Raw genomic sequence first — 115,343 nt, 5'->3', positions numbered from 1 at the left:
AAGAAAAGTTACGTGTATGGCGTGACGCATGTGAAAAACAAAATACGACATTACATCATATACAAACGCAAGCAATGGCATTCGGCGTAGCTTGCCCTTATGAAAACCCGCAGAAATTGGGAATTGACCGGTGGTTATGCGCCTTAGCTATAGCGAAACGAACGCATCAGGCCGTTGCTGTAATCGACGTTGGTACGGCAACAACCTGTGATTTTATCGTTAATGGTGAATATTTAGGGGGATGGATAGCTCCCGGGTTTGATTTAATGCGCCAGTCTTTAGTCCAAAATACGGCAAAGGTTCTCGCTAATGAACACTTTCCGAATGACATTGTGCTTGGTCGAGATACAGAGGACTGCGTTAATGGAGGGTGCTTGGCGATGATTTCTGGATTGATTACTGAAGCGCAAAGGCAACTCTGTCAATTTGAAGGCGAAAACCAAGTCATTTTAACAGGAGGTTCGGCTTCAATGTTGGCAAATGTAGTATCCGTGGACTGTATAGTAGAAGAGGATTTGCTATTTAAAGGATTGAGATTGTTTTCCAACAGTTCGCCTGAAAACTAGGTTAGTAAACGATAAAATGAGCAAGTCGTTAATATAATGAACAATGTGCTTTCAAATTGAGCAAACAAACAAAAAAATGCGATTTTTTTTGATTTAGGTATTGCGCACCTGAATTCATTACTCTAGAATCCGCAACCACTTAATGCAGTGCCGGCTTAGCTCAGTTGGTAGAGCAACTGACTTGTAATCAGTAGGTCGCCAGTTCGACTCCGGCAGCCGGCACCATCATTAAGTTCTGGAGGGGTTCCCGAGTGGCCAAAGGGAGCAGACTGTAAATCTGCCGGCACTGCCTTCGATGGTTCGAATCCGTCCCCCTCCACCATATTTTTATCAGCGGCATCATATGCGGCTGGTTGTGGAGCTTGGCAAGGTGATTTCCACCATCTCCACCGTTTTCTCGGATGAGGTGGCCTCTTAGAGATCAATGTAAGGTAAGCGGGCATCGTATAATGGCTATTACCTCAGCCTTCCAAGCTGATGATGCGGGTTCGATTCCCGCTGCCCGCTCCAAATTGCTGATATAGCTCAGTTGGTAGAGCGCACCCTTGGTAAGGGTGAGGTCGGCAGTTCAAATCTGCCTATCAGCACCATCTCTAATATTCCTTTCTCATCCCCTAAAACCTGAAATTTAAACTATCATTAACGTTTTGCTGGGGAAACAGTCATGGCAAAAGAAAAGTTTGAACGTACGAAACCGCATGTAAACGTAGGTACAATCGGCCACGTTGACCACGGTAAGACTACTCTAACAGCAGCAATCACTACAGTTCTTGCAAAGACTTACGGTGGTTCAGCTCAAGCATTCGATCAAATCGATAACGCTCCAGAAGAGCGCGAGCGTGGTATCACAATCGCAACTTCTCACGTTGAGTATGACACGCCTACGCGTCACTATGCTCACGTAGACTGCCCTGGACACGCTGACTATGTTAAAAACATGATCACAGGCGCAGCGCAAATGGATGGTGCTATCTTAGTAGTAGCAGCAACAGATGGTCCTATGCCACAAACACGTGAGCACATCTTGTTGGGTCGTCAGGTAGGCGTACCTTACATCATCGTATTCATGAACAAGTGTGACATGGTAGACGACGAAGAGTTGTTAGAATTGGTAGAAATGGAAGTACGTGAACTACTTTCTGAGTACGAATTCCCAGGTGATGACTTGCCAGTAATTCAAGGTTCAGCTCTTAAAGCGCTAGAAGGCGATGAAGAGTGGGAAAAGAAAATTGTTGAGCTAGGCGAAGCACTTGATTCTTATATCCCAGAGCCAGAGCGTGCAATCGACAAGCCGTTCATTCTTCCAATCGAAGACGTATTTTCAATCTCAGGTCGTGGTACAGTAGTAACAGGCCGTGTAGAGCAAGGTATCGTAAAAGTAGGTGAAGAAGTTGAAATCGTTGGTATTAAAGAAACAACGAAAACAACTTGTACGGGCGTAGAGATGTTCCGTAAGCTTCTTGACGAAGGCCGCGCGGGTGAGAACGTAGGTGTTCTTCTTCGTGGTACTAAGCGTGAAGATGTAGAGCGTGGTCAAGTATTGGCACAGCCTGGTTCAATCAACCCGCATACTAAGTTCGAAGCAGAAGTATACGTATTGTCAAAAGATGAAGGTGGTCGTCATACACCATTCTTCAAAGGCTACCGTCCACAGTTCTACTTCCGTACAACTGACGTAACAGGTGCAGTAGAGCTACCTGAAGGCGTAGAAATGGTAATGCCTGGCGATAACCTTAAATTCGTAGTAGAGCTAATTGCTCCAATCGCGATGGACGAAGGTTTACGTTTCGCAATCCGTGAAGGTGGTCGTACAGTAGGTGCAGGTGTTGTATCTAAGATCATCGACTGATATCGAACGATATTAATCAAATTGATATTTGAATAAAGAAGGCCGCTATTGAGCGGCCTTTTTGTTTTCAAGAGGTTAAAGCATCAAAGGTGCTAACCTAGAAAGAATAAGTGGCTTGAGTATAAAAATAACTGGCGTTTCCATCATCTTCTACTCTGCTTGCATTATCGAAGAAGTCTTCTTTGATAAAGTAAACTCCTCCCATTTCCCATTTGAAATTATTTGATACTTTCCAACGAAGTCGAGTTTCAAATTGATGACCAACAAAATCTTCCCCTTCATTATTCAGAGCCCTAATGGGAGTTAATTGATCGTTTGTGGAATCCAACCAGTAAATTCTGTAACCGAGGAAAGCCGATAAGTCTTTTCCAGGCTTAAACTTCCAACGAACACCCGGACTGACAATGTTAGCGCGCGCAAATACTCCCCAAAGGTTGGTTGCGCCGAAGTCAAAACGGCGTAATCCGAACAATGAATCAAAGCGATTGTATTCATCGTCATTAGCGTCGTCGTCACCCGTGGCGTAATCAAACTCAAATAATAATCGAGAGTTTAAGCTGTCCGTAAATTGGTAGCCAAAAGAAGAGTGGAGAAAATAAGCTTTAACATCAAGGTCCGTTACATCAGATGCACTAGAACTCGCCCTAGCATCACCAATTTGATAACTTCCGGCAAATTCATAGCCCCAGTCATCAGGACGATATTGGTTGGTCAGTCGTAAGCCAAATGTATGTAGTTGACGGTTTCGAGTCGCGAGATCTTCTTGATCGCTTTCATTCAAGCCATAATAAAATGACTCTAACTTCGACTCTTTATTCAATGTTGAAGTCAGATGTAACCCATAAAGAACGTTATCGAAATAGGGCTTATCAAGTTTAACCTGATTACCATCTAAACTGTCCCTATCTCTTGGAAAGCGGTTATCAGGAGAGGCGTAAATAAACTGCCACCACTGCGTAGGCTGCTTGATACTGTAATAAACCCCGGTAAAGGAGTTTTGTGTGTTGCGATAACGAGAACGACTGATAAAACGTCGTTTACCAATATCCACACTAAAACGGCCTAGTTTTAGATCATGTGTATCGCCATTTCTATCGAATAGCCAACCAATGTGCGCTTGAACAGGTTCTACGGCATTAATGTCATCAGTGCCAATGGGAGTGCCTTCGTCATCTAGCCACATTCGGGAGTCCTGAAGCTCTCCTTTAAAGTAAAACGAATCCTGTTTATACAAAGCCTGCAAACGCAAGCGGTGAGATAGAGCATGATCTTCGCTGCCAGAGCTTTCCCTAATGGGATTGTCTACAAACTCCATTCGTAATCGATAATCTCCACTTAATTTCCATTCAGCGAAGGATGGGGCAGTAAGAAAAACCGTCGTTAGCAAAACAGAGGTTGGTAGCTTCATAGTCATGACCATTTTAATTTTATCGTGTGTTCTTAATTGGTGAAATTAGATTATTCGTATTTAAGCTAGGGAGTTTAATTTATGAAGATAAAATCCATTTGTTAAAAATAATCTTAAATTTAAATTCGTCATTTTTTCATTGAATATTTTTAATTTAGTCGAATTTTTATAATTGTCTATTCTTAAAGCTAGCCTCCTGAAAAGTTAAAGAAAGTTATAGTTTTTGGTTAGTATTTTACTAATTGATTGTCTGTGAATGACTCTTAATTTAAGGGGCTTAATACAGGAAGTTGAAGAGGGAAACAATGCCTTTATTCATTACAGGACTTAAAAGTTAAGGGGTGTAGTGATTCTTCTTACTTCATTTAGTCTGCCATGTTGGCTTTAATTTAAAAAATTTTCAGGGTTAATAAGGATAGGGTACGAAGGCTTTAGTTTAAGGTTATAAGGTATCCAAATAAAAAACTAGCGCTGTTTTTTAGTTTATTAAATGGGTTTTTAAACTATTAAAGACGCAAGTTTGATGAGAAAAATATAGGCCGTTTATGAAAAGATTGAGTATTGGTATTAAATATTCAATACCTACAATGGTGTTAGGTATTGTGACACTTGTTATCTTTTTTACTTTTGCTTCGGTTAATAAAAAAGTAGAAAATGTAGCTAAAGTCATGTCTGAAAAATTCATGCCGTCGCTTAGCAATGTGCTTAATGCCGACAGAGATCTATATCAAGCGCGCCTAGCAGAAGTTGAATATTTGAGTACCTCAGATACAGCATTTATTAATGATATAAAAGAAAACGCCCAACAGGCATATGACAGATTTGAGCACTACAAAGTGTTGATGTCGAGTTATCCCAAAGAGTTGGAGCGGCTAAATAAGTTCGATAGTTTATTTCAAACATGGTCTAGTCGAGTTGAACAAGTATTAGAAGCTGCTGAGAAAGGTCGTATAGAAGAAGCAAAAATGTTGTCGAATGGTGTTTCTTTGCAAGCCTTCAACGATCTTCGAAACGTTTACGACACAGCAGGAGAAATGACCTTTGAAACAGCGGCCGCTATCGAGCAAGAAATGTCCAAACGAAACACGCAAGTAACGAGTATTATGTTTACGGTTATCATTGGGTTGTTGCTTACGTGTGGCATTATTGCATTTATTAGCCAACGCTCTTTGTTACGACGAATTAATACGCTCACTCAGCGGATAGATGAAATTGCACGAGAGGGTGGAGATCTCACTAAACGGATTACCATTGTTTCTGCCGACGAACTAGGGAGGCTCGGTGAGGCATTTAATCGTTTTCTAGAAACATTATCGTCAATAGTCAATTCCATTCGATCCGAAGTGCTGGACTTGGGGCAAGCTAATCGAACGTTAGGTGAATCATCGACGAGTACATTGAGTATTGTTAAGCAGCAATGCATTGCCTCAGATTCTATTGTGAGCGCAATAAATGAAATGAGTGTCGCCAATAAAGAAATGGCAAGTATCGCTATACAAACTGCTGACGAAACTAAATTAGCCCAGAATTCAGCGACACAGGGAGCAGAGCAGGTTATTCAATCTGTTCAGCAAATAGAATCTGTCTTTTCTGCTATCGAACAAGCCTCGGGTAATGCTAAAACGTTAGCGGTTAATTCGGAAAAAATATCCAACGTTTTAGATGTAATACGTGGTATTGCAGAGCAAACCAATTTACTCGCTCTGAATGCAGCGATAGAAGCAGCCAGAGCTGGTGAGCAAGGGCGCGGTTTCGCAGTGGTTGCTGATGAAGTTAGAGCATTAGCCAGTAAGACACAGGAATCCACAGAGAGTATCCAAACAATGATTTCTGAGGTTCAAGATGGTGTTGAAAAAGTCGTATCAGCGATAGATGGTGGCTTTGAAGAAGTTGGAAAAACCGTTGAGTTTTCGAGGAAAACAGAAGCCTTCTTTAATGAAACCTTGGAAGTTGTTAATCGAGTTGATGGGTTATCTTTGCAGACCGCAACTGCGACAGAAGAACAAAGTGCCGTTGCCGAAAATATTAATATGAATATCCATGCCTTGTATGATTTATCGAACCAAACCTCTTCTGAGGCGGAGAATACAGAAAAGGCTGCGGCGCTTATTGCCAATAAAGCGAAAGCAATTGCAGACAGAGTGGAACAATTTAAAACCTAGTGTCGGTTTTTTGATTGGCTGAGCTATTTCGGCGTTGTCTTTATTAGAGGACAACGCCAACTTAGTTTCTAAACACCACGTGACTTATTGTGCCCAGTAAGCCAGTTCTAAACTATCTTCCCTTTCCGGCAGGCCGCGAGATAAGCGGGGAGAGTGTTGTGTTAGCACTTCGTAACTGACTCGGTTAGCGTATTTGCTAATTTGTGAGAAGGACGAATACATTAACGCTTTTTGCAGATGCTTACTTGAGTTCGCTACGTTTAACTTATGGAAATCATTTGCCGTTAAATCATGTAATACCGCCGCTAACGCACCATCACCTGCACCATTCGTATTTTTAATCGCAACAGGGCCACCCATGTACGGTGCAACGTGTGTGTAGGCTCGAATTGGTTTTTCGCAATCCTTCAAACGCATCGGGCGAGAGTATTCGAAACGGTTAAACTCAGGAACGGCCCCACTTATCCATAAGCGTTCGGTTTCGCGTTTGAATTTATCGTCGGTATAGCCTGCCATATATAAGCCTTGCGGGCCTGCGGTACAAATGACTAAGTCTACCCAATCAAGCGCTTTATCAGCGGCTGCAAGCGGGTCGTTAATACCCGTAATGGCTTCGGCCTCTTCTTCGTTCATACTTAAAATATCGACGTTTTCCTTAACGAATTCTCGCCACCATTCTGGCTCTTGCTCAATTAAATGTTTGGTACCAAGCGTTAACACCACCGGTACGTTGGCTTTTCGAGCAATCTCTACTGCTCGTAAGGTGGCTTTATCCATGGTGTCACCCTCAAGCACGCGCATTAAATACGAGCTAATAACAAGTGCTGAGGAGGATTGGATAACGTCTTCGTTGATATTCTCCGGTGATAAACGATTTGCGTAACCCACACTGATGGCAAAAGTGCGTTCGCCACTGCTGTCGATAAGAGTGAAGCAACGGCCAATTGGGCCATCAACAGCTTGTAAATAGTTAAGATTAACGCGGCTAGAGGTGTTGGAAATATAGCGATAGGCGTAGTTACCAACTTTAATATTTTCCGACATAACCCCTAGTAGAACTGAGTGTGCATCGGCTAATACTGAGTAATTATGCAGAGTATTACCAATAGTGCCGCCTGCGTGTTCGTAATTGATTAAGTTGCGCGTTTTAAGTTCTTGATAAAGCGCGTTGGTGACGTCATCAGTAACTAGCTGAGACATGCCTCGTTGCAAGTTGTATCTTTCTAAAAAGTCATCTTCGACTTTCGCTTCAATATCAACAAGGACTTGGTCCATACCAACAATGTGGCAATGCTCAAGCATTTGATGTTTATCAGAAGGTTCGGTGATCAGGCTTTTTTCTTGCACTGGGAAATAGTGCTTGTGCTTACGGCGACCGGGAAATTTCATTTCATTTAAAACGCTGTAGTTAGACTTCAGTGACCCATTGCCACTGCTTGAAAACGCGGCATTTTCTCACAACATGGCGCACTAGCCAAGGATATAGGATTCTAGCTCACTGTAATCTTCAAAGATAAAGTCAGCAAGCTGTGCATATTCCTCTTTTTCTCGACGTAAGAAGAGACAAGCGTGCATGTTTGCATTATTAGCGGCCAAAACGTCGTAAAGGAAGTCACCAACATAAGCAATTTCTTGTGGAGAGATAGCCCACTCTCTTGCTATTTGCAGCAATGCACTTGGGTCTGGCTTAGCGGGGGCATGCTCTCGAGTGACTACCGTATCAATGGGAACTTGGTTTTTGGTTAATTTAATCTGGGCGGCTTCCTCGCTGTTTCGAGTCACAATGGCAACAGGTATTTTTTGAGCATGAAGCTTTTCAACAAAGGCTTTTGCGCCCGGTATCCACTGTGCGTTGTATGCGTCTTTTAGCTCCTCTTGGCGAATAAACGCTTGTGCGTCATCTCGAGCTTGTGGATCGGTAATGGTTTCAAGGTGCGCTAATATATCCGCTCCTTTTTCACATCCGATCTTTTCGCGAATCGCATTAAAATTAATATCGGCGGTCAACAACGTTTCATCTAAATCAAAAATCACACCGGAGAGTGGGGGCGTTTTCAACAGAGCGATCCTTTTAATTGGTTATCATTTATTAATGTGTATGGAACTGCATAAGGCAATTCATACGTATTCATTGTAAAAAAGGGTTAAAATTCATTCCCAGATGTTAACAAAATGTATAAATTCTGACACCGTATCGTCTCTGATTGTTTTATATACAGATATTGACTTCAATTTCAGAATCTATCGAGAACCCTATGAAAAAGATTCCCTTGTTTATACTACTAACTGCCGTAAGCGGATTAGTGCAAGCCGATTGGTACTTTCGTGGGACCCCAAATAGTTGGGGAACAACCGCACTCACTCACGACGGTAATAATCAATACAGCACCTGCCAAAGCTTTGCAAATGGTGATAGCAATGGTGGTCCACGTTTTAAAATCGACCGTTTTGGTAACTGGAACGAAAGTTACCCTGTTGGTGATTATACCGCTGGGCAAAATAAGTCCTACCAAATTATTTTCAATGCCAGTACGAAAAGCATTTCTGCTAGCCAAGTTGCCAATTGTGATAACGCTGGTTATGCGAAACGTTTGTCACAGTTGTATTTTCGTGGCACGCCAAACGGATGGGGGCTTGCTGGGTTAACGTTAGTCGCCGATCACACATGGCAAGCGCAAGTTAGCTTCGACGGAAGTGCTAATCAACGTTTTAAGTTTGATGCCAGCGCAAGCGGAGATTGGTCGGTAAACTATGGTGATAATCAAGATGATGGTGTTCTTGATGCTGATGGCGCCGATATTTATACCTCGGTTTCTGGCGACTACATTGTTACGGTCAACGATCAAACTTTCTCTTACAGCTTAACTCCGGCGTCATCTTGCACTTCAAATTGTGCGATACAAGTGGATTCACTTGGCGCTGTTTACAGCCCATCTCAAACGGTGTTTTCCATTTGGTCGCCAGATCGCAGCGATGTTAAAGTATTGGTCGATGGCGTCTTACATCCAATGCAAAAAGTGCAAGGCTTTAGCGGTTATTCCGATGTATATCAGGTTGTGGTTCAAGGCGATTTACACCTTAAGCCTTACACATTCCAAATTAACGGCGTAAACGTGCGTGATCCTTACGGCAAAATGATTCAGCCGAACAGTTACAACAATATCGTGATGGATATGTCACGTTTGCAACCAACTGGTGGTTGGGCAACGCGCCCGCAAATGGTTGAGCGCGAAGATGCGGTGATTTATGAAGTGCATGTGCGCGACTTTACTATTGACCTAAGCTCTGGTGTGAGTGCAGCGAATCGCGGGAAGTATGCCGGGTTAGTGGAAGCGGGATCTCGTTACAATGGCGTTAAAACCGGCATTGATCATTTAAAAGAGCTTGGCGTGACTCATGTTCAGTTATTGCCTGTTTACGACTTTGCTACGTGCGAAGGGGCTGCTGATTCCGACCCTTGCTACAACTGGGGCTATGATCCGCGAAACTACAACATCCCAGAAGAACGCTATTCAAAAACGCCAACCAATTATGAAAACCGTGTTCGTGAATTCAAGAACATGATCAATGAGCTACATAAAGCAGGCATTCGCGTCATTATGGATGTGGTTTATAACCATACCTATGGCTTTGAAATGTTCGAAGACATTACCGGTAAATACTTCTATCACCAAGATTTAGTAGTTGGTAACACTATTGATGATGGTGTACCGATGGTAAACCGCATGATCCGCGATTCATTGGAGTATTGGGCCACAGAATACAACATTGATGGATTCCGTTTTGATTTGGTGGGCGTCTTTGGTTATGAAAACTTTGGCGATTGGGGCCGTCATTTAGAGTCGAAATTGCCGGGGCGCAATATTCTTATGTATGGCGAACCTTGGCCGGGCTGCTTTGGTTGTGTGGATGAGCGTGAATCGTCCCGAGTTCGTTTAGGCACGATTGGACGCGTAGTTGATGCCCACGTAGGCGTGTTTAATCCAAAATTCCGTGAAGCCATTAAAGGCCAAAATGATAACGGCGGCTGTAATAGTGGTGACTGCTTCGCCTTTAACGATAACCCTGATTCATGGCGTATTGAAGCAGGTAGTCGTGGTGCAATTCGCTTTGCTAACGACAAAGACGCCATCATTGATACATGGGATACTCAGTTTGCCATGGACCCAGAGCAAAGCATTAATTATGTTTCCGCTCACGACAACTTAACCTTACGCGACAAAATTATTGAATGGGCGCACACGAAAGGTTTATCTGAAAGCGACCCGTATTTACGTCGTATTCAGAATTTTGCAAACGGCATTGTGTTGACCAGCCAAGGGATTTCATTCCTGCATGGTGGTGTAGAACTTATGCGCGACAAACAAGGCGTTCATAATAGTTATAACTCCAGCGATGACATCAATAAATATCGTTGGCAGTGGAAAGTTGATAACAGCGACATCTTCAACTACTACGCTTCGACCATTGCTATGCGTAATGCTCACCCCGGTTTTCGTTTGAATTCATGGGAGGAAATTAATACCAATGTGCAAAGTCATCGTCCGCGCTACGGTGTGGTGGTAAATCGTATCAACGGCGCGGCTAATGGGGATAGTTGGAGCGATATTATTGTGATTTATAATAGTGCTGATAATTACACCTATACTTTACCAAGTGGCACTTGGAAAGTAGCAATGGAAAAAGGTAATGGCCCAACGGCATCACCTCGTTCAGTGAGCGGTAGTATTGTTGCAGAAGGCACTGCGGTAACTGTTTTATACAAGTAATGTTTTTAAAGCTTAGTAAGATTACACCTTAACCTTCAGGTTCTTGGCCACCTATGCGGTGGCCTTTTTTATTCTGCGTTTTCTGGATTTAAACGGTCTGAAACGACCATACAGCAAAATAAAACCGGACAAAGTGAATAAAGTGGCGGCACCGGAAAACAGAATCAATAACGGGTTATTAATATTATTTCGAGTGTCATAATCCATAATATGCAGCATCCAGACAAAATCGAAAATACGCCACAGGGTGCTACGTGTATTGAGTAAACTTCCCGTTAGTGGATCCAAATATAAACGGGTATTCCACGCATCATCAAAGTTTACTTGCCACACCTTTCCTTTTACTCGAGAAGCTTCATGAGGCGGGGTATCCAATAGGTTTGCTTCCTCAATCGCTGCCGTTTTTAAGTAATACTCCTGAGCGAGTCGTTTGATTGTCTCTTTGTTTAAGGCTGTTTTCTTCTCTCCTGATTGCGCATCGAATAGCTGTCTTCCTTGGGGCGTGGTAATGAGATAGGTTGGCTGGCTGTCGACATAGCTTAATTCAATGTGGCTAGCATCGGGGAGCTGTCTTAAAAGAATATCGAGCGAGTAGCTGTGGCTGCCTGCGTTTGTTGCGAGCTTTGGTGCTTTAGCTAAGTGTCGACCATGAACTTGCTCTAATGGCAGTAAGGCCATAATAAACCCTCCCAGAATCCAAAATAAAAGCTGTACACCGAGAATGAGCCCAGACCATCGGTGTATAGGGTATGCAAGTTTGATAAGTCGAATGGGGTTAGGAAAATTGCGAGCAGTGCTTTCTGGCATAAAACAATCCTTGGGAGCGGGCCCTTAATAACATCATGAAAGAGTGTTTTATTTATTTTTGAAGGGGTTTGCAAGCGTAAATCAGAAGTACAGGTGTGGTATTTTGTCGCATGTTTTGCAGCGTGGTTTGAGGCGAAGACTTATTGGTTGGGACTATTATCAGCACTTTTACTCTCCTTTTCGCTTGTTTGTATCTTTGCTCATAAAAACAACCTCAGTACTAAAGTAGTGTCTTAACTTCATTTACATTGTTTTACATTCATTTAACATTAATGCTTCAAAAATAACCGTTTGGAGCAAAAATGAATAAATACTTGATGGTTGTGAAGTGGGGATTAGTTCTGCTCTCTACCATAGCTTTCTCGGCATTTGCTTGTCGTGACGCTGTGGTCTTGGTACATGGAAATACTGCTGACCCTTCCAGTTGGGATAACACCTATAACGAATTGTTGTCTCGTGGATACAGCAAAAGTGAGATATTCCGTCCAAATTGGGGTTCTAAGTCATGCGCTGCTTGCAATGATCATAGTGGCTCCGAAGAAACACCCGTTCGTGAAGCAATTCAATCTGCATTGGCGCAGTCTTGTACTGGCTCCATTGACGTGCTTGGTCACTCAATGGGGGCAACATTAGCGGCACAACAAATTTCCAAACTGGCGGTAGCGGATCGCGTTGAAACCTTCGTTGGAATTGCCGGTGCATTCCGTGGTTTGTGGACTTGTGGTACTTATCCGTTCAACGTATTTTCATCTACTTGTGGTCGTTATGGGCTATCTGTTAGCAGCCCTTTCCTTGATGGTATCTATGGTGATCAATTTGGTCGTCATGTTTACTCTATTAAAAGCTACAGTGACCAGATTGTTTGTGCGACAGGTGTTTGCACGGTAGGCGGTATTCACAGCAGCAGCATTTGGTATGAAGATGCAAGCTACACTTACATTCTCGGTCATTTTGGATTACAAACATCAACATCAACAAAGCAAGTTGATTTAATCCAATAAGCGAGCAAGAACCTGCTTACAACTTTCTAAGGTCACTCGTAGTTAATGTATACCTATTTTTGCTATAAAGGCGACACTAAGTCGCCTTTTCCTTATCTGCTCTTCAGCGTTTATTACGAACGATTAAAATTGATATTGTACTTTCACAAATAGGTTTCGACCTTCAGCCAATACTTTGTCGCCAACCGCCACATCACCGCCAATCGCACGGTTAATACCTGACAAATGACGCGCGTATTCCCTATCGAATAGATTATCAACACCAGCTTGTAGCGTGACTTTATCGAAGAAATAACTCACCGACGCATCAATCAAACCATACCCCGGTGTTTCGCTTTCAAGGTTAGTAAGAGAAACATCGTCCTGATTTGCATAACCGGTCAAAGAAATATCGCCTTGCCACGTGTCGCCAAAGTAACTGAATTTGATGCTGGCGTTAGGTGGGGCGATACGGTAAAGGTCGTCGTCAATGTCACGACGCTCACCTTTAATATAGCTTGCCGTTCCAGAAATTAGGAAGTGCTTACTTGCGTTATATCGCCAGTGTAAATCTAGTCCGTATATTTCAGCATCCACATTGTTAAATTGTAGCGGAGAGTCATCTCCGGCCATCATTCTTGCTATGTTAATAACCTGAGCATTGGTGCTGGGTGTCCCTTGAATGTAGTCATCAATACGTTGGTAAAATACATTCGGTGAAATACTGAAGTCGCCGGTATTGTAAGTTGCACCCATGTTGAATTGATAGGCAGTTTCCGAATCAAGATTGAGGTTGCCAACATATACCTTGCCATCGGCTAAGCCTCCTGTAACAGGAAGTGGGAACCACAAAAACTTTTCTTGATAAGACGGTGCACGCTGTTTCACACCTACACCGACACTGAAAGACAAATTAGCATTGTGAATACGGTTTACGGTTGCAGCAAAATCAAAATTGGTTTCGGTGTCGTCACGGTCGGCATCGTTAAACTGGTTTACTAAAGAAGCAACCATTGGATTGTTCGCCGCCATAAAGTGCGAAACTTCGCCTGCATCTGACTGATTAAACTTAATTCGTCCACCCACCGATGCCTGATGTTTGCCGAAAAAATGCGTCCACTCGGCAAGCAAGCCAATTCTATTGTCTTCAACATCATTAAAATTGTTAACTAAAAAGGCTGGATTATTAGGATTGGTAATAAACGCATCGTGATCCGCCATGTAACCGTCTACGCCAACTAATAGTGAACCCATAGGCAATGGGGTTTTTGCATGAACTTTAAAGTCTAGCGTGTCGGCTTCCGCTGTGGTGTTGCGGAATGCAGCAGGATTGGCAACTGGACGAAATAGGAAGTTGGCCATGCCATGATCAGATTCCATATAGCCTAATGACCAATCAATATCCCAACCAGAAAGTGCTTGTGTCCCGGATAATCCAAAGCGGTCACCGGAAATATATTCAATGTCCATCGCAAGAGCTGGCGTGCCTGCATCATCAGTTTCGGTTTTATGGTAGCTAAAGCCGACTTTGCCGCTGTTGTACTGGAAGCGGTAATCTAAGCCGAATTGTTCTTTTTCATATTGTGTTGGGTAAACCAAGTTGTCATCGCCGGAATCGTAATTATCAGCGTCGTAGTAACTGTAATAACTCAGCAATGCATGTTTATCGTTGGCAATATTGGCGGCAAATGAAGCAGAATCCGCTTCGTTGTTACTTCTATATCCGGCTTGGAAAAGCCCTGAGATTTCCCAATCTGAAGTGGAAAACTCGGCTTCTTTCATGTCGACCGAAACTGCGCCTCCAATAGTATCCATACCTGAAGATACGGGGGCGATGCCGCGATAAACAGACATAGACTCCAACATCACAGGAACTACATAACTAAGCGGGGCATCCATCGCATTAGGACCAGAACCAATAACATTGTAACCATCAATTTTCACCGACACCCTATCGCCAAACATACCGCGATATTGGGCGATGCCAGAAACCGGACCGTTTTTATTGACGTTCGCGCCGGGTACACTGGCGAGCCAGTCGGCACTGTCAGCTTGAATACTGTTTCCAACCGCAAAATTAGATTCAGTTGCCATTGATTGTTGTTGCGCTTGAATCGTGATCACTTCAACATCACTGGCGCTGACACCCAAAGAAAAAATAACGCTTACTACTCCAACATACACTCGATTGTGTTGAAACAAGGCTAGGCTCCTTACTCGGAAAATTAGAAATAGGTTTTAACTTTATTTTCAGAAAGAAGAGAGCTTGAAGCAACGAAAATAGACCATCTGCGACAATTTGTCGCATTCAGGAACTTTTAGTGAAATATCCAATAACTAAAAGGAATCTGGACGTACTTGAGAAGACAACGCGTATTTTTCCTGAAGAAGAATGTATTCTTTGGTTTTAATGAATTGCGCAAGAGATTGGTTAAATTGACTTTTAATGTCTGGGTTTTTAAAAGCGACCTTGTAGTGATTTTCAGGAAATATGGGATGAATTTCATAGTCTTCGAGAGAGCGATTTTCTGATAATGCTCTTTCAAAATAGGTAAATATATTGCGATCCAGCACGATCACTGATGTCTTGCCTTTGAACAGCATCTCTACCTGATTGCGCTGGTCAGGGAGTTCGGTATAACTTGGATTACTTTCAACAACATCGTGGAATTTATTGCCTAAGACTAAGCGGGCATTCTGGAAAGAAACAAGTGAGTGCTTACTTAAGTCTTCGATACGGTTAATTTTTATGTGATTTCGTTTCAGTGTTACAGCAACGTTTTGGTAAACAATATAATGCTCACTGAGGTATTTCGGATCGATACCGAGGCGATCATGCGCGGTTAGCATTAAATCAACGTGACCACTTTGTAACATACGCAGGGATCGACCATAAGGAACATAAAGAAAGTTTAAACGGTAGCCCAGCGGCAACATGATGTCCTCTACCAACTCAATCTCATATCCTGAATGATTTTTTTGATCGATATAAGGCGGTTTGCCCCAACCCACAGCGACATCCAGGATTTTCAGTTCACCTGCGAATGCTTTAACGGTAATAAGCAGAGGCGTAAAGCCCAAAGTAAGCAGTAGCAAAAGGCGTTGTGTATACATGAGTTTATTAAAATCCTATTTGGGATCAGGCTTTAGCTAAACATTCTACGGTTGTAATGGTTACTTCAACGCTAGTTGAATTTACAAGGGGACGCCAGAAATTAAACTTGCATGACGTTAATTCTACGTCAACTCTGCTTATTTTCCGTGATGAGTTTTGTATCGACTCGTGTCGCAATCACAATTAACGGTTAACCGCCCCTTGCATTTTGTATATAATCCCACGAATTTTTTGGCTTTAGCGAGAATGGATAAATCGTTGATTTTCGCTACGGTAAGCTGATTGTTAACTCAGGTTATTTATGAAATTTGAATTAGATACAACCGATGGTAAAGCGCGACGCGGTCGATTGATTTTTGAACGCGGTGTTGTTGAAACTCCGGCTTTCATGCCAGTGGGAACTTATGGCACTGTGAAGGGGATGACGCCAGAAGAATTAGAAGCTACAGGCGCGCACATTTGCTTAGGCAATACCTTTCATTTGATGTTGCGTCCCGGCACTGAAATTATGAAGTTACACGGTGACTTACATGACTTCATGAATTGGGACAAACCCATTTTAACCGACTCAGGTGGCTTCCAAGTATTTAGCTTGGGCGACTTGCGTAAAATTTCCGAAGAAGGGGCGACATTCCGTTCGCCTATTAATGGTGAAAAGATTCTTTTAACACCAGAGCGTTCAATGGAAGTCCAACGCGACTTGGGCGCCGACATTGTCATGATTTTTGACGAATGCACTCCGTATCCTGCCGATCACACACAAGCTCGCACCTCTATGGAACTTTCTTTACGTTGGGCAAAGCGCAGTAAAGACGCTCACGGCGACAATCCCTCAGCCCTTTTTGGTATTGTTCAAGGTGGCATGTATGAGGATTTACGCGACATTTCATTAAGTGGGCTGGTGGATATTGGTTTTGATGGTTACGCCATTGGAGGGTTATCAGTAGGTGAGCCAAAGGAAGACATGATCCGCATCTTGGATCACACCGCCGATAAAATCCCCGCCGATAAGCCGCGTTACTTGATGGGCGTGGGCAAGCCGGAGGATATTGTCGAAGCGGTACGCCGTGGTATTGATATGTTTGATTGTGTGATGCCAACGCGAAATGCACGTAACGGTCATCTATTTGTACCAGAGGGTGTTATTAAAATTCGTAACGCCCGTCATAAAACCGATACATCACCTTTAGACGAAAGTTGTGACTGTTACACTTGTAAAAACTATTCTCGTGCATATTTACATCATCTTGATAAGTGTAATGAGATTTTGGGAGCGCGTTTAAATACCATCCATAACTTACGTTATTACCAACGTGTTATGGAAGGTTTGAGAAACGCCATTAGTGCTGGCAAGCTGGATGACTTTGTGGTGGATTTCTACGCTAAAAAAGACATGCCAGTCCCCGAACTAGAAAATAAATAAATCGAACAAAAATTAATTAAATATTTTAGAGGAACACAATGAGTTTTTTTATTAGTAATGCATATGCTCAGTCTGGTCCAGCCTCACAGCAAGGTGGCGGTATGGAATTGTTAATTATGCTGGGTGTTTTTGGCCTGATTTTCTATTTCATGTTGTATCGTCCACAGGCGAAACGTGTAAAGGAGCACAAAAATTTAGTGTCTTCCTTGTCAAAAGGGGACGAAGTATTAACCCAAGGTGGTTTAGTAGGCAAAATTACCAAGGTAGCTGAAGACAAAGACTTTATCGAAGTTTCCATTAACGAGAACAATAACATTGTTGTGCAAAAATCAGCGATTACCGCTGTGCTGCCTAAAGGAACAATGAAAAATATCTAGCTTCTTGAGATGCTTCTGAGGAAATAAAGCAAGTGGATGCGGCTTTTTATGCCGCATTATTGGCAAAAACGACAACAGGAAGGCGGGTATTAAGCCCAGTGAACAATGAATAAGAAAGTACAGGTACTCAACAAAACACCGATGTGGAAGGCAATACTCGTATTGTTGCTTATCGCATTCTGTGCATTGTACGCCATGCCCAATTTATACGGTGAAGATCCGGCGGTTCAAATCTCTGCGGGCAGAAATGCAGTCATCAATGTAGAGACAATGGACAAAGTCCAGACTGTGTTAAAAGACGCAGATATAAACAGTAAGAGTGTGGTATTGGAAAATGAGCAGATTCTTGTTCGCCTCCCTGACAACAGCACACAATTACGCGCACAAGAGGCTATCGAAGAAGCCTTGGGAGAAAATTTTAGTGTCGCTATTAACCTAGCCCCTCTTACTCCTGACTGGCTTGAATCCATTGGTGCAGGGCCAATGAAGTTAGGTCTTGATTTACGAGGTGGTGTTCACTTCCTAATGGAAGTGGATATGGATTCCGCCATCAAAGACTCTGTCGAAGGCATTGCTTCCGCTTTTAAAACTACGCTTCGTGAAGAAGATATTCGCTATCGTAGTGTGAGAGAAAAATCGGATTCGGTTGAATTATCCTTCCGCTCTCAAGAAGATTTAAACAATGCAGAAAATTTATTAAAACGTAATAACCCTGATTGGGTATTTACTGAAGAAGATGGACTGCAATTACGCGCTAAAATGTCTGAGCTAAAACTTCAGCAGACCAAAACCGATGCTATTACTCAAAACATCACCATAATCCGTAATCGTGTAAACCAGCTTGGTGTGGCAGAGCCAGTGGTGCAGCGTCAAGGTGCTGAGCGCATTGTTGTGCAACTACCCGGTATTCAAGATACCGCTCGCGCAAAAGAAATTCTAAATGCGACAGCTACTCTTGCTTTACATATGGTTGATCAAACCCACGACGTACGTGATGCCTCTGAGGACCGTGTTCCTCCGGGAACGATTTATGTAAAAAACGAAGAAGGTGTTCCTTATCTGCTTGAGAAAAAAGTGATGTTAAAAGGTAATCATATTGTTGATGCCAATAGTGGTGTTGATGAATATGGTCGTCCGCAGGTCAATATTCGGGTGGATTCTGAAGGCGGCACCAAGATGTCACGAGGCACAAAGAAGAACATTGGTAAGCCAATGGCGACAGTTTTCGTTGAGTTCAAACCGCTACGTGAGCGAGGCCCAGATGGCAAACTCAAGTTTGAGCGTAGGGAACGTATTATCAGTGTGGCAACGATTCAAGCTCAACTAGGTAGTTCGTTCCGTATTACAGGTTTAGATTCACCCGCAGAAGCACGCAATTTGGCATTATTACTTCGTGCTGGTGCGCTAATTGCACCAATTCAAATTGTTGAAGAACGTACCGTTGGCCCAAGTTTAGGACAGCAAAATATCGACCAAGGGATGCAAGCCATCATCTGGGGTTTTGTGTTGGTATTGTTCTTTATGTTGTTGTACTACAAAGGTTTTGGCCTAGTTGCGAACTTAGCACTTGCTGCCAACCTTGTTATGATTGTTGGCATTATGTCGATGATTCCCGGAGCAACCCTAACCCTTCCGGGCATGGCGGGTATCGTATTAACCGTAGGTATGGCGGTGGATGCCAACGTGCTGATTTTCGAACGGATCCGGGAAGAAATACGGGATGGTAGAAGTCCTCAACAGGCCATTCATTGGGGCTATGACAGTGCATTTTCTACGATTTTAGATGCTAATATCACCACGTTAATTGCCGCGCTTATCCTATTCGCTGTAGGTACAGGCCCAATTAAAGGTTTCTCAGTCACCTTAATGATCGGGATTATCACTTCAATGTTTACCGCTATCATCTTTACCCGTGCCATTGTGAATTTGGTATTAGGTGGTAAGCGCATAAGCAAGCTGTCGATTTAAGGGGAATCATTATGCGTTTATTAAATTTAACCGGCACCATCTCCTTTATGAAGATGCGTGTTGCGGCCATGGTGTTATCTGGACTGTTAATTATTGGTTCTTTGGTTTCGCTGTTCACTAATTCCCTAAATTGGGGATTGGATTTTACTGGCGGTACATTAGTTGAGGTTGGTTACGATAAACCAGCCGATTTACCGGCTATGCGCGAGTTACTTGCACAGAATGGTTTTGAAGATGCCATTGTTCAGAATTTTGGCTCTAGCGAAGATGTGTTAATTCGATTGTCGCCTCGTGATGGCGTGAAATCTTCTGAAATTAGCAATCAAGTGGTAAATGCACTTAAAAGTCAGGGCGATAATTTAGATATGCGTCGTGTCGAGTTCGTTGGTCCAAGCGTTGGTGAGGAGTTAACAGAACAAGGTGGTCTTGCGATGTTAGTGGCACTACTTTGTATTCTGGTTTACGTTACCATGCGCTTTGAGTGGCGTTTCGCATTAGGCTCAGTGGTCGCATTGGCTCACGACGTTCTTTTAACGCTAGGTTTGTTCTCGGTGTTACAGTTGGAATTCGATTTAACGGTTTTAGCAGCAGTATTAGCCGTTATCGGTTATTCCCTGAACGATACGATTGTTGTGTCGGATCGTATTCGGGAAAACTTCCGTAAGATTCGTAAGGAAGAACCTGAAGAAATCATCAATATCTCACTAACGCAAACACTAAACCGTACCATTATTACGTCATTAACAACGATATTGGTATTAATGGCATTGTTTTATGTAGGCGGGGCGTTAATCCATGGTTTCGCGACTGCATTGCTGTTTGGCGTAATCATTGGAACTTATTCATCGATTTACGTTGCCAGCTTAGTGGCTCTGATGTTAGGGATTAGTCGTGAAGACTTAATTCCTCAAGAAGTTGAAAAAGAAGGTGCTGATTTGGATGCGTTGCCTTAGCCTTTCTTGATGTGGTTGAAGAAAGCCGGTAGTGACTACCGGCTTTTTTTTGGCTAAAAATCATTATTCGTCATTAAGTATTTCGTTTATACGAAGTAAGGTGAATTATATTTCACTCTAATAATATCCAAAAATACAAAATAATGTGAAAATAAATTCACTCAAAACCTAGGGGGTTTATAATCTTTGTAGCTCAGTCATCTTCAAAAGCGCTGAGGAGAAATCCATTTCGTTCTCCATTTCCTTTCTGTCGACAAATAATTTGATGATTTCTGCGGGCTTGAATCCACACTTATGTACAAGATCAACAAACTGGTTAAAGCTCGGTGTACCAATGTCTTTCTCCCAGTTTTCGTAGGTCTTACGCGTTTTTACACCCGCTAACTCGGCCATTTGTTTAGTCGTTTTCCCAGCAAGCATACGAATCTTACGCAGGTCTGAACCTGAAACATAGCTCATAATCATCTCCGTTCTTATATTTCATAGTAAAAAATTTGGCGTATTAGTAAATGCTAAAATATATTTACATTAATTAAAATATTTATATCCATTTTTTATGACCAAAATTACGTAGTTGCGAATGATTATAATGGAGAATTAAATTTTCACGTTCGATATTCGTGGCGAGTAGTAGGTTCAAACTAGGCTTTAATCGTTTTTGGCTTGTATATACCAGTTTACGTATATACATAATAGTTTGCTTAAGGCTATTTTTTGTTCAAATAAAATATAATAAGAAGTGAATGTATTTAGGGAAAAAGCTAGGAAATAAGGGAATAAAAGTGATCACAAATGTGACTAATTGTGATGAAGATCACAAATTCCCATTAATTACGCAAATGAAGAATTACGGTCTATAAATTACCCGGATTGATTAATTTATCCTAATGTTTTGTTTACAAAATTTCGTAAAAACTAGACAACGTTTACGGATCTTAATTCTTTAATCGACATCATTAACTTTCCCATAGCCAAATAACTTGAAACAGGTTGGAACTGCATTTCTTAAGCTGATACGACCAGATCGAATTGACCAATAACTTATCTAAAAGGGTTAAGTTTATGCTTTCCGTATCAATAATAAATGGCTTTAAGGCTTAAAAAAGAACTGAATGTCTCAGGTCAAATAATTTCCATTTTTATTAAATACCATAAAGAGAATGTTAAGTTTTTAATATTTAATAAGTAGGATGCGCATCCTATTTAGTGGTTAATAATTGACACTAAAGGTCGGTTTTTACATACTAAAGCTCAAGAAGTTGTGATAAACATGTTTATACGGTTTCTTTGCTTGCGTAGTTTGCTTGTGCAGGTTCTCCATCATTTTCTGACTTTTAAGCCTGTAAGTGATGGAGAAAATTATAAATATAAAAGATAGGAACAAAGTTATGTTACTAGACAATATTAGTTTTGATGATTTAAGTGTTGAAGACATGAACGTTGAAGGTTTGGAAGTTGCATCTGTCAATAATGCAATGGCTTTACCTGAGACAGGCGCCTCTAGCGGTACTTCTTCTTGTGGCTCATGTTCTACGTGCGGTTCATCTTCTTGCTGCGGAAGTTGTGGCGGTGGTGATGTAGAAGTCTCTCAAGATATTAAGAAAGCTTAATTAGCCTCCTGATAATAATAAATAACACCCTGAGTAAAGTCGGGGTGTTATTTATTTTAATATATCTACCTTAATTAAAGGTATTTTCTCTTATTTCCTTAATTTCGCACCTGTATAGTCGGCGCTTTTATGAAAGCGCTTCCTTCTTTGTTTTAAATTATAAACGTATAATAAACTTATTAAATTAGTAAGAAAAATATTTGACATAAAAATAATGTCTAGACATACTCAAAATCGTAACTTTGAGTAATTTTTATTATTTATTGTTGCCATAAGTAATTTACTTATGCTTATAAAGTCATTCTTATTTATTAAGTCTGACAAATAACTAACTATAACTAATAGGAAGAATATTATGTTATTAGACAACATCAATTTTGAAGATTTAAATGTTGAAGAAATGAACGTTGAAGGCCTAGAAGTTGCGAACGTAACTAACGCAATGGCTTTGCCTGAAACTGGTGCTTCTAGTGGTAGTTCTTCAAGTGGTTCTTGTTCTACTTGTGGTTCTTCATCTTGCTGTGGTAGCTGCGGTGGCGGCGACGTTAGCGTTGAAACTAAAGTAAGCAAGTAAGCATCACGTTTTTAATTCAGTATTATTATTGAATTAATAAATTCTAAGCGCGGCAATTACTTCGATTTTTTGCCGTGCTTATATCTCTAATTTTTAATTTTATCCCTCATGATAAATCAAAGTTATATAGATTTTGTCTCGATTTTTTTTGCTCTTTAATTCACATTTTACTAATCGGTTATTATAAATAAAATATTTGACTTGATGAGTGCTGGTTGACATACTCAAACAAGAAAAATTTTAGTCTTGATGGGATATTTTCACTTTATGAGGTCGATTAAATCTTGTTAGTCATTCTATTAAATATCTCATTTCATTGACTCTTATTTTAAGCCTGATAATTATTAATAAAATTGTGTAGCATCCTACTTTACACAAGAACAATTGGCAGATTTTATGATGCAGAAACAAACCGAAGAAATTATTAAAGTTGATTCTGTTAGTAAGAAGTATGACGAGAAGTATGCGCTGAAAAATGTCAGCGTTTCAGTTAACCGGGGGGATACGGTTGCGCTTATTGGACCCAACGGCGCAGGGAAAACCACCTTCATTGAATCCATATTGAACCTAAAAGTGCCGGAAGAAGGCAGTATTCATGTTTTTGGTATCGATGTGCTTGCTAATAAGAAAAAACATTTACCTCGAGTAGGTGCTCACTTACAAGAAGTAAGATTGTTCCCAAAAGTTTCCCCACGTGATTTCCTTGAATTCTTTATGCAGCTCTATGATAAGACGGCAGATCTTGATGAAATTGTTTCCTCGTTAGAACTAACCGACTTTATGGACAAAAACATTGGTCAATTGTCCGGTGGAATGCGTCAACGGGTTTCTCTTGCGCTTGCCATGATCAATGACCCAGATCTCGTACTATTAGATGAACCAACAGTTGGTTTAGACCCTATCGCTCGTCAAGACTTTTGGCGCTTAATACAGCGTCTTCAAGAAAAGGGGAAAACTATCCTTTTCACCACTCACTATATGGAAGAGGCGACCACATTAGCATCAAAGGTCATTATGGTGCATCAAGGAGAAGTCGTGTTTGATGGACCACCTTCCATTGTTATTTCCAAGGCTAAAGAAATCGAAGGGACGCTTGACCAAGCGTATACCCACTATGTTAACGCTGCGAATGGACAATAGTGATGCTTTCAAAAAAATTCCGTGCTTATTTTATTCTAGATTCTAAGGTTTACTTCCAAGAACCCATGGTGATCTTTTTCGCTCTTATCTTCCCTGCTGCCATGTACGTGGCATTCGGTTTGTTATTTGGCGGGGCGACTTATGGGTCATCAAGTACAAGTTATTACGATGAGTATACGGCCAGTTTCTTGGGTATTATTTTGTTGAATACCGCATTATTCAATATTTCCCCATCATTGGTCGTTTATAAAGAGCTTGGTTTTTTCCGGCGCTTAATGATTACGCCTTTAAGTATTAACTCCATTGTCTTTTCGACGCTGGTTAAGGCTTTCATTATTTTTGCTTTAGGCATGACAGAAGTCTTTATTCTTGGTTGGTTCATGTTTGACCGTATTTTGCCACCTCATGTACTGCAACTGATTCTTGGCCTAATGGTTTCCGCTTTTAGTTTGTTCTCTTTTGGGTTCATGTTAGGAAGCTTATTTCAACGTTCCAACTCGGCGTTTTCGGCGAGTGTATTGATTTTCCAACCTATGTTGTTTCTTTCGGGCGCTTCTATTCCGCTAGATACTTTCAACGATGTTATGCGTGCGATTGCTCATGTAGTGCCTATGTACCACGTAGTTGAATTATTGCGCCTTTCGTGGTCAGGAAACTTGTTCACTGAGGCAGCGGTCGCGCCTGTCATTATTTCGTGCATTCTTGCATTCATCTGCATCTTTGTCGCAAACAAAACCTTCGAGAAATCTGCCATTTAACTTAATGGCAGACCTCGGAAGCTCGCATAAAAATAGAAGGTTAAATTCGTTATGACAGATACGAACGATAGGAAAAGTCTAACTAATTTGTCTCTGCAAGAAGGCTTTGTTTTACATCCAAATTATTTGATTCGGGTTTGCGGGGAGCCTGCTGACTTAATTAATGGCACTACAACAGGGGCGACCTGTGAAAGAATCAACGCCATTAATGCGTTGGCGAAAGTGATCGATTCATGCAAAGAAGCTCGCTGTAAAATTATCGAAGATAAAATCCCCGGATTAGAGGATAAATCTGCTTCCAATAAGCTGCTGAAAATTAAACGTAATGTGTTTAATGTTCGGCCAGTTACGGTAAGTCTGCTAGAAGATGTAAAGCACTTATTTTCTGAAGAGGAATATCAGCAAGTTTTTCAGGTTGTTGAGCAGGTTAATCAGTATTGTGAGTTTCAGTCGACGCTTGAACAGGTTTATAAAGCAGAGTTTGCAGAGACCTCTGAGCTATTGGTGCCCATGTGGCAGCGTCAAAACTTACAACACGCATTAAGTTATTCAAATTCAAAACTGTTCACAGATTTTGAGTCGCTTTATCGTGACCCGAATAAAAAGGTGAAGCCGAAAAAGCGCCGTCAATTAGAAGCTGGATTAATGCGCTATGCGACTCGAAGCTCGTTGAAAACCAGCCCACTATCCACTTTCACCCCTGTCTTTGTAGGGTCTTGGAAAACCAGTGATGATGCAGAACACGTGACCTTGAGTGGTCAATTGGAAAACCGTATGGAAGTTAAATCGGGTTTATTCCAATGTTTAATTGACGGTGTTCTTAAAGATTACAAACGAATAAAAAATGCCTTTAGCTTGAAGTTGAACCCAACGTTGAAGATTACTGAGGAAGGTGTGTTTGTTAAGAAAATCACCGAAGGTTCCAGTATTAATGGGCGTGTTTGGGGCAGCGGCGAACAAGATATTCAGTTCAAAATGAATCAAGTTATTCAGTGTGTACTGGTTGCCTTTCACAAAAGTGGTCAACAAGTGTTACCCGTTTCTGAGTTGGTCAAGGGCGTGAATGCATTAGCCCCTAAACTACAAGAAGATTTTGTCGGCTCTGTGATTAATCAACTGTTAGAGATGCAAGTTTTTCAGGTTGATGATGGTTTTTACGGGCAAAATGAATTGTTGCCTTGGTGCAAGGAGATCATTGCAAAAGCAGGGGAAGCAATTGATTCGGCTGCATTGACTAGCTTAGAAAAAATTGAACAATTGTTAGGCTCGTTCCCAGAAGCATCACCCCACGACAGAATCGCACTTGGCAGGTCAATCTATACTGAGTTAGAAGCCTTTAAAGACGCAATTGATGTTCATCCTAGCGATGAGTTATCGAATCCCGCATTTTTTGAAAACAGTTACTTAGTAGGCGATGACGTAAAAGTTGATCAGCGTATTCTTTCCCCCTTCATTGAAGACTTTTGTGTACTGACGAAAGCATCCGCCTTTTTTGATGCACACCAATTAATTCAAACCAACTTTGCCGATTATTTTTTGGATAAGTACGGTGAGGAAGGAGAATGTGCCGAGCCTCTTGATTGCTTAAAAGACTTTTCTGAGATTTACGGTGCGGGAATGCCTGACTTTACGCCAGATCCAGAAAAAGTATCACCTGTAAGCGAAACCACGCGAGAGTTTCGATTAGCAATAAAAGCATTCAATGAATACTTGTTCGATTCGGTATTTACTGGTGAAGACAGTGTTAATTTATCGCATGAAGATTTAGAAGCGTTAGTTGAAAAATTGCCGCCTGCTATCCGTAACCGCACTGTCTCTCACAGTTTCTTAGGGCAAATTGCGAGTAAAGAGGAAAATAAACACTTTGTTATTAATCAAGTGTTTAGTGGGCATTCCGGGTTGTTATCTCGATTCTTAGAGGTTCTGGAAGAAGATAAGCTGAAAGATATTCGCGATTATCTCAGTGATATTTCCCGCGATGGTGAATATGCAGAGATTCCGGGCCTGTTTGGTTTTAATGCCAATAAACATCCGAAGTTAGCAGAACAAGAACTGAATATAGCTCCTTATCCTGCTAACCGAGAAGAAACGGTAAAAGTGGCGCCGGAAACTATGACGTTGGCGTACGATAAATCAACCCATAAAGTGTACTTTAAAACACCAGAAGGTAAGCTGCTGGACTGTGTTTACCATGGTTTCTTAATGCCGCTGTTATTGCCCAATGTACACCGAGTATTAACGCTATTAAGTATGAATGGCGTATTAGTTTACGTACTTCCGGTATTAAGAAGTGGTCGCTTTAGTTCAAGAGAAAAAATCAGCTTAATTCCACGAATTTCAGTTGGAAATACCGTTTTGGTACGCCGCTCCCATATGATCCCAAGAGAGCTTTTACCTTCCATCGAACTACCTGAAGTAGAGTTCTTCCGAGAAATGCGTGACTTCATTGAAGCCAATAAATTGCCAAAGTCTGGCTTTATTCGAGTTTCGCCGTTTGATACGAATCCTGGTTCGCAAGATGAAAAGCTTGATTGGGCAAACCTTGATTTCAAAAACATGAAGCCCTTCTATGTGGATTTTGACAGCCCTCGTTTGGTGCAACTGTTGTATTTGGCAATGAGTCGTAATGATTATCCCATCGTTTTAAGTGAAGCCTTACCTGATGTTGATGACCAGAATTTGAGCGTTGCCGGCAAAAATCATGTTTCTGAATTCCAGTTCGAGATCACTAAAAAAGCAGCGTCGCTGTTTGAACAGGAGTAGGAGGGGTTATGTGGAATGTATTACGTGTTGCCTATTTTGAAAACGATAAATCACGCATTTTACTTGGTCCTATTGCAGATGTTGTTGAACAAATAAAGCACAAAGGTTTGCCGGTTTATGTCACCAGCCACTGGAAGTTCGGGCCTCATATCGACGTGTTAGTGGAATGTGACAAAGCTGTTTTTGAAAGCGATATTTATCCCGCCTGTTCTACCCGCATTAATGCTTGGCTGGCGGAAAATCCATCTAAGACAGAGTTAGTCCCTGAGCAATATGAAAAGCTGTCTTATCAGCTTGCGATGAGTGAGTTGGAGCCACCACCTTATTTACCGTTAATGAACAATAATAGTGTTTTGGTTGCTCGCTATGAACGTAGCCAAAGCATCAATATTGAGGGATTTCACGATACTAAAGAGCGCTTTTTAGTTGGCTCCACACCTTTGTTATTCGCACTATTAAAGCTTAAGCAGGCTGATTCCAATGTCTTTTTTACCACATTGGTTTATATGCTTGCAGCCTCGGCCGCACAGTTTAGGCCAGATGGTATTCGAAGGGGCTATATCTCGTTTCGTTCACATGCTGAGTATTTTTTTGAAAATTATGATCAGGGTGATCAGTTAAGAGCTAAATTTGACGCGCTTGATAAAAATTATGCTCCGTTTATTGATGCCAATATTCAGCAGGTTGCAGAAAAGCAGGTAGATGCAACTCAACTTCACCCCGGACAAAAAGCGATTCTCAGCAGTTGGCAAGAGGTATTGGATAATGCGTTTGAAGATAATTTATCCGTAGTTAATTCAAACTATGAATCCATTATTAGCGAAGACAACGATGTTTCCTCAACAGAGCAGAATTTTGGGGTGCTCGCTGAGCAAATCTCAAGCAATGTTCCCGATGAAATCAATAAGCCGAGTAGAGAATACAACACGGGGAAAGTGGTTAATTCTGCGATGAACCATGAGGAAGGGCGCCGACTTTTCCGCTCCCATGAGTTCATTGCTTATCGCACAACCGTTAATTATTTCTATTTGTTGTTACCCGTATTGGACATCACACCGATTCAGAAGTTTTCGATTTGTCACCTAGTCGCTAATTCGGTAGAGCGGGTATACAAAATCGACTGGAAAGATGTGATTCCTGCCGCAGTGGGAGGAAGCAATGAGTAACTTGTATGAACGCAACTGGGGCCTCAAAAGCCATATTTATTTCAATAAAGTGGATGAAGGGGTTTATTTCCAAGGACAAGCCGGTGGCTTTATCATTAAAGGGGATGTTTACCCGTTAATCTCTCGTATTATTAGCTTTATTGACGCTGGTTTTCCGTTAACCGATATTCGCGCGCAACTCCCTGAAAATGTGAGACCTTTTTTAGATAACTTAGTGTCTCAGTTTGCTCAAAACGGCATGTTGGTCGAGCGCGGAACAGAGTCGCTCGCGCCAGAATCTTGGCTGGAGCATAAACCGTTTCAAGACTTCTTTTCCTATCTGCGTGATAACGCCGAAGGTTTTGCGGAAAAATACCCTTTGTGGCAGCAACAAAATGCTGTCGCCGTGGGAGATGGATATGCGCTCAAAGCAGCGATTGAGTCTTTGGCACTTTCGGGGTTAAAGCAGCTTTCCGTGATGGTGACGAATTCAGAAACAGTGGCGTTGTCAGAAATTAAAAATACATTGGAACATTATGTTTCACGCTTGCCGGGATTTCAGTACACATTGTCAGAAGAGCTAGCCCCTGCTAAGGCTGCGCTCACTCAGTATGACTGCGTTATACAATGCATGAGTGTGCTGGATGAAGAAACCCCGTTATTGGTTGGTCAGCAGGGTGTGGTAGCAGGTGTTCTTTTTGGTCAGGGTGTTGTTTCCCCGGTTGCTGGCATTTCAACGTCGGGTTATCAAGATTTGGTCGAGCAAGTGACGCGAGCTATGGATGCTACCGAGGCCGTATTCCCTAAATCTGGTGTGGCGATGCTGGGGAGCCTTGCAGCATTAAATACCATTAAGGGCTTTTTCGGCATCGAACTAGCAGGTATCCGCAATTACGTATATCGCGTTTCGCGTTATCTTGGTGTCTCTCGCCATCCGTTGTTCCCTGTTAATACGGGCGAAGATGGTGCGCAGTTGATGGAGGCGTTCCAAGCTGAATTCGAAATGCCTGATGACCGAGAATTGGAAAAATATGAACAAGTGAAGTTGGATCTCTCAGCTTTCTTTGATCCACTTTTAGGTTGTTTTAATGAAGCTGTTGGCGACACCGTTAAACAAGTGCCTCTGTTTCATTCCAAATTGGAAGTACGCTTTCCACACAGTGCTCAATTACCAAGCCAATCTGTGTTGAGTTGTGGTTTGGATGCCTCTACCGCTGGGCTAAGAGCTATCAGTGAAGCGATTTCATTACGCAGTAGTAAAGGTTTGGGTGTTGCTGCGACTCAAGTTTGTACGGCTTTTGATTTAGATGAATGGCAGCGTAAAGCCGCGGCCTATGCCATTGCTCGTTCAGACGCATTTAAATCTGAGGCCAAAGCATGCCGAATCAATATGAAATTCCTTGAAGATGAAGAAATGCAACTTATCTTCCGTTTCTTGTTGTCTGCTGGTTACCAAGCGGATGCATTGGTGCTGTATTGGCACGATGCAGGGCAAGCTTTCGTTGCTCAACTGCCTAGTGTTTCCGGCGCATCTGTTGTCAGTTGTATTGGCGCAACCGCGTTTGATGCAATCCAGTCTTGTTTATGTGCAGCTTACGTGAAGTTGCAATTCCCCGACATTATCGGCAGTAACGCAGGTCATGAGCTGGTCATGACGCAAGAGGCTGTTGATGATGCTTTTGGTCAGCAGTTGCAAGCGTTAATGAGTTTAGCGCCCACATCGTTGCCTGATTTAACATTTGTGCAAGGTGAGCCGTTGCTAGCCTCTTATGACATTTACTCTGGTTATTCCGAGTTGAAGGAGGTGTCATGACGCAAACGTTAAGCTCAACAACGCAAACGCTTATTTTGCATGATGGAAGTCCATTACTTGATTCGGTTATTGATACCTGTGCTTCATTTGGCGCTGTCGATAATCTTGATGCCTATGTACTTCCAGAGGATGCATCCAACGCTTCATTGTGGGTGGTGTTAGCAAGCCTACGAGAACATCGCTGGATCGAAAAAGTTCAGTTTACGGCAAAAGCGCAAAATACACCGATACTGTTTATTGGCTTAGAACCCGGTTTCGTTTGGCTTGGGCCCTATGTTGAGCCCCATTCTTCTGGGTGTTTCAACTGTATGCGTCGATGGGCGCGCAACAATAATCACTACGATTATCACTGGTCTATGTTGCCAGCAGAACAAAGTAGTCGACGCGATAAGCTACCGGCGTCGATGTCACTGCCATTGCGGCATTTATTTTCAGAACTGATGGCGCAATACGGTATTGGTTCAATTTTAGGTAATGAAAACAGCTTATATCGCAAAGTGGTTCGGCTTGATTTAATGAACAGTCGTACTTCTGAGCATCGTTTTGTTTCGGTTGTGGATTGTCATACTTGCGTGACTATTCCAGACAATTCACCCGAGCAGGCAATGATTCAGCTAGAGCCAAGAATGAAAGCGGAAGGTTCTGATTCGCGGGTTGATAATCCTAAGCTTGGCTTAGAGAGCTTAAAACGTGACTTTAACGACCGACATATTGGCTTGGTTAAACATGTCTATTACAGCTTGTCCTCAAATCTGATGCCGATGTTTTCCGCTGAACTGCCAATTATGCATACGCATGAAGTAGAAAGTGGTTACGGAAGAAGTGAAACCCGCCAAAATGCGGAAATGGTCGCTATTTTAGAAACATTAGAGCGTCATGGTGGTCACTCCCCTAAAGGCCAGAAAACCATTGTGCGAGGCAGTTACAATCAATTAAAAGACAATGCCATTGACCCACGCGACCTGATTTTGCACGACGCCGAAATCCAATCATGGGAAGAGCATGTGCTCCAGCCGTATCATGATGATGTGGAGTGTAATTGGGTGTGGTGTTGTTCACTCGTAAATAACAAACCGATTTTGGTGCCTGAGCAATCGATTTTTTATTATTTGCTGAACACCCCCGATGTAAAAGTGAACCGCTTTGTTTATGAAACATCGAACGGGTGCGCGTTAGGTGGCGCACTAGAAGAAGCGATTTTTTATGGGTTGCTTGAGCTTGTTGAAAGAGATGCTTATCTCACCACTTGGTATGGGCAATTTACACCAAGAGAAATTGATTTACGCAGCATTGATGACCCACGTATTCAAAGCTTATTGGATAGAACCGATGCTAGAGGTTTAGACCTTCATGTGTTTGATATGCGTGTTGGCATTGATGTGCCAATTGTATGGTGCATGATTGTTGATCCAGCGGAAGATGCACCGGTGAAATCATACTGTGCCGCCGGCGCTCACTTGGTGCCAGAGAATGCTATTTATAGTGGTTTGATTGAAGTCACCACTTCAATGGGGGTGTATCAGGAATCTATGCCGCCACTAAAAGAGAAAGCGCTGGAATTATTGGCTGACGACCGAAAAGTGGTCGAAATGCATGACCATGTACTTTTATATAGCTTACCTGAGAGCTACGAGCGCTTGCAGTTCCTGTTTTCGGATGAACCTAAAGCCAGCTTACAAGAGGTGTACGGTCATCATTATGGCAAAGAGAATCGCAATATTACCGATGACCTTCACGAGCTTATGGATAAAGTGAAAGAGTACGCCGATGATATTATTGTTGCCGATCTCACCTTTGAAGAACTTTACGACCACCAATTGTATTGCGTTAAAGTGATTGCTCCTGGCTTGATGCCTGTCACATTTGGTCATCAATACCGCCGTATCTCGCTGGAACGAATTAATAAGTATGCTGAATCGAGTGGGCGCAAAGCGTTCAACAGTGTCGACGAGCTAAATCAATTCCCGCACAACTTCCCATAAGGTGATGCCAATGAAGATCACGTTACAAGATGCTTGGGGACTAGCGAGCGATAGACGCTTCGATAACCTAGATATGCCTATCTTACATGATCCGGTGAACTATGGTGCGAAGGCGGATATTGGGAGTCATTATGGTGAATTTTTATCGTTGAGCACTGATTTACCGCGGTCGGCAGGGGCGTTTACGCAGTTTTTAGCGGGCGAAAAAAGTGAAGTCTCTGAATTACCGTTTGAGCAACGAATCAGTGCCGTGTTGCGTTACTTATCATCACCTATGCGCTTTGAGCCGTTAAATTCCCCTGAAGTACATTATCCGGTGAGTTCTTTTGGAGGCTTACTTTCTTGCGGGATCAAGTTTGTGTGTCGTCATCCTGAGAAAAACGGATACGCTGAGGTGTTCCACTTTTATGGCAACTACCATGCACTGGAAAAACAACATGCCTGTGTTGAATGGCCTGACGCATTGCCCATAGGTGAATGGTTGGTTGTGATAACCGGACAATACTGGACGGTAGGAAGAAAGTATGGCGACTTTTCTCCCTTTGGTGTGGTGTTGGATTCTGGGATTATCTTGGCCCAGTTACAATATCTTTTGAATCTGTTCGGAATTGGTTTTTCAACAGGCAATCTAGACTTAAATCGTATTGGCGAGAGGGTGATTCCAACAGGCAGTTTCCAGCAGGTGCTTGCGGCTTTGCCAATAAGCGTACCGGACGAAGCAGCTACTATGTTGAACGGCTCTTTAAAGCCAATGGAAATTGCGGCTTACCAAGAACCTAAAGGGATAACTGAACGCTTCTCACTATTAAATGATACCGTTGATCTGCTTTCGGCATCATACGAAAAACACTGGCCCGAATCGCCTGAGAATGCTGAGACAGAATCGGATGCGCAGCTTCTTCAGTCGCTTCCCGATACCGATATTTTAGATGTAATTTATAATCGTACGTCGTCGAGTGACAGATTAGGTTTTTCCCAAATCAATAAAATGCTGGATGGCGAGTTCTTGCAGCGTTTCATGAAAACCTTCCACAAGCTTCGGTCTCGCCGCGCCTTATTGCCTCTAGAAGATAAACTGATGCTAAACCTTGCTTGGATCAACAATTTTGGGCCATCAATGGGATTATACAATGACCAAGCAGAGCCCATTTACATTGCCCAAGATACCAAGCAGTTTCGAAATATTCTTCAAGATCGCCTGTACAGCACGAATCAAAAATACAATATCGCCAGCATGACGTTAGAGATGTATATCTCCGTCGATACTTATCAAGTTTCAGAATTTGCGGGTAATAGCGCCTTTCGTTTGGCTCATATGGCTGCGGGCGCTGTAGCACATGATATGTGTTTGGTGGCGTCATTATTCGGTGCGTTTGCGCGACCAGTAAGAATGTTCAGAGATACCAAATTACAGCAACGTTTAGGCTTAGACGGACAGCTTCTTATGCAGGTGCTGGTGGGTTTTAATCGATACAACAACTATGCGCTAACAATATTATGACGACACAAACTCAACGTCGCTGGTCGGCGTTCCACATTTTTATGCATGACTCAGCGAAGCAAGACCCATTTTTGCAGAGCTGGTTGACGGTAAAAGCCAAGTCTTTGGTGGCGGCAAAAGAGGCCGAAAGTTGGTTTTTCCTTCGCTACTGGGATGGTGGTCCACATCTTCGTATTCGCTTTTTAAACTTGAAGGATGAAGCAGGATTATTGGCTGAGATACAAGATGCGGTATCAGCCTATAAAGCTGATGTTGCATTAAATGCTGAGGATTACTATGCCGGGCACAGTTTTGATGGTGAGCCTGTCGATATTCAAAGCCTAGAATGGCATCACGATGGTGACGTTAAGATCTATCCGTACGAGCCAGAATATGAGCGCTACGGGGGGCATGAAGCCATCATTGTAAATGAAGACCTGTTTTATGCGTCTAGTCAAATCGCAACGGCGATTATTAACGCCACAATGGGCAAGTTTGAACAACGTATACAGTTGAGCCTGAAATTTATTATTTGCAGCATTTTTGCCGTGGTGCCGGATAATGAGGCGTTAAAAATGTTTGCCACGCATTACGCCGACTTTTGGCGTGGTCATGCTCAAGGCGTTGATGCCAGCATCGACTCGAATGCTGCTGCTCAGCTCAAACAAAGTATTGAAGTCTTTAAGCAAGAAACTATCAACGGCACAGCAACGGGTGCTATTGCGATGTGGATTACGTTGATAAAACAAAGTGTAGAGCGCTTTCGTAAAGTCTACCTGGATGGTAATTTGGTTTCTCCTGTGGATGGCTCAAAAGTCACAACAGAAGAGCAGTATCAAATGACTATTATGAGTATGATGGGTTCACAAATTCATATGCTAAACAATCGTTTAGGTGTTTCTACAGCGTATGAGTTTGTTTTATCTTCGCGTATTCGTGACGCGTTAATCAGTAATGAGGGATAGGCGATAATTTTATGATAGGTGAATTACTCCTAGCCTGGGCAAATATAAAACGACACAGCCTGCGTACTGTGTTGTTACTCTTTACTATTTGCACCGGATTTTTGATCTTCGGCGTGTTGGGCACGTTGAATTTTTCAATGCTGGGGGGCAGCGATACTTTTGCGCAAAGCCGTTTAATGGTTATTAGCCAAGGCGGTTTAACCAATCCTTTGCCGTTGTCCTATCAGCAACGTATCGCGGGTATTGACGGTGTGCAATCGGTGGGTCATGCAACTTGGTTTGGGTTGCATTATCAAGACACTGATCAGGATATTATGTCTTTTGCAGCCGACGCTGACACTTGGATTCTTCAACACCCTGAAATGGAAATAAGCGATGAGGCCATTCGTGATTTTTTGAATACCAAGAATGGGTTATTAGTCAATTATCATATCGCGCAGCGCTTTGGCTGGCAGGTCGGAGACATCGTACCGCTTAAAAGCATTTTGTTTCAGCCAAAAAGTGGCGAAGGGTTTTGGTCGTTTAAAATCAGTGGGTTCTTTACAACAACAGATGCCTCAGGTGGTCGGAAGTATGTAATTGCTCACTACGATTTTCTTAATGATAGCCGCTTAATTTGGCCGAATACGGTTGGTGCATTTATTATTGTCCCCGAACCGGGAATAGAGCCAAATGACCTAGCTACGCGCATCGATGATCACTTTTTGCGCTCTTCGAACAATACGTTTACGGCGACAGACAAAGCATTCCATGACGACTTTTTTAAACAGTTTGGTGATGTGTTTTTCATCATTAAAAGTGTGGTGCTTATTTCCTTTTTATCCATCGTGATTGTGGTCGCCAGTACCATTGCACTAACAGTGCGTCAGCGTACTCGTGATATAGGCGTGCTCAAAGTTATTGGTTACGCTAATGCAAAAATCTTCCGAATTATTTATTTCGAAACGTTCATTTTAGTGGCAATGGGGAGCATATTGGGGTTGCTCTGTGCATTTTTCGTGAATAAGGCGATGATTTATTACTGGCCTATTATTCCCGACATTAACCTACCTCGGTTTGTGATGTTACAAGCCCTAGGCATTGCTGCGGCATTGGTCATTATCGCCGGCCTTATCCCGAGTGTGTTAGCGCTTGGAATGAAACCAGCGGAGGCATTTAAGGTCCATGAATAAGTTCCAGCTTTACTTATACTTCTTCTCTGTTTCGACGCGGTTCATCTGGCAACAGAAGTGGATGTCGTTAACATCCATAATGTCTATTACTTTAGTGATGGTTGTGTTAATTGGATTTTTATCAATGGCGAAAGGGTTTGAACACGCCTTAGCCAGTTCTGGCTCGCCTAATATCGCGATTGGTTTAAGTTCTGACGCTGAAACGGAAATTACCAGTAGCATCCCGCAAGAAGAGGTCGATATTTTACAAGGGATCGTCAATCAAACTTATGGTGGGAAATATCCCATATCACCAGAACTCGTTATCGTCGTGTCCGGCGACTTAAAAGAAGATAAATCTAAGATCAATATTAACCTACGTGGTTTAACGCCAACAGGAACTCAATTGCATGAAGGCTTTGAAATAGTTGAAGGGCGTATGTTTAAGCCGGGTACCGCTGAGTTAGTCGTGGGTGAAAACTTGTCTAAACGGGTTGCTGGCTTAGAAATGGGGAATACCGTGCGCTTAGGCGGCGTGAACTGGCGAGTTGTTGGTATCTTCAAGTTGCAGGGGAATTTGTTTGAATCGGAAGCGTGGGGCAGTGTTAAAACGGTGCAGAGTGATTTTGAACGACAAAACATGTACCAGTCTGTTCGTATTCCGATTCTAAATGACGATTCATTGTTCGACTTGTCATTAAAAATAGGTGAAGAGCGTCGTTTAGATACCATTTTGCAAACAGAAAAAGCGCATTTTGAGCAACAGTCGAGCAGTACAACGGGCCTGATCACTTATATTGGTTGGCCGTTGGCGATTATTCTTTCAATCGGCGCCTTTAGTGGCACGTTTAATAGTTTAAAAATGGCGGTTGATGCAAGGCAGCACGAGCTTCGTATTCTAGGTTTGCTAGGTTTCAGACGTACTATTTCATTCTCAATGCTCATGTATGAAGCGCTAGTATTTTCGGTTTTAGGCGCATTACTTGGCATTGTGGTTTCCTTCTTTTTATTTGATGGATTGCTAACTTCCACGTTTGGCAACAGTTTTAATACCGTTTCTTTTGCGCTTAGAGTTGATGTTATCACTTCACTCCAGGCTTTTGGTTTGGCCCTCGCCGTTGGCATTGTCTCCGGCATTATCCCTGCGTATTCCAGTACGCGAGTTAGCATGGGTAAAAAGTAAAAGGCACAGATTATGAGTGAAAAAATACAAGCTTTGAATGAATTAAGAATTGATCGCGACAGCCGCAATTCGGGTGTTAAAGAAGTGCGAAAAAGCTGGTATTTGTTGGGAGGAATTGTCGTAATCATAGCGCTGTACTTTGGCTATGAGCAATGGACATCTCAGGAAGTGCAAACTGGGGTAGAAACAACGAGAATTGCTGAGCAACTTGCTCGTGCAACAGGTAAGCAGAGCACGACTGGTAAAACATCACAAACGAACCTATCTGTCACGCCCGCTACGGAATTTGCAAATAGTATTTTGGAAGTGTCTGGGCATATTACTGCTCAACGTATTGCTACCGTTTCCGCAAAAACCATTGGTTTGGTTGAAGAGGTTTATGTTGAAGAAGGAATTTACGTTGAAAAAGGCCAAGACCTTGCTCGTTTAGATACCCGCCTTGCCGAGTTGAACTTAAAGTTGGCTGTTAGCCGTCAGGATTTGTATCAAGCTGAAATTGATAGGCGTAATGCAGAAATTCTCGACGCAAAACGCAAACTGGCACGCCAAACTGAGCTGATGAAAACTAACTTCTCTAATCAGTCAGACATCGATACGCTTGCGATTAATTTAGAGGTGCTAAAAGCAAATTTAGCGACCGCCAAAACAAATCTGCGTTTAAATGAAATTGAAGTGGAGCAGCTAGAGAAGCAACTTGATGATCATATTATACGGGCTCCCTTTTCTGGAGTTGTAACCGCAACCAGCGCACAGCCGGGAGAAATCATATCGCCTAGCTCAGCAGGGGGTGGGTTTACACGTACAGGCATTTGCACCATCGTCGACATGTCCTCGTTAGAAATTGAGGTGGATGTTAATGAGTCATTTCTGAATAAGATTTATCAAGGACAGCCTGTTAAAGCTGAGTTATACGCTTACGAAAATTGGTCTTTCGATGGCCATGTTAAGAATATTGTTCCAACCGTTGATCGTTCAAAAGCGACTGTACGAGTTCGTATTGAAATAGAAAATAAGTCAGACCGGATTTTGCCGAACATGGCGGTAAGAGTCAGTTTTATTGATGAATCCAACGGTACGCAAGTGGGGATGAAGTAAACATGATTAAATTACAGCATGTTAAGAAAAGTTATTATCGCAAGAATTCCGAAGTTCGCGTATTTGACGATTTGAATTTCGAAGTTAAAGAAGGTGATTTTTACGCGGTAATGGGGCCTTCAGGCACAGGAAAAAGTACCTTTTTAAATATCGTTGGCGGTGTTGATCGTGTTGATGGCGGAGAGTATTGGTTTAACGGGCAACGCATCGATAACTTCAGTGAGAGCCAATTGTCAGATTGGCGCTCTCAAAATGTTGCGTTTATTTTTCAGTCCTTTAACTTACTAAAAATACTGACCGCCGCAGAAAATGTGGAATTGCCTTTGTTGTTAACTAGCTTATCCTCCGCAGATAGAAAGCGTCGAGTCATGAAGGCGTTGGAATTGGTTGGTTTACAAGAGCGAGCGGAACATTTACCCGATGAATTGTCGGGTGGTCAACAACAAAGGGTCGCTATTGCTCGTGCAATCGTATCAGATACACCATTAATTTTGTGTGATGAGCCAACAGGAAACATTGATGCTGAAGCTACGGAAGAAATTCTTGAGATTCTGCAACTGCTTAACAAAGAGTTTAATAAAACTATCGTGATGGTAACGCATGACATACATGCGGCAGAGTATGCCAGCAAATTGTTCTCCTTAGAAAAAGGTAACTTTGAAGAACAACTGATGAATCAAGCGTAATAAAAGAGGTTAAGTTAATGAATGTATTTCGTATTTTAGGATTGGCTGCTATCTTAGCGCTTGTTGGTTGTGGTGAGGATAAAACAACTGAATATTCAGGTACCTATGATCTAAAGATCGTTGCTACTGATATTAATTCTTCAGGGGGTTTTGTTCGCGGCGTTTTATGTACTGAAAAAGAAGACTTTCCCAATCAGTGCGCCATTGCCAAAGATGTCGAAGCTTCTGCAGGCCAGGTAGTTTGGGAATTTATAGGGGTGCCTGCGGGGGAATATGCTTTCGCAGCCTATCATGATGAAAACAATGACAATAAAATTAATTTTGTTGATGGCAGAATGCCTTCTGAAGGTTTAATGTTTAGCAATAATTCGATGGGACGCGCAGGGCCACCGAGCTTTAAACAAAGCGCGTTTAAGTTAGTTAAAAATACGAAAATGGTCGTTCAGGCAAAGTATTTCAGTCAAAACGGTGGATAATGATGACAAATTTGGATCAGCTTCGGGCAGATTTTGAGAAAACGAGTAACCGTGCTGTTTCATTTCCAATTGCTGGCGCGCTTGTTTGGTTCATTATAGGTATCGTCAGCACCCAACTTTCTACTTACTACGGTCTCCTGTTTATGTTGTTTGCCAGCGGGGCTATTTTTCCTTTAGCGCTACTGGTTGCCAAGATACGTAAAGAAAATGTGATGGCTTCAGAAAATCCCCTATCAAAATTATTAGCGTTAGGGGTGTTAATGGTTAATTTGTTATGGGCAGTGCATGTACCGTTAATGATGAAAGCACCTATTTTCGTGCCATTAAGTGTTGGAATTGGATTGGGTCTGCATTGGATTATTTATTCGTGGATAGTGTTGCACCCTGTAGGCATAATCCATGCTATTTCGCGCACGGTTTCTTGTGTACTGGTTTGGTTGATTGTACCGAAAGAACATTTGCTAACTGGCATAGCGAGTGTCATTGTGATTTGTTATGCGCTGAGTATTTACATCATGTTGACAAGAGAGATACCAACACGAAAGCAAGAAACGGAATCTTAGTGGTAAGTTTTTGCGTGGGAAAGCGTAATCAAGGTGGCATCTTTAGTGGACTAAATAAAGATGCCAATAAGAAAGAATTATTTAATTAATCGTACAATTTTTTGAACCACTTTTGGATGACCAGCCACGATTTCGCCACTTCTAAAATGCTCATGTCCACCATTAAAATCAGTTACTAAGCCACCAGCTTCTTTTACGATTAACTCTCCTGCTGCAATATCCCAAGGCTTAACGCCTTTTTCCCAGTAACCGTCTAAGCGGCCTGAAGCAACATAGGCCATGTCTAGCGCAGAACTTCCAGAAGAGCGAATATCGCCAACAAGAGGGTATATTTGGCTAAAGCGCTGAATTGCTTCGTTAGCGCCTTCTTTATTTTTGTAAGGGAAACCGGTTGCTAGCAAAGTCCCTTCAAGATCTTTAAGGGTGTTAACACGCAATCGGTAATTATTCATTTGAGCACCTTTACCGCGCGATGCAGTAAATAACTCATGACGAATTGGATCGAAAATAACGGCTTGATCTAATTTCCCTTTGTACATTAGGGCGATAGAAACAGCAAAGTGTGGGACGCCCATAACGAAATTAGTAGTGCCATCGAGTGGATCGATAATCCATTTGAAATCTTCTGAACCATCGGTGATACCAGATTCTTCACCTACAAAGCTGTGATCAGGATAAGATTGCTTGATTTTGCTAATGATAAGTTGCTCGGCTTCCCTATCAATTTTAGTGACATAATCATTATCACCTTTACGTTCCGGTTTAATATCAACCTCGGATTCAAAACTACGAGCGATCATATCTCCCGCAGCGCGCGCAGCGCGGACTGCAATATTCAGCATCGGATGCATGTGGTACCACCAAATTGTAAAAAGAACTGGAAAGGATAAAACTAAGACGCAGCCTTAGCTCAGAGCGGCGCGCACTCTAACAGAGATTGTTCGTAAAATAAACCGATTTTAGTGCCTCAGTGTTAAGGTCCTGTTTTCCCTTGAATCATTGCACGTGAACTCAGGTTAAGTTTGATGGTAAATGCATTGAATATTTGTTCGGTAGTTGCCGAGTCTTTCATATTTAATAAGTTAAAGGCGATTGCTTGTTCTAAGGTCGATATGAATGCTGAATGTAATTCTTCAGATGTCATGTAATAGCTTGCATCAATAGCGGCCGAAGCAGATGCAGAGCCTAAACAATCCTTGCCGTAAATCAGATACTCAATTGTTCGTTTGGTTAGGCTCACCAAGTGATACAGATGATCCCAATCGGGGTAGGATTGCCCCGTTAACCATTTTTGGAACGTCTTTTCTGATAAGTTGAGTCCGATTTCATCGTAGTACAACTTCAGGCGCTTAGCTCTTCCTCGTTCCTTCCAACCAAGGGAGTCTAATGCTTCATGAAGTCGATGAGCGAAATCTGTTTTTGAATGGAATTTTGTCATGTGACTTATATTACGCCTTTCGGTAAAAAAATTAAGTATTTTATTGATTGGCAAGCAATTTTCTCAGTATTTGGAAATAAAATTATTCAGTTACTTTTGCTTAATAAGAGGTATCGACCTACGAATTCTTGAAAATACTGTATATTAATACAGTATTTTTGTACAGGTAAACGCTCGAAATGATAAAGCTATTGTGTCTGCCAACTATTGCAAAATTGGGTAAAGTGGCACTCTGAGGTCTTTATCGGCATTTCTGAGAAAATTAAAACGGATGAATTGTGTTAAAAAATAATTTGTCGTTCTATTTATGTCATCATTAGCCTTTGCTTTACGTTTTAAGCAAAGGCTGTGGCGGTAAAGCGAGGTGTTATAAGTAGAACTCCATAAATGTTGCTGAGCCATTTTCAGGTTTGAGTTCATAAGGTTTGAATCCAAAACGGCGATAGGCTTGATAGGCAACTGTATTTCCGGTTAATACTTCTAAGGTGATTTTACAACAGCCTCTTTTTTTCCCTTCTTCGCACACGGATTGTATTAATGCTCGACTTAATCCTTGACCTCTAAAATCGGAATGCACAACTAAGTCGTGAATATTAATTAAAGGTTTACAGGCAAATGTAGAGAAACCTTCAAAACAGTTAATTAATCCTGCAGGCTTATTATTAACGTAGGCAATGAAGCTAAAAGCAAAGCTGCGTTTGGCCAGCTCATTTGATAGGTTTTGTTTAACGTTTTCTTTTAATGGTGAGGCTCCACCCATTTCATCTTGAGCATAATGGTCGAGCAAATACACAAGGTCTTTAGCATGTTGAGGGTTATTATAATCAACGTATTTCAGGTTTGGATTCATTAATAACGGCCCTTTTTAGAGTGTTAAGCGCAGGATAAAAGGCTATGTTAGCGTCATTTGAGCAAAGGTACTTAACTATTATTTAAATTTTAAATTTGGCGATTTTAAGCGACCAAATAAATACTCGTTGTTTGATTGTTGATAAATTATTAATAAAATTGCCGTTTTGGGTGTTAAAACAGCAATTTTACACTAGACGGGTGTTAGGAATGGTGCTACCTTAAGCTTGTTTACACCAGTATGCCCCTGTATTTCATATTTTCTAGCCGAAAATTTAAATAAACTACTTTTAACTTAGAACTAATTACTGATTCAGAAAATCGCACTTTAATAGCGATTGATCAATCAAAAGACCCACCGTTATGAATCTAACCGAATTAAAAAAGAAACCGATTAATGAATTAGTCGACCTTGCAGAAGAAATGGGTATTGAAAACATGGCCCGCGCTCGCAAGCAAGACATTATTTTTGCCATTCTCAAAAAGCACGCCAAAAGTGGTGAAGACATTTTTGGAGACGGGGTGCTGGAAATTTTGCAAGATGGTTTCGGCTTCTTGCGCTCAGCAGACTCTTCTTATTTAGCTGGGCCGGACGATATTTATGTTTCTCCAAGCCAAATCCGTCGCTTCAATTTGCGAACAGGTGATACCATCGCGGGAAAAATTCGCCCGCCAAAAGACAGCGAACGTTACTTCGCGCTTTTGAAGATTAACGAAGTTAACTTCGATAAACCTGAAAACTCTCGTAATAAAATCCTATTTGAAAACCTTACTCCGTTGCACGCTGAAGAACGCATGCGTATGGAAAGAGGTAATGGTAGCACTGAAGACATCACTGCCCGAGTATTAGACTTAGCATCACCCATTGGTAAAGGTCAGCGTGGCTTGATTGTGGCGCCGCCAAAAGCGGGTAAAACTTTGTTACTACAGAACATTGCTCAGTCTATTGCGGCAAATCATCCTGAAACACAACTTATGGTGTTGTTGATTGATGAGCGGCCAGAAGAAGTCACAGAAATGCAACGTTTGGTACAAGGTGAAGTTATCGCTTCAACGTTTGATGAACCAGCGAGTCGTCACGTTCAAGTGGCTGAAATGGTTATCGAAAAAGCTAAGCGTTTAGTTGAGCACAAAAAAGACGTTGTGATTCTATTAGACTCCATTACGCGTTTAGCTCGTGCCTATAACACTGTTATTCCTTCATCGGGTAAAGTGTTAACAGGGGGTGTTGATGCTAACGCATTGCACAAACCTAAACGCTTCTTTGGTGCGGCGCGTAATGTTGAAGAAGGTGGAAGTTTAACTATTATTGCAACGGCGCTTATCGATACTGGCTCTAAGATGGATGAAGTTATCTACGAAGAGTTTAAAGGTACTGGTAACATGGAGTTGCATCTCAACAGAAAAATTGCTGAGAAACGTGTGTTCCCTGCTATCGACTTTAACCGTTCAGGTACACGTCGTGAAGAATTACTGACTGCACAAGATGAACTACAGAAAATGTGGATTTTGCGCAAGATCGTACATGAGATGTCGGAAATCGATGCGATGGAATTCCTTATTGGTAGATTGTCTATGACCAAAACCAATAATGAATTCTTTGACGCAATGCGTAAGCAAAAGAGTTAAAACTCCAAGCTGAAAGCGATTACTAAAAAAGCACCGAAAGGTGCTTTTTTAGTAATACGCCCAATGATAATAGGCTTACGAGCCGCGTTATTAAATAATAAATTGGCTCTTATGTATTTTCTTATTCTGAGCGAACTAAAGTATTGATTAGCTCATCTTCGTAGCCAAAACGGTCTTCGAGTTGTTGCCCTAAATGTGCCAATGCGTTATCAAAACTATTTAACTCATCATTTTCATCGATGGAAGCAAATTCATCATTAAAAGATAACGCCGCATCAGTGCTGTCAGAAAACTTTGGCAGAATTTTTTCGGCAAGTGCTATGTCATCGGTATCATCTAATATCTTTTCGTAGATCTCGAAATGCCCAGCAGAAATATAATCCATTAAAATTTCACAAAAAGCTTCAATATCGGCTTTTCTCGGCAATGCATCAGTGCGTTCAAAAGGTGGAAGACCAGCCAGTTGACAATATTGAACGAGAAGCTGTTTTCTTTCCTCAAACCAGTTATCGATGGTTGTATTGAAGCCACCCCATTTTTCTTTAGCTTGCGCCAGTTTGGTCAGCATGGGCTAATCCTCTTATTCTTTTTGGTTGCCGTTTGTAAAGTATAACAAAAAGCGTTTATTACAAAAGTTATCTTATGGGGAATGGGCAAAACGCTATCACAGTGTTAATCTCGAACAGATGTGTGCCAAGCATTTTAAGGGAAATATGATAACGCAGAGTCCTATAATTAATGGGGACACAGTTGCCTACTGGATCGTCATTAGTGAAGACAATATTTTAAGTTTTGGAAACAGCAATCAAATTTTGCATTGCTGTTGGCAAGATTTGGCCTGCATTCACGCCTATGAAGATAACATTATTGGTGTCGGCTCGCATAACAATAAGCCATGTTATTTGGTAGATACCGGTGCTGAGTTAGTCGATTACGATGGCGGAGAATACATTGGGTTACGAATGGCGCTGATGGAAGCAGAAGCGAATCTATTTGGTATTTTAGCGCGGGCATGGCAGATAGCGCTGTTTATGAGAACTCATCGATTCTGTGGTCAGTGTGGCTCCAGAATGCACAACGTCGGGTGGGAGATGGCGGTGCAATGCGGCAATTGCTCGCACCGATGTTATCCCCGTATCTCCCCTTGCATTATTGTAGCGATACGGGACGAAGATAGAATTTTGCTCGCCCAAGGTGTTCATCATAAAGCGGGAATGTATTCCACTCTCGCAGGGTTCGTGGAAAGCGGTGAAAGCTTAGAGGAAACCGTTCATAGAGAAGTCTTTGAGGAAGTGGGTGTTCGCGTTAAGAATTTAGAATACTTTTCCAGTCAACCTTGGCCGTTTCCGCATTCTTTAATGGTGGGATTTCTGGCAGAATATGACGGTGGCGAACTCGTTCTAGACGAAAAAGAAATTGTGAGCGCAGGTTGGTATACAAAAGATAACTTACCTCTTATTCCACCTAAGTTTTCGATTGCGGGTCAGCTAATAGAGGCAACGTTAAATAGAATTGAGCAAACGCAGTCTTGATGTTGCCTTTGCTGAAACGCACATGCGCTAGCAGGACGGTATAAATAAAGAAGCCTTGCCGATTGGCAAGGCTCTAATGTTTTATAGCGCTTCGGCTCTGTTTTTCAGAACTCGTTGTTATTGTAAATCGCATCGCGCAATCAAGGTATAGCAGAGCTTTTTTAAAATAGGCAAGTTTTTCTGAAAAAAAGTCTAAATTGGCATGTTTTTACTTGTAATGGGTAGAAAATTCGCTGTTAAAAACAAGATTGTGTAGAATAATTCGGATAACCATCTTAATCAGAGATAGCTAAAAATTTATGCAAGCACTTAAAAATGAGCGGTACTTAAAGGCGTTGTTAAAGCAACCCGTTGATAGAACTCCTGTTTGGATGATGCGTCAGGCGGGCCGTTATTTGCCAGAATACAAAGCCACTCGCGCCCAAGCTGGCGACTTTATGTCTTTATGTAGAAATGCAGAGTTGGCTTGTGAAGTCACGCTTCAACCTCTACGTCGTTTTGACCTTGATGCAGCTATTTTATTTTCCGACATTTTAACCATCCCTGACGCAATGGGGTTGGGTTTGTATTTCGGTGAAGGTGAAGGGCCGAAGTTTGAGCGCCCAATTCAGTCCAAAGCTGATGTCGACAAAATCGGTATTCCTGATCCCGAGGGGGAATTGCAATACGTAATGAATGCCGTTCGTACGATTCGCAAAGGGTTGAACGGTGATGTGCCATTAATTGGTTTTTCTGGAAGTCCGTGGACACTCGCTACGTATATGATTGAAGGCGGTTCCAGCAAAACATTTGGTAAAATCAAAAAAATGGGATTCGCGGAGCCAGCAACGCTTCATGCGTTGTTGGATAAACTTGCTGAAAGCGTCACATCTTATCTTAACGCACAGATTGCTGCGGGTGCTCAAAGTGTGATGGTTTTTGATACGTGGGGTGGTGTGCTGTCTCCACGAGACTACAAAGACTTTTCTTTGCAATATATGCACAAAATAGTGGATGGGTTGACCCGAGAAAATGAAGGTCGAAAAGTACCCGTCACTCTGTTTACCAAGAATGGCGGTCAATGGATTGAAGCTATTGCAGCCACAGGATGTGATGCTATTGGTCTTGATTGGACTATCGATATTGCCGATGCAAGAGCTAGAGTTGGAGACAAAGTTGCCCTTCAAGGCAATATGGATCCATCCATGCTTTATGCCACGCCAGAGCGTATTCGAGAAGAAGTAGCGTCGATTTTGGCAGGGTACGGCGAAGGATCAGGACACGTGTTTAACCTGGGCCATGGAATTCACTTAGATGTTCCGCCGGAGAACGCAAAAGTATTTGTTGATGCCGTGCATGAACTCAGTGCTCAGTACCATAAATAAATAGCACGCTTTGAAGAAGTGAGATTCTAGAGTAATTTGATAGAGCCCGTGTTTAACGGGCTTTTTTACATCTTTTATTTATGCATCCCGAGGTAAACCTTTTTCAACACTTCGCACTAATCTTAGTATTTGGCGTTCCTGCTGTATGGGAATGCGTTGGTCATTTTGCTTTCGCTTTTGCTCTGATATTGCCCATAAGATATGTTCTGCAACCAGTTCAGAGCTATTCACTCGTTTAACCTCAAGTGCGTCTAATATGGCGTTATCGAAGTCTGCATTTCCTAAAGCTATCGCAATGTTTCGTTGCCACCTTTCATAACCAATACGTCGAATTGCTGAGCCTTCGGTATATTTTAAAAATTGAGTCTCAGTCCAATTAAAAAGTGTCAATAAACTAGGGGATTGCAGCGACTCTCGAGTGTGAAAGTCAGGTTCTTGCGTAATTTGACCAAATCGGTTCCAAGGACAAATAAGCTGGCAATCATCACAACCGTAAATACGATTTCCCATTGCTCGACGGAATTCCACAGGAATTGAACCACTATTTTCGATGGTAAGATAAGAGATGCAGCGCCTTGCATCCACAGTATACGGCGCAACAATAGCTTGAGTTGGGCAGATTTTCAGACAGGCGACGCACGAACCGCACTTTTCTTCCACTGGCGTGTCCGTTGGCAGTGGTAAATTGATAAATAGCTCACCTAGGAAAAACCACGATCCTGCTTCTTGGTTGAGCGTCAAGGTGTGTTTCCCTGTCCAACCTATACCCGCTTTTTCGGCTATAGCATGTTCAAGCACTGGCGCTGAATCAACAAATGGACGAAATTGGGTATTGCTAAAATAGGCTTGAATTTTTTCGCCTAATTTTTTTAGTCTGTTGCGCATTAACTTATGATAGTCGCGCCCATGTGCGTAGCGGCTTATATAAGCTGAGTTGGTTTTTCTAAGGCTTTTTGCAAACTTGGCATCGGGAGGTAAATAGTCCATTCTTACACTAATTATGCGTAAGGTACCTGGGACCAATTGATCAGGTTTATAGCGCTTTTCTCCATGAGCTCCCATAAACTGCATTTCGCCGTGATACCCTTTTTCGAGCCAGTGAGAAAGCGCTTCCTTGTGTTGCTCTAAGTTAATATCAGAAATACCAACTTGTTGAAAACCAAGCTCTTTGCCCCAGTTTTTGATATTGTTGGCGAGTTGATCTAGCTCTGACTGCGGGAGGTCGGACATTGAATTCTTATGTAAACATTTTTCCTCAGGAAAGTTTAACACACAAAATTTATAAGGCTGAGCAAGTTCGTAAAGTGGAACCTGTGGCGGCAAAGCAAATGGGTGTCGCCATGTACACACTCATGGAACGTGCAGGTTTAGCCGTGTTTAACTGTTTGAGACAGCGTTACGCTTATGCAAAAAAGATAGTTGTCCTCGCAGGGAAAGGAAATAACGGCGGTGATGCATATGTTGCAGCTCGCCTCGCTCATCATCAAGGAGTGCAAGTTACATTGTGTGAATTTGCTGATGTAGAACGGTTGTCGAATGATGCCAAAAAAGCAAGGCAGGCTTGGGCATCGCTTGGTATTTCCACGACGCATTGGCAAGATATTAATTTTTCCGATTTTGATGTGTGTATCGATGGCCTGTTAGGAACCGGAATTCAAGGTGAAGTCACTGCGCCTTTCTCTGATGTTATCGAAAAAGTAAATAATAGCTCAGTTCCCGTGATGAGCATTGATATTCCCTCTGGATTGAATGCCGATACAGGCTCAGTTTGCGGCAGTGCCATATGTGCCGAGCAAACCATCACATTTGTTGGCATTAAAGCTGGTTTGGTTACAGGGATCGGCAAACAACACACAGGTGTATTGCATTTTGACGACCTAGGCATCGGAGACGTATTCCAGCGTTTAGCCGACTCCAAAGGGCGTGTGTTTAGCTTTAACGATTTGCACCCACTGCCTAAACGTGAGTTGTATAGTCACAAAGGCAATTTCGGCAAGTTGTTATGTATTGGTGGAAATGAAGGAATGTCTGGCGCTATTCGTATGTCGGCTGAAGCGGCAATGCGTTGCGGGGCTGGGTTAGTTAAAGTCTTCTGTCACCCGACTAATGTCGCCATGGTTGCCAGTGGTCGTCCTGAACTTATGGTTATGAGTGATGATGAAGCGCTAAAGTCAGCACTTCATTGGTGCGACAGTATTATTATTGGCCCTGGATTAGGCACTAATGTTTGGGCTTCACGCATATTAAAGTTGGCGCTTGACCACGCTCTTGAAACTCATAAAGCACTCGTTGTTGATGCAGATGCACTTAATTTATGTGCTCAGGATCGCAAACTGGTTTTGCCAAAGCATCTAGCGATTATTACCCCTCATCCTGCGGAAGCTGGAAGAATGTTGCATACTCGTGTTGAAGAAGTGGAACGTAATCGTTACCAAGCCGTGAATGAACTTGCCAATCGTTTTGATTGTGTTGCGTTACTAAAAGGGGCGGGTACTATCGTTGCATCGCAAGGTAATCTTTGGGTGTGTGAAAATGGTAATCCGGGAATGGCAACGGCTGGAATGGGGGATGTGTTAAGTGGCGTCTTGGGAGGCTTGTTAGCTCAAGGAATGGGATTAAGGTTAAGTGCTATATACGGTATGTGCCTTCACAGTTATGCTGCCGATTTAGCGGTTACTGGTCAGGGAGAGCGAGGTTTGTTGGCAACTGATTTACTTCCGTTTTTGCGTCAGCTAGTGAATTCTGCTGAGATTGCAGTGTAAAATGCAGTCGTTAGATTGATCACGAGAGAGAAGTTACGTTGAAGTTTACGCTTGAGTTGAATACACAAGAAGAAACAGAGGCTTTTGCAGCTAAAGTTGCAATGGCATGTAAAGGCATTGAGTCCGTTGTATCTATTCATCTTATTGGTGACTTAGGAGCAGGTAAAACAACGTTTTCTCGGGGGTTCATTCAATCTTTGGGCTTTAGTGGGCGTGTGAAAAGCCCAACTTACACTTTAGTTGAGCCTTATGAAATCGGTGAACTTAACGTATTTCATTTCGACTTGTATCGATTAGCCGATCCCGAAGAGCTAGAATTTATGGGGATTCGCGATTACGAACAATCGAATAGCATTAATTTAATCGAGTGGCCAAGTAAGGGTGAAGGCTACTTACCTCCTCCGAGTATTTGTATTAACATAGGTTTTATTGAACAAGGACGCGTTATTGAGGTCGAAAGTTTGGATACAATCGGTGAACAAGTAATACAAAAGCTAGACAAAAAATGAGTGTCAGAACCTTATTAAACACAACTGGACTGTTTTTATTTAGTATTCTTGTGCCGATGCTGGCACAGGCAGCGAATATGGTTGATAGTATTCGCGTTTGGCCATCTCCTGCAAACACACGCGTTGTAATTGACCTCAAGCAAACCCCTAAATTTACCTATTTTTCATTAAGTAACCCGCAACGTTTGGTTATCGATCTTGCCGATACCAAAAACCGTTACCAATTATCCAAACTATCCCATGATAGTAATTTGTTAAGAAAGGTTCGTACTAGCCAAGCAAAATCAAAAGGTGATTTACGTTTTGTTCTAGATTTAACCAAAGCAGTAAAAGCTCAGGTATTTGCTCTACCACCGACAGCGCCTTATGGAAATCGATTAGTTATCGACTTAACTGATTTAGAACGATCCAACACGGTAGTAAAAGACCAGCTTTCAGCTAAGCGCAACCGAGATATTGTTATTGCTATTGATGCAGGACATGGTGGTGAAGATCCGGGCTCAATTGGGCGAGCAGGAAGTTACGAAAAGAATGTCACGCTAAGTATTTCCAAAATGCTTGCGAATTTAGTAAACAATGAGCCTGGCATGTCGGCCGTATTAACTCGATCGGGCGATTATTATGTAGGACTGAGTCGCCGGCCTGAGCGCGCTAGAAAGTCTAAATCTGATTTATTAGTGTCAATTCACGCAGATGCTTTCACTACACCTCAACCAAGTGGTGCTTCTGTTTGGGTGTTATCCATGAACCGGGCTAATACCGAACTCGGTCGTTGGATGGAGAAAAGTGAGCGCCACTCCGAGCTGCTAGGCGGCGCAGCGGAAATTATTCAAGATACCGCCAATGAACGCTATCTAACGCAAGCGCTATTAGATATGTCAATGGATCACTCTTTAACGACGAGTTATCAGGTGAGCCGAGGCATTTTGAAAGAACTGAGGCAGGTGACAAAACTACATAAAAAGCGTCCACAAGCCGCTAGCCTTGCTGTGTTAACGTCGCCGGATATTCCTTCTGTGTTAGTTGAAACCGGGTTTATCTCGAATCCTAGAGAAGAGAAGAATCTGAACTGGAGCAAGTACCGTAAGCGTTTAGCAAAAGCCATTTTTCGAGGCATCAAAAAACATTTTCAAGAAACCCCGCCTGATGGCACCTTATGGGCGAGCTGGCGCTCTCAGAATCGTACTCATAGAGTGCAAAGCGGCGAATCCCTCTCACTTTTGGCTAAACGTTATAATGTGTCTGTTCCCAATTTGAAAAAAGCAAATAACTTAAAATCGGATTTGGTCCGCATCGGTCAAATACTGACCATTCCAAGCAGCTAAATGAACTGAATGCTGTCGCGTTTACCTTTATCAAGTCGAGAATGTCTTTTTGAGTATTAAAATATTACCTGCCCGATTAGCTAACCAAATTGCTGCCGGTGAAGTGGTTGAGCGTCCCGCTTCGGTTGTCAAAGAACTGCTGGAAAATAGCATTGATGCAGGTGCAACCAAAATAGAGGTTGAGGTCATCAAAGGCGGGCACAAACGTGTGCTGATTCGAGACAATGGTAAAGGCATCGTTAAGGATGAATTGATGTTAGCGTTAAGTCGCCATGCAACCAGTAAAATTGCCACCCTAGAAGACTTAGAAAGCATTGCTAGCTTGGGGTTTCGCGGTGAAGCATTGGCTAGCATTAGCTCGGTGTCCCGACTCACATTAACCTCTCGTCCAGAAGAACAGAAGCAAGCATGGCAGGCGCAATGTGAGGGGAGAGACATGGAAGTGGTACTGACTCCCGCTGCGCATCCTAAAGGAACAAGCGTCGATGTGCAGGATTTGTTTTTTAATACACCCGCTCGACGCAAATTCTTACGCACAGAAAAAACTGAATTTACGCATATTGATGAGCTGTTTAAACGAGCGGCATTAAGTCATTATGATATTCACTTTACCTTGCGACATAACGACAAAGTTGTGCGTAACTTCCCTGTTGCAAGAAGTGAATCAGCAAGATTAAAGCGTGCGACTCAAATATGTGGCAGAAGCTTTGAGCAAAGCGCGATAGAGTTCTCCAGCCAATATCAAGACATCCAATTTGAAGGATGGATAACAACGGCAGAAGGTGCTCGCAGTCAAAATGATCAGCAGTATGTGTATATCAATGGTCGGATGATGCGAGACAAACTCATCGCTCATGCGATTCGCCAAGCCTATGACGGGTTGATAGCTTCGGATATGTATCCTGCTTATGTGGTTTATCTTTCCATGCCAACGCATATGTTGGATGTTAACGTGCACCCAACAAAGCAAGAAGTGCGTTTTCATCAGGCAAGGTTAGTTCATGACTTTATCTACAAGGCGGTAAACGACACGCTACAACAGCAACTTTCTCAGATGAATGCGCTCGTTGGTGACGATTCAAATTTGAGTGCATCAACGCACGACTCAACTGATATTAACGTCGATTCTTATTCTGGCACTGCTTCGGAGCACGCGGCACACACTTATTCTCAACTTCATGATGAGCAGGCTACTCATCAATATATTAAGCCGTTGCAAACACACGATCAGATTGATGAACAGCCAGCGTATCAAGTTCACCAGCAGGCATATTCATCATCTAGTCGGCAATATCCTGGGTATCAGCCAGAACATAAAAAATCAGGAAAGGGATTTGAGGCAGCGGCGCAAAACTACCAACGTTTAATGCAAGCATCACCTTTGCCAAAGCACGCTCAAGCTAAAACACAACAAGAAGGGAAGTTACATCAAGTCAGCACCGATGATGCGTCTTTACAAGGCTTGTTTACTTTGAATGAGCACAATATGCTGGTGCGTTGGCAAAGTGCGATTTACATTTGTGCGCCGTTTGAAATTGAACGTTTGAAAGTGGCTGATGAGTTTCGTCAGCATGTACCCGTTTCTCAGCCATTATTGATGCCCGTTGCGGTGTCAATTAATGCAGAGCAAGGAAAGGTGTTTAACGCTCACAAATCCGAATTCTCACATTACAATATTGAGCTAGTGCAAGTGAATAAGAAATTGGTTCTAAGGCAAATTCCCGCAGGGTATCGACACCTTGATTGGGCCAATGCCATTCACTCCCTGTTAGATGATCTAGCAACGGGCTTGGCCTTGGAAAGTGCATTTATCAATTGTATTGTTTCGCCCCACAAGTGTTATTCAGAAGAACAGCAGTTTTCGCTTTGGCAATGGTTTGAAAGTCATTGTGAAAAAGAAAATGTTGAGGTGCTAAGTACGGCACTGCCGTCCTCCAAGCAACTCGACTTTACTCAATGGTTAGTGTGTCATGAACAATAAACACCCTCTTGCAATTACAATTATGGGACCAACGGCTTCAGGCAAAACCGCGCTCGCTATTGCACTAACACAACAACTACCATGCGAGATTATTAGTGTCGATTCCGCACTTATATATCGGGATATGGATGTGGGAACCGCTAAACCTACAGCAGAAGAACTGGCACTTGCCCCGCATCGCTTGATTAACATTTTAGACCCTTCAGAAAGTTACTCTGTTGCCGATTTTAGAAAAGAGGCTTTGGCAGAAATGGCTGATATTCATGCAAGAGGTAATATTCCAGTGCTTGTTGGTGGTACGATGATGTATTTTAAAGCGCTCGTTGAAGGGATTGCTGAACTCCCCGCTGCCGATATGAATATTCGTCAAACGATTGAAAGGGAAGCTAAAGAAAAAGGTTGGGAACACCTTCACGATGAGCTGAAAGTGATCGATCCTGAGTCGGCATTACGTATCCATCCTAATGATCCCCAGCGATTAGGGCGAGCTATCGAGGTGTATCGCATTAGTGGTCAGCCAATGTCTCGTTTGATGAAATTGAACAGTGATCCCGCTCCTTATCAATTTTTACAATATGCCATCGCACCAAAAGAGCGGGCGACATTGCACCATCTTATTGAACAGCGATTTGATGAAATGTTAAATATGGGGTTGGAAAAAGAAGTGTCTGCCCTTATGAATAGGGGGGACTTAAATTTGGACCTACCTTCAATGCGATGTGTGGGTTATCGCCAAATGTGGCAATACTTAGCTGGTGAGCTAAACTTGCAGGAAATGCGAGAGAAGGCGATAGCAGCAACAAGGCAGTTGGCTAAACGACAGTTGACTTGGTTACGGGGATGGCAAAACCTTACTTGGCTGAATACATTTGATCACGAAAATATAAATTTAGTGGTAAAGCACGTTAAAGCCGTGCGACCTTAGTCCTTCGTACTATACAGGCAAATTAAATACTGTATACTGAGGAACAACCGCGAAAGAAGTAAGAAAAACAATAACTAGAAGATCCATTTGAGAGGCACATAATGGCAAAGGGACAATCACTCCAAGATCCTTTTTTAAATGCTTTGCGCAAAGAACGCATTCCCGTGTCCATTTATCTGGTGAATGGTATAAAACTGCAAGGTCAGATCGAATCCTTCGATCAGTTTGTTATTTTGCTTAAAAATACCGTTAGCCAAATGGTATATAAACACGCAATCTCTACCGTTGTTCCTGCTCGCGCAATTCCGATGTCGGTTAACAACAATGATGATGGGGATGACGCCTAACCACAATGGTGATAGAGGGTTAATGCTTGTTTGACCGTTATGAAGCCGGTGAACGGGCGATTTTAGTTCATATTAACTTTTCCGATGAATCATCTAGAGAGGATCTGCATGAATTGCAGATGCTAGCTTCATCAGCAGGCGTGAGTGCGGTAGATGTTATAACAGGCTCGCGTCGTGCGCCTCATGCGAAGTTCTTCGTAGGCAGTGGTAAAGCAGAAGAAATTGCTAACGCGGTAAGCGCTACCGATGCTGACGTTGTTATTTTTAATCACGCCTTATCTCCTTCCCAAGAAAGAAACCTCGAGTCGGTTTGTAAGTGTCGAGTATTGGATAGAACTAGTCTAATTTTGGATATATTTGCACAACGTGCGAGAACTCATGAAGGTAAGCTTCAAGTTGAGCTCGCCCAACTCAAGCATATTTCAACACGATTAGTGAGAGGGTGGACCCACTTAGAGCGTCAAAAAGGCGGGATTGGGTTGCGCGGTCCCGGCGAGACTCAATTGGAAACGGATCGCCGTTTATTGCGTGAGCGGATTAAAACGATCACTCGTCGTTTACAGAAAGTCCAAAAACAACGTGAGCAAGGGCGTAGAGCAAGAGTTCGTAATGAGGTCCCTACAGTTTCATTGGTTGGCTATACTAATGCGGGTAAATCCACTTTATTTAATGCTATTACGCAAGCTGGGGTTTACGCTGCGGATCAATTGTTTGCAACGCTTGACCCAACGCTCAGAAAAATAGAATTACAAGAAGTAGGGCCCGTAATTTTAGCTGACACTGTAGGCTTTATTCGTCACCTTCCTCATGATTTGGTGGCGGCCTTCAAAGCAACATTGCAAGAAACCCAAAGTGCTGATTTATTGTTACATGTTGTTGATTATTCTGACGATAAATATAAAGAAAATATCGATCAAGTTAACGAAGTGCTAGATGAGATTGGTGCAGGTGATGTACCCCAATTAGTGATTTGTAACAAAATTGACAGGTTAGACGGTATTGCACCAAAAATTGATAGAGATGAAGAAGATAAGCCTATTAGAGTGTGGGTTTCAGCCCAAGAAAATAGTGGTCTAGAGCTCTTAAAGGAAGCGTTAACCTCATGTTTAGCGAATAATATGGTGCAATATCAATTACGAATTCCGCCACAACAAGGTAAACTGCGCGGAGCATTGTTCGGATTGAACTGTATTATGTCGGAATCGTACGCCGACAATGGAGATTGGCTGGTCGATGTCAAAATGCCAGCAAAGGATTGGCAGCGCTTAGTTAAACGCGCTGAAAGTGACCTGACTTCGTATTTAGTGCAAATGCATTAAAAGCAATATTCATCAATTAATTGACGGAGAAAGCGATGGCTTGGAATGAGCCCGGGAGTAACAATAACAACAAAGACCCTTGGAAAAACCAAGGTGGCCGAGATCAGGGTCCCCCTGACTTAGACGATATTTTTAAAAATATTTTTAAGAAGTTCGGCGGGTCTGGTGGCCGTAAAGGTGGTGGCTTCGGTGGAAAAGGGCTGGGAGGCGCTGGTTTAGGCGTTGTCATCGGCATTCTACTCATCGTTTGGTTTATCAGTGGGTTTTATACTGTAAAAGAGCGCGAAAAAGGGGTTGTTTTACGTTTTGGTGAGTTCAGTAAATTAGTTGAGCCGGGATTACAATGGCGTCCAACCTTTATTGATACAGTGACACCAGTTGATGTACAAACAATTCGCTATCTGCCAGCATCAGGGTTCATGTTAACCGGCGACGAAAATGTTGTCAGAGTTGAAATGGAAGTGCAGTACAAAGTAATCGAACCATATGATTACGTGTTTGCAGTTACCAGCCCAGATGAAAGCTTAAGACAAGCGCTAGATTCAGCACTTCGTTATGTTGTTGGTCATTCAGAGATGGATGATGTACTAACAAGTGGACGCGAGATCGTGCGACAACAGGTTCGTGAAGAATTAGAAAACATTATTTCGCCTTATAACATGGGGATTAGTGTAACCGACGTGAACTTTAAAGATGCGCGCCCGCCGGAAGAAGTTAAGGCTGCGTTCGATGATGCGATTGCCGCTCAAGAAGATGAGCAACGCTTTGTTCGAGAAGCAGAAGCGTACGCAAGAGAAATTGAGCCTCGCGCACGTGGTCAAGTGCGTCGTATGGAAGAAGATGCTCATGCTTATAGAGAGCGAGTTATTTTGGAAGCTAACGGTGAGATTGCTCGATTCACAGAGCTTTTACCGCAATATCAAGCTGCGCCAGAAGTGACTCGTCGCCGTATTTATCTTGAAACCATGGAGCAAGTGTATAGCAACACGAGCAAAGTCATGGTCGATAACAAGGGAAGCGGTAACATGATGTACCTACCTTTAGATAAGATCATGGAACAAAATCGTAATGCTCGTCCTGCTGCGAGTTCACGTAATACTGTAGAAGGGTTACGCTCAAGTTCACCGGGAACGGTAAATACGCCAGCAACTTCTAGCAGTCGTTCAGATCGTTTTAGCGGTGGGAGGAACTAATTCATGAGAAATTTGACTATCGTCATTATTATTGCGCTCATATTTTTAAGCTTTGGTTCTATCTTTGTTGTAAAAGAAGGCAACAGGGGCATTGTGATTCAGTTTGGAAAAGTAAAGCGTGACTCTGCAACGAATGAAACTATTGTTTATGAGCCCGGATTGCACTTCAAGTTGCCTTTCCTTGATACAGTGCGTCAACTTGATGCACGTATTCAAACTTTGGATGATGCTCCTGATCGTTTCGTCACTTCGGAAAAGAAGGACTTAATCGTTGATTCTTATGTGAAGTGGCGTATTAAGGATTTTGCTAAATATTACTTAGCAACCCGAGGCGGTATTAAGGAGCTTGCGGAAGCCTTGCTAAAGCAAAAGGTGAATAACGGATTGCGTTCCGAGTTTGGTACACGAACCATACCTGAAATTGTTTCTGGGGAACGTTCAGAACTGATGGATGAAGCAATGGAACAGTCTTCAGAAAGTTCACATGAACTCGGAATTGAAATTGTTGATGTGCGCGTTAAGCAAATCAACTTGCCGCTTGAAGTCAGTAACTCTATTTTTGACCGTATGCGAGCGGAACGTACGGCGGTTGCTAAAGAGCACCGCTCTCAAGGTCAGGAACAATCTGAAATTATCCGGGCAGAAATCGATCGTCGCGTAACCATTATGCTGGCAGATGCAGATAGAAATGCTCGACGCCTACGTGGTGAAGGGGATGCAGAAGCCGCTAAAGTGTATGCAGAAGCTTATTCAAAAGATCCTGAGTTTTTTAGTTTCTTGAGAAGTATGGATGCATACAAAACCAGCTTTAACAGCAAGCAAGATGTATTGATTCTTGAGCCAGATAGTGACTTCTTTAGATATATGAAAGAGGCAAAAGGCAAATAGCTGTATTAGGTTTTTGTAAACTAATTGATATGATGAAGCACTCTAATTAGAGTGCTTTTTTATTGGGGAGGAGAAACACTACTATGTGGGAGACAATATGGACGGCGCTAGCTCTAGTGTTGGTGATTGAAGGGATTGGGCCTATGTTATTCCCTAATCGCTGGCGGCATTACATCTCTAGTCTTGGACAAGTTCCAATTTCCCAATTAAGGCAACTCGGCGGTATTCTCGTACTGATAGGTGGGATATTGCTGTTTTTTCGCTTAACTTGAAGCGTTAAATTGATAAAAAGTACATACTTTTCAGTTTATTACGCTCCAGATTTTAATCTCGCAGTCGTTTGTCGATAAAAAGATGAACATCAGTGTTTAAATTTGTTAGAATCCCCGCCTATTTTATTTGAGGATTTTTTAGGCTTTTCATGGCAAACAATGTAGTTGTTCTTGGCACCCAGTGGGGTGACGAAGGAAAGGGCAAAGTCGTCGATTTATTAACTGACCGTGCAAAATACGTTGTCAGGTATCAAGGTGGCCACAATGCAGGTCACACGCTCGTAATAGATGGTGAAAAAACCGTATTACACCTGATTCCTTCGGGCATTCTGCGCGACAACGTTAAATGTATTATTGGTAACGGGGTTGTATTAAGTCCTGAGGCATTGTTAAAAGAAATGCAAATGCTGCAAGACAAAGGTGTGCCAGTTACTGAGCGTTTAGTCATTAGTGAAGCGTGTCCTTTGATCTTACCCTTCCATATCGCTTTAGATCAGGCTCGCGAGCAAGCCCGAGGTAATAAGGCCATTGGCACAACCGGCCGTGGTATTGGGCCAGCATATGAAGATAAAGTATCCCGTCGTGGTTTGCGTGTTGGGGATTTATTCTGTGCAGAGTCGTTCGCGGTAAAATTAAAAGAGGTCATGGAGTACCATAACTTCGTCCTTCAACATTATTACAAAGCGGATCCAGTAAATTACGATCAAGTGCTTCAAGATGCCTTAGCGATTGCTGATACCTTGAAGTCTATGGTGGTTGATGTCACTGACTTGCTAGACAAAGCTCACGCTCGTGGCGACTGTATTATGTTTGAAGGTGCACAAGGCACATTATTAGACATCGATCACGGAACCTATCCTTATGTAACTTCGTCAAACACAACGGTAGGTGGCGTAGCAACAGGCGCGGGGTTTGGTCCTTTAAAACTGGATTATGTGCTCGGTATTGTGAAAGCTTATACCACGCGTGTTGGAAGCGGTCCGTTTCCTACCGAACTAGACGATGAAGTGGGTGAGCACCTCGGTGTTAAAGGACATGAGTTTGGTGCAACAACTGGTCGTAAACGTCGCACAGGTTGGTTTGATGCTGTTGCTATTAAACGAGCAGTGCAAATTAACTCAATTTCAGGTTTCTGCCTAACCAAGCTAGATGTCCTAGATGGACTAGAGGCCATTAAAATCTGTGTAGGGTATAAACACCCAGATGGCACAGTAAAAGATGTTCCTCCTATGGCGGCTGATGACTATGATTTAATTGAGCCAGTATATGAAGAAATGTCTGGTTGGTCGCAGAGCACGTTTGGTGTGACAACATATGAAGATTTACCACAGCAAGCGAAGGATTATATTGCCCGTATACAAGAGATAACGGGTGTACCAGTTGATATCGTATCAACAGGGCCTGACCGCGTCGAAACTATTATCTTACGTCACCCATACGACGTATAGCACTTAGTAATTTTTAAAAAGAGGCCGCATCATGTGGCCTTTTTTATACGCTAATCACTCGCGATAATTTGCTTTTCAAGTTCCCATTTCCCTCTCAACACAAAATAAATAATTACACTTTCTGCTTGATGTCATCGGATGAGTGTCTTAGTTTAACTAGCTCTCTACATTGTTAACTTTTCATTAACTTGGGACTGTTCCCAATACGGAATCTAGCCATGCAAATAGAAGACATTGCACCAAAAGTTGAGCATCTGCGCTCATATTTTGAGACGGGGAAGACACGCAGTGCTGACTGGCGTATTGCACAGTTAAATCAGCTCAAAAAACTGACTTTAGAGCAAGAAGATAAAATAAGAGAAGCATTAGATAAAGACCTCAATAAATGTGAGCTTGAAGCATGGAGTGCGGAAGTCGGATACACGGTTTCCGAAATTGACCATAGCCTAAAAAGACTGAGCAAATGGATGCAACCTAGACGGGTTGCAACACCTATGGTAGCGCAACCGGGGAAGAGTTACATCCAGCCCCAACCACTTGGAACTGTGCTCATTATTGGTGCTTGGAATTACCCTTATCAATTAGTTATGGCACCGTTAATTGCAGCGATTTCTGCGGGAAACTGTGCGGTGTTAAAACCTTCTGAATTAGCGTCTCATACATCCGCCTTAATAGCTGAATTAGTCCCACAATATTTAGATAAAGACGCATTTACCGTTATAGAAGGCGCCGTAGAAGAAACCACTGAGCTGCTTAAACAGCACTTTGATCACATTCTTTACACCGGAGGAGAGGCCGTTGGTCGAATTGTTATGCGTGCTGCTGCTGAGCATCTTACTCCTGTTACGTTGGAACTCGGTGGAAAGAGCCCTTGTGTCGTTGATAAGAGCGCCAACTTGGATGTTACGACTTCCCGTATTGCATGGTGCAAGTGGATGAATGCAGGGCAAACCTGTGTTGCTCCTGATTACGTTATTATTGAAAAGCAATTTGTCGAGCCGTTTATGACGGCGATGCAAGAAAAAATAAACCGTTTCTATGGGCCTGATAATGGCGCGTCTAGCCAAGATTACGCGAAAATCATTAATCATCGCCATTGGCAACGCATTGTGAACTATTTAGAAGGGCAGAACGTTGTTTTTGGTGGGCAGCATGACGAACAGAAACAATTTATTGCGCCTACACTCGTGTTAAATCCAGACTTGGCTTCTCCCATCATGCAAGAGGAGATTTTTGGTCCGTTATTGCCGATTATTACCGTAGATTCAATTGACGAAGCGATTCCTATTATTAATCGTCGTGCTAAGCCGTTGGCCATGTACATTTTCACCAAAGATATGGGATTAGAAAATCGTCTTCTCAATGAGACGTCAGCGGGTAGTGTGTGTATAAACGACGGCATGATGTTTATGGCAAACAAAGATTTACCTTTTGGTGGCGTCGGTGCCAGTGGCATGGGGAGCTATAGTGGGCAAGCTGGATTCGACACATTTAGCCATCTTAAAGCCGTTATGAAACGCAGTTTTATGATGGATGTTGATTTACGTTACCCTCCTTACAACGACAATAAATTAAAGTGGTTAAAGAGGTTGGGCTAGTATGTCAAACGCATTATCTCCATTTCATTTAGCGATTCCTGTTACTGATATTGATAAGGCCGATGCGTTTTATGGCGGTTTAATGGGATGCGAAAAAGGTCGCAGCAGTCAACAGTGGATTGATTGGAATTTCTACGGTCATCAATTAGTTACTCATTTGGTAGAGGAAATGCCCGGAGTTGCAGGGTATAATCAGGTAGACGGTAAAAAAGTTCCCGTTCCACATTTCGGTATCGTTTTGCCGTGGCAGCAGTGGGAAGAACTCGCCGATAGGTTCAGTAAACATGATTATCCTATGTATATCGAGCCTTATACTCGTTTCGCAGGAAAAACAGGGGAACAAGGAACCTTCTTTTTGTTCGATCCTTCGGATAACGCCTTGGAATTTAAAACATTTAAGGACATGGATACGCTGTTCGCTAGCTAATTAGGAAGGCATGTTAGCAAAGCGAGTAACGTGCCTCATTAGCAGGTTTAGATATTTAGTGAAATACCATGATTCCCATGCCGACTCTCGCGCTAAAATGCAGTCGGCGATACAACTTTTAGATACGCATAACTTAACTTACACCCCCGTAAATTACTCGGTTGCATATGAATATGTATCGGGGGAAAATCCTGAGCTAATTCAGCTTATTGACGACTATATAAACGTAAATAAAGTGGACGCATTTGTTTTGGAGTCTTTATATAACGAGTTTATCGTTAACAAGACACCGCAAGATGAGTCCAATGTATATAAGTTGAATGGAGCTATTGATAGTTTACATACAAGCTGTGAAACGTCATCAGAGGTGTTGCAAGCGTTAGATGAGTCGGTTCAGTCAACAGTTGATGAACATTCTACAGAAACCCAGCGCCTTGTTGTTGAGTTAAAACAGTCTCAAGCTGAAATGATGGCGTTTGTGAAAGAAGCCCAATTACAGGCGCATACCATCCGAAATGAATTAGAATCTGCAAAAATAGAAGCCATTACCGATCCTCTCACGCAACTGCTCAACCGTCAGGCGTTAAACAAAATGTTTGACTCCTATCGTAGTGATAGCGGCGACAATGAATTAAGTGCGGCAATGGTGGATATTGACTATTTTAAAAAGTTTAATGACGACTATGGGCATCTTATAGGAGACGTTATCTTAAGGCGTATTGCCAAGCTCTTTCGTGATGTCATCGATACCAGCGGTGAGGTTTTTCGATACGGGGGAGAAGAATTCGTTATTCTTATTCCCAATATCGAGCCTAGCGAAGCTTATCGCATTTTGGATGATATTCGAACGCGAGTTGAGAAGCTGCGTTTCGTTAGTGCTAAAACAAAAGAGCGACTACCCAAGTTAACAATATCCGCGGGCGTTACTCAGTATGTTTATGGAGAGCCACTAGAAAGTTTAATTTCCCGTGCTGATGAAGCTTTGTATCAAGCTAAACGGCAAGGTCGCAACCGCATCATTGATTTAGCGTTGCAAGATTAGCCCTCTAAACAACAAAGCCCGGTATTGTTACCGGGCTTTTCGTCATTTGAACGGTAGCGCTAGCTAAATAAAACAAGCGCTTAGGTTTTAACCTTCAGGAAGCACTTTAGAGACAACATTTACCGCAAAGCTGATGTGGTCATGTGTTGTTGTACCGCCAGGATAACCTAACAATCCTAGCTCAGGAACTGCACCGTAAACATTCGCATCGGAGTGATATGCCAAAGTAACGATCTTAAGTGTTGGCTCTGTTAACGGACAGAAGTTCAAGAAGCGAGTAATGCTACCTCGGCCTTTCTCATCAGGTACAACAATGTTAGGCGCACCACCTAAAGCAGAAGGAGCCATATTATCAATGTTACCGTCACCGCTGAAGTCACGCTCGAACACGCCCCACATTGTATAAGCACCATTCACAACTAAGTTACGGGCTTTAATATTGAGTGTTGCGCCGCCTTCATCATCACATTTAATTGTCATGATGCCGCGTACTTTCATCCAATCACCTAATGTGATGTCTTCATTTGGATAAGAGCGAGTTGCATCCCACGGAGCGCCATCTTGCACGTTTCCTACCGGAGCGCGCGTACCATCACCGGAAACAATGACTCCGACATCCATAAAACGACGGTTTTGGTCTTCAAGAGCGGGAGGATCAAATAATGAACTATAAGCAGGATCGAAACCTGAGGCCAAAATAGTATCGGCAGGGGATTCTGTTGTTAAATCAAATGGTGTAGTGGCACCAGGCTCTGAGTTATAGCCAAACGCAAAGTTGAAACCGATAGGGCCAAATATGCCTCCAAAGTCCCAAACAGGGCGGCTAAGTTGGCGATTAAAGCCCGTCATTGGGGTTCCTAATGTGATTAGCGTATCGTCAGTTTTTCTCAGCACGTCTTCTGCGTTAGCAACATTCGCCACTGATAGTGCCGATACGGCGATTGCTAATTTGGTTAAGCTTTTCATTGTACTTTGTCTTTTCCCTAATTGGTTGGATGTTACCTTATTCGGTTCAATGCTAGATTGTTTGGGTTGCATGGTTTCTTTCCCCTCAACTAAAAATTGTGTTTCGAAACAATCAATAACAGATGCTTTGGGCCTGCCTCACGTCATTTTGGGATGGGTTTAAAATGAATCCTAGAGTAGGTTTTGCACTCTACTATCGAACTACGAGTTGTGTTTGCAAGCAACTGCCCTTAAGTGCAGTTGACACTTTGGGCAATGAAAAGGTTTTATAAATAACGATGCAGTGTTATTGCCTATTCATAAATAAACAGGGCGTTGAGAGGTTGTCGCGAGTTGCTCGGGAAGTCATGTTTTAGTTGCTTGTATGCAATTGAACGTTTTTCTTATCTCTTGAACAGACGAAAAAAAACCCAGTATAAAACTGGGTTTTCCGATACTTTCGTTTTAGGCTTAAACGCGTTCGAAAATGGTTGCGATGCCTTGTCCTAAACCGATACACATGGTTGCTAAACCAATTGACTTATCTTTACCTTCCATCAAGTTGATAAGCGTTGTGCTGATACGTGCACCGGAACAGCCAAGAGGGTGTCCTAGTGCGATTGCACCACCGTTTAGGTTAATCATGTCATCAACTTTATCTTCCAAGCCAAGGACTTTCACGCAGGAAAGCGCTTGTGCCGCGAAAGCTTCGTTGAACTCTGCCAATTCAATGTCTTCAATCGACATGCCTGCACGTTTTAATGCTTTTTGCGTTGCAGGAACAGGGCCGTAACCCATGATTGCCGCATCGCAGCCGGCCGTTGCCATCGCGCGAATTTTAACGCGAGGTGTTAAGCCAAGCGCTTTTGCTTTGTCTGCTGACATAACCAACATTGCTGAAGCGCCATCAGAGATAGCTGATGACGTGGCAGCCGTTACTGTGCCGTTTACAGGATCAAATACAGGGCGAAGCTTGCTTAAAGACTCAGCGGTTGACTCAGGACGAATTACTTCATCGTAGTCAATTTTGATTAGGCGACCATCAGCATCGTGCGCTTCGATAGGCAAGATCTCGTTTTTCCATGCGCCTTCAAGCGTTGCCGCGTGAGCGCGTTGGTGAGAACGAGCACCGAAAGCGTCTTGTTGCTCACGAGTGATACCGTTTTGGCGACCTAATAGCTCAGCGGTTAAGCCCATGCTACCTGAAGCCTTAGCTGTGTATCGTGCCAAGCCCGGGTGGAAGTCTACATTGAAGTCCATAGGAACGTGTCCCATGTGCTCAACTCCACCAATGATGAATACATCACCGTTGCCTGTCATGATGCTCTTAGCCGCGTCGTGAAGCGCGCCCATCGAAGAACCACATAAACGGTTAACCGTAACCGCGCTTGTTGAGCGTGGAATACGAGTCAATAGTTGTGCATTACGGGCAAGGTTGAAGCCTTGCTCTTTAGTTTGCTGTACACAACCCCAAATGATGTCTTCGATCTCGGCAGGATCTAGGTTTGGGTTGCGGTCTAGCAAGCCTGTCATTAACGCAGCAGACATAGTTTCTGCACGAACGTTACGGAATACACCACCTTTTGAGCGACCCATTGGGGTGCGGATGCAGTCTACAATTACGACGTCTTTCATTTTTCGTTCCCCCAATTAAACGTTAAAAAAGGATTTGCCATCGGCAGCCATTTGCTTAAACGAGTCGGTCAATTGGTAAATTGGACCTAGTTGCTCGTATTTCTCAGCAAGGGCGACGAAGTTTTGTAATCCCATTGTCTCGATGTAACGGAAAATACCACCACGGAATGGCGGGAAACCAATGCCGTATAGCAACGCCATATCGGCTTCTTCAACAGAATTTACAATGCCTTCTTCTAAGCAACGAATCGCTTCGTTTGCCATCGGCACCATTAAGCGCGCCATGATTTCTTCAGCGTCAAACTCTTTCTTATCAGCCGAGTGTTCAGCAACAATATCGTAAGCTGCTTGAGCAGGCGTTTTCACTGGGCGACCGCGCTTGTCTTTGCTGTATTCGTAGAAGCCAACACCATTTTTCTGACCATAGCGTTCCGCTTTGTACAACATAGTGACAGGGTCGTTGCCGATTTTTTGCATACGCTCTGGGAAACCTTGCGCCATAACGTCACTAGCGTGATCAGCCGTGTCGATGCCAACTACGTCAAGTAGGTAAGCAGGACCCATTGGCCAACCGAATTGCTTCTCCATAACCTTGTCGATAGCAACAAAGTCTGCGCCGTCAAGAAGGAGTTGGCTAAAGCCAGCAAAGTAAGGGAATAACACGCGGTTTACCAAGAAGCCCGGGCAGTCGTTAACAACAATCGGGGTTTTGCCCATTTTCAACGACATGGCTACAACATTGTTGATGGTTTCTTCAGAGGTTTTCTCGCCGCGAATAATCTCTACTAATGGCATTTTATGCACTGGGTTAAAGAAGTGCATGCCACAGAAGTTTTCGGGTTTAGAAAGGCTTTCTGCAAGACGTGTAATAGAGATAGTTGAAGTGTTTGAGCAAATAACGGTGCCATCTGTTACGTTTTCTTCAACTTCTTTTAATACAGAGCCTTTGATTTTTTCATTTTCAACAACAGCTTCAATCACAATTTCGCTGTTTTTAATCGCGCTGTATTCTAACGAAGGCGTGATGTTGTTTAGTGTTGCTGCCATTTTCTTGGCGTCAACCTTGCCACGCTTCATACCTTTACCAAGGATGCTTGCGGCTTCGTTTAGACCTAATTCGAGTGCAGGCTCGGCGATGTCTTTCATCACTACCTTTGTGCCTTTAAGGGCTGCTTGGTAAGCAATGCCACCACCCATGATGCCAGCACCAAGTACCGCAGCATGATCGAATTGTTTTGTTGCTTGCTTGGCGGACTTCTTGCCAGAACCTTTTACAAATTGGTCAGCAAGGAAAATACCGATTTGGGCTTTTGCAGCATCGGTTTTCGCCAGTTTTGCAAATGCTTCATTTTCGACTTTTAGCGCGCCTTCACGATCAAGTACAGAGGCTTTTTCAAGCGTATTTACGACAGCGTGAGGAGCAGGATAGTGTTTGCCCGCTTGTGCGAATACCATGCCTTTTGCTGTAGAAAAGCTCATCATTAGCTCGTTCTTAGGCATAGTAAGTGGCTTAAGTTTAAGTTCGCGGCGTGCTTTCCAATCAAGTTTGCCAGCAATGGCATCTTTTAGCATGGCAAGCGCTGCTTCCTGTAGTTTCTCAGGAGCAACAACCGCATCAACCGCGCCTTCTTGAAGCGCTTTTTGAGGTTTACGTTCTTTACCTGTGGTCATCCACTCCATTGCGTTGTCGGCACCGATGACGCGCGGCAATCTTACGGTACCACCAAAGCCCGGAATCAAGCCCAGTTTAACTTCTGGTAAGCCAACTGCGGCGTTGGTGTCAGCGATACGTAGGTCACACGCAAGTGTCATTTCACAGCCGCCGCCAAGTGCGTAGCCATTAATTGCTGCGATAGTAGGGAAAGGAAGATCTTCGAATGCATCGAATTTCTTGGCGGTAGCCTGAGTCCATTGAAGCAACTCGTCATCTGGCAACGCGAAAATTTTGCCAAATTCCGTGATGTCTGCACCGACAATGAATACGTTTTTTGCTGAACGTACCATGGCACCTTTTACATCACTGTTATCTTTTAACAAATTGGTCACTTCTGCCAATTCATCGAGTGTTTGTTTATCGAATTTATTGACTGAGCCGGCAGCGTCAAAAACAATATCGGCAATCCCGTCGTCAAGTAGGGTTACACTGAGGCTTTTGCCTTCAAAAATCATGATCTTCTCCTTAGTAAATACCCAGGATTAGTTGAGTCAACCTCAACTCGGGATAGGCAACAAAATAACTTGATTGACTATCCCGAGCTGAGGCGAGATCCCAAATTTGGGAACGTCATTGTTGTAAAAGCAGAGGTAAATAGCAATAGAAATTCAAACAAATGTTTAAATTTTTATTTCACTCCCTGATGAGTCAATTTTTCTACTATTCGTGCTCTACAAAATAAACCGAATAAAATTAAATATTTACACCCCGATTTCGTTTTTTCTGGTTGGACCAGTTAAGAAAACGTCTGATCTAAAAACGATTTCGAGAAGACATTAATTTTGTTCTAATTTTGCGGTTGCCATTGAAATACACCTTGGAATGTATTGCAGTTAGTTGTGGCACTAGCGGCATCAGTCATGAAAATTTGCTTCGCTGCTGAAGTGGGGTAAGTCAAATATTGACTGCAAAACGCGCTTTGACCGGGACCGATAACGACTTGTGTCCCTGCTTCAATTTTACATTGTGTCATCATGTCAATTGGCGACCATTGATAACAAATTTCATAGTCTTCACGGTACTTTGCGGTACTGCCTTCTGGTTGGCTAAACGCCCACCAATTACCTTTTTCGCTTCCAGGGTTAGTGCTATTCCACGCGCGATAGATCGTAAAACTTTGTGTGACTTCGTAAACTTGACCCGCACATAAACCGCCTTTGGTTGGCATGCCAAGGGCCTGTTGCAGCAATGCATCGTTGGTAGCGGGGGTTAAGTAGGCCGCTACACTTGCAGGTGGTTGGGTATTGCCGATACAAGCCTGAGTTGTTGGTGTAGCAGGGGAAACCACCGCAGAAGTAGGTGTTTCTGGTGTGTTATTTGACTGTTTGTGGGGTTTCTCAATAATCACTGCGCAGCTGGTCAATGAAATCACAGCTAAAGCATAAAGAGTGTGTTTAATCATGGTTGTTTTAATTCATATTTCAAAAGAGTATGAGTGTAGCAGCCAGTGATAAAAATGGTACAAAAATGACTCGAAAATGGGAGGCGAAAATTTCACTGTACTAAATAAGTTTACACTTGAAATAACAAATTGACCAAGTGGTCAGGATTTTTGGTTTGGAGTCTGTATAATCCGCCGCAGCTAAGTTTACACCTGCTATTTGGGTAATTTTAATATGTCGTCACCTTCTCAACAAGCTGCGCTTTCTGGCTATCTCTTTGCTATTGGCGCAACGCTTATTTGGTCTGGAAATTTCATTATTGCACGAGGAGTGATGGAAGCTATTCCACCTATCTCGTTAGCGTTTTGGCGCTGGGCCATTGCTTGCTCGGTTATGTTGCCTTTTGCGTTACCAACGTTACTGCGCGAATGGTCAGTGGTACGTCAAAACCTGCTCTATTTAAGTTCTGCTGCTTTGCTGGGGGTCGCTGTATTTAACACCCTCATCTACTTTGCGAGCCACACAACAGACGCGCTAAATCTGGCGTTAATCGCGATTTGTTCTCCTATTTTTATGATGGTGTTTGCGCACTTCTTTTTAAGGGACCTCGTTACCAAAAATAAAGTGCTTGGGATCGTGATTGTTGTTGTGGGAGTTTTGGTGTTGATCACGCGTGGTCATCCAGAAATGCTGATGCATGTTGCCTTTACTTCGGGTGACATTTGGATGCTAATGGCCGCCACATGTTTTGCGGTGTACAGCATTTTGTTAAAGAAAAAGCCAGAGCAAATTAGTCAATGGTCGTTTCAGCTCAGTACTTTCGTTATCGGTTTGTTAATGTTGGCACCGCTTTATGTGTGGGAGTTGACCACTAAAGCACCTATTCAATGGGATAGCAGTTTAATGATGTCCGTGTCTTACCTTGGTGTTTTCGCTTCATTTGCCGCCTACATTTTATGGAATCGAGCGATTGCAGCAATTGGTCCTTCGAAAGCGGGAATGGTGTATTACTGTATCCCAATTTTTAGCGGCATTCTTGGTAGCTTGTATTTAGGCGAGCACATTGAGTCTTATCATCTGGTGTGTGGTGTGATGATTATTTCCGGCATTGTGATTGCCAACATGAAGAACAAGCGTCAATTGGCGGTTTCGACAGCAAGCTAGGAGTGTGAATATTTGGGTGTAGCGCAGACCCTCAGCCGCAGGAGGTGGAGCGTAAACGCAAGGCGGCTTCACTTTCTCAAAGTCGCCGTCGCATCCTTGAAAAGTATGCTTTTTGAAAGTGAATAAACCTTCGTTTTTGAGCTTGTCTGCTTAAAACAACCCAAGTTGGCGAGAGGTGATTTCATCAAAGTTGCGGCTGATGAAAGGCAAAATGGCATCTGCGACCGGTTTTAACTGTTTTTCTATGTAATGCTCGTAATCAATCGGACTTTGCCTATATTCCTCTGGCTCTGCACCATTAGTCGTGAAAACATAACAAATATCACCTTTGTTCTGATATTGAAGAGCTCGTCCCATAGCCTGATTATGTTGGTCCGCAATTCTTGCAGCTTTCACATGAGGAGGCACGTTTTTAACATAGGCGCTCAACGGTTGCCTTAAGCGCTTCTTGTAAATCAGTTGATGGTCCTTTTCACCTTTATAGACCGCTTCAACCGTTTGCTGAATATAGTCATCCAATGGTTCTTCATTAAATACTTTCGCGTATAACGTTTGCTGGAATTCCTTGGCAAGCTCCGTCCAGTCTGAGCGTACTGTTTCCAAACCTTTAAAGATGAGTTCGTTGCCTTGAGCACTGGACTTTACGCCGGCATAACGCTTCTTGCTGCCGGTGTCCGCACCACGAATGGTCGGCATTAAGAATCGGCTGAAGTAAGTTTCAAACTCCAGTTCTAAATGGCACTCAATACCAAACTCTTTTTTCAGCTTAGTACGCCATTGGTAATTGATGTGTGTAGCCAACTTATTGCCAATGTCATGAGCTTGCTGCATATCGTAATCGCCGTTTAGCCAAACAAAAGTTGAGTCGGTATCACCGTAAATTACCTCGAATCCTTGTGCTTCTATCCATTTAGCCGTGGTTTGCATAATGTCATGACCACGCATAGTAATGGAGCTGGCAAGACGTGGATCGTAAAAGCGGCAACCACCAGAACCGAGGACGCCGTAAAACGAGTTCATCAGAATTTTAATGGCTTGTGATTTCGCGGCGTTTTTCTCTTTTTTCGCTTGATCCCGCTGCTGCCATAAAGAGGTAATGATGTTGGGCAGGAAGTGCTTTAGCCTGTCGAAGTAAGCCCCTTTATAACCGGGAATAGCAGTTTCTTTGCTCTTTAAGCCTTCAATTAATCCCATCGGATCAATTTTAAAGGTACGAATAATCGACGGATACAGGCTTTTAAAATCCAACACCAATACATGTTGATACAATCCCGGCTTTGAGCTCATAACGTAACCACCGGGACTGGCAAGAGCTCCATCGCTGGGGCGATTTGGCGACACATAACCCGCACGATGTAATTTCGGTAAATATAAGTTGGTAAAAGCGGCTACCCAACCACCAATGCGATCCAGTGTAAGCCCTGTTAGCTGGCTACGTAAAATAAGGAAATCTAACAATTGGGTATGATCGAAAATCTCCAGTACCAGCTCGCAATCTTGCAAGTTGTATTCGGCAAGCTTCACTTTGTTGTGTTTAAAGTCGTGATTAATGTGCGCCATGCGGTCGTGAACATTTTCAATCTTTTTGCCTTTGCCTAAAAGCGATTGGGAAACAAACTCAAGGCTAAAGCTATCGAAGTGATAGGTCATGGACTTAAGCGCATCAATGCCATCAACCACCATTCTACCGGGAATGGTGATAAAGCCTTGGTTACTGTCTTCTCTGCCATCACGCCAACGTGCTTGGGTATTGCCGCGTCCTATTTTAATCGGCACCTGATGTTTTTGAGCGCGTTTCATAAGCACGCGAAAGTCGAAGTTAATTACGCTCCAGCCAACAATGATATCGGGGTCATACTGATTAATTTGGTCACAAAGTGCGCGTAACAGGTTTTTTTCATCTTGCGTCCAATGAATCCATTTTTGGGACTCGGGATGCGCTTCGGCATCACCAATCATCAGTACACAGCGGTAATCTTCTGCTGCTAAACCAACCGAGTATAGTTCACCGTATTCGCTGCATTCTATATCCAGCGAAAGTGTGCGAAAGGATGGGTGATACTGAGCTGGTTTGAGTTTAGCTTGATGTAGCGTGTTGTCCCGCGATGCCATTTGACCAGTGAAACTGGCGGAACCATAAATAAAACGTTCCATTAAGTAACGGTCGACTAAGCGAATGTCATTTTCGTGCAAAGTTATGCCTGAACCTGTTAAGCAAGCTTGTGCATTGGTTAGTTGTTGGTGCGTTTGCAAATACATCGCATGTACCGGCTTATGTTGAAAGGTATGAAGCCCCACATCGGAAAAGTTTACAGGCAGGTTATTCAGTTTAAACAAGTGTTCAGCTTGGACAACATCAGAGGTTTCAATAAACATCACAAAAGGTTCGGCAGGTGTGACGACTCGTTGCGGTCCGTTGTTTGTTATTAGCCACAGCTCAATAAAGGTGTGTCCATTACGCTCAAACTGCTGACGAGTCAGGATAAAACCTTGTTGTATGTCATTACGATTGGATTGAACTGCTGACATAAATGAGAATAAGTCTACCTGATGGACATCTGTTAAAGCGCACTATTCTAAGGGATTGAGAGCAGGGAGAGGAGGAAAAATTTTATAGTGAGTAATAATTCAGCAAGCTGATCAAGTAAACATAAAAAAGCCACGGTATGTCGTGGCTTTTCCGTTTTTACCGTTATTTAAATGCTGATTCGGTTATTTTTGTTTGGTTAACCATACCAATAAGTCGACCATTTGGTCTGGGCTCATATCGCGAGTGAATTTCGCCTGATACTTGCCATTGATGATGAAGTTTGGCACGCCGCGCAAGTGCTTGATGTATTTTTGCATGGTCTTATTGTTTAGCTTTAATTGGCTGTTGACGCCAAAACTTTTTGCTAATTTATCGAACTTGTCTGAATCAACACCATTGACTGCAAAGACATTGCGAAGATCGGCTAAACCTGTAACTGGTGCGCGTTGAACATGGATATATTTGAAAATGGCCGCATTAAGTTGCTTTTCTCTTTTCAATGCACGAGCAATCATCATTGCTTTGGTGGCTTCATCTTGGATTTCTGCTTTGGTGAAACCCATGAAATTAACGTGTACTTTTTTGAAATCCACGTTGTGATTTTTGGCAGATTCTTCTTCTAATTTCTTTTCCAACTGAGCAACGAGTGGCTCGAAGTTGTAGCAGTGTGGACACCAGTAAGAAAAGAATTCGAGCACTTGAGGCTCTTCAGTCGCCTTGTCAGAAATAACGGTATAGTGTTTGCCTTCCTGATATAACTCTTGAGCTGCGAGTTGCAGAGGAAGGAACAAAGCCAAGGCGAATAAAATAAGGTATTTGCGCATAGTATTTTATTTTTCTGAATTAAAAATGAGACTGGAGGTTAACACACACTTTTGTGACATGTCCTCTATTTGGAGAAGATTTCATCGCATTGAATTGTGTCATTCAGCAACGATTTAGATTAAACGAGGCTTCCTTGCCTCTAAACGCGCATTAAAACTGCCATTCCGCGCCCACGAATGCACTACGAGAAGCGGTATTAAAGCCTTTTACTTGCTCATATTCTCGGTTGAATACATTATCGATTCTGGCGTTTAACTTAACCGTATCGCTAAGTTGATACTGTGCGGAAAGGTTTATTGTGGTGAAGTCATCCAATGGCTCGCCGCCAATATCAATGGCGTCTTTTTCCCAATGAGCATTGGCATTGACGCTGAATTCACCACTTTGGTTAAACAGGTTTATGCCCACATTTGCCAAATGTTCTGGACGACGCAAGCGCTGTTCTCCGGTTTGGGTTTCGCTATCGTTATAAGTGTAGTTACCCCATAATTTCACTTGTGAAGAAGGTGTGTGATGCCATTCAACTTCAACCCCTTTGGACTCACTTTCCCCCTCGGTTTGTAAATAGCCTTGGAAGCTCACCGGATCAAACTGAATCTCGTCTTCAATTTTTTGATTAAAGTAAGTTATGCCAACGAAGGTGTTGTCGAGAAACCATTCTGCGCCGATGTCAAACCCTTCGCTGGTCTCTTCTGTGAGTTGTAAATCCTTGGCAGCCCCAAAGGCAAAGTCACCATCGTTATATGCTTGTTCGAATAAACTTGGCGCTCTAAAACCTGTGCCATAAGTCGCTTTTAATTTCAATGTGCCGGGTAAGCCCGATTCAATTAAGTAGGCAGAACCTAAGCGGTAGCTGGTATTGGTGCCAAAGGTATCGTTGTCATCGTGACGAATGCCAGCTGTTGTGGTCCAGCGTTTGTCATATTGATACTGATACTCTGCAAAAAGGCTATGCTGATCACGCTTTTCTGTCGGGATGCTTTCTTCCTTTTTCTCGAAACCACCTACGATGCGATGATTATCGAAATCCATTTCACCTAAATAACCGAATTTCTTAATTTTGCCTTCATTGGTAAAGCCAAGGAGGTTATTTGAGAAGGAGTCTCTGCGTACATCGGTGTTGGAATAGCTGACTTCTTGACGGTATTGCTCTTGTTTGTAAACAAAGGCCAGACGTTGTGTTTCTTGCTCTGCTTCCGATGCACAAACATGAGTGGTTGCGAAGGTGACGTTGTCACTACAACCATCGTAGTCGACTTGTGAGTCAACATCGCGAAGGACAAGATTAACACTGAGCGAATCGGTCAGCTTGGTTTCGGCTTTTAAGTGCAACGTGGTGTTTTCGTATCCATCTTCTTCGCCAGATTCATCGGCTTTTTGCGCGTTGAATCCATCTGAATTAGTTTTACCCGCAGAGAGAAATACGTGGCTGGTTTCATTTGCGTAACCCACCTTGGCGCCATATTGCTGGGTGTTTTCCGCTCCCATCTGAACGCTGATTTCACCCGATGTACCCGGACGAAGCTCGGAAGAGGTGATTCTGATAACGCCGCCAGCGTCTGCGCCATAAAGCAAACCCTGTGGTCCACGTAGAATTTCTACACGTTGAACTTGGCTTGTGAGCAAATCGTCAAAAACAGGCGTAATTTGCGGGGCCGAGGGATCGGCTAAGTCAACGCCATCCACTAAAACGGTGGTACGAAAGCCCTCTTCACCACGGATTCTTACGGTCGTGACCTTTCCTAATCCACCCGAATTGCTTACACCGACAGAGGTAACTGAACGTAATGTGTCGGCAAGGGATATTTGCCCTAGTGCGTCCAAATCGGCTTCGGTAAGCACGGTGACGCTGGTTGCCATCTCGCTTAATGGCTGTTCGACTCGACTAGAAACAACACTAATTGTTTCGATTGAAGGTGTGCTGATTGATTCCGCACTGTGCCCGAAGCACGAGAAAACGGTGCCAACACTTAAGGTGACTAAAGATTTATTAAACTGCATTTTGATAATTCTCGTTAGACGCATTCCACCCGAATGCGATAGCAAGACTGTACGGACTGACTACGAAGTTCGGCTTTTTGCCGAGTTAGTTGTGTGACTGAGCCTAGTTTGTACCCCTATTTTGGCCGGTATCCGGACTCATAAGTGGTTAATTTCTTGCATTTCGCCTTCCCATTTTTATCAAAACAGTGGCTATTGAAATGCAATCACTTAATTACCGTTGCGGGGGCAGTATTGGCTTTGCACCAATTTCCCGTTTAACCCAGCGTGGTTCACCTTGTGAAACGTGTCTGGGCACCAAAACGCGGTCAGTATAATCTCTTATTATGCCGATTGCGACTCAGTTACAGCCATAGTGGGAAGTTTATGGCATAAGCGATAAGGCAGGTTCATGCAGAGATGAAAATTGCTCTTTGAGTGAAAGAATTTGCTGTTCCCAGTATTTGTCTTCTGCGAACCAAGGAAATGCTCTTGGGAAGGCAGGATCTTGCCAGCGATTTTCTAGCCAAGCCATGTAATGAACCATGCGCATTGCGCGAAGTGGTTCAATGAGCTTGAGCTGTGCGTGGTCAAATTCGAAGAATTCTTCATAGGCGTTGACGAGCGTGTCGAGTTGAAGAAGTTGTTGTTGCCTGTCGCCAGAAAGCATCATCCATAAATCTTGCACTGCGGGACCATTACGGCAGTCATCTAGATCAACAAAGGTTGGACCGTCGCGCCAGAGTATATTGCCGGGGTGACAATCGCCGTGTAACCGTATTGACTGTGCGTGATTAACATTTGCTAACGCGGATAGGTAGTGCTCAGTAGCTAACTGCACCACTTGCTCCAAAATGGTGAAGAAAGCTTGATGTAAGTGACTCGGGATAAGTTGACTTTGTTGAAGTTGTTGCAAAGGTTCGTGCAAATGTGTTTGTACAGAAAATATATCCCGGTGAGAAAAGGGTTGTCTTGCACCAACCGCATGCATCCTGCCAATAAAGCGTCCCATCCATTCTAGCTGATCTAAATTATCGACTTCGAATTGTCGGCCTCCGACAGACGGGAAAACAGCAAATGCATAGTCTTGGTAATGGTGTAGGGTTTTGCCGTTGATGCTTAATGGAGCGGCGAGTGGAATGTCGTGCTCCACTAATTCCAAAGCATAGTCGTGCTCTTCTTGAATTTGCTCGTTGCGCCAACGTTGTGGGCGATAAAACTTAACAACATAGCGTGTTTTATCTTCATCCTGAAATTGATATACACGATTTTCATAGGAGTTTAGAGCGAGTAGACCTGAGTCTACACGAATACCTGTGTCTTCAATGGCGTCTAGGATGAGATCGGGTGTTAAGTCTGCAAATGTGAAGCTTTGTGCCAAGGGAGTGTCCTTTTACAAGAAAGAAAAAAGCCCGCGAGAACAGAATCTAACGGGCTTGGATTATAGCGCGAGTTTAGCGATACAGGAACTTACTTGGCTCAAGAACTTCAATACTGCCGTCTTCGTTGGTGACACGGAAATTGATTTCAGTGATACGACCTTCAATATCGTATGGGTTAACGGCAATACTCACTGGAATGGTTTCAAGCTCTGCACCTTTTACGGTAACGGTTTGTTGACCAATAAATTTGGCTCCAGGCATGCCTTCCACGTTGATGGTATAGAACTGCTCATCTTGATGTTTATTCAAGATTTTTAAGGTGTATACGTTCTCAACCAAACCTTCGCTGGTTTCACGATACAGTGAGCCACGGTCGCGAATAATATCGACTTCAAGAGGAACGCGTATCATGATTTGTACGGCAAGAAGTGCTGTCATTAGCACGAGCACAACAGCGTAACCAATAATTTTCGGCCTAAGAATGTGCACCTTCTTACCTTGTAGTGCATGTTCAGAGGTGAAGTTGATAAGTCCTTTGGGGTAATTCATTTTATCCATTACGCCGTTACAGGCATCGATACATGCACCGCAATTAATACATTCGTATTGCAGACCGTTACGGATGTCTATGCCTGTTGGGCATACTTGCACACACATGTTGCAGTCGATGCAGTCGCCTAAGCCTTTCTCTTTAAGTTTTTCTTGGCTCATTTTGCGACTACGAGGACCACGGCTTTCACCACGTTTTTCGTCGTACGCTACCATTAATGTGTCGGCATCGAACATAACCGATTGGAAGCGCGCGTAAGGGCATATGTGAGTACACATAATTTCGCGCATCCAACCTGCGTTCCCGTAAGTACAGAAAGTGAAGAACAACACACCCAATACCGCTAATCCACTGGCTTGGAAGGTGAAAAAGTTAACGAATAGCTCCGAAACAGGAGTGAAGTAACCCACGAAAGTAAGAGAGGTTAATAAAGCTACAGCTAACCAGCAAAAATGTTTCGCGAACTTCCGTAGAAATTTGTCGAGGTCCATGTCTCGTTCATCCAACTTCATTCGCTTATTGTGAGGTCCTTCAATTTTATGCTCAAACCAAATATAGATGTAAGTGAAGGTGGTTTGGGGACACATGAATCCACACCAAACTCGTCCTGCAAATGAGGTAATGAAAAAGAGAGCATACGCACCAATCATAAAAATAACGGCGAGTAGGGTGAGGTCTTGTGGCCAAAGCGTTAAGCCAAAGATATGGAAACGCTGCTCCATAATATCGAACAAAATAGCTTGTTGGCCTTCATACGGAATCCACGGTATCGCGGCAAACAAAAATATGAAAAAGCCACCAAAAAGCTGCCTGAAGTTTTCAATTCTGCCTTTGACTTGCCTGACGTAAATGTGGTTTTTGGAAGATGCGGCAGATTTTTTCTCTGGTTGGTGAACTTTAACTGGAGTGATGTCTTTAACCGGAATGCGGTTGGCATCAGCGGGGGTAGAGTCGGATGTTGGATTGTTGTTCATAATGCTCTGGAGCTAAATAAAAGTGCAAATAAAAAGGTGAGGTACAGACTATTGAATTTAGTCACGGACCCCTCAATGTCGCAATGAATTTGTTGTAGTTATTTCGACTAATAACTCAGGTATGTATTTCTATTCAATATATACCTGTTTAAACAAGCGAATTAAATTTACTTTTTTTAAAACCGCTATTAACAAACCCTTAACATTCGGGCACTTCAGGCGGCTAAAAGGAGTATAAGAAAGATTAAATTTGAGCATGTTAGTGTATAGGTATACGGCGTTTAATTATTCTCAAACATACCTTTATCTCATGTTCTTCTAACGCATTTACAGTAGACTAATTCTAATAAAATCATTTGATGTAAAGCAATGAAAAGCGGATTGATTATTTTTTTATTGGTGTTTTTAGTGTTTGCATTGCAGCAAATGCCGGTTTTTTACCGCCTTTTTTCTGATACCCAAACAGAGCTAGTAATGTGGCTTGGCGATGCTAGAAAGTATCGTGAAAACAAAGTGTTGAGAAAACTTCATGAAGATATAGAAAGCACATTTGAAGGGAATAATGAGGCACAAGTTGCTTATTTAGAGAAAGTGACAAAAAACACTGAAAATTTAGCGACTTTTTATCGTTTGTACTGTGTTGGTGCAGATAAAAATCCATTCATTTATGGTGCAAAGCTGCACTATTTTTGTGAAAGGATTGTAAAGTCCGGCTTGATAAAGGTCTGATGCTCATTGTTTTTTAGGGATTATTTAGGATAACTAAGCACAAAGCGAGCGCCATTTAACGGGCTGGATTCGGCCCAGTATTGCCCACCATGCCAAGTCTGAATACGGGCAACAATTGCTAGCCCCAATCCGGCACCGCCTTTGTCGCGAGAACGAGAGCCATCAGGTCGATAGAAAGGGTCAAAAATCTTTTCGTAATCATCGGGTGAGATACCAGGACCATCGTCGTCAACAATGACATAAACGTTTTGTTCATCTTGTTGTAAATGAATTTGCACCTGCGTTGTAGCGTATTTCATGGCATTGACCATGACATTTTGGATGGCTCGTTCAATAAAATAACCATCGCCCATGAGCGTAATATCACCACCAAAAAGCATGAAAATAGGCGGGCTTTGTCGACTTTTTTCAAGTTTAGTGATGAGTTTTTCGCATAACCCATGAAGTGATATTTCTGCCATTGAGAGAGAGGGACCATCGCTATCAAGCGTGGCATAATCAAGCATTTCCTGAACAAGATTTTCGAGTTCATTGAGATCGTTTTGCATTCCGTTGGCGTCGATCTCTGAATTATCGTCCACCATAGCCAGTGCAAACTTTAACCTAGAAAGTGGCGTTCTGAATTCATGGGCTACTGCGCCACTTAATTCTTTTTGTGACTGCAATAGGGAATGAACCTTATCACTTAGCTGTGCCAACGCATTGGCAATAATGTGTAAGCTAGATCGAGGACTCAACTCAAGCTTAGGCAGTGTACCGTCTGAATTGAGTGTTTTGACGTTAGATTCCAGCGTTTGAATATCTCGCCAAAGCGGCCAAGTCCAAAAGGCTAGGGCAAGTCCTAAGGTGACAAAAAATATTGCGCTATAAAGCCACAGAGGGCCTTCTTTGGGCTTATTGGCATAAGCTATTTGGTATAAGCCACCCTCATCATTAGGAATGTAAATTTCGGGCTGCTGATTGTCGTTGTAGAGGATCAGGTAGCCATCATTTTCAAATTGGGATTTAACCTGTTCAGGAAATACGATTTGCCTTTCTGGAAATAACGACACTTGGATGCCTGATTGTTTGGCTATGGCGTAAATTTCTTCTGTGGATATATGGCTTAATGTTAGTGCTAATGCTTTTAGGGAAGGTTCCTGCATTTCCTTGTGTTTAGGCAGTAAAATATGTTCCCACAGTGCAGTTAACCCAACCATTGAGATGACAACAAAAAGATATAAACTTGCAAAGAGTTTTAGCATTCTGTTGTATCACTCAGGTTGGTCCTGATTGGTTGCAAGAGGCACTCAGTCCCAAGCATCAGCAACGAAAAAGAAGCCTTTACCCCAAATGGTTTTAATCCGATAAGGGCATTTAGCATCGTCATTGAGCTTTTTGCGTAGCCGGGATATTCGGACATCTGCGGAGCGGTCTAAACCGTCATATTCTCGCCCAATAATCTCGCGGTACAAGGTTTCTCTGCTGACTACTGAGGACGCGTTTTGGGCTAGTAACCAAAGCATATCGAACTCATGACTCGTTAGATTTATCTGATCTCCATATAAACTAACATTTCGAGTATTACGATTAAGTTGTAACTTGCCAAATACCATTAAATCAGCACTTTGATTTGAAGGTGTAGGAATGGGGTTTACCCGTCTTAATAAGGCTTTAATTCGAGCAAGTAGTACGCGAGGCTCAACGGGCTTGGCAATGTAATCATCAGCGCCCATTTCCAGTCCTAACACTTGGCTTATGTCATCATTTTTTGCCGTAAGGAAAATAATGGGACCAGCGTATATATTGCGTAGCTCCTGACAAAGTTTAAACCCATCTTTTCCCGGTAGCATAATGTCCAGAATAATGATGTCAGGCAGTGCTCTACTAACCTCATCAATGAGCTCTGAACCATCGGGCAAAACCTTAATTTGCATCTCTTGTTTCGTGAGATAATCAGCAATGAGCTTGCTGAGTCTTGTGTCATCTTCTACGAGTAAAATCGAACTCATTTAAAACATACTCCAAGGTGAACGAACGCGGCGGCGTTTGTTAGGAAGTAATGACTTTATTTCTATGTTTTTAGTGACGAATATTTCTTCGTTATAACGTAGAGAAAGCGACCCTGTTTGTGAAATTTCTAATGGCCAACTGAACTTTTGGGGAAGTGCTGACCAGCATTGCAGTTGAATATCATCCCAATATAAGCAAGCTTCTTTATTAAATCCCTCATACATTGTTATTTCAAAATTAAGGCGACAAGAATCACCCGGCTTGCGAACAACACATGCCGAGGGATTGACGTCCCAATTGAAAACTTGTGCATTAGCTTTCAATTGCAATCCAGCTAGAAGGAAGAGAACAATTAACGCTCTTCCAAACCAAGTTTTACTAAAAGCGATATGAAACTCCAGCAAACGCAGAAACGATATTATTTCTTCTTACTAACGGGCTGCGTCGCATTCCCCTGTGAAGTTGTTGGTAGCTTGCAATGACTAACCAACTCCATTCCGAATTTATTGGCTTGGAGGCAACAACTTTAACGCCCGGTTGCCACCCGGATTTCCCTGAATAAAACTGAAAAGGAAACACGCCGTCTCGCGCATCCAATCCATAATAGTAATTTGTTAATTCACTGCTCTTCCAAGCCAAGGATAAGGTCGGGTTAATGTGCCACTGTCCCCAGTTAAATCCAAATTTATAGCCTACTTCAGCATGTTTCCCTGAATAGGTGCTACTTAGGTCATTATATAAGGCAAACGTCCACTCGGCATCATCATGATAAACATGTAAACGAACGCCAGCATCGTACGCCCAATCACGCTTTGCTACCTGTTCTATTGAAATATAGTCCGACGACAGGGTTAATTCTTCTTCGGGAGGCTGTACTAATCGAGCCCCGCCTCCGATGAGGCCCATAAAATCACCCGAGCCATCCTCAACAACCGATTCGGAAGAGTCGAGTGTTGCAGCAAGAAAGTTATCGACGTTCCAAACACTAAACAATGTGCGTTCACTGTTAACCTTGATGAAGGTTTCAATAGACCAAGTATCATTGTTATACCACTGATAGCCTACTTCTGTATTGTCCCAATAAAATTGTTTACCGTAGTATGCGAGATCAGGCAAGACAACCAAAGGAAAGTTATCGCCATCAACAAGTGGGCTTAGCCTGACCCCAGCGCCTAAAGCGACAGCTAAATGCCATGAATCTGTTGTAACACAAGATGTTGCATCTTCACACTGTCGAGCGCCAGCATTAGCTGTTAGGCAGCAAAACGTCCCCAATACGAAAGATAGGGCCCGTAAAGTTGACATATTAGTTTGCAAAAGAGTTGGCACTTAAATAGATAACCTGTAGAGAAGTTAATCTTCATTGAAAGAGTTATGCAGCCACAAGATTACCAAATAAGCGCGATCGCAACAGCTAAAGATTACAAAAGATCACAAAAGTAAACAGTTTGGATCGGTTTTTCCACGTTAATCACTTCAAGATAATTTTAGGCAAAGTTGCGATCTAAACAGTCGTCAGACAACTGATCTAGATCAAGCCTTATGGGAAGCGAAGGTAATACTATGCCTCCCATATTGATAAGACACGTTTGAAATCTCATCTGGATTCATTTGCACAAGGATGTGTATTTTTTCAACTCCCTTGGTACTCCATGTACACATCTGCTCGTTGGTAATGCGAGTTATCTAATTTGGGTTTGTGTACAAACCCCATTGATTCATATAAATGAAGCGCTGGTTTGAGGCGACTGTTTGATTCTAAAAACAATAAATCACCTTCGGTTTCTTTAAATGCCGAAATCACGGCTTGTAACAGCTTTCTGCCGATCTTAAGACCTTGGTATTTTTCGGAAACGGCCATTTTTGTTAGCTCATAAGCGACAAGTGGTTTTTCTTTTTCTTGAACAAAATTTTCATAATCAGATTTAACGAGCGCGCAGGTGCCTACAATTTCATTGTTGTACTTTGCAAAGAGAATTTGGCCTCCATTATTAATAATGTATTTTTTAGGCTTCGATAAAACCTGGTCGTCAATTTTTTCGACGTAAAAGTACTTTTCTAGCCACTCGACATTAAGCCGCTTGAATTCGGATGCATACTCTTTGCTAAAGGGGACAATCTCAACTTGTTCGGCACTTTGCAGTTGTGATAATTGAATAATTTCGTCGAAAAGAGAATGTGCGTTTTGGCATTGCTCCATGTTTAATATTGCGTTTAGAAGGTTGTCTTGGGCCTTTGCAATACGAGCATCTAAGCATATTTTTATATGTTCCCAAATTGGCTTCAACTCATTTGATAAAGCCTTTCCACTAGTGGTAAGTCCTAACACACGTCGTCTTTCATCTCGTGGGTCTGTTTTATTTTCGACATAGCCTAACGCTAAGAGCTTTTGGCTCATTTGGCTAATGGCTGGATGCGTAAGCCCCATGCTTTCTGCTATTTGTGTTACTCCGCAATCGCCTTCGTCGTGAAGCAGAAAGATAACACCAGTCCAGCGGGATTTTAGGTTGATTTGGTTGGCGGCATAAATTTTATCGACTTCATCAAAAATAGTATCGCTTAAACGCTTTAATCGAGTGCTCAAGAAAAGCGCACCCATTTCTTCAATTGTTTTCATTTATTTCAACCTGCGTGTTTAACCATCAAACTATGAAATAATATACGTAACTACTTACATAAATTTCAAGTTAAATTTATCGAGTATGCGCAATAAGGCGTTTGCCATGACAAGCGGGAAACTGAAAATAGGGAAAGAAAAATTAAAAAAACGCAGCAAGACCTAGGCTTTCACTGCGTTTGGTGAGATGTGTAATGAAACTCTGATGCGCCAAAAGCTAGGCTTTCAGCGCCTTAATTGAGTTACATTAGGCCAGTTTGTCTGTCGCAATATGATAGCGAGGATCTTCTTCTACATTAATTTCAACAAACTCTTGTGCTTTGGTCAGCAGGTTACGGCATTCTGGGCTGATATGACGAATGTGCAGTTTTTTGTCTAACTTGCGATATTTTTCCGCTAGATTATCGATAGCATCAACGCCTGATGAATCCCAAATGCGAGACTCTTTGAAGTCGATAACTACATGCTCAGGGTCATCTGGTGGTGTAAATAAATCTTTGAAATGCAGTACCGATCCGAAGAATACCGGACCATCAATTTCATACACTTTCCAGCCATCCTCGTCGATATGGGCCTTGGATACGATATGAGTAGCGTGTTTCCAAGCAAAAACGAGGGCAGACATAATCACACCGACAACAACGGCAATGGCTAAATCGAAGATAACGGTAATGATGGTAACAGCAAATAGCACGATGGCATCTTCTTTGTTAACTCCTCGAACAATACGGAAGCTTGCCCATTCGAATGTGCCAATAACGACCATAAACATCACGCCGACGAGCGCAGCGAGAGGAATCATTTCAATAAGTGGAGCAGCAAACAAAATGAAGGCAAGCAGCACCAATGCAGCGGAAATGCCCGACAAGCGTCCACGTCCTCCCGAACTGATATTAATCATGCTTTGCCCAATCATGGCGCAGCCGCCCATGCCACCAAAAAATCCGTTCACGGTATTGGCAACACCTTGACCTACACATTCTCGGTTGCCTTGACCTCGAGTGTCGGTTAAATCATCGATCAAAGACATCGTTAGCAGGGATTCAATTAGCCCGACAAGCATTAGGATAATGGATGTTGGTAGGATGATAATCAGCGTATCCCAGTTAAATGGGACGACCGGAATTGCAAAGGAGGGGAGTTCTCCCGCTAACGTTACCGTGGCTTTTTGTTCGGCAGGAACCATATCTCTAACGAAGTCGATAACAGTGCGAGCTTCTAAATCAAGCCCATGCACAATGGCGGTAACGGTAACAATAGCAACAAGTGATGCGGGCACGGCTTTGGTGAGTTTGGGTAAAAAGTAAATGATTCCCATGGTGAGCGCAGTTAGACCAAGCATGATGTAAAGCAAGGGACCCTGCATCCAAACGTGCTCGCCAATGTCGTTCACGATTTTGAATTGACCGAGTTGCGCTAGGAAAATGACGATAGCTAAGCCATTGACGAACCCCAACATCACAGGGTAGGGAACTAAACGGATAAACTTCCCTAGTTTGAAAATACCGGCCAATATTTGCAGGATGCCAGCTAGTACAACCGCAGCAAATAGGTATTGCACGCCATGTTGTGCTACCAGTGCGACCATCACAACTGCCATAGCACCGGTTGCACCTGAAATCATCCCAGGACGCCCACCAATGGCCGATGTAATTAATCCCATCATGAATGCAGCATATAAACCGATCATGGGTTCAACACCTGCAACAAAAGCGAAAGCAACGGCTTCAGGTACAAGCGCTAATGCAACGGTAATACCTGAGAGCAAGTCGTTTTTGACGTTGCTGTCGCGACTTGTGATCAGACTAAACATTTAGTTTCCTCAACTTCAGAACAATGAGAGTGCAAGCAATAAACAAAAAGAGCGGTGTTTAGCCGCTCTTTTTTACTTGTATGATTCAATTTTGCCTCACAAATATTTCCTGTCAGGCAAAGTGGCGCCGATTTTATCAGCTAACGTGATAAAAATCCGTTAACTTATTGTTAATTATTCGATCCTGTAGGGTGCTCAACTTCCCCTTCATAAACTGGTTTGCAGTTTTTCTTCGGTTTAACTAAGCCTTTAAATAAACCGGAAATTGGCCCTGTAACAGTGTTAAACAAGGTATCTCTCACTGTGCCGCTGGGGTCGTCGAAATCGCCTTTGAAGACTTGTTGAATATCAACGCAGCCTTTTTCATCCAATAATGAAAACGTGAAGTCGTTGAATTTGTTGGAGACTAAATCCAATCCACCGGACAATGCCATGCGATATTTATCCGTAGCGATAGCCGTTTTTTGCAGGTCAAACACGCCGTGGTCGATTTGTGTGCTGAACTGCAATTGGGAAATGCTCGTTTCGCCTTTGAGCCCTTTTGTTCCTGAACCAAGGTCATAAATTTGCGATGCTAGTATGCCAACGGGGCCTGTTAATAAGAAGCTGCCAATATCGGTCATGTCGGCTTCCTGTGTGGCCTTTAGGGCCTTAACCATTTGATTCACATCAATGCCGATAAGTTTGCCCTGATTGAAATCTAGATTAAATTCACCGGTTAAGTTTTGAAGCAATGCATCTGTATTGTCGGCCAGTAAAAAATCATCGATTTGACCTGAAAAATTCACAGAGCCGGCGGGTTTCACCGGTAAATCTTCAAAGAAGGCCGAAAACTCGTCCAAATTGAGTTGGCTATCATCCAGCGTTAAGCTCAACAAAGGGGTGTTTAAAGGGTCTTGAATGGTGCCATTTAGGGTAATAAGACTCTTCTCAGTTTTTGCTTGGAGATCTTCAAGTACGATGGTTTTGCCATTTCCTTCTAAAGCTAGCTTCAGTATTCCTGTGAAGTAGGTGGCAATTTGGGTGCGACCTGTTGATATATTCAAGGAAACAGGCTGCATTTGTTCGGGAGTCAGTACTAGACTATTTTCAACAATACCAATGTTTTCCACACTAATATTTAAGTTGTTAACTGAAAATAGTTTTTGCTCTGAAATATCCTGAAGGTTTGCGTTTTGAACTTTTACGGATTTCACCAGCAATAATTCAATCGGTAATGGCTCACTTTCTTGCGTTGGCATGGCATCTGAGGCGGCGGGTTCCGTGGGAATTTGCGTAAGTGCTAGTGCATTAAAGCTTAGATTTGGTTTATCAAGGATGATTTCATCAACGATAACCTGCTTGGAAAACAGCGGATTAACTTGCGTTTTGATGGTGAGACTAGCAATGTTGCCTGAAACCAGTTCACCGCTTAGCTGAATATTCTCGACCACTAAGTCGCCCGGCGACATCAGCGAGTGTTGAATATTGCCAAAGGTCACGTCGACATGAGGAACCGTTTCCAACTGCTGTTCAATGTCACTTTTAAACCAGTTGGGATTCCAAAAGGCGACAACAAGACCAATTATCAGTAATGGAATTGCTAGAATAAAAAAGACGATGTTGCGTTTAGACAAGTTGCTCTCCTGAATAACCAAATTAACGCGAGAAAGTGGCGTATTAATATCACAATCTTGTGAATGAGTTTATTTATTTTAGCAACAGAACATGACAATAGGCAGTGACCAAAAAAGGTTACAAAATTGAAATATCGATCACATTCCGATTTCAGTAGAATTTAAGCGGATATTCGAACAAAACAGGCAAGAGGTCGCCATGCAAATAAAAGTTGATACTCATTCTCATACTGTAGCAAGCACTCATGCTTATAGCACTGTTCATGATTATTTTGAGCAAGCAAAGAAAAAGGGATTGGAATTATTTTCCATCACTGATCACGCACCAGAAATGCCGGATTCTCCGCACCCTTGGCATTTTGGCAATATGCAGGTTTTGCCTCGAATAGTAGACGGTGTTGGGATGTTACGTGGTATTGAAGGCAATATCCTTCCGATGGATGGGGGGCTTGATGTTAATGAGCGCATGGCGTCTTTTCTCGATTTCGTTATTGCGAGTTTTCATGAGCCTGTTTTTGAACCTACAGATGAGAAAACGCATACTCGAGCACTGATCAATACCATTGAAACGGGTCGATGCCAGATAGTTGGGCATCCGGGCAATCCAAATTATCCTTTGAATTATCAAGAGGTTATTCGTGCAGCGAAAGATAATAATGTGCTGATTGAAATTAACAACAGCTCATTTTCGCATTCACGCGTTGGCAGTGAAGAAAACTGCTTACGAATTCTAGAGCTTGTTGATCAGCTTGATTGGAAAGTGGTTTTTTCTAGTGACGCTCATGTTGCCTACAGTGTTGGCAGCGTGGAAAATTGTGTCGACAAGGCGCAGAAGTCTGGGTTTCCATTTGAGCGAGTGGTTAATCGTGATGCACAAACCTTTTTACGCTTCCTCGCCGAACATGGTCGTGAGTTGGAATCTGAATTCACGCCAATTCTGGCTCGCCAATCTTAATTTAGTCAGCGCTTTTCTAAGCGCTGTACTTTCGTAGTATGTCATTGCATTAGCATCCATCCAATAATGCTAGTCTCGCGTTATTGCCTTAATCAAACACAATAACCCCTTGAATTAGCAAAATAAGGAAAAATGGATGAAGTTTTTAGTGCTGCTTTGGTCGGTGATCATCACCTCGGGGATGCTTGGTTTTTCGTCATCTGCATCTGCGGAGGCTAAAGAAAGCTTAATCGTAGAGAAAAAAATATTTGAACTCGAGACGTTTCAGACCTTTGCAGGTAAAACCATTAAACAAATTAAGCTCGGTTGGGAAAGCTACGGGGAGCTTAACGCTGATAAATCTAACGCCATCCTTATTACCCATTACTTCACAGGAAATTCCCATGCAGCAGGAAAATACAACGAAAGTGACACAACTGCGGGTTATTGGGACCATTTAATTGGCCCAGGAAAAGCGATTGATACTAATCAATATTTCGTGCTGAGTATGGACACATTAGCCAACGTAGCGATCAATGATCCTCATGTCATTACAACGGGGCCTGCCACGATCAACCCCGATACGGGTAAGCCTTATGGATTGAGCTTTCCGGTTGTGACCATTCGTGATTTTGTTAATTTACAAAAAGCGCTTATTGAACAACTTGGTATCAAAAAACTCCACGCCGTTGTTGGCCCTTCGATGGGGTCTATGCAAGCGATAGACTGGGCTGCGGCTTATCCTAATATGGTAGAAAGGATGGTGTCGGTTATTGGGACAGGCCATTTAGATGCATGGACTACCATTGGATTACATCAATGGGCGGTGCCTATTAAGCTCGACCCAAATTGGAATGCGGGTGATTACTATGGAAAACAAGCCCCTGTTGAAGGCTTAGTCGCTTCACTTAAACTGATTACACAAAATGCACTACACCCTGATTTTATTAATGAAACTAATGCTAGCTATTCGCCATTAGAAGACGCTCCATTAAATGACATTTTGGCGCAACATAGTGCGGTTAAGTGGATAGATCAACGTGCACGAAGCCGGGCATCCTTGATGGATGCAAATCATATTTTGTATTTGGTGCGGGCGTGTCAGTTATTCGTAGCGGGTCACGATGATAATTTAGAAAAGGGGTTGTCGAAGATAAAAGCGAAGACATTGTTTTTGCCGTCGGCAGGTGATTTATTGCTAATGCCTCGCTTAGCAAAAACCTCTTACGACGTGCTCAAGGCGCAAGGGAAAGACACTCAATATGCTGAATTAAAAGGGAAATATGGGCATTTAGATGGGTTTTTTGCGGTTTCACCACATGCTGAAACAATAAGAGAATTTTTGGCTAAGTAAAACGAGCTAAACTAACCGAACCGAAGCCTTCCCATAATAGTAGGGCTTCGGTTTATATGGGCGTTAGATTTGATAATCTTCCGTAATTTGGAAGTAATCTTTCGGCTCAGTGAGGAGTTCCAACCATTTGGTTTCGGAAATTGGGTGACTAAGTAAAAAGCCCTGAAAGTAATGACAGCCTCTATCCATTAAGTAAGTGAGTTGTCCTTCCTTCTCAATACCTTCTGCAACCGTCCGAATCTTCAGTGCTTTTGCCATTTCAATGATGGTGTTGACGATTGAAACGTCATCCGTGGCATCTTTAATTTCATCAACGAAATAACGATCAATTTTCAACTCATCAATGGGGAGTTCTTTCAAATAAATAAGACTAGAATATCCCGTCCCAAAGTCGTCAATTGAGAAGCTAAATCCATGGTCGGCAAGATAACTCATCTGTTCTTTAACCCTATCAACATCTTTTACTAGGGTGCTTTCGGTAATTTCGAGAATAAGGTTTTCTGCTTTAACATCCCATTCCACTAGACTTTGCATTAATTGCTGGCAGAAGTTCGGTTGCATGACTTGCTTGCCACTAATATTGATGGCGATTTTTGAGTCATTATTTCGAGATTTTAATTCGGCGAGCAGTCGGCAAGCTTGGTTAATTACCCAATTACCTAAAGAAACAATATCGCCATTTTTTTCGGCGAGCGGAATGAATTCCGCTGGTGGCATATGCCCAAGTTCCTCAGATTCCCAACGAATGAGTACCTCTGAGCACACAATATTGCCGCTTCGTGAATACTGAGGCTGAAGTTCAACATAAAACTCGTTGCGTTCCATGCCTTTCAATATTGAATGGCTAATTAGTGTTCTGCGCTCAAAGAGGGCCTTTTCTTTGCTACTTAAGCTAAAGCAACTGTTTTGCCCAAGGGCTTTGGCTCTGTGCTCAGAAAACTCTAATAAACGAATCAGTTTGTAATGATCGATTTCGGATGCCTGAATGTTCAGCGCACCTATCGACATCGTCAAATTTTGTGGATTACCTTTTAACGAGAGCTGAGAAGATACGGTTCCTTGAATGGAGTTTTCAAGCAGTTTGATTTCGCGTTCTACTGAACGGTCTCCGGGTGAAATCGGAGCGCGATACAGTAAAAAGAATGAATCAGCGACGTTTTTATACAACCGAAATGAGCGGGTCAGTACGCTTTGAATTCGGCGAGCGATTTTCTTAAGAACAAAATCCCCCGTTGTTTTTCCGTAGGTCAGGTTTATTTGGGCAAATCGGTCAATATTGAGCAGGCTACAATAAATGTTGCCATGTGCCAATTTGGCGCGAGAAAGTACATCGAGTACATCTCTTTCGAAGGAAATACGGTTCGGGAGTTGAGTCAGACTATCGAAATAGGCCAATTCATAAATTTGGTCCTTTGCCTTTTTACGTTCAGAAATATCCCGAATAATACCAATAAAGATTTTTTCGTTGCCTTGCTCAACTTCTGAAATCGAAATTTCCATTGGAAATTCTTGGCCGCCTTTGCGCTTTGCAGGCAATTCTTGGGGTTTGCCAAGAATGATATTATCGCCTTGTTCCAAGTAATTTTGCATGAAACCTTTGTGCAAAGAAGCATAAGGCTCTGACATTAAAGATGACACTTTATGCCCAACTAAGTCAGAAATATCACAATCAAACAGCCTTTCTGCGGTTTTATTTGCCGACATGATAGTGCCGTATTGGTCTGTGGTGATAATTGCGTCGTGTAGGCTATCTATAATGCTTTCTAGGTAACGGGCGTGAGAATGTTCGAATGAGTCTGCGAAATGCGACAAAGGGGACTGATCATGTTGAGTGTTAGGATCGAGATTAAATAGTCGACTAATTTCGTCATTCCAGCGTGTGAGATCGACCCCGCTTTCGTTTGAGTCGTCGGATTGCTCCAGCTGCGACATGTTTAACAGCAGGTCTGAAATCTGGCTAGAAAGTTTGTAGAGCATCGAGATGACTCGGCTGGTTGCTGAAAGCTTGTCTTTAAACAACACAGAAATAGAGCCTACCGACTCCCCTTTCGCATCACGAATAGGAACACCAATAAAGGCTGAAATATGGTTTTCTTTTAAGAATTGATCATCTGGGTGTAATTCTGTTGCGGCATTACTGATGACGCAATTTCGATTTTCAACAATTTCTTGAGAAGGCGTATTTTCGGTAACGAAACTGATGTTGTCGGTAATATTGCCTTGATGCATTAACAAGATGGTGTGTGCAATTGTTGCCCCATCTTTATCTGCTGGTTTTTTGAATCTGGCAATATAAGAAATATCGGCTTTTAGCGATTGGTGCAATTTACTCATTAAAGAATTGAGCAAATTTGTATTGCCTTGTAATTGATCAATTTTAGTTTGCTTAGTCGTATCAGTTGTTACCACAACATAACTCCACAGTCTCACAACGCGTTTTTAATGGCCTTGGCTAAAAAAATGAGAAGCCGATTTACCGACGCCCGGTTGCCGATACTAACATGAAAATTCTATGAATAAAGGTGGTAAATAATAATTAATTATAAATTTACCATATTGATTTGGCAGTGGTTTATAGAAGTGTATTGTTTTTCTTAGATTTATGTATAGAACCTGTCATATTAACTGATTTAGTGAATATTAATTCTCGTCAGGTAAACTTTATGAAGCCTTAAATTTAGGGGCATGAAGTTAGGAGGCTGAGGGACAACGCCGGTTGCGGAAAGCGATAAATTGACCTTTGTGACGGTTATTTTTCTTATCGTTTCCTTGTGACTGATTGAAGTGAATCGATTTCTTTACAGTTTTGTTACAGATTTCAGTTATTAGTTTTAATAATTGGTTATTTATTTGTCGCTTTGGCTATGTTTTTGTGTTTTTTTGGTGCTTTGCAATAAGGTCTTCCATTGCTCAATTGGCATCGGCTTGTTTAAGTAAAAGCCTTGAAAGTAGTTGCATCCATGTCGTTTTAGATAGGTTAACTGTGCCTGTGTCTCGATGCCTTCGGCGACAGTTTCAACGCCCAGTGCTTTGGCCATTTCAATAATGGTGTTAACAATAGGAATTTCGACATTTTCGTCATTGATTTCCTCAACGAAATAACGGTCGATTTTTAATTCGTTAATGGGAAGCTCTTTTAAGTAGCGAAGGCTGGAATAACCCGTGCCAAAGTCGTCGATGGAAAAGCTGAGTCCTTTTTCTGACAGTTCGAGCATTTGCTTGCGGACAAGATCGATATTTTTAACTAACGTGCTTTCGGTAATTTCCAACATAATTCGTGCAGGATTAACGTTCCATTGCTGTATTCGTTCGAGAAGCAAGGTGCCAAAATCCGGTTGCACTATTTGCTTGGCGCTAATATTAATAGCAATACGCACATCAATATTGTCATTTTGTAAGTCAGCGGCAAGTTTACACACTTCGTTAATAACCCAGTCTCCTATGATCAAAATATCACCATTTTCTTCTGCGAGACTAATAAATTCGTCGGGACTGATGAAACCTAATGCTTCGGAATTCCAGCGGATAAGTGCTTCTGACGCCTTTGGCTGCAAATCCACTGAATATTGGGGTTGCAGCATAATGGAAAATTCACCTTTTTCTAATGCGGGCAGCATGGAATAACGAATTAGAGTTTGTCTTTCATGTTGTTGCCGCGTTTGCTTATCCAGCATAATGCATTGGTTTAAACCAATCGATTTAGCTTGGTTGGATGAAAACTCTAAAAGTTGGATAAGCTTCTCGTTATCGACCTCTGCGGCTGGAATTCTCAATGAACCAATAGAGAGTGTCATAGCTTGGTGATGGGTATCAATTTCAACATCTTTCCACGCTAAACTGCTGACTTTCTTCTCTAGCCTCTTTATGCGGCGATTTATACTTTCATCTAGTGGTGATAGCGGCGTTTGATACAAAAGAAAGAAAGAGTCTGCCATGTTTCGATACAGGCGAAAGTTCATTGGAACCGTTTCTTGGATTTTCTCCGAGACTTTTTTGATAACACTGTCCCCCACACTCTGACCATAAATCAGGTTGATTTCCGAGAAGCAATCAATGTCCAGAAGCGCGCAGTAAATATCGAGTCCTGTGAGTTTGGCTTTTTTCAGAATGCCGGTAACGTCATTTTCAAAAGACCGTCTGTTTGGAAGTTGGGTTAGCGAATCATAGTAAGCTAAATTATAAATTCGGCTGATTGCTGCCTTTTTTTCGCTAATATCGCGAATGATACCAATGAAGATACGTTTGTTTTGAATATTGATTTCAGTAAGCGATAGTTCCATCGGGAACTCTTCACCGGTCAGCTTGCGAGCGGGTAATTCTCTGCCAACACCAATGATTTTTGCGTTACCCGTTGTGAGATAGTTACTAATGTACTTTGCATGTAATTTGGCGTGTGCCTTAGGCATTAATACTGTGACATTTTTATCGATAAGATCATCTGTTTTGCATTTGAAAATTCTTTCAGTGGTTTTGTTGGCAGAAATAATAACGCCAGTTTCATCCACAGTGATGACAGCATCGTTCAAATTATTAATGACTTTTTCTAAATACTGTGACGTATTTCGTTCTTGAAGTAAGAGTTGTCGCTCTTTTGTGATGTCCTCTATGGCACCATACACATGGGAGATTTTTCCGTTTTTGCGAACCACTTTTCCGGTCGTTCTTACCCATTTGAAATTGCCACTAGCATCGTTGAACTCTACGTCAACTTCGTAGTTTTTGCCTTCTTGTAGGGCATTGTTAAAACACTGCTCAATGATGGCCTTGGATGCAGGCGTGTAAAACTCAATCGCTTTTTTGGGGGTGATTGGGGTATCTATTTCTAAACCGTATATGTGGTAGGTTTCCTCAGTCCAGTGGAGCGTATTATGGACAACATCGTAAAACCAGCCTCCCGTGTTCGACATACGGCTAATTTCAGCTAGTAAATCCTGACACTCAGGATGCACACTTGGCGAAAGCGTTGACATTTATTTGTTCTCTTTGGTGCTTGAATGTTTAGATAATTCTAAAAATGAGTAAAAATACAACCTAAAGTTGATTTTAAAGACAATAGAAGCACTACTTTACATAAGAAACTTATTAAATAAGTCTATCAATACTTTGCTTATTGAACCACTGGCTTTGTGCTAAGCAACGTAACGAGCAACAAAGACTTCTGAGTTATCAGACGTACACTTGCTTCTTAATGTAAGAGTGTAAAGCAAGGTATTTAAATTAACCACAATATACGTAGAATAATAGACATTAATCTTTTCTTAAATAGTCCTATTAGGTATGTAAAGCATTAACCTTTTTATAATTTGGGATAACTAATGATGTCTTGAAAAGTGGTGGTTTCTGTTAGTGCTTGATAACCGTGGACTTGATCGCTGTAAAAACGAATCGTTTCTCCTTGTAGTAGTGTATGCCATGTATCATCGAAATACACATTGAGTTTCCCTGCGGTTACGAGAATATGTTCCAACACTCCCGGCGCATGAGGGGAGGACATTTGCTGGTGATATTCCCGTAATGTAATTTCAAATACCTCGAATCCAACGTCCTCCCGAAACGGAAAAAGAGTCGACACCTTCATTTTAGGATCATCTGGAAAGGTTTTTTCACTGGTGAGTAGATTTGGGTTGTCGGCAAAAAAAGCAGAAAAAGAGGTATTGAGTCCACTGGCAATTCTCCACAAAGTAGAAATCGTTGGGCTGGATTCTTGTCTTTCAATTTGACCTAACATGGCTTTTGATACACCCGTTAATTTTGCCGCGGCATCTAAACTTAGCTCTTGGCTCTGACGCAATTGTTTTAAGTGATTAGCGATTTGTGATTTAAAAAGTGTGTCTGACATAGTGTTGGTTCTCTTGTGCGTTATAGCGCACGATGATAATCTTGAGTTTGTGCGCTATGACGCACAGAACGAAATACTATCATTCAATTATGCGGAGTTAAATGATGCAAGGTCGACTGAATTTAAGTCATATCACAGCCGGATTTACTGCTGTTCTGGTGGGCTACACGAGCGCTGTGGTGATCATTATTCAGGTAGCGACTAACGCTGGCGCAACGCCTGAACAAATTGAAAGCTGGTTGTTAGCCCTAGGTGTGGCAATGGGGAGCACATCCATCCTATTTTCTTGGTTTTACAAAACACCAATTCTTATCGCATGGTCGACACCGGGAGCGGCAATGCTGGTTGCAGCCGTTGAACAATATTCACTTTCAACGGCAATTGGGGCATTTATTATGACAGGAGCACTCATTGCGTTAACAGGGCTAATAACCCCCTTGAGCCGCGCCTTAGAACGCATTCCTTCACAACTGGGAACGGCAATGTTAGGCGCAGTTCTAGTGCCATTTTGCATGAATGCTTTTGTGCCAGCGCAAGAGCAACTCTGGATATTCCTAGCCATGTTTATCAGTTTTCTAGTAGCGAAGTTTGTGATCCCACGCTTTGCTATGCTGGTTTTGCTTATCGTTGGTGTACTCGGAGCTTATATAAATGGTGAAATTGCCACGAATGCGATCAATCTTTCTGTTGCGATGCCAGTTTGGATGTCGCCAAAATTTGACTTGCTGGCGTTAATAAATCTTACGCTTCCGTTGTATGTCATTACTATGTTATCCCAGAATTTGCCGGGCATAACCATGATTAAAACGCATGGCTATCAGCCGCCAGTGAAGTCGGTATTAGTTGGGACGGGGGTAGCTAACATGCTATTTGCGCCTTTTGGCGGTTATAGTTTGAATTTGGCGGCAATTACCGCTGCTATCTGTATGAACGATGCCGTTGATGGTGATAGAAGCAAGCGTTATCGGGCGGCGATATGGGCTGGTGTGTTTTATCTCATTGCAGGTTTGTTTGCGACAACGGTGGTTGCCTTATTTTTAGCGTTGCCGAAATACGTATCGCAGATTTTGGCGGGATTAGCCTTGCTCGGAACATTGTTGATGTGTCTACAGACGGCATTTAAAACCCCCAAGTATCAAGAACCCGCTTTGTTTACGTTTTTGATTACGTTATCTGGCGTGTCGATTTTCGGAGTTAGCGCCACGCTGCTTGGTCTGCTTGTTGGTTTGGTTTATCTGCGCTTTGTAAAAGTTTAGCAGCCGCAGGAGCGCGGCTGTCGCATCGGTCATTAAAGCACTGCTTCTAGTGTACCTGTTAGCATGACCAATTTTAGTTCTTGGCGTAACGTTGACACTTTTGCTTCGATTGCTGAGAGCCTCGCCCGACCTGCGGCAATTTCCCGAGAGTTGAGTAAGAATTGGTCTGAATCACCGGCATCAAAGCGGATTTTTTCTTGCTCAGCTAAACGTTTCGCTAAGGTCGACTGCTCTTCAAACATTTGGCTGAGTTGTTTTAATGTAGACAACTGTTGCAAGTTCATTCGAATATCGACCGTAAGGCGTTCAAAAAGTGCTTGTTTCTGGTATTCAATTTCCTGCACTTTGGCTTTGGCTGCGGTACGTTCGGCCGAGGCTTTACGCCTTTCTAATGGCATGGAAAAATTGAGCCCTAAGTAAGACTCGGTGCCGTCCAAAGATTGGCTGCCTGAGCCAAAATCTCTTGCGACTTTCACTTCCAAATCCAACTTAGGCAGGTAAGCGTTTTCAGCGAGTCGTGCTTTGTTTTCCGCCAATTGTAGCTCAGCTTTAAGATCTTGAATTGCTGGATGTGATTCCACCCACGCTTCAATGTTGAGTTGTGATAAATGTTTTTCGAATAACGGCCAGCCTATATCGTTTGGCACTTTCCATTGGGATGTCATAGCAGAGGCGTTCACGGCGCCTGACGACGTTGGTTGACGCCAGAAATAGCTTAAATTGAGTTGGGCGGCAACTAGCTTTTGTTGTGCCTCGTTTAAGGCAATTTGCCTTGATAGCAAAGTCGTTTCGAACTCACTTAAACTAATCGAAGCTTTATCGCCATTTCTCACGCTACTTTCAATTCCTTTGCGACGGGCTTTTGCTAACTGCACAAGCTCGGACAATGTGTTCACTTGCGCAGCCGTTTCGTACCAATCTAAATAGGCATCAATGCCATCGTAAATAAGCTTATTGCGTTTCAACCGTTCTTCATTTAAGCCCTGCGCCAGAATAGCTTTAGCGTTGGATAAACCAAGGCGCCGCTTGTCGGTATCTCGGTTTTGCAGTAAAGAAAGTTTTAAGCCAATACTGCTTTCTCCAGCAGTTTGCGTATTCAATTCATTCTCGTAAATGGGGAAGTCACCATTACCATAGCGATAGCGCCCAATTAACTCTGCGTTGGCAAAAGCGAGAGGTTTGACTACCGACTGAGACAAGTATTTGCCATGATAATAACCTGAAGTACGAATATAAGATTCCTGCTCCAGTCTCAAATCAAACTCACCTTGTGCTCGTTGTTCTGCCGTTTGCGCTTGTTTCCGTTTAGCAATAGCGGCTTGAATACTTGGGTGATGTTCGCGAATCGATTCCACTAATTCTGGGATGGTTAAAGCATAACCTTGAATCGTGACAAGAAAACACAGCCCCAGAACGAGCAGGAGCTTTAACGATAAACGCATATTCAGTTCCTTACTTTTGTTGTTCCGCATTCACCGGCGGGAAGTTGTTTAACTGTCGCCATAGTTCATAACCTAGCGTGACTTCTTCTAGCAATATCCAGCCTCGAACCCGGCTACCGAGTCGTGCGTATTTCTGTTCCGGCCAAGGATGTTCCTCAGCATCTTCTTTTACCCAAACTCTGAAACGGCCTTGTTCATCGGCGATTGGCTCAACAAATTCGACTTCGCCGGAAAAGGTACCAATTGCTGTGGAAGGCCAACCACTGAATTGAAACACTGGCCAACCGTCGAATTGCAGTCGCACCTTTCTACCTTCTTTAACCAAAGGTGCATCTAAGCCATTAACGGTGAGTACCACTGAGCGCTGCACCTCTTCAGGTATAAAAGAGGCTAATACATCACCAGCTTTAACACGGGTTGAATTACCCGCAGATAATAAACGTACAATAATGCCGCTTTGCGGTGCTGTTTTGGTTTGAATGGATTGACGCGCTTTCGATACTTTAACTTTGTTCAAATCGGCGGTGGTTTTCGCGGCCTTAGCTCGCAAATCGTCTAGTTTAAGTTGTACCTGCTCCACATCGCGCTTGGAAACTAATCCTTCTTTTAACAGTTCTCGGCGACGTACTAAGTCTTGCTCGGTTGTACGAATAGCCGAAAGGTTTGCCTTTTGTTGCTGTTCAATGGCGTTTAGTTGTGCATCAAGTCGGGCAATGAGTTCCTGATCCGCATCAATCAAGGTAACGATAGGATCCCCCGCTTTTACGGTATCTCCTTCTTTTACATGCCATTGCTGAATCTGGCCTTCTACTAGCGCTGAAATGGCTTGGATACGATCTTGTGGGCTTAGTGAGCTAACCGAACCTGTGCCGTAAGCGGTTTGTATCCAAGGAGTAAAGCGCAAAAACACCAAAGTCACGACGATAAAAAGCAGGAGCAGTCGGGTAACAATACGATCAGTTCTGGGCACTTGAATGTTGTTAAGTGACGTAATCGTTTCCAAATAACGTTTTGCCGCATTATTCATTGTGACCTCCTTGGCTCAATTGATTCGACACCGTTTTTACTCCTTCTGGGTCGATGCACCAATTCATTACACCATCGAAGTAGTCCGCTTTAGGGTGATTCGTGAAATACAGAATACTGAAGGGTTGCGACTCCAAAATCGACAAAATATGCTTCAGTAACGTGGTTGGAATGTTGTCGAAATGTTGGTTTAAAACTACTACTTTCGGTTTCGATAAAATGGCAGCAGCCAACTTCAACAGAAGCAATTCGGCGGGTTGTAATGGCGCACCCAAAGCCGACATTTTGGTATCTAACCCCTCAGGTAAACAGTGAATAACATGTTGCAAACAGACAAGCTCAATAACGTCATGCATTTGTGTAATTGAAGCCTCGGGAGCAGCCATACGAAGGTACTCCTTAATGCTGCATTCCACAATTAGGGAGCGATCGATGGAAACAATTGCTTGTCTGAGTTTATAAAGGTCGTAATCAGATAGTGCGTGTTTTCCTAAACGTAACATGCCTTGTTGTGGGTTTGAGTATTGTTTTAGTACCTTAATAAACCCTCGTTGTATCCAGCTTTGGTCTGTGACCACAAACTTTTTTACACGGGCATCAAGATTAAAGTTGATTTCAAAAGTGTGGTTCAAGTGGGTCAACAGCAAGTTTTGGCAGTTTAGAGAGGAGCTTTCAGGGATAGAAACTCGGTCATCTTGTAGGTTTTCCTGTGGGATTTTTAATGCATGACCAATTTTGTCGGCGGCTCCATACATTTCGTAGTAAAGCTTTAAGTAGTTGGTGAATTGAGAAATCCCAAAAAACACAGCCGACATAATAAGCTCAGCGGCTACGAGTTGACCAATAGAAAGCTGCCCTTGCACCACAAGCCAACCACCTAAACCAAGTAAAGTTGCACTGGCTAATGCATACAGAAGTAAGTACATCACCACTTGAGAAAAGGTGAGTTTGAAATGACGTTCATGGTTATGGATGTAATGGCTAATTAATGCCTCGGTTTTCGCTCCTGCATAGTCTAAATGACGGCTGGATTTGAAAAATTCATGTGCCGATGAAATATCGTCCAACCATTTTGCCGTTGAGTATTTGGCATGGGAAAGGTCAATTGCCGTGCGTTTAGCTCGGTTGCCCCACACTTTCCAAACACTGTACATCATCAGCACAATCATCACATTTAAGGCGAACAACATTGGGTGATAAAACGATACCAATGTAAATCCCACAAGCATTTGTAACACCAAAGCGAAGCCATCTACCATCAGTGTTGGTAAGTTCTTTTGAAGCGTAAAGATGTCGAAATAACGTTGCGTGATGGTCGTATTACGCCGACTATCGAAGAAAGAGTGTGGCGCGAGAATGGTTTTCAAACTTAGCTCTGAAGTAAGGCGAGCGTACACTCGGCGCTCATAATATTCCATTACCCGAGTACGAAGCGCGCTAAGTGAAATAGAAATAAGAAGTGTGGAAAACAACACAACAGCAAGGATGATGACTGCCCGAGGTGAGCCAATATTAGCAATAGTATTGATGAGTGTTTGCACGGCGATAGGCACTGCGAGCGTTAAAAGGCCAATGGCAAGCCCGTATACGACGGCGGCGTTAATATACCCAGCTTCAGGTCGAATCAAGTCGACCAACATTTTATGCACTTGTTTCAAATTAACAGTTTCACCTGACACGGTTTGGTCTCCAAGTTAGATTGCGGGGCAAACTTTACTCAAGATAACAGTAAACTTATATCTGATTTATTGTGTCTTTAGCTTCGAAAATATCTGATTGTTATGACGTGTGTTGTGGCGATTAAAAATGACGCTCATGCGGACTCCGTTGCATTTTTCTATCGTTAAAGTGGTTATTTTCACCTAATAAACGAAAATTGAATAACTTTAAATTTCAATTACTAAATGTCGCCATTTGCATATTGGTAGTATTTTTTATCTTTGATAAGTCTTAAAGCCTTTCCTACACTCACGTTATCTGATAGGTCTTCTAGCGTTTTACTATGACATTACAATCGATAAGATTCAAAATGATGGTGCCAATTATTTTTCTCGCACTGATTACGGCTTGCTTACTTTTGTTGATGGTTTTTGTGACGAAGATACAAGAAAACACATTAAGAATGCATGCCGAAAACTATTTCGAGGCGATGGCAAAAGTGTTAAACGCTGATAGAGACTTGTATCAGGCCCGTTTGGCTCAAGAACAAATATTATCGAAACAAAGCGATTTGACCACGGTTAAAAAAGAGTTTGAAGAAAATGCTCAGCAAGTGTTTGATAGGTTTCATCAGTATCGTGAGTTCCTCCGTTCTGCGCCACTGATTTTAAAAAGATTTTCCAATTTCGATGATACTTTCAAAGCATGGTTTGATGCCAGCAAAAGGTTTCTGGATTCAGCTCACGGCAGCGTTGAGTTAAGTGAACGCTTTCTTATATTGGATGAGACTTTCATGGAAATTCGCGGAATGTTGGACAAAGCTGGAGAAGACTTACGTACCCATGCCCGCGAAGTGGAAAAAAGGAAAGGCGGAATTAAAGATATCGAGCGCTATGTTGAAGCTATTACCGAAGTATTAAATGCGGATAGAGACATTTATCAAGCAAGGTTAGCGTTGCAAAAAATAGCGAATGGTGTGGGAGACTTTGACGTTAATAACGCACTTTTCCATGAAAATGCGCAACAGGTTATCCGACGTTTTAATGCATATCGATATCATTTGTCATCCGAGCGTTTTTTGATTGATGAATACAGCAAATTCGATGATTTATTTAATCAATGGTATCAAGGTAATAAAGAATTACTTAGCTCTGGAGAGAGTCAAAGTAGAAAGATGTTGTCGAAAGAGTTCATCGCTGCCGATGAGAGCTTTGCCGTTTTACGTCAAATTCTGGACGAAGCCGGTGAGGCTATTAGGGAGCATGCCAAGACAGAGGAAGATAGGGCGTCCGCTAAAATTGAAAAGATGAAGAAGGGGGCGATGACTGTGATTTCTATTGCCTTTGTTGTTGCTTTGTTTTTCGGTTATTTGATTCCTAGAAGGATTACTCAAGATGTTGATGATATGTGCATAAGAATTAGGGAAATAGCCGAAGGAGATGGCGATTTAACGCAGCGCATTGATTCAAAGTCGAAAGACGAGATTGGCGATTTGGCTCGAGAATTTGACGCTTTTGTTGAACGATTACGTAGCATTATTAGTAACATTAGTGAGCAGTCACTTGCTCTTGGAAGCACCACCGAATCACTGAATGAAGTGTCTGAGCAAGCAGGAGGTATTACTGAAGCGTTAGTGACTGCCTCTGAGTCTATTGTTAGCGCAGGCAATCAAATGAGTATGTCGAATCAGCAAATGGCGGAAACGGCAAAAAATACTGCCACTGAAGCGGATAGCTCAAACCAGCTAACTAAACAAGGCATGGATGCGGTGCGTTCTTCTTCGCAGTCAATTGAAAACCTTGTTGCTGATATTGAATTAACCCTGACCAGAGCAACGGAGTTAGAAAAAAGCTCGGAAGCCATTGCTTCGGTGTTGGAAGTGATTCGCAATATTGCTGAGCAGACAAACCTACTTGCGCTAAACGCTGCTATAGAAGCGGCGCGAGCTGGAGAACAGGGTAGAGGTTTTGCTGTGGTGGCTGATGAAGTACGTACTTTGGCTACGCGAACCCAACAAAGTACCGATGAAATTGAAAGTATGATCGAGCAATTGAAAAGTAACGTGGCGGGGTCATCACACTCTATTCAAAATTGTAGAGCAAACGCCACCGATACGGTGTCTAGCTTTGAAGGGGTAAGCCGTGTGTTTAACGACCTTAACATCTCCTTCCAGAAGGTGCAGGAAATGGCGGCACATACCTCCCAAGCCACACAAGAGCAGTCGGAAGTGGCTGACTCAATTACTCAAAATCTAGTGTCGTTGAAAGAACAAACCGATGGTGTTGAAGAGATGTCGGGCCAGATAAAGTCTCAGTCTCGCGAATTATCCCAGTTATACCGCCGCTTGAGTCAACAAGTAGGTAGCTTTAAAACGTAATAGTGTTTTTGCCCCATTTCTTATATTGTCGACAAAATGACTGGCAGAACATTATTGATTTGTCAAGTATTCCAGTACAAAACGTCAAGTTCATACCTGTGAACACGCTCTTTCCTCGCGATTGCTTTGGCAGCTCTTTGGAATTTATCGCTATCATTCTTAACCAAATGAATTATTTTAAATTCGCCACTTGGTAACCCTGATGGTGAGTTTGCTTTTATTCTTTTAACTATTTGACTGTCTAGTGGAACTTCTAAATATTCTTCAATATTGGATAGGTTGTAAAAGTCGTTAATGTCTTTGTTCATGGCACAAAGTCGTAAGTAGATGTTTATGACTTTTCTAGCCGCTCCCCAATTTGGAGTAAGAGTCTTTGGGTTAGGTAATTGTTCGGATAACTCAATTGTTTTGGAGTCAATAAGTTCTAGGAAACCTTTCCTGCTTAAATTAGAAATGTTCTTAAGCTCAAAGGATTCTTTAAGATAATCTCTGCATCGATCAACCTGTCCTTTTGTGGACTGACTCCTTAACGTCGAGCCGCCAACACATGCAATACAAAGGTGTATTCTTAGCTTTTCAATCCACTTTTTTTTAGCAATTCTATTAATTACAGCCCATTTCTTTTTAACAATTTTCTTTGGCATAACGGATTTTTTGATTAAATTTGTTGGACACTAGAAATTGGGCATAAAAAAAGGATGCCGCTGTTTCCAACTGCATCCTCTTTACTGTCTACATTTCTGTCTACAGTGGTTTGTAACTCTTTGATGTTAAAGAGCTAAAAACGGATAGGCTGACTACATCATGCCGCCCATGCCACCCATTCCGCCCATGCCGCCCATATCAGGCATTGCAGGTGCGTCGTCTTTCTTAGGTGCATCAGCAATCATTGCTTCAGTTGTGATCATCAAGCTTGCGATTGATGCTGCGAACTGAAGTGCAGAGCGAGTTACTTTAGTTGGGTCAAGGATACCCATTTCTAGCATGTCGCCGTAAGTGTCGTTGCCAGCGTTGTAACCGTAGTTGCCATCGTTAGCTTTAACTTGGTTAGTAACAACAGAGCCTTCTGCGCCCGCATTTTCAGCGATTTGACGTAAAGGCGCTTCCATTGCACGAAGTGCCAATTTAACACCGTGAGTTTGGTCTTCGTTTTCGCCTTGAAGGTCAGCTAATTTAGACGCTGCGCGGACTAGTGCAACACCACCGCCAGCTACTACGCCTTCTTCAACCGCAGCACGAGTTGCATGAAGTGCGTCTTCTACGCGATCTTTCTTCTCTTTCATTTCAACTTCTGTTGCTGCGCCAACTTTAATAACCGCTACACCGCCAGAAAGTTTCGCTAAACGCTCTTGAAGTTTTTCTTTGTCGTAGTCAGAAGTTGACTCTTCGATTTGACCTTTGATTTGAGCACAACGACCTTCGATAGCATCTTGCTCGCCTGCACCGTCAACAACAGTAGTGTTGTCTTTGCTGATAACAACGCGTTTTGCTGTGCCTAAGTCTTCTAGTTGTACCTTTTCCAGCTCAAGACCGATTTCTTCAGAAATCACTGTACCGCCAGTTAATGTAGCGATGTCTTGTAGCATGGCTTTACGACGGTCGCCAAAGCCCGGCGCTTTAACGCCAGCAACTTTTACGATGCCGCGCATGTTGTTAACAACCAATGTTGCTAGTGCTTCGCCTTCGATGTCTTCAGCGATAATCAATAGCGGCTTAGACGCTTTTGCAACGCCTTCTAACGTTGGTAGCAATTCACGGATGTTAGAGATTTTTTTGTCAACCAATAGGATGAACGGGTTGTCTAGTTCAACAGTGCCGTTGTCTTGGTTGTTGATGAAGTAAGGAGAAAGGTAGCCGCGGTCGAACTGCATACCTTCTACAACATCAAGCTCGTTTTCAAGGGCTTGGCCTTCTTCAACAGTGATAACGCCTTCTTGACCTACTTTGTCCATTGCATCTGCAATGATGTTACCAATCTCTTCGTCGGAGTTAGCTGAAATAGTACCTACTTGCGCGATAGACTTGTTGTCTGCACAAGGCGTAGACAATGTTTTAAGCTGTTCAACCGCTGCGGCAACGGCTTTGTCGATACCACGCTTAAGGTCCATTGGGTTCATTCCAGCGGCAACTGATTTTAAACCTTCTGTTACGATAGATTGTGCAAGAACGGTTGCAGTAGTTGTACCGTCACCAGCTTCGTCGTTCGCTTTAGACGCAACTTCTTTAACCATCTGTGCGCCCATGTTTTCGAACTTGTCTTCTAGTTCGATTTCTTTAGCGACTGATACACCATCTTTAGTGATAGTAGGGGCGCCGAATGATTTATCCAGAACAACGTTACGGCCTTTAGGACCAAGGGTAACTTTAACTGCGTTTGAAAGGATGTTTACGCCGTTAAGCATTTTTGCGCGAGCGTCATCAGAAAAACGTACTTCTTTAGCTGCCATTATTTAAATTCCTCTAAATTCTTTTAAAACTGAAAAAATTCGACTTATTCAACGATTGCTAGGATGTCGTTTTCACCCATGATGAGCACTTCTTCACCATCTAATTTTTCGGTTTTTACGCCGTAGCCGTCGTTGAAGATTACGATGTCGCCGACTTTCACATCTAACGCACGAACTTCGCCATTTTCTAAAATGCGGCCATTGCCTATTGCAATAACTTCACCACGAGTAGATTTTTCCGCGGCAGAGCCAGTCAAAACGATACCACCAGCAGATTTAGTTTCTTGCTCTTGGCGCTTGACGATAACGCGATCGTGTAAAGGACGAATTGCCATTTTTTCAATCTCCTGAAATATGCAATTTATTTGATAAAAATAAAGTGACGTAATGTCAGTTCTACGAATAAAACCGACTCAAAATTTGTTTGCAGCCATATCTGGGGGCTATACCGGTTATATCAAGTATTTTTTTGAAAAAAATCTAAGCTTTTTTCTAAGTTGTTTTGTGAAACAAGAAAAAATAGTTTGAAAACGCTGAATTAATGGAAGAGTTCAGACATTCTCGCGGGTTCAATATTTATGATCGCGAGATGAGCTTGACTCGCGTGAACCGCGCAGCCGGGCTCGCGATTCGGCGTCGGATTTGTCAGTATATTCTCCTTCAAACGTATCGCCGTTATCGCTGTGATTATGCTCAAAGGGGTTATGGTTAGATTGCGAGTTGTTTTGTTCAAATGGATTATGCTGTTGATGGAATTGATAGTGGCTATGTACTTTAAATTTACTCAACAACGCATGGCTGACCCATTTGGCAAAAAATGGGCGAGTCATTGGGAGAGAAAAAAGAAAGCCGATGGTGTCGGTAACAAAGCCGGGTGTGACCAGCAGTACACCAGCAACGAGCAGTAGTAAGCCTTCAGCAACTTCTTGACTGGGTATTTGCCCTTGCTGCATTTTAGTTTGGGCGTTGAGATAGGTTTGCAACCCTTGTTGACGTACTAAGGTAGCACCTAAAAAGGCGGTGATGATGACAATGCCGACGGTGTTCCAGCCGCCAATAATGCCGCCTACTTGAAGTAGCAAAGCAATTTCAATAATTGGCATAATGGCAAACAATAAAAACAACTTACCCAAAACGTACTCTCTATTAATACTTAATAACCCAATGCAGAATATGTTGGGGCTGATTTGGCTTTTCCCGCCGATATTATGTATCAAATCGTGACAAATTTCCTGAGTAGACACAACCTTTATCGGGCTTTCTTCTTATTATTAAAGGGTTAAGATAATGGGGCAAAGCGCTACGACTGGACCAAAGTACAGAGTAATTTAGGTTTGGAAAATTTTTAACCTAAAAGGCTTCTGTGTTAATCTGTATTGAGTTTATGGCTCTTAAAATGAGAGCATAGCCTGATTTCTGCCACGTTAAATTCAAGGAGGATTTACCCCAATGTGTAATTACAGTGAAACTTCTGCATGGCTCTGTCAGAATCACTTATTATCTGACCCCATGAAATACTCTCGAAGCCTAACAGGTCAATAGGAGCAGTTATGACAGACTTATGTGTGATTTTGTGTACATGTTCTGGCGTAGAAGAAGCTAAGAAACTAGCAAGAATGGCGCTTGAAAGCCGTTTTGTAGCATGTGTAAATGTCATTCCTGAAATCACTTCCATGTATTGGTGGGATGATAATATTCAGGAAGATAATGAATGCCAGCTTGTTTTTAAAACACAAAAAAACCATGCAGAAAAACTCTACGATGTTATTCGCTCAGAACATTCATACGACACAATCGAGTGGGTTGTGTTAGATGTCGAAAGAGCGAGTGATGAATACGCAGATTGGATGAGAAGTGCTATCAGATGAACGAAATGACCCGATTATTCACAAATTTCCTATTTGTAATTTTAACGGCTGTAAGCTTTCAGGTGTCAGCCCAAGAAGGCGGTTTTGGTGCGGATTTGTTTTCTCAAGAACCGCAGTTTTTACCTGTCGATGAAGCTTTTCGTTTTGACTTTGCACAAAATGGTAATGAGCTAACACTCAGTTGGGAAATTGCGGATGGTTATTACCTGTATAAAAAGCAATTTAAAACCGTTGTCAAAAAAGCCAAAATTGGCGAACCTACTTTCCCAGAAGCAGAGCAGGTAGAAGATGAATATTTCGGTATATCCGATGTGTTTTTTCATCAAGCCGATATTCAATTTCCCATCTTCGAAGCGGTCGATGACAGTGTTGTTAAAATCCGTTACCAAGGTTGTGCAAAAGCTGGCTTATGTTATCCACCTACCACAAAGGTTGTTTATTTATCTGAAGTTGAAGCGAGTGGAGAATATGCATCTTCAACTTCAACCAATGCGGATGCAGAAGATTCGCACAGTGGGTCAACTTCAGTAGAAAGTGACGAGACAGTTTCTCAGCAGTTTGAACTGTCGAATATGTTATCCAATAACGATAACTTAGTTGTGACATTGTTGCTTTTCCTTGCATTAGGCGTAGGTTTAGCCTTTACACCGTGTGTGTTTCCTATGTACCCCATTATTTCCGGCATTGTGTTAGGTCAGGGGAAAAGTTCCAGTGCGCGTCAAACGTTTAGTCTGTCCTTTGTTTACGTACAAGGTATGGCGCTAATGTATTCTATATTGGGATTGGTTGTGGCCAGTGCAGGAGTGCAATTCCAGGCGGCGTTGCAGCACCCAGCAATTCTTATCGTACTTATTGTGGTCTTTGCATTGTTAGCGTTGGTCATGTTTGGTGCGTATGAGCTTCAGCTCCCTTCTAGCTGGCAAGTCAAATTAAACGAAATTAGCAATAAGCAAAAAAGCGGTAGCTACGCTGGTGTGTTCATGATGGGAGCTATTTCTGGTTTAGTTGCCTCTCCATGTACGACTGCGCCGTTGACGGGTATTTTGCTTTACATTGCACAAAGTGGAGACCTAGTTTTAGGCTTCTCTGCGCTATATGCGTTGAGTTTAGGTATGGGGATTCCATTGATTGCTTTTGCTGTGACGGGCGGCAAGTTGCTACCTAAAGCAGGTGGATGGATGAACATTGTGAAGGTTACTTTCGGCTTTATGATGTTAGTCGTTGCCTTGGTGTTTGTAGAGCGTATGTTCAGCAACCTATGGACAGATTTAGCGTGGTCATTACTTGGGCTTGCAATGTTCTCTTATTTCTATGTTATGAACTCTGGCAGTGCAACTTCTTTATGGAAAGGGATACGGGCTTTCGTCATTTTCTTAGGTTTGTTTGCCTCGGCTATGTATGGCTATAAAACCTTGTTCCCCTCGACTGCTTCTGTATCTCATAGCAGTGAAGGCAAAGCCTCATTATATGCTGAGTTTGATTTGGTTAAGAACTTAGCAGACTTTGAACAAAAAATGCAGGAAGCCAACGCCGAGGGTCGATATGTGATGATCGACCTTTACGCTGACTGGTGTGTAGCGTGTAAAGAATTTGAAAAGTACACCTTCCCTGAGCCGGATGTGCAAGATGCACTCGGTAATGCGTTGTTGCTTCAGATTGATTTAACCGATAACACGCCAGAAAGCCTTGAGTTCCAAGAGGCGTTTAATGTACTTGGTTTACCGACGATTATGTTCTTTGATAAACAAGGAAAAGAAATCGGTAAGGCGCGAGTGACCGGTTTTATGGATGCTGAACGTTTTGCTAACCATGTTAATAAAACATTTTATGACTAGCGTATCGTCGCTTTTACCGCTGGAAATAAATCAATAAAAGCGCTTTTGCCTAATGCCAGTCAGTTAAGTTGACTGGCATTTTTGTTTTTATACTGTTGTTGCTTCGGTCTCAATAAAAGCTTTATCGACAATGGCAGGATCGAGAAGTGACTCAGCGCTAAGCCTAATCTTACTATTATCGTGTACCGAATATTTTGTCTCCTGCATCACCAACGCCAGGGATAATATAGCCGTGTTCATTTAGGTGATCATCAATTGCTGCCGTGTAAATATCCACGTCTGGGTGGGCATCAGTCACGGCTTTTATTCCTTCCGGGCAGGCCACCAACACTAAGCAAACAATATTTTCACAGGCTTTGTCTTTTAGCAGCTGAATTGTCGCGTTCATAGTACCGCCGGTAGCGAGCATGGGGTCGATCACCAAGGCTGTACGTTGTTGTACATCTTTAATAATTTTATCGAAGTAAGCAACGGGCTGAAGCGTTTCTTCGTCGCGATATAATCCAACGACACTAATTTTGGCGGTTGGAATAAGGTTCATCACGCCATCAAGCATACCTAGGCCAGCGCGAAGGATAGGAACAAGTGTAACGGTCTTTCCTTGGATGCGCTTGACGGTGATAGGGGTACCTTGCCATCCTTCAATTTCCACTTCTTCCGTAGGCAAGCTGCGAGTGGCTTCATAAGTGAGTAAGTTGCCAACTTCATTTGCCAGCTCTCGGAAGCTTTTAGTGCTGACATCTTTCTCTCGCATGAGACTGATTTTATGTTCTATAAGAGGGTGTTGTATGTGAAATACTGCCACGAATATCTCCGTTTCTGTTTTTTATTCTGGAATGCGCAATTATAGAGCGCTCAATTCTTTTAATAATTTCGTTGAAAAAAGGGTAAACCCCAAAATTTTCGTAAGAAGGGTGCCAACTTCGTTCATTTAACGTTGAAATGTTCTCGTAATGCAAGTTTTGAGCATCAATTAAGCGCTTCTTAGTTTACAGTTGTTGCCAATGTGAGGCGGAAAATAAGATAAAGTAGGGTAAAAAAACTGCATTTGAACACATTGCACTTCGCCTTCATCTATGAAATAGTAAAACTTTGTGCTTAACATCGCAGATAAGACCAGTATTTTGCTGTAATTTATCAGAATGTTTCTATAATAGCTTTTTATTGGAAATTATCCCTCTGTTGTTAGTCAGATTCTCTCTTTTGTGAATTTTGGCTGCATTAAAGGGAATATCCACGCAAAGTTTGCTAATTTCGCGGAGTTTTATGAATATTCTATTGCTCAATGGGCCGAATTTGAACATGCTTGGAAAGCGTGAACCGACTATTTATGGTTCTCAATCGCTCGATGACATTGTTTCCGGCTTAACCGAGATGGCAAACAGCTTTGGGGCGAGCTTGTTTCATTTACAAAGCAATGCTGAGCACCAATTAATTGACAGAATTCACGACGCAATGGGCAATATTGATTTCATCATTATTAACCCCGGAGCCTTTACCCATACCAGTATTGCAATTCGGGATGCGCTGTTAAGCGTTAGCATCCCTTTTATTGAAGTTCACCTTTCCAATGTTCACGCCCGAGAGCCATTCCGTCAGCATTCTTATTTGTCTGATGTGGCTCAAGGTGTCATTTGTGGATTGGGTGCTCAAGGGTATGAGTTTGCATTGCAGGCAGCGGTTAAGCAGCTGTCTGATGCGTCTTAGTTAAAACAATAATTTTTATGTGAGTTAATAGTTTATGGATATTAGAAAAATTAAAAAGCTCATCGAGTTAGTTGAAGAGTCTGGCATCGCTGAGTTAGAAATCACTGAAGGTGAAGAATCTGTACGCATTAACCGCTATAGTTCCGCACCGACAATGGCGGCTCCCGTCGCTATGCAACCTCAAATGGCCCCGGCGCCAGCGCCAGCCGCACCTGCTGCGCCAGCCGCTGAGTCTGGTGAAAGCGCTCCTGCGGAACCTGCGGGCCACATTGTCCGCTCTCCAATGGTGGGTACTTTCTACCGTGCTTCCTCCCCTGGAGCAAAAGAGTTTGTTCAAGTCGGTGATCGCGTGAATGTCGGCGACACTTTATGCATCGTTGAAGCAATGAAAATGATGAACCAAATTGAATCTGATAAAGCGGGCGTGGTGAAAGAAATTTTAGTCAATAACCAAGACCCTGTTGAATTCGATCAGCCATTGTTTGTCATCGAATAACCGGGTGGTTACATGTTAGATAAAGTTTTAATTGCTAACCGTGGTGAAATAGCACTTCGGGTTTTACGGGCTTGTAAAGAGCTTGGAATAAAAACCGTAGCTGTGCATTCCTCCGCGGATAGAGATCTTAAGCATGTTCTATTAGCAGATGAGTCAATCTGTATTGGTAGAGCACCTGCAACCGAGAGTTACCTTAACATTCCCGCGATTATTGCTGCGGCAGAAGTCACGAATTCTATTGCGATTCACCCCGGTTATGGCTTTTTATCGGAAAATGCAGATTTTGCTGAGCAAGTGGAAAAGAGCGGTTTCATTTTCATTGGACCGAAAGCCGAAACCATTAACTTGATGGGCGATAAAGTGTCGGCTATCGAAGCGATGCGTAAAGCCGGCGTACCATGTGTTCCTGGGTCTGATGGCCCATTAGGACCAGATGGTGACGTTAATAAAACTATCGCAAAACGTATTGGTTATCCGATTATTATTAAAGCTGCTGGTGGCGGTGGTGGTCGTGGTATGCGAGTGGTTCGTGAAGAAAAAGAACTGCTTGAATCTATTGCTACGACGAAATCAGAAGCCAAGGCCGCCTTTAATAATGATGTGGTTTACATGGAAAAATTCCTTGAAAACCCAAGACATATCGAGATTCAGGTGCTATCCGATGGACAAGGTAGCGCTATCTACTTAGCCGAGCGTGACTGTTCTATGCAACGTCGTCACCAAAAAGTGGTAGAAGAAGCGCCTGCACCGGGAATTACACCGGAAATGCGTGTTCGTATCGGTGAGCGCTGTTGTAATGCGTGTGTTGAAATTGGCTATCGTGGAGCCGGAACATTCGAGTTCTTGTATGAAAACGGTGAATTCTATTTCATCGAAATGAACACGCGTATTCAAGTAGAGCATCCTGTAACCGAAATGATTACCGGTGTGGATTTGATTAAAGAACAGCTTCGTGTAGCTGCGGGTTTGCCTTTATCTATTGAGCAATCGGAAATTCGTATTAGTGGTCACGCAATTGAGTGTCGAATTAATGCAGAAGACCCACAAACTTTCATTCCCTCTCCGGGAAAGATTACCCATTTCCATCCTGCTGGTGGTTTAGGTGTTCGCTGGGATTCACATATTTATTCTGGCTACTCCGTTCCACCTTACTACGATTCAATGATCGGTAAGCTTATCACTTATGGTGAGAGTCGTGACGTCGCTATTGCACGTATGCGCCATGCATTAGATGAATTGGTTGTTGATGGTATAAAGACCAATATTCCACTGCAAAAACGCATTATGTCGGACCAAAATTTCCGTAATGGTGGAACCAACATCCATTATTTAGAGAAGAAATTAGAAACTGAAAAATAGCTTCTAATTTGGTCATATAAAGACTGACTTAAAAAACTGTGCCTTCGTGCACAGTTTTTTTATGCGTGATACTCTTGCCGAGATTTTTAACCGGATAATCTGTTTGTTTGAGCTGTGAATTCAGTTATCCGATTTATTTTGGACTAAGAGTGATACTTATGAAATTCATATATTCAATTTTGGCGCTTGGCGCATTACTCATTCAAACAAGCGCTTTTGCGGATAACCTCTATCAAGTTACTTTGTTAAGAGCGGCGCCAGGAAACCTTCCCTCTTTAATTGATGAAGTGAAACACCAAAAGCGTAAACAAAACGGCAACATAGTGATTATGCGCCACAGTCAAGGTGATCATTGGGACTTAATGTTACTTTCACCTGCAAGCGAAACGTTACCTAAGCCTCATCGCTACGATTCATTAGCCGACTTCCAACATGATTTCATTGCGCAAACGGGTGCTAATTGGAAAGCAGTGAAACAAAAGGCAGATGATGCAGGCTTGTTTCATATAGAAATGTTCAGAGCCGCAGCCGGTAAACATCAAGCGTTATTGGAAGAACGTCATATGGAAAATGATTACTTAGTGAAAACGCAGCGTAAAGCGAACATTATTTTTGTGACTCGTTTTGGTAGTGATTACGATAATTTTTCTGTCGGATTCTACAAGGACATGCAAGCGTTCGCAGCTAACCCTGACTTGCCCGCAGAAGCGTTTGAAAAGGCTGCGAAAGACGCAGGGTTTGCCGCTCGCTCAGACATTGGCTTCCACTTAAGACGTTACCTTGTCGGTCACAACGATACGTTGGCCACGCAAGTGAAGTAATAGGAAGGCAAAGCGCATTTTATGTACAACAAAGCCAGCGAATAAGCTGGCTTTTTCACTCAGTCCTAGCGTACTGCCAATTTAAGCGGTAGCTTCAGTGATAGGCGCAGAGGTCAATAAACGCTTATAAAGGAACAAGGCAATGGTCAGAATCGCAATGGGAACTAACATAAAATAGAACGCGGTTTGCCCACTAAAGTATTCAAAAATAGCTCCCGTTACTAAGCTGCCAAATGTGCCTCCTAGTGCTGAGAAAACTACTATGAGCCCCGTCATAGATGCATGTTGTTGTGATGGTAATGCACTTAAGACAACAGAATTAATGGCAGGATAAATCGGGGCCATGAACAGCCCCACCAAAGGTAAAACAAAGGCTGCGATTGGTACATCGGACCACGACTGAATCTGCACACTAGATACGCCAGAATTAGCCAGAGGAATGGCGATAAGAATCAGTGCAGCAATTAAAAACAAGCTCAACACCAAAAAGTTAAACCAATGCATTTTTCGAAGAACATAACCCGCAAGTAAGCGTCCTGCAGCAAGGCATGCGGCAAAAATACTGGTGACTTGTACACTAATGTGGTTTGCCAGATTCAACACCTCACTGTTAAAGGTGGGGAGCCAAGTTCCGATCCCTTGTTCCACCAATACATAAAAGAATGCGCAAATGATGAACATCACGACAAAAGGTAGCCAAACTAGCTTTAACATGCCGGCGAATTGCGCTTGTGGGCTTTCCGATTGGATGAGGTGTTTCACTTCTGGAACATGAGTGAACACGATAAGCAACAAGTTAGCTGCCCCTAAAAAAGCGATGAGCCAATATACATTTAGCCAAGAATAAGACTCTGGCTGGGTAGGGTCGATAAACGCGGAAAACAACCAATAACCTGCTAACACCCCCACCATGAAACAGCCTTCTACAATATTCATGTTTGATGCGTGAGCTTGTTGGTTGTCGGAAACCCTTCCTATTAACGCATACACAGAAATTTTAATCAGTGCAAAGCTTGCCCCAACTATTAGGAATAACATTTTACTCATGAAGAAGTTACTGAGCAGTGGCATGAGCAGACTACCCACGGTGACTAATAACGTACTTGTGAGCATCGCGCGTTTAAAGCCAAAACGAGGTAAATAGGCGGCAACAAAAAACGAAACAATGGCAATGGGAATATCTTTAAAGCCTTCTAATACACTGGCGTTGGTTTTACTGACACCAAAGCTGGAAATGGATTGCAATATAACCGTACCGACACTATTCAATAAAATCGCAAATAGCACATAAGAGCTGATTAGGATCGCCATAACTCTGAGTTTATCAATTTGAGTTTCGTGTTTATTTTGTACGTATTGCGCGTTTTCCATAAAGCCTCAATATGGCGTGTATATTTCGTTTCACTTTAACCGATTTTGGCATGAACATTAAATTTATGCAAACGATTGCAAAAAGGGTGCTTATCAAGTATTAATTTAAAATAAGATTCGTTGAAATTGAGTGTGTCGTAGTGACTTTAAACATAAATGACAGTACAGACATGTCGCCTTGGCTATTGTCGGAAAATATGCAGGAAGTGGGTAATTTGCGCTTATCTGAAACCTTGTTTTCCCAAGGCAATGGGTTTATTGGAATCAGAGGGACGCCGGAAGAAGGTTGGCGACAAGCTGGCTTAACATGCGAAGGGATTTATTTAAACGGTTGCTATAGCAAGTCTCCCATTCCTTACGGTGAAAGTGCGTATGCGTTTGCAACCCATAACGACCAATTGTTGCAAGTCCCCAATGTAAAGCGCATTGAAGTCGATGTAAGTGAAGCCAAACAGGTTATTCGCCACTCGCGTTTACTCAATATGCGTACCGGCGTGTTACAGCGTAATAAAGTGATTGAAACACAGCAGGGGGCAAAGTGTGAAATTCAATATCAACGCTTTGTTAGTGCTAAAGAACCGAATTTATTATGCATTCAAGTGCGTGTCATTGCGCTTGAAGGCGAAGCACAAGTTACTCTTTTACCAAACAGTGATGCGCAGTATGGTTCGGTGACTGAGCCCGATGACCCAAGGGCGGGTGAGCTTTCTATCACCGATACTTTAAGCGAAATAGAAACCTCCATTGAAGCGGGGTTTGCTTGTTCTGTTCACAAAGCAAAGGGTGTAAATGCACAGGTGATAACTACCTGCATTGATACGTTAGATCATGAAAAATCAGATGTGCCAGTAACACTTGCTGAAAAATCTCAGCATCACCTAAATGAAGGTGACACGCTGACGTTTACGCGTTTTGCTTTGTTTCATGCCGGCGATCATGTCGCTGAATTAAAATTGCAACAAGCACAGGACGCATCGCGTATTTCGTCATTAACGTTTGCGCAACACAAAGAACATCATGTTGCTGAGTTAGCGGCATTTTGGACGCAAGCGCAAATTGAAGTGCAATTGCAAGATGACTCCCAAGCACTGCAAC

Annotated in this window: 95 protein-coding genes, 4 tRNA genes and 1 riboswitch (2 of these 100 running past the window's edge); of the genes, 59 read left to right on the top strand and 40 right to left on the bottom strand. The window is 42.6% G+C overall.

Annotated features, from left to right (window positions below; translation table 11 throughout):
• From HJG39_RS04960 to tuf, 6 genes are all read left to right on the top strand, one after another.
• On the top strand, nt 1-566 hold the 3' portion of the coding sequence (locus HJG39_RS04960; protein ID WP_268407424.1) for a type III pantothenate kinase. Its footprint begins 181 nt before the window's first position; 566 of the gene's 747 nt are visible here — the last part of the coding sequence; its start codon lies beyond the left edge, outside the window; the stop codon is at nt 564-566.
• A 149-nt stretch (nt 567-715) separates the two neighbouring features.
• A tRNA-Thr gene (locus tag HJG39_RS04955) sits at nt 716-791 on the top strand.
• Nucleotides 792-803: 12 nt separating this feature from the next.
• Nucleotides 804-888, top strand: a tRNA-Tyr gene (locus tag HJG39_RS04950).
• A 113-nt stretch (nt 889-1,001) separates the two neighbouring features.
• Nucleotides 1,002-1,076, top strand: a tRNA-Gly gene (locus HJG39_RS04945).
• A gap of 4 nt (nt 1,077-1,080) precedes the next feature.
• A tRNA-Thr gene (locus HJG39_RS04940) sits at nt 1,081-1,156 on the top strand.
• A 74-nt stretch (nt 1,157-1,230) separates the two neighbouring features.
• Nucleotides 1,231-2,415, top strand: a complete 1,185-nt coding sequence (gene tuf, locus HJG39_RS04935) for an elongation factor Tu (RefSeq protein ID WP_268407182.1) — start codon at nt 1,231-1,233, stop codon at nt 2,413-2,415.
• Between the two features lie 97 nt (nt 2,416-2,512).
• Here the strand turns inward: tuf and HJG39_RS04930 are convergent, their stop codons facing one another.
• On the bottom strand, nt 2,513-3,823 hold the full coding sequence (locus tag HJG39_RS04930; RefSeq protein WP_268407422.1) for an alginate export family protein: 1,311 nt from the start codon (nt 3,821-3,823) through the stop codon (nt 2,513-2,515).
• A gap of 545 nt (nt 3,824-4,368) precedes the next feature.
• On the opposite strand from HJG39_RS04930, the gene HJG39_RS04925 reads away from it, so the two are divergent.
• Nucleotides 4,369-5,985: a methyl-accepting chemotaxis protein gene (locus tag HJG39_RS04925; protein ID WP_268407420.1), complete on the top strand. Its 1,617-nt coding sequence runs from the start codon at nt 4,369-4,371 to the stop codon at nt 5,983-5,985.
• Between the two features lie 84 nt (nt 5,986-6,069).
• Here HJG39_RS04925 and HJG39_RS04920 read toward each other — a convergent pair whose 3' ends face one another.
• Both HJG39_RS04920 and HJG39_RS04915 read right to left on the bottom strand, forming a co-directional pair.
• On the bottom strand, nt 6,070-7,374 hold the full coding sequence (locus tag HJG39_RS04920) for an inosine/guanosine kinase (protein ID WP_268407418.1): 1,305 nt from the start codon (nt 7,372-7,374) through the stop codon (nt 6,070-6,072).
• A gap of 81 nt (nt 7,375-7,455) precedes the next feature.
• Complete coding sequence (locus HJG39_RS04915) at nt 7,456-8,043, bottom strand: HAD family hydrolase (RefSeq protein ID WP_268407416.1); 588 nt, start codon at nt 8,041-8,043, stop codon at nt 7,456-7,458.
• Between the two features lie 197 nt (nt 8,044-8,240).
• Here HJG39_RS04915 and HJG39_RS04910 point away from each other — a divergent pair, with 197 nt between their 5' ends.
• Complete coding sequence (locus HJG39_RS04910) at nt 8,241-10,754, top strand: alpha-amylase family glycosyl hydrolase (protein WP_268407415.1); 2,514 nt, start codon at nt 8,241-8,243, stop codon at nt 10,752-10,754.
• A 51-nt stretch (nt 10,755-10,805) separates the two neighbouring features.
• Here the strand turns inward: HJG39_RS04910 and HJG39_RS04905 are convergent, their stop codons facing one another.
• On the bottom strand, nt 10,806-11,561 hold the full coding sequence (locus tag HJG39_RS04905) for a PepSY domain-containing protein (protein WP_268407413.1): 756 nt from the start codon (nt 11,559-11,561) through the stop codon (nt 10,806-10,808).
• Nucleotides 11,562-11,863: 302 nt separating this feature from the next.
• Between HJG39_RS04905 and HJG39_RS04900 the strand changes: the two genes are divergently transcribed.
• Nucleotides 11,864-12,562: an esterase/lipase family protein gene (locus HJG39_RS04900; RefSeq protein ID WP_442780997.1), complete on the top strand. Its 699-nt coding sequence runs from the start codon at nt 11,864-11,866 to the stop codon at nt 12,560-12,562.
• A 123-nt stretch (nt 12,563-12,685) separates the two neighbouring features.
• Here the strand turns inward: HJG39_RS04900 and HJG39_RS04895 are convergent, their stop codons facing one another.
• Nucleotides 12,686-14,743, bottom strand: coding sequence for a TonB-dependent receptor (locus tag HJG39_RS04895; protein WP_268407412.1), 2,058 nt, complete (start codon nt 14,741-14,743; stop codon nt 12,686-12,688).
• A gap of 135 nt (nt 14,744-14,878) precedes the next feature.
• Nucleotides 14,879-15,655 (bottom strand): substrate-binding periplasmic protein, encoded by a 777-nt coding sequence (locus HJG39_RS04890; RefSeq protein WP_268407410.1) that lies wholly within the window; start codon nt 15,653-15,655, stop codon nt 14,879-14,881.
• A gap of 302 nt (nt 15,656-15,957) precedes the next feature.
• On the opposite strand from HJG39_RS04890, the gene tgt reads away from it, so the two are divergent.
• From tgt to secF, 4 genes are all read left to right on the top strand, one after another.
• Nucleotides 15,958-17,079: a tRNA guanosine(34) transglycosylase Tgt gene (gene tgt, locus HJG39_RS04885; protein WP_268407408.1), complete on the top strand. Its 1,122-nt coding sequence runs from the start codon at nt 15,958-15,960 to the stop codon at nt 17,077-17,079.
• 38 nt (nt 17,080-17,117) lie between these two features.
• Complete coding sequence (gene yajC / locus HJG39_RS04880; RefSeq protein ID WP_268407406.1) at nt 17,118-17,456, top strand: preprotein translocase subunit YajC; 339 nt, start codon at nt 17,118-17,120, stop codon at nt 17,454-17,456.
• A 105-nt stretch (nt 17,457-17,561) separates the two neighbouring features.
• A complete protein-coding gene (secD, locus tag HJG39_RS04875) occupies nt 17,562-19,424 on the top strand; it encodes a protein translocase subunit SecD (RefSeq protein ID WP_268407405.1) in 1,863 nt (620 codons plus the stop codon).
• A gap of 11 nt (nt 19,425-19,435) precedes the next feature.
• Nucleotides 19,436-20,377 carry a protein translocase subunit SecF gene (gene secF / locus HJG39_RS04870; protein WP_268407404.1) on the top strand — a complete coding sequence of 314 codons (942 nt, stop codon included), beginning with the start codon at nt 19,436-19,438 and terminating at the stop codon, nt 20,375-20,377.
• Nucleotides 20,378-20,554: 177 nt separating this feature from the next.
• Here the strand turns inward: secF and HJG39_RS04865 are convergent, their stop codons facing one another.
• Nucleotides 20,555-20,836, bottom strand: a complete 282-nt coding sequence (locus HJG39_RS04865; protein ID WP_268407402.1) for a helix-turn-helix transcriptional regulator — start codon at nt 20,834-20,836, stop codon at nt 20,555-20,557.
• A gap of 929 nt (nt 20,837-21,765) precedes the next feature.
• Here HJG39_RS04865 and HJG39_RS04860 point away from each other — a divergent pair.
• The 16 genes from HJG39_RS04860 to HJG39_RS04785 all read left to right on the top strand — a co-directional run bounded on the left by HJG39_RS04860 (nt 21,766) and on the right by HJG39_RS04785 (nt 39,761).
• Nucleotides 21,766-21,987 carry a thiazolylpeptide-type bacteriocin gene (locus HJG39_RS04860; RefSeq protein WP_268407400.1) on the top strand — a complete coding sequence of 74 codons (222 nt, stop codon included), beginning with the start codon at nt 21,766-21,768 and terminating at the stop codon, nt 21,985-21,987.
• 355 nt (nt 21,988-22,342) lie between these two features.
• Entirely contained in the window at nt 22,343-22,561 is a 219-nt protein-coding gene (locus HJG39_RS04855; RefSeq protein WP_268407399.1) for a thiazolylpeptide-type bacteriocin, read from the top strand.
• Between the two features lie 396 nt (nt 22,562-22,957).
• Complete coding sequence (locus HJG39_RS04850; protein WP_268407397.1) at nt 22,958-23,701, top strand: ABC transporter ATP-binding protein; 744 nt, start codon at nt 22,958-22,960, stop codon at nt 23,699-23,701.
• Between the two features lie 2 nt (nt 23,702-23,703).
• Complete coding sequence (locus tag HJG39_RS04845) at nt 23,704-24,459, top strand: ABC transporter permease (protein ID WP_268407395.1); 756 nt, start codon at nt 23,704-23,706, stop codon at nt 24,457-24,459.
• A gap of 51 nt (nt 24,460-24,510) precedes the next feature.
• A complete protein-coding gene (locus HJG39_RS04840; protein WP_268407394.1) occupies nt 24,511-27,222 on the top strand; it encodes a lantibiotic dehydratase in 2,712 nt (903 codons plus the stop codon).
• An 8-nt stretch (nt 27,223-27,230) separates the two neighbouring features.
• Entirely contained in the window at nt 27,231-28,388 is a 1,158-nt protein-coding gene (locus HJG39_RS04835) for a lantibiotic dehydratase C-terminal domain-containing protein (protein ID WP_268407392.1), read from the top strand.
• Nucleotides 28,381-30,180, top strand: coding sequence for a hypothetical protein (locus HJG39_RS04830; RefSeq protein ID WP_268407391.1), 1,800 nt, complete (start codon nt 28,381-28,383; stop codon nt 30,178-30,180). The genes HJG39_RS04835 and HJG39_RS04830 overlap by 8 nt, the downstream gene beginning before the upstream one ends.
• Nucleotides 30,177-32,162: a TOMM precursor leader peptide-binding protein gene (locus tag HJG39_RS04825; protein ID WP_268407390.1), complete on the top strand. Its 1,986-nt coding sequence runs from the start codon at nt 30,177-30,179 to the stop codon at nt 32,160-32,162. Before HJG39_RS04830 ends, HJG39_RS04825 begins: the two co-directional genes overlap by 4 nt.
• Before the next feature lie 10 nt (nt 32,163-32,172).
• Nucleotides 32,173-33,663 carry a hypothetical protein gene (locus tag HJG39_RS04820; RefSeq protein ID WP_268407388.1) on the top strand — a complete coding sequence of 497 codons (1,491 nt, stop codon included), beginning with the start codon at nt 32,173-32,175 and terminating at the stop codon, nt 33,661-33,663.
• Nucleotides 33,660-34,607 (top strand): thiopeptide-type bacteriocin biosynthesis protein, encoded by a 948-nt coding sequence (locus HJG39_RS04815; protein WP_268407387.1) that lies wholly within the window; start codon nt 33,660-33,662, stop codon nt 34,605-34,607. The genes HJG39_RS04820 and HJG39_RS04815 overlap by 4 nt, the downstream gene beginning before the upstream one ends.
• An 11-nt stretch (nt 34,608-34,618) precedes the next feature.
• Nucleotides 34,619-35,779: an ABC transporter permease gene (locus HJG39_RS04810; RefSeq protein WP_268407386.1), complete on the top strand. Its 1,161-nt coding sequence runs from the start codon at nt 34,619-34,621 to the stop codon at nt 35,777-35,779.
• On the top strand, nt 35,772-36,941 hold the full coding sequence (locus HJG39_RS04805) for an ABC transporter permease (RefSeq protein WP_268407384.1): 1,170 nt from the start codon (nt 35,772-35,774) through the stop codon (nt 36,939-36,941). Before HJG39_RS04810 ends, HJG39_RS04805 begins: the two co-directional genes overlap by 8 nt.
• Before the next feature lie 12 nt (nt 36,942-36,953).
• A complete protein-coding gene (locus tag HJG39_RS04800) occupies nt 36,954-38,036 on the top strand; it encodes an efflux RND transporter periplasmic adaptor subunit (RefSeq protein ID WP_268407382.1) in 1,083 nt (360 codons plus the stop codon).
• 2 nt (nt 38,037-38,038) lie between these two features.
• On the top strand, nt 38,039-38,722 hold the full coding sequence (locus HJG39_RS04795) for an ABC transporter ATP-binding protein (protein ID WP_268407380.1): 684 nt from the start codon (nt 38,039-38,041) through the stop codon (nt 38,720-38,722).
• 17 nt (nt 38,723-38,739) lie between these two features.
• Nucleotides 38,740-39,198 carry a DUF2141 domain-containing protein gene (locus HJG39_RS04790; RefSeq protein WP_268407379.1) on the top strand — a complete coding sequence of 153 codons (459 nt, stop codon included), beginning with the start codon at nt 38,740-38,742 and terminating at the stop codon, nt 39,196-39,198.
• Nucleotides 39,198-39,761, top strand: a complete 564-nt coding sequence (locus HJG39_RS04785; protein ID WP_268407378.1) for a DUF7010 family protein — start codon at nt 39,198-39,200, stop codon at nt 39,759-39,761. Before HJG39_RS04790 ends, HJG39_RS04785 begins: the two co-directional genes overlap by 1 nt.
• 77 nt (nt 39,762-39,838) lie before the next feature.
• On the opposite strand, the gene suhB is transcribed toward HJG39_RS04785, so the two are convergent.
• From suhB to HJG39_RS04770, 3 genes are all read right to left on the bottom strand, one after another.
• Entirely contained in the window at nt 39,839-40,612 is a 774-nt protein-coding gene (gene suhB, locus HJG39_RS04780; RefSeq protein WP_268407377.1) for an inositol-1-monophosphatase, read from the bottom strand.
• A 122-nt stretch (nt 40,613-40,734) separates the two neighbouring features.
• On the bottom strand, nt 40,735-41,199 hold the full coding sequence (locus HJG39_RS04775) for a hypothetical protein (RefSeq protein WP_268407375.1): 465 nt from the start codon (nt 41,197-41,199) through the stop codon (nt 40,735-40,737).
• A gap of 367 nt (nt 41,200-41,566) precedes the next feature.
• Entirely contained in the window at nt 41,567-42,049 is a 483-nt protein-coding gene (locus tag HJG39_RS04770) for a GNAT family N-acetyltransferase (protein WP_268407374.1), read from the bottom strand.
• 362 nt (nt 42,050-42,411) lie between these two features.
• Between HJG39_RS04770 and rho the strand changes: the two genes are divergently transcribed.
• Nucleotides 42,412-43,677, top strand: a complete 1,266-nt coding sequence (gene rho, locus HJG39_RS04765) for a transcription termination factor Rho (protein ID WP_268407373.1) — start codon at nt 42,412-42,414, stop codon at nt 43,675-43,677.
• 121 nt (nt 43,678-43,798) lie between these two features.
• Here the strand turns inward: rho and rsd are convergent, their stop codons facing one another.
• On the bottom strand, nt 43,799-44,245 hold the full coding sequence (gene rsd / locus HJG39_RS04760) for a sigma D regulator (RefSeq protein ID WP_268407372.1): 447 nt from the start codon (nt 44,243-44,245) through the stop codon (nt 43,799-43,801).
• A 145-nt stretch (nt 44,246-44,390) separates the two neighbouring features.
• Between rsd and nudC the strand changes: the two genes are divergently transcribed.
• A complete protein-coding gene (nudC, locus tag HJG39_RS04755) occupies nt 44,391-45,209 on the top strand; it encodes an NAD(+) diphosphatase (RefSeq protein WP_268407371.1) in 819 nt (272 codons plus the stop codon).
• A 299-nt stretch (nt 45,210-45,508) separates the two neighbouring features.
• Entirely contained in the window at nt 45,509-46,573 is a 1,065-nt protein-coding gene (gene hemE, locus HJG39_RS04750; RefSeq protein WP_268407369.1) for a uroporphyrinogen decarboxylase, read from the top strand.
• A gap of 78 nt (nt 46,574-46,651) precedes the next feature.
• On the opposite strand, the gene queG is transcribed toward hemE, so the two are convergent.
• Complete coding sequence (gene queG, locus HJG39_RS04745) at nt 46,652-47,803, bottom strand: tRNA epoxyqueuosine(34) reductase QueG (RefSeq protein WP_268407367.1); 1,152 nt, start codon at nt 47,801-47,803, stop codon at nt 46,652-46,654.
• On the opposite strand from queG, the gene HJG39_RS04740 reads away from it, so the two are divergent.
• The 14 genes from HJG39_RS04740 to HJG39_RS04675 all read left to right on the top strand — a co-directional run bounded on the left by HJG39_RS04740 (nt 47,803) and on the right by HJG39_RS04675 (nt 62,609).
• Nucleotides 47,803-49,335 carry an NAD(P)H-hydrate dehydratase gene (locus tag HJG39_RS04740; RefSeq protein ID WP_268407366.1) on the top strand — a complete coding sequence of 511 codons (1,533 nt, stop codon included), beginning with the start codon at nt 47,803-47,805 and terminating at the stop codon, nt 49,333-49,335. The two genes, queG and HJG39_RS04740, sit on opposite strands and share 1 nt — an antisense overlap.
• 38 nt (nt 49,336-49,373) lie before the next feature.
• On the top strand, nt 49,374-49,844 hold the full coding sequence (gene tsaE, locus HJG39_RS04735; RefSeq protein WP_268407364.1) for a tRNA (adenosine(37)-N6)-threonylcarbamoyltransferase complex ATPase subunit type 1 TsaE: 471 nt from the start codon (nt 49,374-49,376) through the stop codon (nt 49,842-49,844).
• Nucleotides 49,841-51,169: an N-acetylmuramoyl-L-alanine amidase gene (locus tag HJG39_RS04730; protein ID WP_442780996.1), complete on the top strand. Its 1,329-nt coding sequence runs from the start codon at nt 49,841-49,843 to the stop codon at nt 51,167-51,169. The genes tsaE and HJG39_RS04730 overlap by 4 nt, the downstream gene beginning before the upstream one ends.
• A gap of 49 nt (nt 51,170-51,218) precedes the next feature.
• Nucleotides 51,219-53,150 (top strand): DNA mismatch repair endonuclease MutL, encoded by a 1,932-nt coding sequence (gene mutL / locus HJG39_RS04725; RefSeq protein ID WP_268407363.1) that lies wholly within the window; start codon nt 51,219-51,221, stop codon nt 53,148-53,150.
• The gene (gene miaA, locus HJG39_RS04720) at nt 53,140-54,075 is read left to right on the top strand and encodes a tRNA (adenosine(37)-N6)-dimethylallyltransferase MiaA (RefSeq protein WP_268407362.1); all 936 of its coding nucleotides are present in this window, start codon (nt 53,140-53,142) and stop codon (nt 54,073-54,075) included. The genes mutL and miaA overlap by 11 nt, the downstream gene beginning before the upstream one ends.
• Before the next feature lie 101 nt (nt 54,076-54,176).
• Nucleotides 54,177-54,422, top strand: coding sequence for an RNA chaperone Hfq (hfq, locus tag HJG39_RS04715; RefSeq protein ID WP_268407361.1), 246 nt, complete (start codon nt 54,177-54,179; stop codon nt 54,420-54,422).
• A 26-nt stretch (nt 54,423-54,448) separates the two neighbouring features.
• A complete protein-coding gene (gene hflX, locus HJG39_RS04710) occupies nt 54,449-55,741 on the top strand; it encodes a ribosome rescue GTPase HflX (RefSeq protein WP_268407360.1) in 1,293 nt (430 codons plus the stop codon).
• A gap of 35 nt (nt 55,742-55,776) precedes the next feature.
• The gene (gene hflK, locus HJG39_RS04705) at nt 55,777-56,934 is read left to right on the top strand and encodes an FtsH protease activity modulator HflK (protein ID WP_268407359.1); all 1,158 of its coding nucleotides are present in this window, start codon (nt 55,777-55,779) and stop codon (nt 56,932-56,934) included.
• 3 nt (nt 56,935-56,937) lie between these two features.
• Complete coding sequence (gene hflC, locus HJG39_RS04700) at nt 56,938-57,822, top strand: protease modulator HflC (RefSeq protein WP_268407358.1); 885 nt, start codon at nt 56,938-56,940, stop codon at nt 57,820-57,822.
• Nucleotides 57,823-57,905: 83 nt separating this feature from the next.
• Nucleotides 57,906-58,094, top strand: a complete 189-nt coding sequence (locus tag HJG39_RS04695; RefSeq protein ID WP_268407357.1) for a DUF2065 domain-containing protein — start codon at nt 57,906-57,908, stop codon at nt 58,092-58,094.
• Nucleotides 58,095-58,243: 149 nt separating this feature from the next.
• Complete coding sequence (locus HJG39_RS04690; protein WP_268407356.1) at nt 58,244-59,542, top strand: adenylosuccinate synthase; 1,299 nt, start codon at nt 58,244-58,246, stop codon at nt 59,540-59,542.
• Between the two features lie 218 nt (nt 59,543-59,760).
• Nucleotides 59,761-61,140: an aldehyde dehydrogenase family protein gene (locus HJG39_RS04685; RefSeq protein WP_268407354.1), complete on the top strand. Its 1,380-nt coding sequence runs from the start codon at nt 59,761-59,763 to the stop codon at nt 61,138-61,140.
• A 1-nt stretch (nt 61,141) separates the two neighbouring features.
• Nucleotides 61,142-61,567, top strand: coding sequence for a VOC family protein (locus HJG39_RS04680; RefSeq protein WP_268407353.1), 426 nt, complete (start codon nt 61,142-61,144; stop codon nt 61,565-61,567).
• Between the two features lie 58 nt (nt 61,568-61,625).
• Nucleotides 61,626-62,609, top strand: coding sequence for a GGDEF domain-containing protein (locus tag HJG39_RS04675; protein WP_268407352.1), 984 nt, complete (start codon nt 61,626-61,628; stop codon nt 62,607-62,609).
• An 87-nt stretch (nt 62,610-62,696) separates the two neighbouring features.
• Here the strand turns inward: HJG39_RS04675 and HJG39_RS04670 are convergent, their stop codons facing one another.
• From HJG39_RS04670 to HJG39_RS04655, 4 genes are all read right to left on the bottom strand, one after another.
• Nucleotides 62,697-63,647: a hypothetical protein gene (locus HJG39_RS04670; protein WP_268407350.1), complete on the bottom strand. Its 951-nt coding sequence runs from the start codon at nt 63,645-63,647 to the stop codon at nt 62,697-62,699.
• 378 nt (nt 63,648-64,025) lie between these two features.
• Nucleotides 64,026-65,189, bottom strand: coding sequence for an acetyl-CoA C-acyltransferase FadA (fadA, locus tag HJG39_RS04665; protein ID WP_268407349.1), 1,164 nt, complete (start codon nt 65,187-65,189; stop codon nt 64,026-64,028).
• A gap of 15 nt (nt 65,190-65,204) precedes the next feature.
• A complete protein-coding gene (fadB, locus tag HJG39_RS04660) occupies nt 65,205-67,358 on the bottom strand; it encodes a fatty acid oxidation complex subunit alpha FadB (RefSeq protein ID WP_268407347.1) in 2,154 nt (717 codons plus the stop codon).
• Between the two features lie 332 nt (nt 67,359-67,690).
• Complete coding sequence (locus tag HJG39_RS04655; protein WP_268407345.1) at nt 67,691-68,305, bottom strand: hypothetical protein; 615 nt, start codon at nt 68,303-68,305, stop codon at nt 67,691-67,693.
• Nucleotides 68,306-68,519: 214 nt separating this feature from the next.
• Here HJG39_RS04655 and HJG39_RS04650 point away from each other — a divergent pair, with 214 nt between their 5' ends.
• Nucleotides 68,520-69,449 (top strand): DMT family transporter, encoded by a 930-nt coding sequence (locus tag HJG39_RS04650; RefSeq protein WP_268407343.1) that lies wholly within the window; start codon nt 68,520-68,522, stop codon nt 69,447-69,449.
• A gap of 150 nt (nt 69,450-69,599) precedes the next feature.
• Here the strand turns inward: HJG39_RS04650 and HJG39_RS04645 are convergent, their stop codons facing one another.
• The 5 genes from HJG39_RS04645 to ccoG all read right to left on the bottom strand — a co-directional run bounded on the left by HJG39_RS04645 (nt 69,600) and on the right by ccoG (nt 77,690).
• Complete coding sequence (locus tag HJG39_RS04645; protein ID WP_268407340.1) at nt 69,600-71,978, bottom strand: DNA polymerase II; 2,379 nt, start codon at nt 71,976-71,978, stop codon at nt 69,600-69,602.
• Between the two features lie 183 nt (nt 71,979-72,161).
• Nucleotides 72,162-72,803, bottom strand: a complete 642-nt coding sequence (locus tag HJG39_RS04640) for a thiol:disulfide interchange protein DsbA/DsbL (RefSeq protein ID WP_268407339.1) — start codon at nt 72,801-72,803, stop codon at nt 72,162-72,164.
• 151 nt (nt 72,804-72,954) lie between these two features.
• Nucleotides 72,955-74,805, bottom strand: a complete 1,851-nt coding sequence (locus tag HJG39_RS04635; RefSeq protein WP_268407337.1) for a TonB-dependent receptor plug domain-containing protein — start codon at nt 74,803-74,805, stop codon at nt 72,955-72,957.
• 106 nt (nt 74,806-74,911) lie between these two features.
• Nucleotides 74,912-75,122, bottom strand: a riboswitch (cobalamin riboswitch).
• 47 nt (nt 75,123-75,169) lie between these two features.
• On the bottom strand, nt 75,170-76,165 hold the full coding sequence (locus HJG39_RS04630; protein ID WP_268407336.1) for a serine/threonine protein kinase: 996 nt from the start codon (nt 76,163-76,165) through the stop codon (nt 75,170-75,172).
• 73 nt (nt 76,166-76,238) lie between these two features.
• A complete protein-coding gene (ccoG, locus tag HJG39_RS04625; protein WP_268407335.1) occupies nt 76,239-77,690 on the bottom strand; it encodes a cytochrome c oxidase accessory protein CcoG in 1,452 nt (483 codons plus the stop codon).
• Nucleotides 77,691-78,059: 369 nt separating this feature from the next.
• Here ccoG and HJG39_RS04620 point away from each other — a divergent pair, with 369 nt between their 5' ends.
• Entirely contained in the window at nt 78,060-78,419 is a 360-nt protein-coding gene (locus HJG39_RS04620) for a hypothetical protein (RefSeq protein ID WP_268407334.1), read from the top strand.
• A gap of 20 nt (nt 78,420-78,439) precedes the next feature.
• On the opposite strand, the gene HJG39_RS04615 is transcribed toward HJG39_RS04620, so the two are convergent.
• From HJG39_RS04615 to HJG39_RS04585, 7 genes are all read right to left on the bottom strand, one after another.
• Nucleotides 78,440-79,663, bottom strand: a complete 1,224-nt coding sequence (locus HJG39_RS04615; protein WP_268407333.1) for an ATP-binding protein — start codon at nt 79,661-79,663, stop codon at nt 78,440-78,442.
• A 45-nt stretch (nt 79,664-79,708) separates the two neighbouring features.
• Nucleotides 79,709-80,410 carry a response regulator gene (locus HJG39_RS04610; RefSeq protein WP_268407330.1) on the bottom strand — a complete coding sequence of 234 codons (702 nt, stop codon included), beginning with the start codon at nt 80,408-80,410 and terminating at the stop codon, nt 79,709-79,711.
• Nucleotides 80,411-80,734 (bottom strand): DUF3019 domain-containing protein, encoded by a 324-nt coding sequence (locus HJG39_RS04605; protein ID WP_268407328.1) that lies wholly within the window; start codon nt 80,732-80,734, stop codon nt 80,411-80,413.
• A 55-nt stretch (nt 80,735-80,789) separates the two neighbouring features.
• Nucleotides 80,790-81,716: a MipA/OmpV family protein gene (locus HJG39_RS04600; protein WP_268407326.1), complete on the bottom strand. Its 927-nt coding sequence runs from the start codon at nt 81,714-81,716 to the stop codon at nt 80,790-80,792.
• A gap of 328 nt (nt 81,717-82,044) precedes the next feature.
• On the bottom strand, nt 82,045-83,028 hold the full coding sequence (locus HJG39_RS04595; protein WP_268407325.1) for a bifunctional helix-turn-helix transcriptional regulator/GNAT family N-acetyltransferase: 984 nt from the start codon (nt 83,026-83,028) through the stop codon (nt 82,045-82,047).
• 247 nt (nt 83,029-83,275) lie between these two features.
• Nucleotides 83,276-84,841: a SulP family inorganic anion transporter gene (locus HJG39_RS04590; RefSeq protein WP_268407324.1), complete on the bottom strand. Its 1,566-nt coding sequence runs from the start codon at nt 84,839-84,841 to the stop codon at nt 83,276-83,278.
• A gap of 170 nt (nt 84,842-85,011) precedes the next feature.
• Complete coding sequence (locus tag HJG39_RS04585) at nt 85,012-86,457, bottom strand: AsmA-like C-terminal region-containing protein (RefSeq protein ID WP_268407322.1); 1,446 nt, start codon at nt 86,455-86,457, stop codon at nt 85,012-85,014.
• A 199-nt stretch (nt 86,458-86,656) separates the two neighbouring features.
• Here HJG39_RS04585 and HJG39_RS04580 point away from each other — a divergent pair, with 199 nt between their 5' ends.
• Both HJG39_RS04580 and HJG39_RS04575 read left to right on the top strand, forming a co-directional pair.
• Nucleotides 86,657-87,412: a phosphatase gene (locus HJG39_RS04580; RefSeq protein WP_268407320.1), complete on the top strand. Its 756-nt coding sequence runs from the start codon at nt 86,657-86,659 to the stop codon at nt 87,410-87,412.
• Between the two features lie 136 nt (nt 87,413-87,548).
• Nucleotides 87,549-88,745 carry an E22 family MetX-like putative esterase gene (locus HJG39_RS04575; protein ID WP_442780995.1) on the top strand — a complete coding sequence of 399 codons (1,197 nt, stop codon included), beginning with the start codon at nt 87,549-87,551 and terminating at the stop codon, nt 88,743-88,745.
• 63 nt (nt 88,746-88,808) lie between these two features.
• Here HJG39_RS04575 and HJG39_RS04570 read toward each other — a convergent pair whose 3' ends face one another.
• The 3 genes from HJG39_RS04570 to HJG39_RS04560 form a co-directional block, all read right to left on the bottom strand.
• Nucleotides 88,809-91,154, bottom strand: coding sequence for a GGDEF domain-containing phosphodiesterase (locus HJG39_RS04570; protein WP_268407319.1), 2,346 nt, complete (start codon nt 91,152-91,154; stop codon nt 88,809-88,811).
• 437 nt (nt 91,155-91,591) lie between these two features.
• Entirely contained in the window at nt 91,592-93,715 is a 2,124-nt protein-coding gene (locus HJG39_RS04565; protein ID WP_268407317.1) for a sensor domain-containing protein, read from the bottom strand.
• A gap of 326 nt (nt 93,716-94,041) precedes the next feature.
• Nucleotides 94,042-94,584 (bottom strand): helix-turn-helix domain-containing protein, encoded by a 543-nt coding sequence (locus HJG39_RS04560; RefSeq protein ID WP_268407316.1) that lies wholly within the window; start codon nt 94,582-94,584, stop codon nt 94,042-94,044.
• 101 nt (nt 94,585-94,685) lie between these two features.
• Between HJG39_RS04560 and HJG39_RS04555 the strand changes: the two genes are divergently transcribed.
• Nucleotides 94,686-95,840 (top strand): benzoate/H(+) symporter BenE family transporter, encoded by a 1,155-nt coding sequence (locus HJG39_RS04555; protein ID WP_268407315.1) that lies wholly within the window; start codon nt 94,686-94,688, stop codon nt 95,838-95,840.
• A gap of 32 nt (nt 95,841-95,872) precedes the next feature.
• Here the strand turns inward: HJG39_RS04555 and HJG39_RS04550 are convergent, their stop codons facing one another.
• Genes HJG39_RS04550 through HJG39_RS04540 form a run of 3 tightly spaced genes read right to left on the bottom strand, consistent with a single transcriptional unit; the run spans nt 95,873 to nt 99,987 of the window.
• Nucleotides 95,873-97,282: a TolC family protein gene (locus HJG39_RS04550; RefSeq protein WP_268407314.1), complete on the bottom strand. Its 1,410-nt coding sequence runs from the start codon at nt 97,280-97,282 to the stop codon at nt 95,873-95,875.
• A gap of 10 nt (nt 97,283-97,292) precedes the next feature.
• The gene (locus HJG39_RS04545; protein WP_268407313.1) at nt 97,293-98,309 is read right to left on the bottom strand and encodes an efflux RND transporter periplasmic adaptor subunit; all 1,017 of its coding nucleotides are present in this window, start codon (nt 98,307-98,309) and stop codon (nt 97,293-97,295) included.
• On the bottom strand, nt 98,302-99,987 hold the full coding sequence (locus tag HJG39_RS04540; protein WP_268407312.1) for an ABC transporter transmembrane domain-containing protein: 1,686 nt from the start codon (nt 99,985-99,987) through the stop codon (nt 98,302-98,304). The genes HJG39_RS04545 and HJG39_RS04540 overlap by 8 nt, the downstream gene beginning before the upstream one ends.
• A 350-nt stretch (nt 99,988-100,337) precedes the next feature.
• Between HJG39_RS04540 and HJG39_RS04535 the strand changes: the two genes are divergently transcribed.
• The gene (locus tag HJG39_RS04535) at nt 100,338-102,344 is read left to right on the top strand and encodes a methyl-accepting chemotaxis protein (protein ID WP_268407310.1); all 2,007 of its coding nucleotides are present in this window, start codon (nt 100,338-100,340) and stop codon (nt 102,342-102,344) included.
• A gap of 62 nt (nt 102,345-102,406) precedes the next feature.
• On the opposite strand, the gene HJG39_RS04530 is transcribed toward HJG39_RS04535, so the two are convergent.
• The 4 genes from HJG39_RS04530 to HJG39_RS04515 form a co-directional block, all read right to left on the bottom strand.
• Nucleotides 102,407-102,988: a hypothetical protein gene (locus tag HJG39_RS04530; protein ID WP_268407309.1), complete on the bottom strand. Its 582-nt coding sequence runs from the start codon at nt 102,986-102,988 to the stop codon at nt 102,407-102,409.
• 153 nt (nt 102,989-103,141) lie between these two features.
• Nucleotides 103,142-104,791: a chaperonin GroEL gene (gene groL, locus HJG39_RS04525; RefSeq protein ID WP_268407305.1), complete on the bottom strand. Its 1,650-nt coding sequence runs from the start codon at nt 104,789-104,791 to the stop codon at nt 103,142-103,144.
• A gap of 44 nt (nt 104,792-104,835) precedes the next feature.
• A complete protein-coding gene (locus HJG39_RS04520; protein WP_268407304.1) occupies nt 104,836-105,126 on the bottom strand; it encodes a co-chaperone GroES in 291 nt (96 codons plus the stop codon).
• A gap of 234 nt (nt 105,127-105,360) precedes the next feature.
• The gene (locus tag HJG39_RS04515; protein WP_268407568.1) at nt 105,361-105,924 is read right to left on the bottom strand and encodes an FxsA family protein; all 564 of its coding nucleotides are present in this window, start codon (nt 105,922-105,924) and stop codon (nt 105,361-105,363) included.
• A 417-nt stretch (nt 105,925-106,341) separates the two neighbouring features.
• On the opposite strand from HJG39_RS04515, the gene cutA reads away from it, so the two are divergent.
• Both cutA and HJG39_RS04505 read left to right on the top strand, forming a co-directional pair.
• Nucleotides 106,342-106,659 (top strand): divalent-cation tolerance protein CutA, encoded by a 318-nt coding sequence (cutA, locus tag HJG39_RS04510; RefSeq protein WP_268407302.1) that lies wholly within the window; start codon nt 106,342-106,344, stop codon nt 106,657-106,659.
• A gap of 5 nt (nt 106,660-106,664) precedes the next feature.
• Nucleotides 106,665-108,494, top strand: coding sequence for a protein-disulfide reductase DsbD (locus HJG39_RS04505; protein WP_268407300.1), 1,830 nt, complete (start codon nt 106,665-106,667; stop codon nt 108,492-108,494).
• 175 nt (nt 108,495-108,669) lie between these two features.
• Here HJG39_RS04505 and upp read toward each other — a convergent pair whose 3' ends face one another.
• Nucleotides 108,670-109,299, bottom strand: coding sequence for a uracil phosphoribosyltransferase (upp, locus tag HJG39_RS04500; RefSeq protein WP_268407298.1), 630 nt, complete (start codon nt 109,297-109,299; stop codon nt 108,670-108,672).
• 461 nt (nt 109,300-109,760) lie between these two features.
• Here upp and aroQ point away from each other — a divergent pair, with 461 nt between their 5' ends.
• The 4 genes from aroQ to HJG39_RS04480 all read left to right on the top strand — a co-directional run bounded on the left by aroQ (nt 109,761) and on the right by HJG39_RS04480 (nt 112,877).
• Complete coding sequence (gene aroQ, locus HJG39_RS04495) at nt 109,761-110,201, top strand: type II 3-dehydroquinate dehydratase (RefSeq protein ID WP_268407295.1); 441 nt, start codon at nt 109,761-109,763, stop codon at nt 110,199-110,201.
• 34 nt (nt 110,202-110,235) lie between these two features.
• Nucleotides 110,236-110,697, top strand: a complete 462-nt coding sequence (gene accB, locus HJG39_RS04490; protein ID WP_268407291.1) for an acetyl-CoA carboxylase biotin carboxyl carrier protein — start codon at nt 110,236-110,238, stop codon at nt 110,695-110,697.
• Nucleotides 110,698-110,709: 12 nt separating this feature from the next.
• Nucleotides 110,710-112,056, top strand: coding sequence for an acetyl-CoA carboxylase biotin carboxylase subunit (accC, locus tag HJG39_RS04485; RefSeq protein WP_268407289.1), 1,347 nt, complete (start codon nt 110,710-110,712; stop codon nt 112,054-112,056).
• 158 nt (nt 112,057-112,214) lie between these two features.
• Nucleotides 112,215-112,877, top strand: a complete 663-nt coding sequence (locus tag HJG39_RS04480; protein WP_268407286.1) for a hypothetical protein — start codon at nt 112,215-112,217, stop codon at nt 112,875-112,877.
• A gap of 81 nt (nt 112,878-112,958) precedes the next feature.
• Here the strand turns inward: HJG39_RS04480 and HJG39_RS04475 are convergent, their stop codons facing one another.
• Complete coding sequence (locus HJG39_RS04475) at nt 112,959-114,248, bottom strand: MFS transporter (RefSeq protein ID WP_268407284.1); 1,290 nt, start codon at nt 114,246-114,248, stop codon at nt 112,959-112,961.
• A 140-nt stretch (nt 114,249-114,388) separates the two neighbouring features.
• On the opposite strand from HJG39_RS04475, the gene HJG39_RS04470 reads away from it, so the two are divergent.
• Nucleotides 114,389-115,343, top strand: partial view of a glycoside hydrolase family 65 protein gene (locus tag HJG39_RS04470; RefSeq protein ID WP_268407282.1) — the beginning only. The gene runs 1,358 nt beyond the window's last position; only the first 955 of its 2,313 coding nucleotides appear in the window; its start codon is at nt 114,389-114,391; the stop codon falls past the right edge of the window.

It is taken from the genome of Alteromonas sp. a30 (assembly GCF_026788005.1).
GTDB lineage: Bacteria > Pseudomonadota > Gammaproteobacteria > Enterobacterales > Alteromonadaceae > Paraneptunicella.
This window is presented reverse-complemented; position numbering and strand designations above follow the sequence as displayed.

Coding starts and splice junctions, on each gene's coding strand:
- tuf (WP_268407182.1), top strand. CDS start 1,231: ATGGCAAAAGAAAAGTTTGAACGTACGAAACCGCATGTAAACGTAGGT.
- HJG39_RS04930 (WP_268407422.1), bottom strand. CDS start 3,823: ATGAAGCTACCAACCTCTGTTTTGCTAACGACGGTTTTTCTTACTGCC.
- HJG39_RS04925 (WP_268407420.1), top strand. CDS start 4,369: ATGAAAAGATTGAGTATTGGTATTAAATATTCAATACCTACAATGGTG.
- HJG39_RS04920 (WP_268407418.1), bottom strand. CDS start 7,374: ATGAAATTTCCCGGTCGCCGTAAGCACAAGCACTATTTCCCAGTGCAA.
- HJG39_RS04910 (WP_268407415.1), top strand. CDS start 8,241: ATGAAAAAGATTCCCTTGTTTATACTACTAACTGCCGTAAGCGGATTA.
- HJG39_RS04905 (WP_268407413.1), bottom strand. CDS start 11,561: ATGCCAGAAAGCACTGCTCGCAATTTTCCTAACCCCATTCGACTTATC.
- HJG39_RS04900 (WP_442780997.1), top strand. CDS start 11,864: ATGAATAAATACTTGATGGTTGTGAAGTGGGGATTAGTTCTGCTCTCT.
- HJG39_RS04890 (WP_268407410.1), bottom strand. CDS start 15,655: ATGTATACACAACGCCTTTTGCTACTGCTTACTTTGGGCTTTACGCCT.
- tgt (WP_268407408.1), top strand. CDS start 15,958: ATGAAATTTGAATTAGATACAACCGATGGTAAAGCGCGACGCGGTCGA.
- yajC (WP_268407406.1), top strand. CDS start 17,118: ATGAGTTTTTTTATTAGTAATGCATATGCTCAGTCTGGTCCAGCCTCA.
- secD (WP_268407405.1), top strand. CDS start 17,562: ATGAATAAGAAAGTACAGGTACTCAACAAAACACCGATGTGGAAGGCA.
- secF (WP_268407404.1), top strand. CDS start 19,436: ATGCGTTTATTAAATTTAACCGGCACCATCTCCTTTATGAAGATGCGT.
- HJG39_RS04865 (WP_268407402.1), bottom strand. CDS start 20,836: ATGAGCTATGTTTCAGGTTCAGACCTGCGTAAGATTCGTATGCTTGCT.
- HJG39_RS04860 (WP_268407400.1), top strand. CDS start 21,766: ATGTTACTAGACAATATTAGTTTTGATGATTTAAGTGTTGAAGACATG.
- HJG39_RS04855 (WP_268407399.1), top strand. CDS start 22,343: ATGTTATTAGACAACATCAATTTTGAAGATTTAAATGTTGAAGAAATG.
- HJG39_RS04850 (WP_268407397.1), top strand. CDS start 22,958: ATGATGCAGAAACAAACCGAAGAAATTATTAAAGTTGATTCTGTTAGT.
- HJG39_RS04845 (WP_268407395.1), top strand. CDS start 23,704: ATGCTTTCAAAAAAATTCCGTGCTTATTTTATTCTAGATTCTAAGGTT.
- HJG39_RS04840 (WP_268407394.1), top strand. CDS start 24,511: ATGACAGATACGAACGATAGGAAAAGTCTAACTAATTTGTCTCTGCAA.
- HJG39_RS04835 (WP_268407392.1), top strand. CDS start 27,231: ATGTGGAATGTATTACGTGTTGCCTATTTTGAAAACGATAAATCACGC.
- HJG39_RS04830 (WP_268407391.1), top strand. CDS start 28,381: ATGAGTAACTTGTATGAACGCAACTGGGGCCTCAAAAGCCATATTTAT.
- HJG39_RS04825 (WP_268407390.1), top strand. CDS start 30,177: ATGACGCAAACGTTAAGCTCAACAACGCAAACGCTTATTTTGCATGAT.
- HJG39_RS04820 (WP_268407388.1), top strand. CDS start 32,173: ATGAAGATCACGTTACAAGATGCTTGGGGACTAGCGAGCGATAGACGC.
- HJG39_RS04815 (WP_268407387.1), top strand. CDS start 33,660: ATGACGACACAAACTCAACGTCGCTGGTCGGCGTTCCACATTTTTATG.
- HJG39_RS04810 (WP_268407386.1), top strand. CDS start 34,619: ATGATAGGTGAATTACTCCTAGCCTGGGCAAATATAAAACGACACAGC.
- HJG39_RS04805 (WP_268407384.1), top strand. CDS start 35,772: ATGAATAAGTTCCAGCTTTACTTATACTTCTTCTCTGTTTCGACGCGG.
- HJG39_RS04800 (WP_268407382.1), top strand. CDS start 36,954: ATGAGTGAAAAAATACAAGCTTTGAATGAATTAAGAATTGATCGCGAC.
- HJG39_RS04795 (WP_268407380.1), top strand. CDS start 38,039: ATGATTAAATTACAGCATGTTAAGAAAAGTTATTATCGCAAGAATTCC.
- HJG39_RS04790 (WP_268407379.1), top strand. CDS start 38,740: ATGAATGTATTTCGTATTTTAGGATTGGCTGCTATCTTAGCGCTTGTT.
- HJG39_RS04785 (WP_268407378.1), top strand. CDS start 39,198: ATGATGACAAATTTGGATCAGCTTCGGGCAGATTTTGAGAAAACGAGT.
- suhB (WP_268407377.1), bottom strand. CDS start 40,612: ATGCATCCGATGCTGAATATTGCAGTCCGCGCTGCGCGCGCTGCGGGA.
- HJG39_RS04775 (WP_268407375.1), bottom strand. CDS start 41,199: ATGACAAAATTCCATTCAAAAACAGATTTCGCTCATCGACTTCATGAA.
- HJG39_RS04770 (WP_268407374.1), bottom strand. CDS start 42,049: ATGAATCCAAACCTGAAATACGTTGATTATAATAACCCTCAACATGCT.
- rho (WP_268407373.1), top strand. CDS start 42,412: ATGAATCTAACCGAATTAAAAAAGAAACCGATTAATGAATTAGTCGAC.
- rsd (WP_268407372.1), bottom strand. CDS start 44,245: ATGCTGACCAAACTGGCGCAAGCTAAAGAAAAATGGGGTGGCTTCAAT.
- nudC (WP_268407371.1), top strand. CDS start 44,391: ATGATAACGCAGAGTCCTATAATTAATGGGGACACAGTTGCCTACTGG.
- hemE (WP_268407369.1), top strand. CDS start 45,509: ATGCAAGCACTTAAAAATGAGCGGTACTTAAAGGCGTTGTTAAAGCAA.
- queG (WP_268407367.1), bottom strand. CDS start 47,803: ATGTCCGACCTCCCGCAGTCAGAGCTAGATCAACTCGCCAACAATATC.
- HJG39_RS04730 (WP_442780996.1), top strand. CDS start 49,841: ATGAGTGTCAGAACCTTATTAAACACAACTGGACTGTTTTTATTTAGT.
- miaA (WP_268407362.1), top strand. CDS start 53,140: ATGAACAATAAACACCCTCTTGCAATTACAATTATGGGACCAACGGCT.
- hfq (WP_268407361.1), top strand. CDS start 54,177: ATGGCAAAGGGACAATCACTCCAAGATCCTTTTTTAAATGCTTTGCGC.
- hflK (WP_268407359.1), top strand. CDS start 55,777: ATGGCTTGGAATGAGCCCGGGAGTAACAATAACAACAAAGACCCTTGG.
- hflC (WP_268407358.1), top strand. CDS start 56,938: ATGAGAAATTTGACTATCGTCATTATTATTGCGCTCATATTTTTAAGC.
- HJG39_RS04695 (WP_268407357.1), top strand. CDS start 57,906: ATGTGGGAGACAATATGGACGGCGCTAGCTCTAGTGTTGGTGATTGAA.
- HJG39_RS04690 (WP_268407356.1), top strand. CDS start 58,244: ATGGCAAACAATGTAGTTGTTCTTGGCACCCAGTGGGGTGACGAAGGA.
- HJG39_RS04685 (WP_268407354.1), top strand. CDS start 59,761: ATGCAAATAGAAGACATTGCACCAAAAGTTGAGCATCTGCGCTCATAT.
- HJG39_RS04680 (WP_268407353.1), top strand. CDS start 61,142: ATGTCAAACGCATTATCTCCATTTCATTTAGCGATTCCTGTTACTGAT.
- HJG39_RS04670 (WP_268407350.1), bottom strand. CDS start 63,647: ATGCAACCCAAACAATCTAGCATTGAACCGAATAAGGTAACATCCAAC.
- fadA (WP_268407349.1), bottom strand. CDS start 65,189: ATGAAAGACGTCGTAATTGTAGACTGCATCCGCACCCCAATGGGTCGC.
- fadB (WP_268407347.1), bottom strand. CDS start 67,358: ATGATTTTTGAAGGCAAAAGCCTCAGTGTAACCCTACTTGACGACGGG.
- HJG39_RS04655 (WP_268407345.1), bottom strand. CDS start 68,305: ATGATTAAACACACTCTTTATGCTTTAGCTGTGATTTCATTGACCAGC.
- HJG39_RS04650 (WP_268407343.1), top strand. CDS start 68,520: ATGTCGTCACCTTCTCAACAAGCTGCGCTTTCTGGCTATCTCTTTGCT.
- HJG39_RS04645 (WP_268407340.1), bottom strand. CDS start 71,978: ATGTCAGCAGTTCAATCCAATCGTAATGACATACAACAAGGTTTTATC.
- HJG39_RS04640 (WP_268407339.1), bottom strand. CDS start 72,803: ATGCGCAAATACCTTATTTTATTCGCCTTGGCTTTGTTCCTTCCTCTG.
- HJG39_RS04635 (WP_268407337.1), bottom strand. CDS start 74,805: ATGCAGTTTAATAAATCTTTAGTCACCTTAAGTGTTGGCACCGTTTTC.
- ccoG (WP_268407335.1), bottom strand. CDS start 77,690: ATGAACAACAATCCAACATCCGACTCTACCCCCGCTGATGCCAACCGC.
- HJG39_RS04620 (WP_268407334.1), top strand. CDS start 78,060: ATGAAAAGCGGATTGATTATTTTTTTATTGGTGTTTTTAGTGTTTGCA.
- HJG39_RS04615 (WP_268407333.1), bottom strand. CDS start 79,663: ATGCTAAAACTCTTTGCAAGTTTATATCTTTTTGTTGTCATCTCAATG.
- HJG39_RS04610 (WP_268407330.1), bottom strand. CDS start 80,410: ATGAGTTCGATTTTACTCGTAGAAGATGACACAAGACTCAGCAAGCTC.
- HJG39_RS04600 (WP_268407326.1), bottom strand. CDS start 81,716: ATGTCAACTTTACGGGCCCTATCTTTCGTATTGGGGACGTTTTGCTGC.
- HJG39_RS04595 (WP_268407325.1), bottom strand. CDS start 83,028: ATGAAAACAATTGAAGAAATGGGTGCGCTTTTCTTGAGCACTCGATTA.
- HJG39_RS04590 (WP_268407324.1), bottom strand. CDS start 84,841: ATGTTTAGTCTGATCACAAGTCGCGACAGCAACGTCAAAAACGACTTG.
- HJG39_RS04580 (WP_268407320.1), top strand. CDS start 86,657: ATGCAAATAAAAGTTGATACTCATTCTCATACTGTAGCAAGCACTCAT.
- HJG39_RS04575 (WP_442780995.1), top strand. CDS start 87,549: ATGAAGTTTTTAGTGCTGCTTTGGTCGGTGATCATCACCTCGGGGATG.
- HJG39_RS04565 (WP_268407317.1), bottom strand. CDS start 93,715: ATGTCAACGCTTTCGCCAAGTGTGCATCCTGAGTGTCAGGATTTACTA.
- HJG39_RS04560 (WP_268407316.1), bottom strand. CDS start 94,584: ATGTCAGACACACTTTTTAAATCACAAATCGCTAATCACTTAAAACAA.
- HJG39_RS04555 (WP_268407315.1), top strand. CDS start 94,686: ATGATGCAAGGTCGACTGAATTTAAGTCATATCACAGCCGGATTTACT.
- HJG39_RS04550 (WP_268407314.1), bottom strand. CDS start 97,282: ATGCGTTTATCGTTAAAGCTCCTGCTCGTTCTGGGGCTGTGTTTTCTT.
- HJG39_RS04545 (WP_268407313.1), bottom strand. CDS start 98,309: ATGAATAATGCGGCAAAACGTTATTTGGAAACGATTACGTCACTTAAC.
- HJG39_RS04535 (WP_268407310.1), top strand. CDS start 100,338: ATGATGGTGCCAATTATTTTTCTCGCACTGATTACGGCTTGCTTACTT.
- HJG39_RS04530 (WP_268407309.1), bottom strand. CDS start 102,988: ATGCCAAAGAAAATTGTTAAAAAGAAATGGGCTGTAATTAATAGAATT.
- groL (WP_268407305.1), bottom strand. CDS start 104,791: ATGGCAGCTAAAGAAGTACGTTTTTCTGATGACGCTCGCGCAAAAATG.
- HJG39_RS04520 (WP_268407304.1), bottom strand. CDS start 105,126: ATGGCAATTCGTCCTTTACACGATCGCGTTATCGTCAAGCGCCAAGAG.
- cutA (WP_268407302.1), top strand. CDS start 106,342: ATGACAGACTTATGTGTGATTTTGTGTACATGTTCTGGCGTAGAAGAA.
- HJG39_RS04505 (WP_268407300.1), top strand. CDS start 106,665: ATGACCCGATTATTCACAAATTTCCTATTTGTAATTTTAACGGCTGTA.
- aroQ (WP_268407295.1), top strand. CDS start 109,761: ATGAATATTCTATTGCTCAATGGGCCGAATTTGAACATGCTTGGAAAG.
- accB (WP_268407291.1), top strand. CDS start 110,236: ATGGATATTAGAAAAATTAAAAAGCTCATCGAGTTAGTTGAAGAGTCT.
- accC (WP_268407289.1), top strand. CDS start 110,710: ATGTTAGATAAAGTTTTAATTGCTAACCGTGGTGAAATAGCACTTCGG.
- HJG39_RS04480 (WP_268407286.1), top strand. CDS start 112,215: ATGAAATTCATATATTCAATTTTGGCGCTTGGCGCATTACTCATTCAA.
- HJG39_RS04475 (WP_268407284.1), bottom strand. CDS start 114,248: ATGGAAAACGCGCAATACGTACAAAATAAACACGAAACTCAAATTGAT.